Consider the following 111,799-nt stretch of genomic DNA (forward strand, 5'->3'; position numbering starts at 1 on the left):
GCGCGACCAGCTTGATGTCGAGATCGGGGTATTCATTGATGGCGGCACGGCCGAACGCCCACAGCGCGCTGGCGCGCGGATGGGGGCCGAGCGGGTCGCCGTCGATCAGCAGGCGCAGAGCCGGGGGCGTGGTGCTGGCGCGCAGGGATTCCATGAGCGCGCCAGCCTTGGCGAGGGCCTTGGCGAGCGAGGCGGCGCTGTCATCGGCTAGTGGGCGGTATATAAACACCTGCGCGCCCGGCGCGATCGGGTCGCCCTCCAGCTCATGGCCACGCGGCGAGACGAGGCAGCTGCCGGCATCGGTGGCGAGCAGGGCCAGCACCGCCCCGGCGAGGCCGTCGCCCTTGGCCGGATCGGTCGGCTTTTTGCTTTTGATCTCAACGACATCGCAGGCGCCGCGCGGATGGATGAGGCGATGGAAGCGCTGTCCGGTGGGAGCGGTCAGGTTCATCAGCCGGGCAAAGCCGGCGGCGGCGATGCTGAGCGACACCAGCACTCCGCCGGGGCGCAGCGTTTCCGCCAGCCTCGCGGCGGCCTCGCCTTGCGGGTCGAGCGGGTGGCGCGGATCGACGTGCAGAACCAGATCCGCCTCGCCAAGCGGTTGATCCAACAGGACAATATTTGCCGTCGCACGCACCCGGTCGGCGAGCCGCGGGCGGGCGGCGGCATCGGAGGGGATGATGGTCAGCCGGATCCGGCCGGCCTCGGCCAGCGGGCGCAGCGCCTCCAGCACGGTGCCGTGGCGCTCCACCAGAACGACCTTTGGTGCAATATTACCGGCGACCGCTTCGGTCAGCGCCAGCGCCTGCGCGGCCACGGCGCGGGCGGCCGGAGAGGCGGATTCCCAGTGGTCAGTCAGGCCAGTGAGGTGGACGATCGGTGCAGTCAGGCCGATCAGACCGGGCAATTCCGCCGCCAGACGCGCGCCGATGGCGAGCTCCGCCGCGCGGTCCGGCGCGACGCTGGCGATCTCGTGCAGCAGCGGCTCGGGGGCGGGCAGGTCGCTGGTCGCCGACACCCGCCAGCCGGTCTCCGTGCTGTGCCGGGCGAGGCCGCCCTCGGCCAGCAGGGCGAGCAGGGTGAGCAGCACCGGCTTGCGCTCGGCGGGCAGGCGGCCCTCGACGATCAGCGCGTCGATGTCGAGGCGCGCGCCGGCCCGTGCCTCCTCCCCCGCCACCGCCAGGACGGCACGGTGGGCGATGGCGTAGGCGAGGGCGTCGGTCAGCAGCGTGTCGTCGTCCTGCTCCGGCGCGCCGGCGCTCTCCAGAAAGGCCGAGACGCGCGCGCCGGCCTCGCTAAAGGCGGGGCCGACCGGCACGAGGCTCTGGCGGAAATCGCTCTCGAGGCTCGGGGCGCTGGAAAGGGCGAGCGCCCGCAACCGCACCGCTTCCATAAGCGCGACCGGGGTGCCCTGCGCGTCGAACAGGGTGATGTCGAGTTCGAGCGAGCGCGGGCTGGCGCGGTTCACCGTCAGCTCGGCGCGGACGGGTGTCACGCCAGCGGCGAGGACCCGCAGCGCGTTGATGCGCACCGGCACGAAGGCCGTGCCGGGCGCAGCGGCCTCGTCCATGGCGAGCACCAGCCCGTGCAGGGCGGCATCGGCCCGCATGGGCGACAGAACAAAGTCGCCGTCCGCCGAACAAGTGTTCGCATCGGGCGTGGCGAGATCCAGGGTGATGCGCGCCCCGCTGCGGGCGGCGCGGGTCACCAGCCGGAAGGCCGGGCCGTAAGCGAGGCCGAGCCGCGCGGCGCTCTCATAGAGCGCGGCGGCGTCGAGCTCGGTTTCCGCAATGCCGGCGGCTGTGACGGCAGCGGGGGCTGCGTCCTCATCGGACAGCACCCGGCCCTGGGCATTGAGGCTCCATTCCTCGGCGCCGCGGGCGCGCGAGGTGATGGCGACCGCGCCTTCGGCATCGAGCGCGACGCGGGTCTCGACACTCTCGCCGGCGTTGAGGCGCAGCGCGGCGAGGATGTCGAAATCCTCCAGCCGCAGGCGATCCGTGCCGAGGGTCGCGCGGCCGGCGGCGAGCGCCATCTCGGCGAGGCCGGTCGCAGGCACGATGACGCTGTCGCCCACCTTGTGGTCGGCGAGGAAGGGGCGGGATTCGACATCCAGCATGCCGCGCCATTCCCGCCCGTTCTGCATCAGCCGCACGCCGAGCAGGGGGTGGTCCGGCGCGCCGCCGCCGATCAGGTCCACCGCCTCGCGGGTGCGCGGCGGCAGGATCGGCTGGCGGTTCCACGGGGTGATCGGCAGGGGAAGGCGACCGGGCAGAGCGGGGGCGCCGAACAGGCGCTCCTCATCCACCCGCGCGCCATTGACGAGGGCGGCGAGCAGAGCGCGCTCGATCGGGTCGTCCTCCGGCCGGTCCTTGTCCTGCAGCGAGGCGAGTACCACGCCGGCCCGGTTCGCGTCGGCGAGGATCTCGCGCACGAAACCGGTCAGCACGGGCTTCGGCCCGATCTCCAGGAAGATGCCGATGCTGCGGTCATCCGCGAGATGGCGCAGCGCCGTGTCGAACAGCACGGGCTGGCGGATATTGTCCCACCAGTAGCGCGCGCCGAGGCTGGCATCGGTGATGGCGGCGCCGGTCAGGCTGGAGGTGAAGGGAATGGCGGGCGCGCGCGGCTCCAGCAGCGACAGCGCCTGAAGGATCGGCCCTTCCAGCGGCGCCATGGCCGGGGAGTGGAAAGGGTAGTCGATGCCGAGCCGCTTGCCGACCACGCCCTGCCGGCGCGCGAGGCGCAGCACGGCGTCAACCGCCGGGGTCGGGCCGGAAAGCGTCACGCCCTTGGGGGCATTCCGTGCGCCGATCACCACCTCGGGCTGCGCGGCGGCGGCGATGAGTTCCTCCGCGCGGGCCGGGCTCGCCATCAGGAAGGCCATGGTGCCGGCGCCGCGCGTCTCGCCCTGCAGGCGGCTGCGCCAATAGATCAGCTGGGTCGCGTCGAACAGGTTGAGCGCGCCGGCGATATGCGCGGCCGCGATCTCGCCGACGCTGTGGCCGACCACCGCTGCCGGCCGGCAACCGGCTTCCATGAGGGCGCGGGCGACGGCGACTTCCAGCGCGAAGATCAGTGGCTGGGCGATTTCGGTGGCGGCGAGCGCGGTCTCGTCCGGCGGCTGGCGGAAAGCCTGCGCCAGCGACCAGCCGGCCGTGGGGGCGAAGATGTCGTCGATCTCGTCGATCACCGCGCGAAACGGCGCGCTGGCGAGCCAGGCGGCGTGGCCCATGCCGGGATATTGCCCGCCATTGCCGGTGAAGACGAAGGCCACCTCGCTGCCCGCCGTGCCGACGACGCCGCGTTGCAGCGCCACCTCCGCCCCGCCGCGCGCGAGACGGCGCAGCTTGGCGGGGGCGTCCGGGTCTTCGATGGAGACGGCGAGGCGATGGGGCAGGCGGGCGCGGCCATGCGCGGCGGCATGGGCGACGCGGGCGCGCTCCATCTCGCTGTCGAGCCGGTCGGCATAGCTCTCGGCGAGCCGGGTCAGCGCCTCCGGGCTCTGCGCCGAGATCATCAGCACGCGGGCGGCGGGATCGGCCGGCGGGGCGGGCAGCTCATGCGCCTCCGGCAGGCGGATCACCGCATGGGCATTGGTGCCGCCAAAGCCGAAGGACGAGATGCCGGCGAGCCGCGCGTCGTCCGCCAGCGCCACCGGATCGGCTGCGGGAGCGAGGTTGAGCGCGGCGAAGTCGATGTTAGCGTTCAGCGTATCGAGATGCAGCGAGGCGGGAAGCTGGCGCTTCTCCAGCGCACTGAGCGCCTTCAGCAGGCCGGCAAGGCCCGAGGCGGGTTCGAGATGGCCGATATTGGACTTCACCGAGCCGATGGGCAGCGGCGCGCTGCGCCGGCGCCCGAGTGCCTCGCCGACCGCGCTCGCCTCGGCGGGATCGCCGACCAGCGTGCCGGTGCCGTGCGCCTCGACAAAGGCGAGGCGGTTCGGGTCGATGGCGCGGGCGGTGTAGAGCTCCTCGAGCAGGCGCTGCTGGGCGCGGCTCTCCGGCATGGCGATGCCGAGGGTGCGCCCGTCCGAATTGGTGCCGGTGGCGAGCACCACCGCGCGCGGCGTCAACCCGGCACCGGTCGCGCCCTTCAGTCGGGTGAGGATGGTGACGACGCCGCCCTCGGCGCGGACATAGCCATCCGCCGCGCCGGAAAAGGGGCGGCAGCGGCCGGTCGGCGAGAGCATGCCGGCGCGCGAGAAGCCGATGAAGTTGAACGGGCTGGTGAGCACATTCACGCCCGCCACCACGGCGGTCTCGATCTCGCCGCTCTCGATCGCCTTCACCGCGCGGTCGAAGGCGACCAGCGAGGAGGAGCAGGCGGTGTCGATGGCCAGACTCGGGCCGGTGAAGCCGAAGACGTGGGAGATGCGGTTGGCGATGATGGAGAGCGCGTTGCCGGTGACGAAATGCGCGTCCGCCGCGCCGATATCGGCCGCGAAATGCAGCGAGTGGTCGAGCGAGGAGACGCCGACGAACACGCCGACCGGCGCGCCCGCGAGCTGGGACAGCGGAAGATTCGCGTCCTCGAACGCCTCGCGCACCAGCTCCAGCAGCAGGCGCTGCTGCGGGTCGATCTGCTCGACCTCACGCGGGGAGAGACCGAAGGCGCCGGCATCGAAGCCGAAAATGTCGTCCAGCACGCCGGCGGCGAAGGTGTAGGCCCGGCCCGGCACGCCGCGGCCGGGATGCAGGAAACGCTCATGCGACCAGCGATCGGTCGGAATCTGCGTGACCACGCAGTCGCCCCGCGTCAGCAGCGACCAGAACTCCGCCTCGTCCCGCGCGCCCGGCAGCCGGCAGGCGCAGCCGATGATGGCCGCGTCATGCAGGGGATGGGACAGCAGCGAGGCTGGGGCGGCATTCGCGCCGGGGGCGGCATGGGTCAAACGGCACCTCGTAAGGCTCTGCCGGTGATGCGCGACCGGCGGCACGGCGGGCGAACCCGCGCGGAAGGCGGCAGGGCGGGCGGCCCTAGCCTTCCACCTCGGCCGGTGCGGGGGATGTCGGCGCGACCTGAGCCGCGCGGCTGGCGGCGATCCGCTCGTCGATGCGGCGGGAGATGGCGGCTGACCAGTTCGCGAAGTCGTACTTCTGCGACACGCGGGCGAGGCCGGCCTCGGCCCGCGCCGCCCGCAGCTCGGCATGTTCGGCGGCCTCGAACAGGGCGCGCGCGGCGGCGTCCACATCCGGGAGGCCCCACTGGCCGATATAGCCGCGGCTCGCCAGCGATTCCGGCGGCGTCGGCGTCTGCTGCACCGGCACGAGGAAGGCGTTGCTCTCGTCGCAGAAATCCTGCGAGCCGGAATAGTCGGAGACCACCACCGTCTTGCCCGCCAGCATGGCGTCGGCGATCACATAGCCGAAGCCTTCCGAGCGGTGCAGCGACACCATGGCGTCGGAGGTCCACAACAGGGTCCAGTATTCCTCCGGCGTCAGATTGCCTTCCAGCACCACGATGCGGTCATCGCCGGAGATGCGCTCCTCGATCTCCTCCCAGTAGGAGTCGATGTTGCTCCAATGGCCGGGATTGACCTCGCGGATCTTGATGATGAGCCGCACATTGTGGTCGCTGTGCTCGAACGCCTTCTGGAAAGCCTTGACCACATCGAGCGGGTTCTTGCGCACGATGGAGGAGCCGAACTCCGCCGCTGTCAGGAAGATGAACTCGTCGGGCGAGCGGCGGAACCGGTCGAGGAAGGGCACATAGGCGAGCGGCCGGTGCATGCCCTTGTCGACCACCGAGACCGGCACCGAGGTGATCTTGCGGTAGGCGTCGGCGACGTAGGTGGTCGGCGCCCAGATTTCGTCGACGGCCACGGCGCCCAGCGCGTGGCTCGCCGGCGGGCGGTCGCTCTCCCAGAGATAGAAGCCGATGACGTGCGCGTCCTCGCAGATGCCGGCGAAGCGGGCCAGCATTTCCGGCGCGCGGTCGGCATTCACGCAGAGCAGCACGACGCGGGCGCGCACGCCGATGGACGGATCATAGGCGGCATCGGGGTTCACGCAGGCGCCGTCATCGGCGTTGAACACCAGCGGCGAAAAGGCACTGAGCGCCTCGGCGAACATGGAGAGGTTGCGCCCGACGCCGGTGTCGTTGGCATGACCGATGATGACGAGATCGCGGATCGGCAACGCGTCGTCGGCGGAATCCGCGTCGACCGGCCCCGTGGCCGAGAGCACGGCGAGCTGCGGCGCGCGCTCATACACCTCGGCGCGCAGACGCTCGCGCCAATAGGCCGGCCCGCGCTCGGCGATGGCGACCTCGGGGATCAGCGCGCCGCTGAGCAGGGCGATGAGGGCAAGGTCGAAACGGGTGAAATCGCCCGTGCCGCCAGCGCCCCAATGGGCGCGCCAGACATGCGGGCTGAAGGCGAGGCGGTCGGGCTGGGTGATGTCCAGCGCCACCTCGCGGAACGAGATGAAGCGAACGAACTGCTCGTCGCGCATCCGCCCGCCAAGGCCCTGATCTTCCAGCAGGAACAGCCAGTACCAGCTCCAGGGCAGCTCGCGGTTGCGGTACATGTCGGCCGGCGTGGCGAGCGAGCGGCGTAGGCCGTCCGAGACGAGGCTGGCATTGTTCTTGTCGCCGATGAACGGCGCTGTGGCGAATTTGTACTGCACCAGCCGCAGGCCATCCTCGGTGAAGATGTCGATATGCGGGTAGTGCCGGCGCCAGAAGGCGAACAGCATGAGGGTGACCTCATGCTTCATCACCCGGCGGTTCATCACCGGCTCGCTGAGCAGGGTGCGGATCTCGTCGGTGAGGCAGAACACCTGCCGCTTGAAGTGGTCCTCGAAGACCTCCGACACGATCCAGTTGGCGACCGACTGGCCGCCCGAGAGCTTGGACTGCTGGCCGAGGCGATTGGCCATGTAGCGGGTGTAGACCGAGGCCCGCCAGCGCGCCGGGGGCTCCTCCGAGGTTTCCAGCCGCCGCGCGATCTTGGGAATGTCGTGCCAGATGCGGTGGCGCAGCCGCGCCTCGCGGGCAACGCCGCCAATATGGGTGATGAAGGCCGAGAGTTCCTCGCGCTGGGCCGGCTCGGGCCACATCTCCGTGCCGGCGAACAGGCCGCCATAGGCGCTGGCCTCGTTCACCGTGAGGATCATCTGCCGGTGGCCGGCGAGACGGTAGCCGGTGGCGTGGATCGGCAGATGCGCCTCCGGGGCGGTAATCCGCTCGAACACCACGACGCCGTCGATGATGAGCCGCAGCGCTACCGGCTTCTTCAGGTCACCGCGGTCGAAGCCCCAGATCACGCACTGGCCGGCCTCGACGAAAACGCCGCCCGCCACCGGCATCTCGGCTGGAATTGCCAAGTAATTGTGCCGTGACGTGATCAGATCCAAGGCATTGGATAGTTGTTTCTCATGATCGATGTCGTCACCTAGCGCCTGCCGTTCCTGCAGAATCTCGGCAAGGGAGGCGAGGCTCCCCGATTCGACATCCCGTCCGGCCTGACGTCCGATGGTCTCGAAATTCATGAGCCGCCCCACTCCACTGACCGACGGAACGAGGTGTCATCGCCACCCTGATCCGTCACAAATCCTGTCGATACGCGTGAGGTGTGCATTGCAGCATCAAAACCAAACGCGTGTCTAGATACTAACTTATGTAATCGGCGCCAAATTTGGGCCAACGAAGGTATTATGGGACCTCATTTCATAAGTAATGCGATTTATCCGACGCGTTGCGTTGAAAATGGAGGTAAAACATTTGAGCCCGGCTTCGCTCGCTGTGTGGTTGTGTACTGTCGATTATTCACCCAAATGCGGCGATAACGTGAACGTGAACAAGCGCAGTTTCTGCCATTACGGTACCACAACTAGAGAGACGTATGGCGATCCGGAATGCGTCTCGCACCGTGTGCCGGGTGCCGCAGCGCGAGGGGCATGAGGGGGAACGGTTGGGAGGCCGCTGGAGAGGGGTGGTCGGCCGATGGTCTTCCCGCCTCCTGGCGCCACGCCGCCCGCATGCGGAGCGGTCTACAACGTGGTGGCGGGCAAAAGGTTCAATACAACCGCGAATATTTTACTGAGGTGGACAGGCTGTCCGAACATGGTAATTCTATTGCCCAAGCGGGGACTGTCCGTCGCAATTTGACGGCGAATATGTTCGATATTCTTGATTTCGAGAGGTAATATGGCGCCGACGCTGGACGCAATCGTTCGGGCTCAGGGCGAGGTACCCCTTGGTTGGGCGGGGTCGACCACCCTCATGGACTATCTCAACTTCGAGGACGCGCTGAGCCCGATCATGACGGCTCTCGTTGGTGGCGTTCCGGTGCGCCGGGTGCCCGCGCGCTCGCAATCGGTGCGCATGGCCGCGATCGGTGCCATCGGCCACACCTTCGAGGGCGGGCAGGTGCATGTGTGGGGCACGGGCTGCTCGCCCTGGAAGAACCCGTCCGCCTCGCCCGACCGGCGCGTCGCTTTCGAGGCTCCCGCGCATGGCGCGATGGTGCTGCACGCCACCAGCGGCCCGGTGGCCGAGAAGCTGATGGCCAATGGCGGCCCGCGCCCCGGCCTGTATGGTGATCCGGCCTGGCTGCTGCCGCAGTTCTACCGGCCGCAGGTGCGCAAGAAGTGGAAGCTCGGCGTCATCCTGCACGTCTCGGAACTGGCCGACCGCTCCTTCGAGGCGCGCCCGCTGCCGGCCTTCCAGCGCTACCAGATCCCCGAGGAGCTGAAAGGCGACATCCACCTGATCACCACGGTGACGCCGCTGGGGGTGGAGTCGATCCGGGCCAAGCTCGACGAGATTCTCGCCTGCGAGCGCATCGTCTCCATGACCATGCACGGCCTCGTCGTGGCCGAGGCCTATGGCATTCCCAACCTCTATTTCTCGCCGCTCTCCGAGCCGCGGGGGCTGGGGCGGCTGGAGCTCGATCCGAACGGGCCGTCGGACCTGCGCGTGGTCGATTTCTATCTCGGCCTCGGCCGCCGGCAGACCGCCGCCTATTTCCAGGACCGGGGCCTCGGCACCGACTGGCACGCGGTGATGGAGGCGGTGGACCGCACCTGGGAGCCTTCGGGCTTCGCCGCGGACCGGCTGATCGACGCCTTTCCCTTCAAGCCCTCGCCGATCAAGCCGCGCGGCGGCCGGACGGTGTGGCAGCACCCGGTCATCAAGGGGCTGGTGCTCCAGCATGATGTGGCCCAGCTCCAGCAGCAGGACCGCGAGGCCGGCGGTGGCTTCGCCGCTGCGCCCGCCCGTGCGGCTCCCTCTCCCACCCCGGCGCGGGCCGAGCCTGTGGCGGCGCTTGCCCTGGCGCGTCCGCGCGAGACGGTCGAGGTCCGCCGCACCGATATTCCCCCCGCCGGTCCCGATGCGGGCGTGCCGGAGCCGCTGGCGACGCTGCTGCGAATGAACGCCGACCGCATCTCGATCCCGCTCTCCTGGGCGGCGACGACGCGGGAGAGCCCGCACGCCAATCTCGGCGATACGCTGAGCGCGCTTATCGTCGCCGGCATGGCGGGCGTGCCGGTGCGCCGCGCCGGTTTCGATCAGCCGATCGAGCGCATGGTCGGGGTCGGCACGATCGGCCACAACCAGCGCAACGGCGTGCTGCATTTCTGGGGCACCGGCGTCGATGCCGAGCGCAACCCGGTCGATCCGCTGGTGCATGGCTATGTCCGCCCGGCCAATACCGAGTTCAACATCCACGCGCTGCGCGGGCCGAACAGCGCCCGCACCCTGCGCGCCGCCGGCATCGAGGTGCCCGATATCTTCGGCGACCCGGTGTGGATGCTGCCGCGCTTCTGGCCGATGCGCGACGTGGAGAAGACGCATGATCTCGGCGTCATCCTGCACATCACCGAGCTGGACGGGCGCGAGCTCGATTCGAAGGTGAAGGCGTCGCTGATCCGCTACGCGGTGCCCGATGCCTTCAAGGACCGCATCCGCCTCATCAACACCCATTGCCCGCCGACGCCGGAGGGCATGAAGGCCAAGGTGGCGGAGATCGTCTCCTGCCGCGCCATCGTCTCCACCTCGCTGCACGGCCTCGTCATCGCCGAGACCTACGGCATCCCCTGCGCCTGGTTCGCCACCTATGGCGATGGCGAGGGGCGGATGCTCGACCTCGGCAATCACGAGCACCAGATCGACCACCGGATGCGGGACTTCTATTCGGGCGCGGGGCGGACCACGCTGTCCTCCTACTGCCTCGACCGCTCCAAGCCGACCGACTGGAACGCCGTGCTCTCCTGGGTCTATGGCAAGTGGCGCCCGCTCACCTATGACGACCGCCCGCTGATCCGTGCCTTCCCGATGCCGCTCGCGGTGTCGCCGGACGACAGCTCCTGGCCGCTGCCGGCGGCCATTGTCGACCGGATCGACTATTGAGCGGGGCGGCCAAAGGGCTCGCTCTCGAGGCGCGCGAGGGCCTCGCCTTCGCGCGCGCGCCGGGCGAGCCGGTCGCGCTGGAGCGGCTGTCGGGCGAGCGCGCGACGCCGCCCGTCCGTCCCGCTGTCGCGGCGCGCCCGCAGGGGCGCGACGGGAAGCTCGACGGCGCGGTGTTCCTGTTCCTGCAGGGCCCCGCCTCGCCCTTCGGCCATCGCCTCGCGCAGGCGCTAAAGGCGCGCGGCGCGCGGATCGAGAAGGTGCATCTGTGCGGCGGGGACGTGATGTTCTGGCCCGGCCGCGCCCGGCTCTATCGCGGCGCGCTGGCCGACTGGCCGGATCATGTCGAGCGGCTCCTCAGCGAGGCCGGGATCACCGACCTTGTGCTGTTTGGCGACTGCCGGCCCTATCATGGGCCGGCTATCGCCCTGGCGCGGGCGCGTGGCATCCGCCTGCATCTGCTGGAAGAAGGCTATGTCCGGCCCGGCCGCATCACCTGCGAGAGCCGGGGCGTCAATGCGCATTCCGATCTGCCGCGCACGCCGGCGGCGGTGACGGCGCAGGCCGCGCCTCTGCCGGAGCCGCTGGAGCCCGCCCCGGTGCCGGAGCCTTTCGCGCCCCGCGCGCTGTGGGATGTGCGCTGGCATCTCGGCTACTTCCTGCTGGCCCCGCTTTTCCCGCGCTACCGCCGGCATACGCTGATCCACCCGGCGCGCGACTATGCCGGCTGGGTGTGGCGCTGGCTGGGGTCGAGCGCGGCGGCGCGGCGTGACCGGGCGGCGCGGGCGCGCATCACTGAAGGCGGCGCCTATTTCCTGTTTCCCCTGCAACTGGAAGGCGACTTCCAGATGCGGGTGCATTCGGATTTCCGCTCGGTGGAGGAGGTGGCGCGCAATGTGCTCGGCTCCTTCGCCCGGCACGCGCCGGATGGGGCGCGGCTGGTGGTGAAGCGCCACCCCTACGACACCAGCATTCCCGCCAGCCGGCGGATGATCGCCCGGCTGGCGCGGGAGTTCGGCCTCGACGGGCGGGTGATCTTCATCGAGGACGGCGATGTCGAGCCGCTGGTCGCGGGTTGCGCCGGGGTGGTGCTGGTAAATTCCACCACCGCCATTCTGGCGCTGAAGCATGGCCGCGCGCTCAAGGTTCTGGGCCGGGCCACCTATGACATGGAGGGGCTCGCCCATCAGGGCCCGCTCGATGATTTCTGGCAGGCGGAGGCCGCGCCCGACGCGGCGCTGGTCGCCGCCTATCGCCGGCTGGTGATCGCCCGCACGCAGCTTCCCGGCGGCTTCTTCGCGCCGCAGGCCATTGCCACGGCGGTGGACGGCCTCGTCGCCCGCATGGCGGTGTCTGAGGTCGAGGCGCTGCCGGCGCGGGAGGCGCGGCCATGAGCGGGCGGCACATCCTCATTACCGGCGCGTCCGGCGGGCTCGGGGCGGCGCTGGCGCGCCATTACGCGGCACCGGGCATCGCCCTGTCGCTGATCGGGCGCGATGTCGAGCGGCTCGCCCGCGTGGTGCATGATTGCCGGATGCGCGGCGCGCAGGTGCGGCTTCTGGTGATGGATGTGCGCGAGAGCACCGCGCTGCATGCGCTGATCGCCCGGACCGATGCCGAGCAGCCGATCGACACCGTCTTCGCCAATGCCGGAATCGAGGCGAGCCTCGGCCCGCGGGGTGAAGCCGAAGCGCTCGACGATGTGCTCGCGCAGATCCGCACCAATGTGGAGGGGGCGGTGGCCAGCGTGCTGCCGCTGATCGACCCGATGCGGGCGCGCGGTGAAGGGCGGATCGTGCTCATCGCCTCGCTCGCCGGGCTGATGCCGCTGCCCGACCAGCCGACCTACAGCGCGACCAAGGCGGCGCTCATCGCCTATGGCGAAGCGCTGCGCCCGGTGCTGGCGGGGCAGGGGGTGAGCCTCACCGTCGCCTGTCCCGGCTTCATCGCCACCGGCATGGCTGAGACCTATCGCGGCTGGCGCCCGCTGGAATGGAGCGCCACGCGCGCGGCGGCGACCATCGCCCGCGCGACCGAGCGCGGGGCGCGGCGGGTGAGCTTTCCCTTCGCGCTGGCGGGACTGGTGGCGCTTGGCCGCTTCACCCCGCCCGTGCTGCGCGAGGCGGTGCTGCGCCGGCTCTTCGCGGTTGAGGTGAAGCCACTCGCGTCCAGTACAGCCGCTGCGTGTTGCGATGCAACCAAGTTATCGAAAAAGGTATCAGAAGATATAATTCCCGCAAAATCTGACAGAAAAGAGGTATTTATTGACGGTTCACTGCCATAAATTGCCACAATTTTTGTTCTAATCAGACTGATGAATGCATGTTGACGTATTCGTTATCACATATACTATCTCGCACTTGCGAATAAACGGCTCTGTGGTCCTGTGATGACCGCACGCGCAATGGCGGAGAAGAAAGATGATCGCTGACTCGAAGATCGTGCCGGTCATTCTCGCGGGTGGTTCGGGCACCCGCCTGTGGCCGATTTCCCGCGACTCGCTGCCCAAGCAGTTCCTCGCTCTCGCCGAGGATGCCGGCACGCTCTATCAGGAGACGCTGCGCCGCGTGGCGCCGGGCGCGCTGTTTGCGGCGCCCATCGTCGTCACCAATGAGGAATTCCGCTTCTTCGCCCAGCGCCAGGCCCGCGAGATCGGCATCGAGCCGACCGTGCTGCTGGAGCCGGTGCGGCGCGATTCCGCCCCCGCTTTGCTCGCCGCCACCCTTCTCGCCCAGCGCCTGCATGGCGACGAGGTGAGCGTGCTCGTGCTCGCCGCTGACCATGTGATCGGCGACACGCCCGCCTTCCACGCCGCCTGCCACAAGGCGCTGAACGCCGCCGGCCTCGGCCATATCGTCACCTTCGGCATCACGCCGACCGAGCCGCGCACCTCCTATGGCTATATCCGGCCGGGCGCCGCGCTCAATGGCGGCAGCGCCGCGCGCGTCGAGGCCTTCGCCGAGAAGCCGCATGCCGAGCTGGCCCGCCAGTACATGGATGAAGGCTATCTCTGGAATTCCGGCAACTTCCTCTTCCCCGCTCAGCTCATGCTGGACGAGGCCGAGCTTTATGAGCCGGACGTGGTGGACGCCGTGCGCCGCGCGCTGGCGAGTGCCAAGAGCGATCTCGGTTTCTGCCGCCTCGGCGCGGATTTCCGCAGCGCGCCCAGCGTGTCCATCGACTATGCGGTGATGGAGCGCACCAGCCGCGCCGCCGTGGTCGAGGGCCGCTTCCCCTGGTCCGATGTCGGCAGCTGGAACGCCATGCGCGAGATCGGCGCGGCCGACGAGCGCGGCAATGTGCAGCGCGGCCCGGTGCGGCTGGTCGATGCGCAGGACAGCTACATCCATTCCGACGGCCCGCTGGTCGCCGCCGTGGGCGTGAAGGGGCTGTCGATCATCGCCACCGGCGACGCCGTGCTGGTGATGCCCTCCGAGCGTTCGGAGGAGGTCAAGCACCTCGTCGCCGCGCTGAAGGCCGAGCGCCGCAACGAGGCCAATGAGCACCCCAAGTGCCACCGGCCCTGGGGCAGCTATGAGACGATCAATCTCGGCGGGCGCTTCCGCGTGAAGAAGATCGTCGTCGATCCCGGCGAGCGGCTGTCGCTGCAGAAGCACCATCACCGCTCCGAGCACTGGATCGTCGTGCGCGGCACGGCGGAAGTTACCGTCGGGGAGACCGTATCGACGGTTCACGAGAACCAGTCGACCTATATCCCGCTCGGCTCGGTCCACCGGCTTTCCAACCCCGGACGCATTCCGCTCGAACTCATCGAGGTGCAGGTCGGCTCCTATCTCGGCGAGGACGACATCGTCCGCCTGGAGGACATCTACCAGCGCGTCGAAGCGGCCCCTGTTCTGGCGGCTGAGTAAGCGCAAAAAAGGAAATCATCCTGTGAGCAAACCCACCCTGCGAGAACTTGTCCGTGACACCGGCACCGTACCGCTGACCTGGGCGGCGGCGACGCGCCAGCAGAACTACCTGAACCTCGGCGACGCGCTTTCCCCGGTCATGGTCGCGCTGCTCTCCGGCCGTCCCATCGCCCATCAGGCGCATGACGCCCTGAGCACCCGCATGGCGGCGGTCGGCACCATCGCCCAGAACCTCAAGGGCGGCGACGTCTCGGTGTGGGGCACCGGCTCCTCGCGCTACCTCAACCCGACGCAGGACGGCGAGCGCCAGCTCTTCCGCCCCGATCCGAGTTCGATCTACCGCGTCCACGCCACGCGCGGCCCGGTCAGCCGGGCCATTCTCGGCGAGGAAAACGCTGTCGGCCCGGCGGTGTTCGGCGATCCGGTCTGGGCGCTGCCGCGCTTCTACAACCCGAAGCTGGAGAAGAAGTGGGAGCTCGGCGTCATCGTCCACCTCTCGGACCTGACCGACCGCGCCCTCGATACGCTGCCGCGCGAGGCCTATGAGCGCTACCACATCCCCGCCGAGTTCGAGGGGAGCGTGCACATCATCAACACACTGACCCCGATCAGCGCGCAGGGGCTGCGCGACAAGCTGGACGAGATCCTGTCCTGCAAGCGCCTCGTCTCCACCAGCCTGCACGGCATGGTGTTCGCCGAGAGCTACGGCATTCCGTGCCTGTATTTCTCGCCGCGCGGCCAGCCGGAAGGGCTGATCGAGCGCAAGCTCGACCCGGATGACGGCTATGATCTGCGCATCACCGACCTCTATCAGGGCGTCGGGCGCTCGGCCATTCCGGTCTATGTCCAGCGCCGCAACAAGCGCACCGACTGGGCTCACCTGATCTGGGCGATCGACCTCGCCTGGCGCCCGGTGGAGTTCGATGTCGATCCGCTGATCGACGCGCTGCCGATCGACGTCGCCCCGGTCGCCGTTCCGCGCGAGGGCACGGTGTTCGACCTGCCGCTCATTCGCGACATCCCGTATTCGCACGGGCCCTACAAGGCGCCGGTGGCGCGCAAGGTGCCGGAGCCCGATGCTGTTGCGGGGTGATGAGACCGGCACGGGCGCCCTCGCGGGTGCCCAGCCGGGCGTGATGCCGGATGCCCCCGCCAGGCTCGTGCCCACGGGACGCGGGCCGGGTCGCGGCACGGTGATGATCGACGGCTACAACCTCGCGCTGGAGGCCGGCACGGGGGTCGCCACCTATGCCCGCAATCTGAGCTTCGCCTGCGGCGCGCTCGGCTACCGGACGGAAATTCTCTACGGCACGCGCGCCGCGCCCAGCGCCGACCCGCTGCTGCGCGAGATCGCCTTCTTCGATCCCAATGTCGGCTCGCCCTCGCTGATGCTGGAGATCACCCGTCGCCTGCGCCAGCTCATAACCTCCCCGCTCGGCGTGCGGGCGAAGGACGTGCCGATGAGCGGCAAGGTGGTCACGCGCGCCTTCCAGTCGCGCCTGCCGCATTATGATCGGATCTGGAACGCGCCCGAGCTGTTCTCCCGCAGCTACTGGCACTTCCACGCCTATAAGCACTTCCTGACCGTGAGCGGCGTCGACAAGCCGGCGCTGATGCACTGGACCTACCCGCTGCCGATCCGCCTGCCGGGCACGCGCAACATCTACACGCTGCATGACCTCGTGCCGCTGCGCCTGCCCTTCACCACGCTGGACAACAAGAAGTTCTACAAGCGGATGATCCAGGGCGTGCTGAACCGCGCCGATCATATCGTCACCGTCTCGGAAGCCTCCAAGCGCGATATCGTCGACCTGTTCGGCTACCCCGAGGAGAAGATCACCAACACCTATCAGGCGGTCTCGATCCCCGCGAAATATGCGGAGAAGAGCGAAGACCTCGTCCGCGAGGAGGTCGAGGGTGCGTTCGGGCTGAAGTACAAGGGCTATTTCCTGTTCTTCGGCGCCATCGAGCCGAAGAAGAATATCGGCCGGCTGGTCGAGGCTTATCTCGCCTCGCAGGTGAGCGAGCCTTTGGTGCTGCTCGGCAAGACCGCGTGGAAGGCGGGCGAGGAACTGCGCTTCCTCAATGAGGGCAGCAACCGCTATCTCGAACAGCTCGACAACCTCACCTTCACCCGCGACCGCGTGCGCCGCTTCGATTACGCGCCGTTCCCGCTATTGGTGAGCCTGATCCGCGGGGCGAAGGCGCTCGTCTTCCCCTCGCTCTATGAAGGGTTCGGCCTGCCGGTGCTGGAGGCGATGTCGCTGGGCACGCCGGTCATCACCTCGAACACCTCGTCCATTCCCGAGGTCGCGGGCAACGCCGCGCTGATGGTCGACCCTTACGACCCGCGCGCCATCGCCGACGCCATCAAGACCATGAGCGTGGACGCCGATCTGCGCGCCCGCCTCGCCGGCGAGGGCCGCGTGCAGGCGGCGCTGTTTTCCGAGGATCGCTACCGCGACCGGCTGGGCAAGCTCTACGCCCAGCTGATGCCGGAGGGCGTGCGGTAGGCGTCTGTCCGCCGCCGCGCCTCAGGGCTTTGCCGTCTCGAAGATCAGCGCCCAATTGTCGAGGCGCCGCAGACCGGCGTTGAGTTTGCTGGCATCTTCGGCGCCCTCGCTGTCCCGCAGATTGCCATGTGGCGGCGTCTTGGGGTCGAAGGGATCCTCCGGCCGGCCGAAAGCGTAGCTCAGGCGGCTGCCGGGCGCGGGCTCGGCGCGGAACGACACGCGCACCTCCTCGCCCGACACGATGCTCACGTCCACAATGGCATCCGGCAGGAGCTGCCCTTCCGGCGACCAGAGGTCGAACCCCATATGCGGCGCCGGCGGTAGCGCTTGCGCGTCGAAGGCCAGCGGCCCACGCGGCACGGCGAAGCGCAGCGTTACCGAGCGGCTCGCCCAGCGGGCGTCCTCAAGGTCGAGCGCCAGCGGTGGCACGGGCTGCGCGGTCTCGCGGGCATGGACCAGCTTCGCCAGCGCGCGGCCGAAATAGCGGCCAATATCGCGATAGGTCTGGTTGGTGGCGTGGATGCCATCGCGGAACGCACCGAAATAGAGCGGCAGCACGCAATAGATCGTGGCTTCGGAGGCGGGATCGGCCGAACGCGCGGCCTCGCGCAAGGCGAGCGCGATTTCCGGCCGCGCCGGGGTCTCCGGGCGCCCGCGCGCGAGATAGGCGAGGTGGCTGGCCGGCTGATAGGCCAGCAGCGGCGGCACCCAGCTCTGCCCGGTGATGTGGCGAACATCGCGGGAGATGGTTGTTGCCAACGCGGCGAGGTCGGCGGCGTAGCGCGCCCGCGGCGTGCCCGCGCGCTGGTCGGTCTCGCCATGTGACCAGAGCGTCGCGAGATAGCGGTAGCCGCGCCCGGATTGGCCGAGCGTCTCGCCGGCAGTGACCCGCTCCATCAGCCGCGTATAGTTGATGCTCCCCGGCATGAGGGCGGTCAGCCGCGCGCCGGCGCGCCCGGCGGTCGCGCCCAGCATGGTCATATCGAGCTGGTCGACCGCGACACCGCGCAGGCGCGCAAGGGTCTGGACGAAGGTCTCCGCCGCCGCGGCGATGCCGGTCTCGCCCCGGTTCCGATCATCCGCCTCGGCCAGCGGGACAAGGGCGTCGAGCCGGGGCGCGGCGCCCAGCGGGGGCCTTATGCCTTCCGCGAACATGACGGCGTGGGGGCTCGACGCCGTGCTCAGCGCCGGGACGCCGAGAACGCCGACCGAGAGACTCTGGCCATAGCCCATGATCTGCCAGAGCGGCCGGTCGTCGGCGCGGGCGTCCAGCGGGGTGACGAACGCCGCCAGCGCGAGAAGATGCGCGAGCCGGCCCAGGCGGGCTGATCGGCGGCCCGCCCGCCGCATGGACGCGGGCTGCCTCACCCGGCCGCCGAGCGCGCTTCCGAAGGCGGCTCTTGGCGGGCGGCGCGGCGCTGCGCGATCCGGGCCTGGATGCGGGCCTGCCGACGCTCGAGCCGCAAGGCTTCGCGGCGGTCGTCGGTGCCGTCGTCATTGGTCGCGCGCTTGGCGACCGCGCTATGGCCGAGCGTACCGACCAGCCTGTCGAGCCGCTGCGCCTTGCGATAGGAGGCGTCCAGCGCCTCCTTTGGCAGGGCCGGGGTGCAGAAATAGTGCTCGAAGATCTTCATGTTGAAGTCGAGCACATGCCGGTAGACGTGCCGCCGATCTTCCGTCCACTGATGGTTGAAGGCGTACATGACGATGTCGTAGCTGGGGAAATAGAACAGCCGCTCATCGGTCGGCATGGTCGCGTTGATGAACTCGTCGACCGCCGAGCGGATTGTCGCCTTGGACACCGCGTTGGCCGACAGGCAGGTAACCGGCCGGAAAGTCGCGGTGAGCGGAATGGGCGAAACGGTCAGGATGATCGTGGCGTCGGGCCGGAACTTACGGATCAGCGCATGGATCGCCGTGATGTTCGCCAGCGTCTCGGCATGGGTGGCGACGCGGAACTTGTGGCGCGTCGCGTCATACCGGTCCTTCGGAATGGCCCGCCAGAACACCTCGCCGGTGGGTTCGTCGTACCAGATCTCGCTGAGGCCGAGCGTGATGACGAACACCTCGGCGGTATCGAACAGGTTCTTCGTGTCCTGCCGCGCGCTCTCGCTGTAGCCGAACTCTTCCGCGCTGTAGCCGTGCCAGAGGTCGAGCGCCGGCGTCTTGTTCAGCCAGGCCCATTCGAACTGCTGGCGAATGGCGTAGGTGTGGACCATGCCGTCGCCCATATGGGTGACATAGGCCTTGTTGTCCTTCTTGGTGAGCACGTTGAAGCCGCGCTCATGAAGGTGATTGCTGATATTGGCGGCAAAGCACGAGCCGAAGGCGACGATGGGCGTGGAGTGTTCGACAAAGCCGCGGGACGGCACCCAGCCATGCGTCAGGTATTGGCTTATTGTGTAGTTTTTAAGCAACGACTGATCATTGGGGTAAAAATTAGTCGTTGATCCTCGAAAGAACGATGAGCTGGTTTGTCGTGCGACGCCATCCTGTGTAATCGTGATGTTCTTCATCTAGATACCTTCCGTCTAAAATGAGCAACATAAGATAATGTTAACTAATTTCATGCGGAGTCGGCGGTACTTGTAGGTAAAGTATTTATTAAAAATATAGTACTATATTCGATGTTGTTTGGTTGAATGCTCTTGGCCCTACGGCGCCCAATAAGCCCGGTCGGCGACGCCTGCACTATCTGGCAAGGGCGCGGCGGGGCGTGGGATGGTGTTGGTGTAGTCTTCGCACAGCGTCAGATACCAGAGGTGGCTCTCGCCGCTGACGGGGTCGCTGATGATACGGGTATAGGCGTCCGGCTGCGGCGGGCCCGGGCTGAAGCGGGTGCGGGCGGAGATGTCGACGGTGCCGCCCACGGGCGGGCTGCACCGCCCACTCTTGAAGAGCCGGCGCGCGAGCTCGGGCGCGCTTTCGCCGCCGCGCGGGTGGGTCCAGTCGGCGCGCGCCCATTTTTCCCAGCGCGACAGGCCGAAGGCGCGCGTCCAGTAGGTCTGCTCCATCTGCAGCGTCGCGCCCGGCGACAGGCCGTCCTTGCTTACCTGCGCGAAATGGCTGGAGACCAGCGCGGTCATCTCGCGCCCGGATTTGAAGCGCATGGGGCTGACCAGCCAGGCGGTGAAGGCCGAGCGGTAGCGCGTGGGGCAGGCCCCCATCACGTCCGACGCGGCGCCCTTGGCGAGGCTGCTTTCAAACACGCCGAAGCCGGCCGCGCCGACCTCGGGGACCTTGGCCGGCCCGATGATCCAGCCGCGAAAGAACCGGCGCGACGAACGCGAGCCGGGGACGCAGCCGGGCGACTGGTAGACCGAGAGCGCGACCGGGCTGTAGCTGCCCATGATGAAGCCATAGGCCTCGTCATGCCATTGAATGGAGGCGCCGGCCGGAGAGGGGTCCCTGTCGGGGCCCGCCCCCTCGGCGCAGTTGGAGGTGACGGGAGTGTTCGAGGAGACGATGCGCGTCTGCCCGTCGCGCGTGACCGGCAGGTTGAGGCGCTCGATGGTGCCCTGGTCGCCACCCTGGTCGGGGGCGCAGCTTCGCCGCCCGGCGAAATTGTGCAGCCCATAGGGTGGGATTTCGCCAGGGCGCGCATCGCGCATGCGGGTGCAGGCGGTGTCGCCCGGCACGAGTGGCAGCGGCCTGTCGCCTGCGTCGACGCACACATCCATGGTCATGAAGTCGCCGATGTCGGCATCGCCGGCCTGCACGGTGCCCGGCACCTGTCCAAGGGCCAGGGCGAGAAGCAGCACGGGGGTCCAGCGACGCATCATGGGCTCTCATCGATCGGGAAGGATTGATGACCGAATTTACCCCCGCCTTGATCTATCCGGCGGTGCCATGAGGGGGGCGATAAGATTTAGCCGATGGTTCGGGCCGACAGCGCGGCAAGAATGTGTTGGTTACGGACCTCACCTCGCCACTGAATAGATCGGATGGCCGAGGCGGTGCGTAGGGAGAAACGCTCCCGCGCCGGCTGTGCTGGACTTCTGCGCGCGAATAGCCATCGGAGGCGGGCATGAAACATGACCCGCGAAACATGACCCGCGAAACATGGCGCGCGCGGAGCTGCGCTGATCACTCACGCGTGTGCAAGATGCAATTAATTCGCAATTGCGTCTTGGGTCGGTTCGCGTAGAGTGCTTTTGCAACTCATTCGCAGGAGCAGGGTGGTGATGATCGTACGCGGAGCGCAGGGTGAGGTGGGGCGACCGGCAGGGCGCAGCCGACGGCGCGTTCTGGCGTTGATGGCGGCGGCAGGACTCGTGCTGGGCGGCTGGGCGCTCGGCGCCGATGCGGTCCGCGCGCAGGACGCGGGAGCCCCGAAATTCAAGGTGGTGACGACCTTCACCATTATCGCCGACATGGCGCGCAACGTGGCGGGCGACGCGGCGGTGGTGGAGTCGATCACCAAGCCGGGCGCGGAGATCCATAATTACGCCCCGACACCGGGCGACCTCCAGCGCGCGCAGGGTGCGCAACTCATCCTGTGGAACGGCCTCAATCTGGAGACCTGGTTCCAGCGCTTCTTCCAGAACCTCAAGGGCGTGCCGAGCGTCGTCGTCTCCGACGGTGTCGAGCCCATGAGCATCAGCGAGGGGCCCTATAGCGGCAAGCCGAACCCGCATGCCTGGATGTCGCCGGACAATGCCGCGCGCTATGTCGACAACATCCGCGACGCGCTGGTGAAGTACGACCCCGCCAACGCCAGCACCTACACGGCGAACGCCGCCGCCTATAAGGCGAAGATCGCGCAGGCCGCCGCGCCGATCCGCGCGCAGCTCGACACTATTCCGGTGGAGAAGCGCTGGCTGGTGACGAGCGAGGGGGCGTTTTCCTATCTGGCGCGTGATTACGGGCTGAAGGAGCTCTATCTCTGGCCGATCAATGCCGACCAGCAGGGCACGCCGCAGCAGGTGCGTCGGGTGATCGACGCGGTGCGCACCAACAAGATCCCCGCCGTGTTCAGCGAGAGCACCGTCTCCGACAAGCCGGCGCGGCAGGTCGCCCGCGAGACCGGGGCGCATTATGGCGGCGTGCTCTATGTCGACTCGCTCAGCGAGGCCGACGGGCCGGTGCCTACCTATCTCGACCTCTTGCGCGTGACCTCCACCACCATCGCCAAGGGACTGACCGACGGGGTGTCTCAATGAAGATGGAGGCCGGAACCGCCAGCGGTCCGAATGAGACGGGCCTTCGCGTGCGGGACGTCACCGTCACCTATCGCAACGGCCACACGGCGTTGCGCGCGGCGAGCTTTGCCATTCCCGCCGGCACCATCACCGCGCTGGTCGGGGTGAACGGTTCGGGCAAGTCGACGCTGTTCAAGGCCATTATGGGCTTCGTGCCGGTGGCCGCCGGCGAGATCACCATCCTCGGCGGCAGCGTGAGCGAGGCGCTGAAGTCCAATCTCGTCGCCTATGTGCCGCAGGCCGAGGAAGTCGACTGGAACTTCCCCGTTCTGGTCGAGGACGTGGTGATGATGGGGCGCTACGGCCATATGGGCTTCCTGCGCATTCCGCGCGCCGCCGACCGGGCGGCGGTGGATACCGCGCTCGCCCGCGTCGGCATGGAGGCGTTGCGCAAGCGGCAGATCGGCGAACTATCCGGCGGGCAGAAGAAGCGCGTGTTTCTCGCCCGCGCGCTGGCGCAGGATGCCCGCGTGATCCTGCTCGACGAGCCCTTCACCGGCGTCGACGTGACCACCGAGGAGACCATCATCGCGTTGCTGCGGGCGCTGCGCGACGAGGGGCGGGTGATGCTGGTCTCGACCCACAATCTCGGCAGCGTGCCGGAATTCTGCGACCGCACGGTGCTCATCAAGGGCACGGTGCTGGCGCATGGCCCGACGGCCACGGTGTTCACCCAGGCCAATCTGGAGAAGACCTTTGGCGGCGTGTTGCGCCATTTCGTGCTCGGGGGGGCCGGGCTGCACGATGATGACGACCGCCGCCGCCTCGCCGTGCTGACCGACGATGAACGCCCGCTGGTGTTCTATGGCGAGGATGGCGCGATGGAGCACAAGAACCGTGAGGGCGCTGCGCCCATGCCGGAGCCGATCTCGGGGAAGACGCCATGATGGCGCTGCTCGCCGAGCCGTTCGCCTATGAATATATGCGCAACGCCATGTGGGTTTCGGCGCTGGTCGGGGCGGTCTGCGCGTTCTTGTCCTGCTACCTCATGCTCAAGGGCTGGTCGCTGATCGGCGACGCGCTCTCGCACGCCATTGTCCCGGGCGTCGCCGGCGCTTACATGCTCGGCCTACCCTTCGCCATCGGCGCCTTCTTCTCCGGCGGCCTCGCGGCGGCGGCGATGCTGTTCCTCAGCCAGCGCACCAAGCTGCGCGAGGATGCGGTGATCGGGCTGATCTTCTCCTCCTTCTTCGCGCTTGGCCTGTTCATGGTCTCGCTGTCGCCGACCTCGGTGAACATCCAGACCATCGTGCTCGGCAACATTCTGGCGATCACGCCGGAGGATACGCTCCAGCTCGTCATCATCGGCGGCGTGTCGCTGGTGCTGCTGCTGGCGACCTGGAAGGATCTCGTCGCGGTGTTCTTCGACGAGGCGCATGCCCGCTCCATCGGGCTGAAGGCGACGGCGCTGAAGGTGATGTTCTTCACCCTGCTCTCGGCTTCGACGGTGGCGGCGTTGCAGACGGTGGGCGCCTTCCTCGTCATCTGCCTCGTGGTGACGCCCGGCGCGACCGCCTATCTGCTGACCGACCGCTTCCCGCGCCTGCTCATGCTGGCGGTGGCGATCGGCGCGGTGACGAGCTTCGTCGGCGCCTATATCAGCTATTTCCTCGACGGGGCGACCGGCGGCATCATCGTGGTGCTGCAAACCGCGCTGTTCCTCGCCGCCTTCGTCTTCGCGCCCAAGCACGGGCTGCTCGCGGCGCGCCGGCGGGCCGCGCAGGCGCTGCGGGAAGGGGAGGTGGCCCCATGAGCGTGGATCTTCTGGCGACCCTTGCCGCGCCCTTCCAGTTCGATTTCATGGTCAAGGCGCTGGTGATCTCCGCGCTGGTGGCGGTGCCGATGGCGCTGCTCTCCTGCTTTCTGGTGCTGAAGGGATGGTCGCTCATGGGCGACGCCATCTCGCACGCGGTGTTCCCCGGCGTGGTGCTCGCCTATATCGCCGGCATTCCGCTGGCCATCGGCGCCTTCATCGCCGGCATGTTCTGCGCGGTGGCGACCGGCTATCTGAAGGACAATAGCCGCATCAAGCAGGACACGGTGATGGGCATCGTCTTCGCCGGCATGTTCGGCGCCGGGCTGGTGCTCTATGTGAAGATCCAGTCCGAGGTGCATCTCGACCATATATTGTTCGGCGACATGCTCGGCATTTCGCTGGCGGATATCATCGAGACCGGCGTGATCGCCGCGCTGGTGGCGCTGGTGATCGGCGTGAAGTGGAAGGACTTCCTGCTGCACGCCTTCGATCCGGCACAGGCGCGCGCCATCGGGCTGCCGGTCGGGTGGCTGCATTACGGGCTGCTCTGCCTCGTCTCGCTCACCATTGTCGGGGCGCTGAAGGCGGTGGGGCTGATCCTCGCCATCGCCCTTCTCATCGCGCCGGGCGCCATCGCCTTTCTGCTGACGCGGCGCTTCGGGGCGATGCTGCTGACCGCGCTGGTGGTGGCGGTCGGCGGGGCGCTTACCGGTGTCTATCTGTCCTTCTTCCTCGACAGCGCCCCCGCGCCGACCATCGTGCTGGTGATGAGCGTCATCTTCCTCGCCGCCTTCCTGCGCGCGGCGCAGCGGCAGGGCCGCATCATCGCCGACGCGCAAGGCTAAGGCGCCGCCGCCCTCACCAGTGATAGGCGAGGGTGGCCAGCACGGTGCGGCCGGTGCCGATGAAGCACTGATAGGCCGAGGCGCAGGCGGAGACATAGTATTTGTCGGCGAGGTTGGTGGCGGTAACCGAGAGGCGCCAGCCGTCGTCCCCGCCCGGCTTGCCGCCGAAGTCGTAATGCACGGCGGCGTCGAACAGCACGCGGTCCGGTACGATCATCGCTGTCGTGTTGGTCTGGTCGCCATAGGTCTCGCCGACATAGCGGGCGCCGCCGCCGACGGTCAGGCCCTTCAGCGTGCCGGTGCTCCAGGTGTAGTCGGCCCAGGCGGAGGCGGCGTTGCGCGGCACGCCCACGGGGGCCTTGCCCTCGACGCCGGCGACATTGCTCTGGGTCACCACGGCGTCGGTATAGGCATAGGAGATCATCACATTGAGGCCAGGCAGGATTTCCGCCTTGCCGGTGATCTCAAGGCCCTTCGATTCCACCTCGCCGGTCTGGGTCTGGCAGGTCGAGCTGCTGCACAGCGTCACCGCCGTGTTGGTGCTGGTGTGCGCCGTGTCGGTGGTCAGCACATTCTGCTGAACGAGGTCGAAATAGGAGACGGTGAACAGGCCGTTGAAGGTGGTCGGCTGATACTTCACGCCGGCTTCGAACTGCTGCGCGGTGGTCGGGTCGAACGGCACGCCGCCATAGCCGGTGCCCATGACCGGATCGAAGGAGGTGGCGTAGCTGACATAGGGCGCGATGCCGTTGTCGAACTGGTAGAGCAGGCCGCCGCGATAGGTGAAGGCGCTGTTGTCGCTGTCGTAGCTCACCGTCTTGCCGGTCGCGAGCGTCTCGGTCGCGGTGGTGCCGGTGAGGTAATCCTCGCGGATGCCGAGCAGGGCGTGCCAGTTGCCATAGGTGAGCTGGTCCTGCGCGTAGACGCCGACCTGCGTGCGATCCGCGGTCTGCTGGGTGGTGAGCGCGGGCGAGCTGACGCTCGGCCAGACCGGGTTCAGATAGTTCACATAGACCGTTGAGCCGGTGCCGTAGGTGGATTCCGCGTCGTAATATTGCAGGTCGGTGCCGATCAGCAGCGTGTGGGTGACATCACCCGTGGCGAATTCGGCCTGCGCCTGATTATCGAGCGTCACGCCTTCAAGGGTCTCGATGTAGCGCGAAGGCGAGAAGCCCATGCACAGATAGGAGACTCCGCCGCAGCCGGAGGCGGCGCGCCACACGCTGGACGAGGCGACGGCCGAGAGCGCCTTGAAGTCGCTCTCGACGTTGAGGTAGCGGAAGTTCTGGCGCAGCGTCCACACGTTGTCGACGTCGTGCTCGATGCGGTAGCCGAGGCTCCACTGCGTGCGGTCGAAGCCGGAATAGGAATCGGCATTGGGTGAGAAGTCGCGCGGGATCTGGCCGTTCGGGTTCGTCTGCAGCGTGCCGAGCGCGGGCAGCCAAGTGGAGTAGTAGCTCTCCGGGTCGCGCTCATAGGTGGCTTGCACCTGCACGCGGGTGTTCTCGTTCAGCTCGAACGAGGCCATCGGCGCGATGAGGATGCGCTCACCCTCCGAGCCTTCTGAGTCGGTCTCGGTGCGCCGGCCGAGCATGATGAGGCGGTAGAGCGCCGAGCCGTCGGCGGTGAGCTTGCCGTTGAGATCAGCGCCGAGCTCCAGCTCGCCATAGGAGCCGATGCCGGCAATGATCTCGTTCTGCGCCTTCGGGTCCGGCCACTTGCTGACGAGGTCGATGCTGCCGCCGGGATTGGTCTGGCCGTAGATCGAGGACATCGGCCCGCGCACCACATTGATGGAGGAGAGCAGATAGGGGTCGACGCTCGGCACGGCGTAGTTCAGGCCCTTGAACAGGCGCAGCCCGTCCCAGAACTGTACGTAGTTGGCGTTGCCGCCAAAGCCGCCGAAGCCGCGCATGATGATGCTGTCATAGCGGTTGCCGGGGCGCGCATCGGCGATCACGCCCGCCTCGTAGCGCAGCGCCTCCTGCACGGTCTGCGAGCCCTGCGCCTCGATCTGGTCGCTGGTGACGACGGAGATCGACACCGGCGTGGTGGCGATCGGCGCGTCGGTCTTGGTGCCGGCATTGGTGGTGCGGGCGACATAGCCGTCCGTCTGGTCCTCGCCGCTATCCGCCTCGACCTCGATCGGGTCGAGCGCCACGGTGCCGTTACTGCTGGCCGGTTTTGCGGTCTGAGCGAGGGCGGGAGCGCTGCCGGCCAGCAGCGCGAGCGCCAGCGCCACGGTGGAGATCGGTGCGAGACGGTCGCGATTCATGAGTTTTGCCCCTGCGTCTTGCCGCTGCGTCAGTTAACGAGCGGCGATATCTGGCTAGGGGCGTGGTTATCATCGGCAAAACATCAGAACAATATTGTAGAAGGTAAGTTAATGCTGGAATCTATTCGATTAGAATTTTTCAATGTTCAATAAAGCGATCAAGAAACAAAGAGAAATATTCAGTAGGAGCGGCGCGTGTCGAGGCATGGCGCGAAACGCGCGACGGCGGCGACAGGGTGTTGCCGCCGCCGCTTCCATGAGCTGCGCGAGAGTGAATCGGGAGAGCGCCAGGCCGGCGCCGCGCTCAGCCCGCCTTGCCGGCGCCGGTCAGTGCCGCGAGGCTGGCGGGCATGGCGATGTCCTCGGGGATGGCGCAGACGCCCCGGCGCATCAGCCAGCGGCCGAGCGTCGGATCGGCGGTGAGGACGGCGAAGGGGACCGCGCCGACAAGGCCGATCAGCGCCGGCAGCGCCCAGATCAGCGCGCCGGGCGCGTAGACATAGAGCACCGTTCCCATGGCGAGGCCGAAGACGAGCTGCGGCCACAGCCCGGCGAAGGCCGTCTGCCAGGACAGCCGCACCGCGTCGCGCGCCTGCGCGTCCCAGGTGATGGTGCGCCCGAAGACGAGCCCGACCATGAACAGCGCGATGCGGAAGGCGACGACCGGGCCGAGCAGCACGCCGAACAGGAACTCGGTAAGCGCGCCGCCGATGAGCCGTCCCGCTCCGCCATAGCGCCGGCGCTCCTCGGCGCGCAACAACACGTCGATCAGGCCCGCCGCCTTGGGCGCGAGGCTCATGGCGAAGGTGAGGGCGAACAGCGTGAGACCCAGCGTCGCCGGGAAGGGCTCGTCATAAAGCTCGGTGTCGAACACTTTCAGCGTCGCCAGCACCATGAAGGCGATCCACGCCACGGCGCCGAGATACATCAGGATCGCCCAGGCGATCTGGAAGCGGCTCATCGGCTTGAGGCCGGGCATCGCCAGCAGGCGCCAATACTGCATGTTGCCCTGGCACCAGCGCAGGTCGCGGCGGGTGAATTCGGTGAGGTGCGGCGGGTTCTCCTCATAGCTCTCCATCTCCTCGGGGAGCACGCGGACCTCGTAACCCGCGCGGCGCATCAGCACCGCCTCGATCTGGTCATGCGAGAGGATGCAGCCGCCGAGCGGGCCGTTGCCCGAGAGGACGGGGAGGTGGCAATGCGCCTTGAACGGGGCGATGCGGATGACCGCGTTGTGCCCCCAATAGGGCCCGCAATCGCCCGCCCACCACGAGGCGCCCATGGTGTAGGAGCGCATGCCGTGGCGCATGCCGAACTGGAAGATGCGGGCGAAGGCGGCGTGCGAGGGCATGCCGACGACGAGGCTCTGCAGGATGCCGAGGCGCGGATGGGCCTGCATCACCCGCACCAGCCGCAGCACCGCCTCGGGGCCGAGGAAGCTGTCGGCGTCGAGCGTCAGCATCAGCTCGTGCTCATGGCCCCAGCGCTCCAGAAAGTCGCGGATATTGCCGGCCTTGAAGCCGCTATTCTCGTGCCGGCGGCGATAGGTGAGGGGGGCATCCTCGCCCGCCTCGCGGCGCCACGCGGCGAACAGCTCCTCCTCGGCGGCGGCGATCTCCGGCCGCGTCGTGTCGGACAGCACGAACCAGGCGAAATGCGCGCCCTGGCCGGTGGCCTCGATCTCCGCGCGCATCTGCTTCAGGCGGGCCAGCGCGCGCTCGGGGTCCTCGTTGCGCAATGTCATCAGCACGGCGACGCGGGCGGTGATCGGCCCATCCTCCGCCCCGGCGGCGTAAGGATAGACCGCGCGGCGCGCATCCGTCGGGCCGTGCAGCAGCCACAGGCCGATGATGGCGTTCCAGAAGCCGAGAATGGTCCACGGCGTCGAGACGCAGAAAGCCAGCAGCAGCAGGATGTCCAGCGTGGTGAAGCCGCCGGTGCCGAGCAGATGGGCGAACAGGGTGACGAGCCCGGCGAAGGTCGCGATGTTCAGTCCCGCCACCAGCAGGCGCCGGCGGAACAGAAGGCGGGTGGACTGGAGGCCGGCCGGCGCGAGACCCACGGCGGCAGGGGTCGCTCTCTCGGCATCGGCGTAGCGCGGCAGGTCGGCGGCGAACTCGTCGTTCAGGCTCATGCGGTCACCCGGCTGAGGGAACCGGAACGCCCCTCGCGGCGTCCCGTCTGCGTGCGGCTTTATACGTCGTGTCGTTCGGGCGGTTCACGCGCTTGTTGCGCACCGCCGTGCCGTCCCGGCTGCTAGACAGGTATCGGAACAGGAGTTCGCCGCCCGATGACGCCACCTTATCCGCTTTCCCGCCAGCTCTGGTGCACCGCGCCGGGGCGCTATGAGCTGATCCCCGCCGAGCTGGAGGGCGGCGCGGACAGCGTCACCGTGCGCGCCATCGCCTCCGCCGTCAGCCGGGGCACGGAAAGCCTCGTGCTGAAGGGCGAGGTGCCCCAAAGCGAGCACCAGAGGATGCGCGCGCCCTTCCAGCGCGGGGATTTCCCCTTCCCGGTGCAGTATGGCTACCAGAGCGTCGGCCGGGTCGAGGACGGCCCGCCGGCGCTTAAGGGGCGGCTCGTTTTCGCGCTCCATCCGCATCAGGATGTCTTTCGCCTGCCGGCCTCCGCCGTGGTGGAAGTGCCCGCGCGCATCCCGCCCCGGCGGGCGACGCTGGCCGCGAATATGGAGACCGCGCTGAACGCGGTGTGGGATTCCGGCGCCGGGCCGGGTGACCGGATCGTGATCGTCGGCGGCGGGGTGATCGGCCTTCTGCTCACCGCTCTTTGTGCCGGGCTCCCCGGCGCCGAGGTCACGCTGACCGATCTGCGCCCCGAGCGGGCGACCTTGGCGGAGGCCTTCGGGGCGCGTTTCGCGCAGGCCGATGAGGTGGACGATCAGGCCGATGTGGTCTTCCACACCAGCGCCAGCGCCGGCGGGCTGCGCACCGCGCTGGCGGCCGGCGGTTTCGAGGCCCGCATCGTCGAGGTGAGCTGGTATGGCAGCCGCGTGACGCCCGTCGCGCTCGGCGAAAGCTTTCACAGCCGGCGCCTGCAATTGATCGGTTCGCAGGTCGGCGCCGTATCCCCTTCACGGCGTCCGCGCTGGCCGTATGCCCGCCGGCTCGGCAAGGCGCTCTCTCTTCTGGACGATACGCGCTTTGATCGGCTGATCACGCATGTCGTCCCGTTCTCCGAGGCCCCGGCGCAGTTGCCGGGCCTTATGTCCGGCGGGGAGGACGCTCTGGCGATCCTTCTCGATTATCCCTGAGAGGCTGGAATGTTCAGTGTGGAAGTCCGCGATCGCATCATGATCGCCCATTCGCTGCCCGACCCGTTCTTTGGTCCCGCGCAGAACATGCACGGGGCGACCTTCGTGGTCGACGTGGCGTTCTTCCGGCCCGAGCTGACGAAGCAGAACGTGGTGGTCGACATCGGCGCGGCGCTCGATGTGCTCAAAGCGGTGCTTCAGCCACTCGCCTACCGCAACCTCGATGATCTCCCGCAATTCGCCGGCATCCTCACCACCACCGAGTTTCTGGCGAAATACATCTTCGACGCGGTGGCCAAGGCCGCGCGCGAGGGCGCGCTGGGGGAGGACGGGACGGGCCTCGCCAGGATCCGGGTCACCCTGCACGAGACCGACCTTGCCCGGGCCAGCTTTGAAGGCGCGGTCGGCTGAGGGGCGCGCTGTTGACCGGCTTCGCCTTCGCCATCCCCGGCGATATCACCCTGCCAACCGGGGGCTACGCCTATGACCGGCGCATCCTCGCGGAAATCCGCCGGGCGGGCGGCGAGGCGAACCATCTCGCGCTGCCCGGCGGCTTTCCCTTTCCCACCGATGAAGCGCTGAGGGAGAGCGCCGCCCGCCTCTCCGCCCGCCCGGTGGGTGAGCCGGTGCTGATCGACGGGCTCGCGCTCGGCGCTATGCCGGCGGCGCTGCTGCGCGGCCTGCGGCGGCCGGTGGCGGCGCTGATCCATCACCCGCTGGCGCTGGAGGCGGGGTTGGATGGGCCGACGCAGGCGCGGTTCGCCGCCAGCGAACGCGCGGCGCTGGCGGAAGTCGGCGCCGTCATTGTCACCAGCCCGGCGACGGCGGAGTTGCTGGCGCGCGATTATGGCGTGCCGCGCGCGCGCATCACCGTCGCCGTGCCCGGCACCGATCCGGCGCCCCGGGCGACCGGGACGGGGACGCCGCTGCGCCTCTTGGCGGTGGGCGCCGTCATCCCGCGCAAGGCCTATGGCGTGCTGGCGGACGCGCTCGCTACCTTGCCTGACCTCGACTGGAGCTGCGCCATCGTCGGTGCGCTGGACCGCGATCCGGCAGAGGCGCGGGCGGTGCAGGGCGCCATCGAGGACCATGGGCTGGCCGGGCGTGTGCGCCTCACCGGCGCGCTGGACGAGGCCGCGCTGGCGGCGGAATTCGATGCGGGCGATCTCTTCGTCTGTTCCTCGCTGTTCGAGGGCTATGGCATGGGCCTCACCGAGGCCATCGCGCGCGGCCTGCCCGTGGTGGCGACGGAAGGTGGGGCCATTCCCCAGACCCTGCCGCCCGGCACGGCGATCCTCGCCACGCCCGGCGATGCCACGAGCTTCGCTGCGGCGCTGCGGCGGGTCATGGCGACCCCCGCGCTGCGGCGGGAACTGGCGGACACGGCCTGGGCGGCGGCACAGCGTCTGCCGCGCTGGCCCGACAGTGCCGCACTCATCATCAATATCATGCAGGAGATAGCGCGATGAGCGGGTTTGACCCGGAATGGCTCGCTTTGCGCGAGCCGATCGACCATGCCTCCCGCGATGCGGGCGTGGCGACACAGCTCAAGGCGCATTTCGCGGCGCGGGAGACGGTCACGGTCGTCGATCTCGGCTGCGGCACCGGCTCCAATCTGCGCGCCATGGCGCCGCTGCTGTCGGCGCGCCAGCACTGGCACCTCGTCGATGGCGATCCGGCGCTGCTCGCCGAGGCGCGGCGCGTGCTGGCCGACTGGGCGGATGAGGCGCGGGAGGCCGGCGAGCGCCTTCGGATCGTCAAGGACGGGCGCGAGATCATCATCACCGTCGAGGATGTCGACCTGACGCGCCGCGACCTGCATTTCGCGGCGATGGGCGCCGATCTCGTCACCGCCGCGGCGCTGTTCGATCTGGTGTCCGGCCCCTGGCTGGAGCAGCTGGTCGCGGCCTGCATCGAGGACCGCGTGCCGCTCTACGCCGTGCTGAATTATGACGGCATCGCCGAATGGTCGCCGCGCGGTCCGCTCGACGCACGGGTGGTTTCCGCCTTCAACCGCCACCAGCGCGGCGACAAGGGCTTCGGCCCGGCGCTCGGGCCGGACTCCGGCGAGACGCTGCTGCGCCTGCTGGCGGCCGGTGCGTGCCGCTGCTGGTCCGGCGACAGCCCGTGGCGGCTGACGCGCCGCGAGGCGGGTCTGATCACCGCGACCACGCAGGGTTTCGCCGCCGCCGCGCGCGAGATCGCGCCGGATCTTGCCGGCGCGCTCGAGGCGTGGGTGCGGGAGCGGCGGGACGCCGACGCGATGGTCGTCGGCCATACCGACGTCTTCGCCGTCCCCTGAGCGGTCAGGTGAGCGGCCACATGCGCCGCATCACCCCGTCCTTCTTGACGAAGCGGTGCATCAGCGCGGCGGCGATGTGGAGCAGCGCCAGCAGCCCGAGCAGCTTCGCCAGCAGGCCGTGAATGTCGAACAGGCGCTCGGCGAACGCCTCGTCGGGCGCGAGGATGGCCGGCAAATCGAACAGGCCGAACACGTTCAGCGCCGGATAGGCCGACACTCCCGCCCAACCGAGCAGCGGCACGATGATCAGCAGCAGATAGAGCAGCGCGTGCACCACGCCGGAGACCACGCGCTCCAGCGGGGTCAGCGTCGCGACGGGTGCCGGTGGGCGGCGGGTGAGGCGCACCAGAAGCCTGAGCGCGATCAGCCAGATGACGATGAAGCCGAGGAGCTTGTGCAGGCTGTAGAGATCGCCGGTGATCGCGTCGAAATTCGTCGCGTCGCCGCGGGCCACCATATAGAGGCCGAGCGGCACGAGGATGATGACGAAGGCGGCGACCAGCCAGTGCAGCAACCGGGCGGGAAAGCCATAGCGGCCCGCCCTCTCCGCGCCCTCAGTCGGTGGCATGCGTGCCTCCCCGCGCCGGTGACCTAAGGTCACAATCATAGAGCACATTGCCGTCGGCAAGCACATAGGCATTGGCGCGCGGGCGCAGCGCGTCCGTCAGCTCGTCAATGGGACGAAGCTGGAGACCGGGCCGTCCCGAGCCGATGATGATCGGCGCGAGGCAGATGTGCAGCCGGTCCACCCGCCCCGCATCGATGAAGCGCGAGATGGTGGAGGCGCCGCCCTCGATCAGAATTGTGTGATGACCGCGCGCGGCCAGCGCGGCGACGATGAAATCGGGACTGAAGGCGTCCGGCGAGCCGTCGCCGCCGATCCGCTCCACTTCGGCTGGCCAGCCTTCCGCATTGTCGGAGAACACGATGCGGCGGCAGCCATCGCAGCCAAGCCATTTCGCGGTGCGCGAGGAGCGCCCGTCGCGGTCGATGATGACCCGCGTCGGGCTGCGGCCCTTGACCCGGCGGGTACTCAGCTGGGGATCATCCGCCACCACCGTACCGACGCCCACGACGACGGCATCGACCGAGGCGCGCAGCCGGTGGAGATGGTCGAGCCCAGAGAAGCCGTTGATATCGCGGGACTTTCCGGTAGGCGTGGCGATGCGCCCATCCAGCGACTGGCCGAGCTGCGCGATGACGAAAGGCTCGGGGCCGCGATGGCGCAGCATCGGTTCATAGAGGGCATAGGGCGGATCGGACAGCGTTCGGAATTGATCCATGCGTGGTCTTTCGCTGCGGGAAGATCGCTCTAGTTCGTAACTCGACGGGAGCGGAGTTGGTCCATTCCGGTGGGATGTTCGTAACCAACTACGTTCCACGCTCCAAAATGGTGCAGAGAAAGCGAGTGTCCAATGGCGATTTCCGCAACGGCAGCGACTGAGCTCGCGGCGACTGGAATTCTCGACTTGTTCGGCGACGTCTCACAGACGGCGGTCGAGCGCGCTCTGGCTGAGCTGCGCGCCGGACGTCCGGTCGTGGTCGAGGCGGAGGGCCGTTTCGCCATGGCGGTGGCTGCCGAACTGGCCTCGCCCGCGCTGCTGTCGGCCATGCTCCGCATCGGCGGTGACAAGGCCTGTCTCGTGCTCACGCCGGCGCGGCTGCGCGCCCTCGGTCAGGGCGAGGTGGACGGCCCGCGCGGCATCGCCCTTGCCGGGCTTGATGGCGCGCGTGTGATGGCGCTCGCCTGCGAGCGCGGCGCGCAGGTGGAGGAGGAGCTTCTGCCGGTCGATGCTCCGGCCGCGCCCGCGCTGGAGCTTGCCCGCCTCGCCTTGCTGCTGCCCGCCATGCTGCTCGCGCCGCTGTCCGAGGCCTCGGCCGACATGCTGCCGGCGGTGACGGTGCGGGCGGACGCGCTGGCGACCTTCGACCAGCGCCTGTCCAGCGACATCCGTATCGTCTCGCGTGCGCCTGTGCCGCTGCTCGCGGCGCGCAACGCGGAGTTCGTGGTGTTTCGCGGCGGCGAGGGCATGCGCGACCAGGTGGCGATCATCGTCGGCACGCCGGATCCGGCGACGCCCGTGATGGTCCGCCTGCACTCGGCCTGCCTCACTGGCGACCTGTTCGGCTCGCTGCGCTGCGATTGCGGCGACCAGCTGCGCGGCACGGTGGCGGCCATGGCCAAGGCCGGCGGCGGGGTGCTGCTCTATCTCGACCAGGAAGGGCGGGGCAACGGCATCGCCAACAAGATCCGCGCCTACAAGCTCCAGCATGAGGGCATGGACACCTATGAGGCGGACGAGACGCTGGGCTTCGACCTTGACGGCCGCCGCTTCGAGTTCGCCGCCGCCATGCTGCGCCAGCTCGGCTACTGGCAGGTGGTGCTGATGACCAACAACCCCGAAAAGGCCGACACGATGCGCCGCTCGGGCCTGCAGGTGGTCGATCTGCGCAATGTGTATGGCCGGCGCGGCGCCGAAAACGTGCGCTACCTCATCGCCAAGCGCGAGCGGGCAGGCCACGCCATCGACGTCGAGTCGCTCGAAGAACACGGCACCGCCGCCGTCGGGTGAGGGCGGCAGCTCTCGCGGACCGGACACCTCGTGCGTCCGGTCCGCGTCGTGCCGTGAGTGTTATTCGTTACCTACCGGCCGCGCACTTTCTATGGCGCCCATGTCTCACATGAGGCCGTCCCGCTAGCGTTCGCCCATCGCGCGGTTCTGAGGGCCAGCGCGCCTCGCCGCTGATCGGTCGCGATCCCGGTCACCGGATCGCCGCGCGCACGGTAGGAGCCGCGACCCCCGAGCCATCCCTGCTGTCCGAGTGACCCATGTGGCCTCCGCCGGCAAGGTCTTGCATTGGCTTATCGCTATAATATACTAAAAACATAGATAAGGATGAAAACCATGAGCCAGCCGCCCCGGCAGATCCATCTCAATGCCTTTCTCCGCAATGTCGGTCAGCATGAGGCGGCGTGGCGGTTGCCCGAGACCAATGTCGCCTCGGTGACGGATATCGGCCATTATCAGGAGCTCGCCCGCATCGCCGAGAAGGGCAAGCTGGACGCCATCTTCTTCGCCGACCACCCGGTGCTGAAGGATCGCTCGCAGGATCGCCCGTGGGATTCGCTCGATCCCTTCACCCTCATCGCCGCCCTCTCCGGCGTCACCCGCCAGATCGGCCTCGTGGCGACCGCCTCCACCACCTATAACGACCCCTATGGCCTCGCCCGCCGCTTCGCCACGCTCGACCATGTGAGCCGGGGGCGCGCGGCGTGGAATGTCGTCACCACCGCCAATGACGCGGCGGCCGCCAATTTCGGCTTCGAGCACCATCCCAACCCGGAATCGCGCTACCGCCGCGCGGCCGAGTTTCTCGATGTGACCTTCGGTCTTTGGGACAGCTGGGACGACGACGCCATCATCGGCGACAAGGCGCGCGGCGTGTTCGTCGATCCCGACAAGATCCACCGCATCGACCATGTCGGTCCGTCCTTCCGCGTCGCCGGGCCGCTCGAAATTCCCCGCTCGCCGCAGGGGCGGCCGGTCATCTTCCAGGCGGGCTCCTCCGAGCCGGGCAAGGATCTCGCCGCCCGCTACGCCGACGCCATCTTCACCGCCCAGCCGGAAATCGAGGAAGGCCGCGCCTTCTACGCCGACATCAAGGGGCGGGTGAGGGCGGCGGGGCGTGACCCGGAGAAGGTGCTGGTGCTGCCCGGCCTGTCCTTCTTCATCGGCGGGACGGAGGAGGAGGCCTTCGCGCTGCGCGAGACCTTCGAGAACCTGACCCTGCCGACCTATGGCATCGCCCAGCTCTCCCGCATCACCGGCCTCGATCTCTCGACCCACGACCTCGACGCGCCGATCCGCATCCCGCCCCGCCCGGTCGAGGGCGACCAGCGCAGCCGCCATGACCTCGTGCACCGCTTGACCAGCGCGGAGACGCTGACCCTGCGCCAGCTTCTGCGCCGCCTCTCGGCCGGGCGCGGTCATCGCATCGCCACCGGCACGCCCGAGCAGGTCACCGCGACCATCGTCGAGTGGTTCGAGACCGGCGCCGCCGATGGCTTCAATCTCATTCCTCCCGCGCTGCCGACCTCGCTGGCGAGCTTCGTCGAGCAGGTCGTGCCGCTGCTTCAGGCCAAGGGACTGTTCCGCACGGAGTACACCGGCTCGACCTTGCGGGAGCATCTCGGTCTCGAACGGCCGGCCGTTGGCCCGCGCGCGGTTGCTGTGTCGAGCGCCGCCGAGTGAGTGCGGGCGAGTGACCGCTTGCCCTTCCTTCCCTCTGCTGACCCACGGAGCAAGCCGGTGAGTCTGATTTCGACAGTGGAGCCCGCCGCCTCGGCGGCCCGGCGCCGGCGGGCCGATCCGGCGACATCTTCCGCCTCCCTGCTGCCAAAGCCGGCCTTCCCCGCCCAGCGCCTGCTCGGGCCGGCGCTGGTGCTGCTGCTCTGGTATGTCGCCTCCGGGGCCGGCTGGATCTCGCCGGCGAAGATGCCGGGGCCGCAAGTGGTGGTCGCCACGCTCGGCCAGCTCATCGCCGACGGGACGTTGGCGGCGGATGTCATCGCGTCGCTGCATCGCGCCGCGCTGGGCCTCAGCATCGGCATTCTCGCCGGTTTCGTGCTGGCCGTGCTCGCCGGGCTGACGCGCCTTGGCGACGCGATGATCGACGGGCTGGTGCAGGTCAAGCGCTCCATCCCCAACCTCGCGCTGATCCCGCTCTTCATCATCTGGCTCGGCATCGACGAGACGATGAAGATCGCCATCATCGCCCTCGGCACGATGGTGCCGATCTACATCAACACCCATGCTGGGCTGCGCGGCATCGACCGGCGTTATGTCGAGCTGGGCCAGACGGTGGGGCTGTCGCATTACCGCTTCCTGCGCCACATCGTCTTCCCGGCTTCGCTGCCCGGCTTCTTCACCGGCCTGCGCCTCGCGGTGACGCATTCCTGGACGGCGCTGGTGGTGGTCGAGACGATCAACGCCACCTCCGGCATCGGCTTCATGATCACCCAGGCCCGCATTTACGGGCAGACCGACGTGGTCCTTGTCGGGCTGCTGCTCTATGGCGCGCTCGGCTTCAGCTCCGATGCGCTGGTCCGCGCGCTGGAAAGGAGGGCCCTGTCATGGCGACAGTCGCTCGCGCAGTAAGCCCGCAAGGGAGCCCCGCCGAGAGCGCCGCCGCGGTCCGCATTCGTGGGCTCGCCCGCAGCTTTGACGGGCGCACCATCCTCGCCGGTATCGACCTCGACATTGCGCGCGGCGAGTTCGTCGCGCTGCTCGGCCGCAGCGGGTCGGGCAAGAGCACGCTTCTGCGCGCCACCGCCGGGCTTGATGCCGGCGTGGTCGGCAGCGGCAGCATCGAGGTGCCGGAGCGGCGCTCGGTTCTGTTCCAGGATTCACGTCTGCTGCCCTGGGCCAGCGTGATCGACAATGTGGTTCTCGGCAGCTTCACCACCGCCGAGCGCGAAAGGGCGCGGGCCGCGCTGCGCGAGGTCGGCCTCGGCGGGCATGAGGACAAGTGGCCGAAGGCGCTGTCGGGCGGCGAGCAGCAGCGCGTGGCACTCGCCCGGGCGCTGGTGCGCGAGCCGGAACTGATCCTCGCCGACGAGCCGTTCAGCGCGCTCGACGCGCTGACGCGGCTGCGGGTGCAGCGCCTGCTGCTGCAACTCGTCGAACGCCACCGGCCGGCCGTGCTGTTCGTGACCCATGACGTGGAAGAGGCGCTCCGCCTCGCCGGCCGCGTCGTCATCCTTGCCGATGGCCGCATCATCTATGACCGCCCGACGCATGGCGTGCGCGACAGCGCGACGCGCTTCGAGGCGGCGCGGCTGGAAATCCTGGAACGCCTCGGCGTCTCCCCCGACTGATCGCTCAACCGAAGGTTCATCGCCATGTATTTCAAGAATTTCCTTTTGCGGGCGGCGGCTATCGCCGGCCTTTCCCTCGTTCCTCTCGCGGCCACAGCGCAGACTGCCCCCACCGGCGAGTTGGCCGTGGGCGTGCCCAAGGGCGTGAAGCTGGTCATCGCCGACGACGCCAACTATGTCGCCAAGCTGCTGGAACTCTCCGGCGAGCAGGAGAAGCTGGCGGCTGACGTGTCCTACGCCAACTTCACCTCCGGCCCGTTGCGGCTCGAGGCGATCCGGGCCGGCGCGGCGCAGGTCGGCGCGGTCGGCGACGTGCCGCCGATCCTCGCGCAGTATTCCGGCGCGAATGTTGTCATCGTCGGCGCCGTGGTCACCTCGGGCGCGGGCACGCTGCTTGCCACCAGTCCGGGTTCCGGCATCAAGACGCTGGCCGACCTCAAGGGGAAGAAGATCGGCATCAATGTCGGCACCGCCCAGCAGGCGACCGTGCTGCGCAATCTCAAGGCGGCCGGTCTCGCCATCACCGACATCCAGCCGATCAATCTCGGCCTGGCCGAGTTCGCCGACGCACTCCGCGCCGGCCAGATCGACGCCGCCGTGCTGAAGCAGCCGGACCGCACGCGCTATCTCAATTCGGTGAAGGGGCAGGGCGACGCCCGTGCGCTGGACAACGCGCCCGGCGCCAACACCAACATCAAATACCTCTATGCCAGCGTGAGCGCCCTGCAGGATCCGGCTCAGGCAGCCGCCATCCGCGATTTCGTGGTGCACTGGTATCGCGCGCATCTGTGGAAGAATGCCCATCGCGACATTTGGGTGAATGAGTATCTGGTGAAGAACCAGCGGCTCAAGGACGAGGATGCCGCGCTGGTCTGGGAGAGCGAAGGCGACGCGACCTCCATTCCTGGCCTCGCCAAGCTGGTGCCCATCCAGCAGGAAACGACGGACCTGCTCCAGGCCGGCGGTTCCTTCAAGGGCAAGACGCTGGATGCCAAGGAGCAGTTCGATCTGCGCTATCAGGCGCTTAACGAGCGGTCCCCGGCCGCCAACGACTGAGCGTTCATCCCCTGAGAGCGCGGCTCGCGCGCTTCCGGGCCTTCGATTGAGAACAACCCGCGTGCCGGTCCGCCGGCACGCGCATCGTCACGGCAGGTACATGCCGCCATTCACATGGATGGTCTGGCCGGTGATGAAATCGCCCGTGGGCAAAGCGAGCGTGCGCACGAATTCGGCGACGTTGCGCGGGGTGCCCTCATGGCCGACGACCAGGTGCCCGCCACCGGGGAAGGCGCCGCCGGCGCCGGAGGTCTTCGAGCGCGCGCCGCCGATCCGACCGGGCACCACGATGTTGGCGGTGATGCCGTGCTCGCCCAGTTCGACGGCCAGCGCCTTGGTGAAGCCGACCAACGCCGCCTTGGCGGTGGCGACATGGACGCGGTGGAACACCCCGGAATGCGCGCTCACCCCGCCAATGGTGATGATGCGCCCGAAGCCGCCGCGGATCATCGAAGGGGCCGCCGCGCGGGTGACGAGGAAGGCCCCCTCGACGGTGACCGAGTAGACCGCGCGGAAGGTCGCGAGGTCGAGCTCCGTGAACGGCTTCTCGCCGCGCACGGCGGCGTTGTTGACGAGAATGTCGAGGCTGCCGATCTCGTTGACGATGCTCTCGACGAGATGCTGGGCTTCGGCTTCCACCGAAATATCGGCCAGAAGCGCCGAGGCGCTGCCGCCTTCAGCGCGGATCTCGGCCGCGACGGCCTCGATCTCATCCTTGGACGACTTGGCATGGACCACCACATGCGCGCCCTCGCGCGCCAGCAGCAGGGCGCTCTCGCGGCCGATGCGCCGCGCCGAGCCGGTGACGAGGGCGACCTTGCCGGTGAGCGGGCGGTTGGTTCCAGAGCTCATAGCGATGTCTTCCGATGGATCAGAGGCGGAACTGGATGGTGCCGTCGCGGCGGACCTGCGCGACGAGATCGAGTTCCCATTGCAGATAGTCGCGCATCGCGTCCTCCCGCTTTTCCCGGCGCTCGAAGGCCTTGAGCAGGACATCTTCCGGCGGGGAGGCGAGGTGCTCGGGCGCGGCTTCCAAGGCGAGGCCCGCGGCCTCCCACGCCGCGGTTCCGCCGGCCAGCACCGTCACCGGCGTGCCCGTTGCCGCCGATAGCTCGCGGGCGGCAAGGCGGGCGATCACCCCGTCCGGCGAGGTCACGACATAGAGCTTCGCCGCCGGCAGCTTCGCCGCGTCGGTCGCGAAGCGCGCGCGGATGGCGAACCAGGCGCCGGGGATGTGGCCGGCCCGGTAATGCCGGGTGGAGCCAAGATCGACCACGAGCGCGTCGCCCTGCGCCAGCACCTCCGCCAGCGCGGCGGGCTCGATCGTCTCGGCGGCGGCCGCGTCGAGGCCGATCACCGTCTCCGGCGCGTCGCCCACCTCCAGCACGTCCTGCGGCGCTGCCTCGTCGAGCACGAACACATGGTCGAAGCCCATGCGGTGCAGCCACGCCGCCGCGGTGCGGGCGCGCACGCCGTCGCTGTCCGCCAGCACGATGCGCCCGCGCCGCACGGCGATGAAGGTGTCTGTCGCCTGGACCAGCTGCCCGCCGGGCGCGGACAGGAAGCCGGCGCGGTGGCCGGCGCGGAATTCGGCCGGGTCGCGCACATCGAAACGGTAGAGCGTGATCGCGTCCTGCTCGGCCTCGAAGCGCGCCAGCGCGCGCGTGTCGATGGTGGGGATGCCGTAGCGGGTCGCGAGTGCCCTGGCCGCCCGCCGGGCCCAGTCATGCGCGCTGGGCGACGGCAGCGGGGCTACGCGGTTCGCGCTGCGTTCCACCTCCAGACCGGCAAGGTGCCAGCCCTGGGTGCCGTTCTTAAGCGAGAGCACGGGGTTGGGCAGCCCGGCGTCGATCAGGATCTGCGCGCCGATGATCGAGCGGGTGCGTCCGCCGCAATTGACCACGACCAGCGTGTCGTCCGCCGGCACGCTCTCGCGCACGCGCAGCACGAGTTCGCCGCTCGGGCAGTCCACGGCGCCGGGAATGGTGATCCAGCTATACTCGTCATAGGGGCGGCTATCGAGCAGCACGATGGTCTCGCCGGCCTTCCGGCGCGCCTCGAACTCGTGGGCGTCGATATGCGGGGTTTCGTAGGTGACCTCGACCACTTCGCCAAAGGCCTTGCTCGGCACATAGACCCCGGCGAACAGCTCGAAACCGGCGGCCTTCCAGGCGGGAACGCCGCCGGCCAAGATCGCGATGTCCGAATAACCGCCAGCGGCCAGTACCTGCGCGGCGCGGGCCGCCAGCGTCTCGTCGTCATCGACCAGCACGATGGGGGTGGCGCGGCGGGGCACGAGAGGCGGCACCAGCCTTTCGAGACGGCTCAGCGGCGCGTTCGAGGCGGCGAGCAGATGGCGCTCGGCGAAGACGCCTTCCTCGCGCACATCCAGAAGGGCGATCTCGGCGCGCGCGGTCAGGCGCGCATAGAGGGTGGCGGCGTCGATGCGCGCAAAGGCGGTGGTCATGCGTCACGCTGGTGGTTGAAGGCGGGAAGGAGCCGGCCCCGCTCGCGGCGGGGCCGGCAGGCATGTCACTGGCGGTTGAAGACCGCGTCGAACTGCTCGAGGAACTTCTGCGAGGCCTCGCCGCCAATGTCCTGGTCGGCGACGATGATCTTCAGGTCCGACAGCTTGGGCAGGCCGGCCGGGATCTTGGCGTCGGGATGGGTCGGGATGTAGGAACCGGCATTGGCCACAAGTTCCTGCCCTTCGGCGCTGGTCAGCACCTCGATCAGCAGCTTGGCGGCGTTCGGGTTGGGGCCGCCCTTGAAGATGGCGAGGTAGTTCTCGTTGGTGACGACGCCGTCCTCGAGGATGTAGGCCTCGATGCTCTGCCCCTTCTCCTTGGCGGTGACGACGTTCTGCGACGAGATCAGCGGCGAGAGATCACGCTCGCCGGCGACCAGCAGGCGTACCGATTCCGCATTGCCGCGCGTGAACAGGAAATCCTGCTTGGCGAAGCCCTTGATGGTGTCCCACGTGATGATCTTGTGGGCCAGCAGGGTCTGGAACCAGGTGAGCTGCGAGGCGGCCGAGCGCGGGTCGGAGAAGACGATCTTGCCCTTCCACTTCGGGTCGAGGAAGTCACTGATCTTCTTCGGCAGCACGGACGGATCGGGGAAGGCCTTCGGATTGTAGGCGGCCGAGAGCAGCGTGGCGGCCGTGGCGATGTAGCTGCCGTCGGCATCCTTGTAGTTGCCGCCGATCTTGTCGAAATCGCGTACCTTGTAGGGCGTGAGGTAGTCGCGCTTCTTCCAGTCGTCGAGGATGAAGCGCTGGCTGATGAACACCACGTCGAGATTGGTGCGGCCCGCCGCCTTCTCCGCCTCGATGCTCGGGATCAGGTCCAGCGTCTGCTTCTGGACGATGTTGAGCTTCACATCCGGGAACGTCTTGCGCCAGAACTCGAGCACCGCCGTGCTCGTTTCCTGGCGGTAGGACGTGTAGAACACCACCTGGCCTTCCTTCTTCGCCGCCTCATAGAGCGGGGCGAAGCGCTCGGGCAGCGTGTCGGCCCGGGCAGGCGCGAATGGGGTCGCGATCAGGGCCGTCACGGCGAGGGCCGCCGCGCCCTTCAGCAGGCTGCGCTTGTCGATCATCATAATGGTCTCTCCACGAAGAAATGGGCTCACGCCGCCGCCGGGGAGGCGTGTGGCGTTGCGCTGGGTTTGTGATGCTTGTGACGGCGCGCCGGGCGCGCGAGGCCGAGATGCTCGCGCAGCGTGCGGCCCTCATACTCGGTGCGGAACAGGCCGCGCCGGCGAAGCTCGGGAACGACCAGCTCGATGAAGTCGTCGAGCCCGCCGGGCAGATAGGGCGGCATGACGTTGAAGCCGTCCGCCCCCTCGTTGAGGAAGCGCTCCTCCATCGCGTCGGCGACCTGTTCGGGCGTACCGACCACCTGCCAGTGGCCACGCGCGCCGGCCACCCGCAGGCCGAGCTGGAGGATGGACAGGCCCTCGCGCTCGGCGAGTTCCACCAGAAGCGCCTGCCGGCTCTGCGCGGCATTGGTGAGGGGAATGTTCTTCGGCAGCGGCCCGTCGAGCGGCAGGTGGCGCAGCGGCACGCCCAGCCGGTGTTCGAGGATGGACAGCGCCACATCCGGGTGGATGAGGTTCTGCAACTGGTCGAACTTCGCTCTGGCTTCGGCCTCGGTGCGGCCGACCACCGGGAAGATGCCGGGCATGATCTTTACATCGTCCGGCGAGCGGCCATGGGCGCGGGTACGCGCCTTCACGTCGCGGTAGAAGGCCTGCGCGTCCTTCAACGTCTGCTGCGCGGTGAACACCACCTCGGCGGAAGCGGCGGCGAGATCCTTGCCGGCCTCGGACGAACCGGCCTGCACCAGCACGGGGTAGCCCTGCGGCGCGCGCGGAATGTTGAGCGGGCCGCGCACCTTGAAGAACTCGCCCTGGTGATCGAGCGTGTAGACCTTATCGGGGTCGAAGAAGACGCCGCTGTCCTTGTCGCGCAGGAAGGCGTCGTCTTCCCAGCTGTCCCAGAGCCCCTGGGCGACGGCGAGGAATTCCGCCGCGCGGCGGTAGCGCTCGTCATGGTCGAGCAGCCGGTCGCGGCCAAAATTCAGCGCTTCCGCCTCGTTGGCGGAGGTGACGAGATTCCAGGCCGCGCGCCCGCCGCTGATATGGTCGATCGAGGCAAATTTGCGCGCGAGAATGTAGGGCTCGTTATAGGTGGTGGAGGCCGTGGCGACGAGGCCGATGCGCTCGGTGACGGCGGCGAGCCCGGCGAGCAGCGTCAGCGGCTCGAACTGGGCGACGTAATGCGTCGAGAAGCGCGCCAGGGCTCCCCAATCCTCGCCACGCGCACCGGCGCTGTCGGCGAGGAACACCATGTCGAACTTCGCCGCCTCCGCCGCGCGGGCGATCTGGGTGTAATGGCGGAAGTTCACGCCGGCATCGGCCTGCGCGTCCGGGTGGCGCCAGGCGGCGGCGTGGTGGCCGGTGGGGTAGAGAAAGGCGCCGAGCGCCATCTGTTTGGTCATGACGATGTCCTCGGGATGGCTCAGGCGGCCGTCAGTTCGGGCGCGCTCGCCCAGGGGCGCTGACGCGCGGCATCGCGGCCGGCGATCTGGCCGGTGACGAAGCATTCGGCGAGGTTGCCGGCGCCGAGATAGAGAAAGCCCCAGATCGAGCCGAGCTCGCCGGCCGCATAGAGGCGGGGGATCGGCTCGCCATGCGCGTTCACCACGCGCTGATGCGCGTCATGGGCGGGGCCGCCCTGCGTGTTGCTGACCACCGGCCAGAGCTCGCCGACATAGAAGGGCGGGTTCGTCACCGGAAAGAGCGAACCGGAGGGGCGGGCATGGTCGCGGTCCTCGCCGGCCGCCACCGCCGCGTTCCACCGCGCGAGGCTGTCGGTGACGGTCGCGACATCCGCGCCGATCAGCGCCGCCAGTTCCTCGACGCTGTCGGCCCGCTTCAGGATGCCGATTTCGACTTCCTTGAGATTGTCGTCGCTCCATTCATAGGGCTCCACCGTGCGGTCGTTCAGCACGGTCTGGCCGAGCGGGTAGAGCTTGCGACCCTCTTCATCGACCACGAGGAAGGCCGGGATGCGCGGGAAGCGCTGGGTCTGCGCGTCATATTGGTCGAGCGGGCGGTGGCCGGTGTCCTGCAGATAGGGCTGGTACTCGTTCATGAAGCGCCGGCCCTGCCGGTCGAGCACGATCCAGGACATGCGCACATCCGGCGCCTTCACGCCGGGCGTCCAGTCCGGCACCTTCTTGACGCGCAGGCCGTAGGGATAGGCAGGGTCCGGGTGGCGGAAGCCGTAGGAGCCGTGGAAGTGCCACATGTGCCAGAGGTCGGCCCCGGCCGCCTGCGCCATGCGGATGCCGTCGCCGGTGTTGCCGGTCGTGGCGACGGGAAGCACCGGGCGGATCTGCCAATATTTGCGCTGGAGTTCCGGCGAGGCCTCGAAGCCGCCGGAGGCGAGGATCACCCCGCGCCGGGCGGCGATGCGCTTCAGCGTGCCGCCGCTGCGCACCTCGGCGCCGAGCACCGCGCCGCCCTCGCCGAGGATCAGCTTCTCCGCCGCCGTATTCAGCCGAACCTCGATGCCGCGCGCCCGCACATTGTCATGCACCAGCTTGAACACGTTCGGCCCGCGCAACCGGCCGCGCACCTGCGGGTATTCCGTGCGCGGGTCGAAGCCGGGGATGGAGAGCACCTCCACCGTGCCGAAGCCGTCATAGCCGGGGAACGGGTAGTTGGCCGGGCGTCGATGCACCGCGATCTCCGCGCCATTCACCTTGGCGAGGTCGCGGAAATAGCCTTCCAGCCCGGCCATGCCCTCCGCCACCGCGTCGAGCACATCGTCCGGCACGTCCGGCCCGACCGTCTCGCGCAGATAGGCGCGCGCGCCCGCCGGCTCGACGATGGTGCGGATGCCGCCACCGGCGCAGATCGAGATCCCGCCGGGATCGGGCTGCTTCTCGATCAGCAGCACGCGGGCTCCGGCATCATGCGCCGCGATGGCAGAGGCGCCGCCGGCAAAGCCGAAGCCGATGACGAGGACGTCCCAGACCTCGTCAAAGCGGTCGGGAGAGGAAGAGCGCAGAGTCATGACGTGTCTCGGCTAGCTGATGGAGGCCGTCTTCTTGACGGTGAACAGGCGGATGAAGGCCAGCATCGACAGGCTGACCACGACGATGATCACCGCCAGCGCGGCGGCGAGTTCGACCGCCCCGTCCTCAATGAACTGGAGCACCACGGTGGGCATCACCTGGGTGTCCGACTGGGCGAGGATCGCCGACATGGAGAGCTCGCGCAGGCTGAGTGAGAAGACGAGCACCCAGGCGATGCCGACCGAGCCGCGCACCAGAGGGAAGGTCACGTCCTTGATGGAGCGCAGCCAGCCCGCGCCGGAGATGCGCGCGGCTTCCTCCAGATCGGTGGAGAGTTGCTGGATGCCGTTGCGCACCAGCACGAAGGCGATCGGCAGCAGCTTGCCGGCATAGGCGACGAGGATGAGCGTCAGCGTGCCGTAGAACAGGTCGACATAGCCCATGAGGATTCCCACCGCATAAGCGATGGACGGGAAGCCATAGGCGATCATCACGAGGAAGCTGATCAGCTCCCGACCAAAGAAGCGGAAGCGCTCCACCACCCAGCCAAGCACGAGGCCGAGCGTGGCGCACACCGTCGCGGCGGCCAGCGCCAGCAGCATGGAATGTAGGATCGAGGCGCGGGCGGCGAAATTCTCGTCGAAGATCAGCGCGTAGTGCTTGCCGACGAGATTGGCGAGGCTGATCGGCGCGCCGAAGGAGGACAGCACGGAGAGCAGCAGCAGCGCGCCGACCGGAAGGATGGCCGTCACCAGCGCGACGATAATGCAGAAGCCGCCCGCCAGCCAGCGCCAGCGACCGAGCTTGACGATCTGCTCCGGCGTCGCCTTGCCGGTGAGGGTGCGGAAATTCTCCGCCCGCACCGCGTATTTCTGGATCAGCAGGCTGATGGCGGTGAAGATCAGGATCGGCATCGCCACCGCCGCCGCATAGTTGAACTGCGGCGGGAATTTCAGCAGGTCGTAGATCTTGGTGGTGATGACCGAGAAATTGGCCATCGTACCGATCGCCGCCGGCGCGCCGAAGGAGGAGAGCGCGTCGAGCATCACCAGGATGATGGCGGAGAGGATGGCCGGGCGCACCATCGGCAGGGTGATGGTGAGCGTGGTACGCCAGCGGTTGGCGCCGAGAATACGGGCGGCCTGCTCGTGGCTGGCGTCGATATTGTTCAGCGCCGCGTTCACCGCGAAGAACACCAGCGGGTAGACACCGACGATCTCGATGAAGACGAGGCCGGTGAAGCTCATGATGTTGAGCGGCGCGCTGCTGAAGCCGAGATAGCCGGTCGCGAGCTTGTTGAGGTAGCCGGAATTCGGTGCGGCGAGGAAAATCCACGAGATCACCGAGATGAAGGTCGGGATCACGAAGGAGATGCCGGCCGCGAGCGTCACCAGCGACTTGCCGGGCGCGTCGGTGCGGGCCACCAGCCAGGCGAGGGGGATACCGAGCGCGCAGGCGCCGGCGGTCACGAAGAAGACCAGCCAGCCGGAATTCACCGTCGCCTGCCACATGCCCCGGCGGGCAAACGCCTTCTCGAAGGTCTCGAAGGTCAGGTGGCCCTTGGCGTCGACCAGGCTATAGCCGGTCAGCAGCGCCAGCGGGTAGGCGATCAGCGCCAGCAGGATGGCGATGGACAGGCCGATAACCAGGAAGCGCACCGGCTGGAGCGCGGAGACGCGGCGGAGCAGGCGGCTTCCGGCGGAGGCGCCGTGCGGGGCGTGGCGCTCCGTGAGCGCGGTGCCGGGGAAGCTGATCTCGCTCATGCCACCACCCAGGCGCTGCCGGGGCGGGCCCAGAGCTGGGCACGTCCCTCCGGGAAGGTGCCGCGCCGGCGCGACTGCACGCGCAGCAGCGTCTCGCCCGCCGCGAGCTTCAGCTCGTAATGTTCGCCGAGGAAGGATTCGCTGATGAAGGCTGCACCGATGGCCTGCTCCACGCCCGGATCGTCCGGCGCCTCCAGCTTGATGTCCTGCGGGCGCAGCAGCACACTCGCCCGGCTGCCGGCGGCGGCGTTGGCCAGCCAGGCTTGGGGCGCGCGGCTCCAGATCCGTCCGCCGATGTCGAGCGCCACCAGTACACGCTCGCCCGCGCGGTCCACCGAGACAATGTCGCCGTCCAGAAGATTGGCGATGCCGATGAAGCTGCCGACGAAGCGGGTCGCCGGGGTGCGATACACCTCCTCGGGCGTGCCGATCTGCTCGATGCGGCCCTTGTTCATCACCACGATGCGGTCGGCGAGCACGAGGGCCTCGTCCTGATCGTGAGTGACATAGAGCGTGGTGATGCCGAGGTTTTTCTGCAGCTCGCGCAGCTCGAAGCGCATCTCCTCACGCAGCGAGGCGTCGAGGTTCGACAGCGGTTCGTCGAGCAGCAGCAGCGAGGGCTTGGTGGCGAGCGCGCGGGCGAGCGCGACGCGCTGCTGCTGGCCACCGGACAGCTCGGCCGGGAAGCGATTGGCCAGCGGGGCGAGCTGCACCAGATCGAGCACGGCCGCGACCTCGGCCTTGATCTCGGCCCGCCGCCGGCCGGCAACTTCGAGGCCATAGGCCACATTGTCGGCCACCGTCTTGTGCGGCCAGATCGCGTAGGTCTGGAACACCATGCCAAGGCGGCGCTTCTCCGGCGGCAGCACGAAGCTGGCGCTGGAGGAGAGCACGCCGTCGAGATGCACCTCGCCGCCATCGGGCTGGAGGAAGCCGGCGACCATGCGCAGCGTCGTCGTCTTGCCGCAGCCACTCGGTCCCAGCAGCACCACGCTCTCTCCCGGCGCGACCTTGAGGTCGATACCGTTGACGGCGGCCGTGTCGCCCAGCGCTTTGCGCAGATTGCGCAGTTCGAGACGGGCCGGCGCCTGCGTCGCCGGAGTGGCGGATGCAAGGTCGGCGGCAAAGGCGAGGGTGGTGGCGGGCACGGCAGTCTCCGTCAGATCAGGCACGGGTGGTGTCAGGCTGAGCGCGCGTAGCGGCTCTCGGGGCGCGTCAGGCCGTAATGGTCGCGCAGGGTCCGGCCGGCATATTCGTGACGGAACAGGCCGCGCTGGCGCAGGATCGGCACGACCTCGTCAACGAATTCGGCGAGGCCCGCGGGGATCACCGCCGGCATGATGTTGAAGCCGTCCGCCGCGCGGTTCTCGACCCAGAGCTGGATATGGTCGGCCACCGCCTTCGGTGTGCCGGCCAGCACCTTGTGACCCCGCCCACCGGCGAGGCGGCGCAGGAGCTGGCGCAGCGTCGGGCGCTCGCGCTCGACAAGGGTGAGGATCACCTGGGAGCGGCTCTGCGCCCCCTGCACGGTCTCAGGCTTGGGGAAGGCGTCGAGCGGGATTTCCTCGTCGAGCGGGAAGCCGCTGAAGTCGAAGCCGTCGAAACGCTGGGAAAGGTGCTTGAGGCCGACCACCGGGAGGGTCAGGTCGTTCAGCGCTTCTTCATGGGCGCGCGCTTCCGCCTCGGTGGAGCCGAGGATGGGCGACAGGCCGGGCAAAACCTTCACACCGTTCGGATCACGGCCGAAGGCGAGAGCGCGGTTTTTCACATCGGCGTAGAACGCCTGCGCGTCGGCAAGATCCTGCTGGGCGGTGAAAATGGCCTCGGCGTAGCGCGCCGCGAAGCTGCGCCCGCTCTCGGACGAACCGGCCTGCACGAGAACCGGCCGGCCCTGCGGCGAACGCGGCAGGTCCAGCGGCCCGCGCACGCGGAACTCCTCGCCGTCATGGTCGATGGCATGGATACGGTCGGTATCGGCATAAACGCCGCGCGCGCGGTCATGCACCCGCGCATCGTCCTCCCAGCTGTCCCACAGCTTGGTCGTCACCTCGACGAATTCGGTGGCGCGCCGGTAGCGGTCCGCATGGGCGTTGCGCTGGGCGAGGCCGAAATTGCCGGCGGCTTCGGCCGACCAGGAGGTGACGATGTTCCAACCGGCGCGGCCCTGGCTGATATGATCGAGCGAGGCGAACTGGCGGGCGAGGTTGTAGGGCTCGTTATAGGTGGTCGACGCCGTGCCGATCAGCCCGATGTGCTCGGTCGAGCCGGCGAGGGCCGAGAGCAGCGTCAGCGGCTCCAGCTTGCCCTGCGCCACATGCTTCACGCTGCGCCCGACGGCGAGCTGGTCGGCGAGGAACAGCGAGTCGAACGTGCCGCGCTCCGCGATCGCCGCCGTCTCGCGGTAATAGGCGATGTCCGTCAGGCGCTCGGGCTGCGTCGACGGGTGAAGCCAGGAGGCTTCATGGTGGCCCGTGGTCGGCACGAAGACATTGAGATGGATGTCGGTGCGTGTGGTCACCGCGGTGATCCTCATCGGGGGATTTATGGGGCCCGGCACGCGGTGTCCCGGTTCGGCGCCTGTGGCCGACGTGTCGCATCCTAAGGATTTAATTCTAATTGTCTATGTATATAATATATATCTAATGGTTGGCCCTGCTACCTGGGCGAGTGGCGGGCGGTTACACAGGCACCCATCGCCGGCGTAGCGGCAGCCCGGCGAGGAGGCCGAAAAAGCTGGCCACAAGGAAAACCCAGCCGGAGAGTGCCCCGGCATGGATGCCCGACAGGAGCACCCCGACTGTGCAGCCAAGGGCGGTCATTGCTCCCCAACCCATCAGCACGCCGCCTGAAAGTCCGGCCAGCACGTCGCGCACGGTGGGTCGCCGCGGGGCGAATTGCCCGGCCAGCAGGGCCGAGGCGAGGCTCGCCCCGACGAGGCCGGTGACGAATAATCCATTCTCGGAGAGCAGCGTTTCCTTCAGAACGGTGGCGCAGCCGCGAAAGCCATCGAGCCCGTGCAGTGTGTCCGGCAGGATGTTCCAGCCGCTCGCCGCGCTGCGCGCAAGGCTGCCGATCTCCGCGGTGACGCCGAGCGGGCCGACACGCAGATAGCTCGCGGCCGACAGGGCGCCGATCGCAAGCCCTGTGACCGCTGCCGGCCAGCGCGCGACAAGGATCGCCCGCGCGAGGCTGGTGGATCCCGTCGCCGCCGCGTCGTGCGTGGCTCTCCCTCCTGCCCAGGCGAGCGCCGCCGCCGCGAGCAGAGCGAGGCCCGCGAGGCTGGCGGCAAGCGTGCCGGCATAGCCGAGGTGATGCGGCAGCCAGATCACCGGGGCCTCGGCGATCACGGCGAGATAGAGCGTGTTCCAGGTGAGGAAGCCGAGGCCGAAGCCCAGCCATGTTCCCAGAAGCGCGAAGGGGGAGGTCGGCGATCCCTCGCCGAGCCGGTAGAGATGGGCGGAGATGCAGGAGCCCGATATGGCCATGCCGAGCCCGAAGGCGAAGGCGGCGAGCGCCAGTACCCAGCTTACCGGGCCGATATGCGCGTCGGGTGGCAGGCGTTCCGGCTGGGGGACGGGCAGCCAGGCGCCCACCACCAGCGTATAGCCGGCCACGCCGACGGCCAGTGCCAGCAGGATCGCCAGCACGCCGCGCGGGTCGCGCTGGTCGATGAGATCGCGGGTGTTGCAGACGAAGCAGAACCGCCCGCGTTGCAGGATGACGCCGAACACGGCGCCCAGCGCCAGCGACAGGCCGAGCGCGCGCGAGGCGGCATCCCCGGCGGAGAGCGCGAGCGTTCCCCCGACCAGCAGCGCCGCAATCAGGAGGGCAACGGAAATGGGTAGTAGGCGCGACGGCAGCGCGAGATGCAGAGGCGGGGGCATGACGGAATCCGGCGGGCCGGCCGATGACCTCGTCCGGCATGAAAAGGGCGCGGGGTGGGAGCCCCGCGCCGGGAAAGGAGGAGGGTGGTGCGAGGCGCCCGTCATCCGGGCGGGCGGTTTACTTGCCCTGCCACACCGTGCCGGCGAGGTTGATCACGGGCACGCCAACCGAATTGCCGTATTCGGTCCACGAGCCGTCATAGTTCTTCACCTCGTAGCCGAGGATGCGCGAGAGGGCGTACCAGGTGTGGCTGGAGCGCTCGCCGATGCGGCAATAGACGATGACCGGCTTGGAGCCGTCGATGCCGGCGTCGGCGTAGAGCTTCTTCAGCTCTTCCTTGCTCTTGAACTTGCCGGTCTCGGCGTCGACCGCCTTCGACCACGGCACGTTCTTGGCGCCGGGGACATGGCCGGCGCGGATCGAGAGCTCCTTGGAGCCTTCGGGAGCGAAGAGCTTGCCGGAATATTCGTCGGGCGAACGGATGTCGACGATCACCGCGTCCTTCTTGCCGTCGACGACCTCCAGAACATTGACGAGGCGGGCGCGCAGCTCAGGCTTGGCCGGGGGCAGGGTGATGTCGGTCTTGGCGTAGCTCGGCGCCTTGGTATCGAGCGGAAGCGCCTGCTTCTCCCAGTATTTGCGACCGCCATCGAGCAGCTTCACGCGCTCGCCGAGACCGTACTGGTTGAACACCCAGCCGCCCCAGGCGGCGAACCAGTTATTGTTGTCGCCATAGAGGACGATGGTGGTGTCCTTGTCGACGCCGGCTTTCTCCAGCAGGGCCTCGAAGGCCGCCGGCGCGACGATGTCACGCTTTACCGGATCGACGAGGTCGCTGTGCCAGTTGATGTTGACGGCGCCGGGAATGTGCCCGCGCTCATACACGCCGGGATCGACGCTCACCTCGAAGACCCGCACCTTGGGATTATCGAGGTTCTTGGAAAGCCATTCGGCATCGACCAGCGGCCCGGCCGGCGGCGACGTCTGCGCGCTGGCGATCGGGGTGGCGAGGGTCAGGGCGGCACAGACGGTCGATGCCGCGAGCGCGAGGCGACCGGCTGTCGCGATGCTGCCGAGACGCGAGAGAGACATGCGTGAGTTCCTCCGTCGAAGCCCGGCCTCTGCCGGGAGCATATGATGACGTGAGTTGACCCAACGGAACTAAGGTTGTCAATATAGTCTATAATAAAAGTATATAAATTGGATTTGATCTGAGGAACGCGATGCCGTCCTTCGTGTTTCGAGACGGTCAGACCGCGTGCGGCAGCAGGCGGTCAGCCACCGCGGGCGCGGATCACCGCGTCAGCCGCCTCGACGAAGCCGCTACCGCCGGGCCCTTCGGTGATCCAGGCGGGAGGCGTGGGAATCTCGTGGAGATACCTGGTCACGGTGCTGACGCCGACGCTCTGGCGGAAGAAGCCGAACATCGGCGCGTCATTGGTCGAATCGCCGACATACAGCACCGCCTCATTGTCGGCGGCGATATCGAGTCCATGGGCCTGCGCGAGCACCCGGCGCGCCATGGCGAGCTTGTCATAGGCACCGATCCAGCCGAGCACCCACAGATTATTGACCGTCGTCGTGGCTCCCGCCTCGCGCAGGCACTCCACCAGCGCGGCGCGGGCCTCGTCTTCGGCGGGTTGCGTGAAGGCAAGGCTGGTGAGGCGAAATGGTTGGTCGTCGGCAAAGATGGCGCCGGGCAGGCGCGCCCGCACATGCTCGCCGATTCGCGCAAGATCGCGCGTCACGGACGAGCGGGGTTCCTCGTCATGCCAAAAGCTGCGCGTCAGGCCATGGCCGGTGGCATCGCGGTGGAAATGCAGCCCGCCATTCTCGCCGATGACCCCGTCCACCGGCCACATGCGGGCCATCTGGTCGCACCAGCCGGCCGGCGCGGCGGTGACCGGAATCACCCGCACGCCCGCGCGCTGCAGCCGTTCCAGTGCGTCATAGGTCGCCGCGCCGAGGCGTCCCTTGAAGGTGAGCGTTTCGTCCATGTCCGTGAGAACGAAGCGAACCCGGCTGAACTCGCGGGCGGAGGCACGTGTCAAAGGCTGCATTCTCGTCTCGCGTCTCGTCGGGGCTCACGGTGAAAGGGCCGGGCGGGTCATGGCCCGCTCGGCCCTTCTTGTCGTCGTTCGGAGCACCGGCCATGTGCGGCCGGTCGGTCTCACCAGGCGGGCAGTACCGCGCCCTTGAAGCGGGTGTCGAGGAAGTCCTTCACCTCCGGCGACTGATAGGCCTTCACCAGCTTCACGATGACCGGCTTGGTCTCGTCGCCGGCGCGTACGGCGACGAAGTTGCCATACGGGTTATTGGTCCGGCTTTCCTGGACCAGCGCGTCCTTGCGCGGGTCGAGCTTGGCGCCGAGCGCGTAATTGGTGTTGATCACCGCGCCGTCGAGGTCGGGAAGCTGCTTGGGCAGCAGGGCGGCGTCGAGCTCGCGGAACACCACCTTCTTCGGGTTGCCGGTCACGTCGAGAACCGTCGGCAGCAGGCCCTTGCCGGGCGCGATCGTGATCAGGCCGTTTGCCGCCAGCAGGTTGAGCGCGCGGCCGCCATTGGACGGGTCGTTCGGAATGCCGATCTGTGCGCCCTCGGGCAGATCCTTGAAGGCTTTCACCTTCACCGAATAGAAGCCGATCGGCTCGACGATGGTGAAGCCGGCGGGCACGATCTTGTAGCCGCGGGCGGCGATCTGCGCATCGAGATAGGGCTTGTGCTGGAAGGCGTTGGCGTCGAGATCGCCTCGCGAGAGCGCCTCGTTCGGCAGGGTATAGTCGGAGAAGGCGACGATCTGGATTTCCAGGCCATCCTTCGCGGCCACCTTCTTGACGACCTCGGCGATCTCCTCCTCGTCGCCGCCGATGACGCCGAGCTTGATCTTGTCGGCGGCATGGGCGGGCAGGAAGCTCGCGGCGGCAAGCACGGCACCCAGTGCGGCGCCCAGCCAGCGGTTGGAAAGGGTCATGGTTCACTCCTCGGATTTCAGGGCGCTACAGACGCCGTCGCATCAGGAGAGGCTGGCGGAATGGTGGTAGTCTAGTGTTTAAGTGGAATACTAGATATGCGCATTTGGCAGGCGTACTGCGCACGAATTGTGCAAAGAAGGATGCGCGACCATTAGTCTATAAACTTTGTTGACAATTAGCCGGGGTGACGCTAGAAAAGCTGCACGGTTCAGCGTTTCGGCGCGGGGCCGTCGCGGGATTTGACACCCGGCAGCTTGCACCGCGTCACCAACGCTAAAGCGCCACGGAGCGACTTCGTGGTCGGGCAACGAGCTTGAGGAGCTAAGCCATGACCATGTGTTGTCGACGTCTCGTACGGCCCTGAGCCACCCCTTGCGTGTTTTGCCAAGTCTGCCCGCCATGCGGCGTTGCCGCCATCGCCGGGCAACAGGGATCAATGAGATGAGCTCCGTTTTCCTGCCGGGTGCCGATGCGCCCCACCTCGCCCATGAGCCCACGCTGGATGAGATTCTTGCCGATCCCATCATCAGCCTGATCTTGCGCCGCGACGGCCTGACCGCTGGTGCCGTCCGGGCGACGCTCGACCGTGAGAGGCGGCGCCTCGCCTCCCGTGGCAGCGCCCCGGTGCTGCGCCGCGCTGCTTGATCCCGCCGCTGCCGACGACAGAGAATGATGCCCAACGACACCGCCGCTCCCACGCTCGATTCACCGCTGTTCCGCGACCTTGCGATGGCCGGGGGAGGCTCTGGCTTCCGGCCGGAACTCGCGGCTGCGGACCATGTGGATGAGGGGCGCGCGCTTGCGCGCCCGAGCGGCGGGGCCTCGATCGTCCTGCACGATGTCTCCAAGGTCTTCCCCGCGCGCGGCAGCGATGCGCCGGTGGAGGCGCTGAAGAACATTTCCATCGCCATCCCACAGGGCGAGATCTACGGCGTGATCGGCCGCTCGGGCGCCGGCAAGTCGACCCTCATCCGCACCATCAACGGGCTGGAGCGCCCGACGGGCGGCGATGTCGTGGTGGATGGCGTTGCCATCAACCGGCTGGACGAGGCGGCCCTGCGCGACCAGCGCCGGCGGATCGGCATGATCTTCCAGCACTTCAATCTGTTGTCCTCGCGCAGCGCCTTCGACAATGTGGCGCTGCCGCTGGAACTCGCCGGGCTGCCACGCCCGGCGATCCGCACCAAGGTGCTGGACCTGCTGGAGCTTGTCGGCCTGTCCGACAAGAAGGACCGCTACCCGATCGAGCTCTCCGGCGGGCAGAAGCAGCGCGTCGGCATCGCCCGTGCGCTGGCGACCGACCCGCGCGTGCTGCTCTCGGATGAGGCGACCAGCGCGCTCGACCCCGAGACCACCCGCTCCATCCTGCGCCTGCTGGGCCAGGTGAACGCCCGGCTCGGCGTCACCATCGTGCTGATCACCCATGAAATGACGGTCATCAAGGAGATCTGCCACCGCGTGGGCGTGATCGAGGCCGGGCGTATCATCGAGGAAGGGCGCGTCTCCGACGTCTTCGCCCATCCGCGCACCGCCACCGCCCGCTCCTTCATCGGCAGCCTGCCCGGCCGGGAGATTCCCGCCGCGCTCGCCGGCCGGCTGCGGACGGAGGCGACCGGGGCCAGCCAGACCGTGCTGCGCCTTACCCTTACCGGCGAGGCGGCCAGCCAGCCCATCGTCACCCGGCTCGCGCGCGAGCTCGGCATCGACATCGCCCTGCTGGGTGGGCAGATCGACAGCATCGGCACGCTGCCTTTCGCCCTTCTTTATGTCGGCGTGCCGGCCGGCGCCTGGGCCGAGGGCCCGCTGCGCGCCCGGTTGGAAGACGCCGGTGCCACGACGGAGGTGGTTGGCCATGTTTGACTGGATCTCGCCCGCGATTGTCGACCTGATCGTCGGATCGACGCTCGAGACACTCTATATGGTCGCCATCGCCGCGCTGATCGGCACGCTTGCCGGCCTGCCCCTCGGCATCTTCCTCGCCACCAGCGGCAGGGGTGAACTGTTCGAGGCGGTGGCGGTCAACCGCGTGCTCGGCCTGGTGGTGAACGCCACGCGTTCGACGCCCTTCATCATCCTCGTCGTTGCCATCATCCCCCTCACCAGACTCATCGCCGGCACCTCGATCGGCACCACGGCGGCCATCGTGCCGCTCTCGCTGGCGGCCACGCCCTTCATCGCCCGCATCGTCGAGGCGGCGATCCGCGAGGTCGATCAAGGGCTGGTGGAAGCCTCGCTGGCGATGGGCGCGACGCCGCTGCAAATCGTGCGAAAAGTGCTGATACCCGAAGCACTTCCGGGCCTCGTGCTCGGCGTCACCTTGGCCATCGTCAGCCTGCTCTCGAACTCCGCCATGGTCGGCGCGGTCGGCGGCGGCGGGCTGGGCGATCTCGGCATCCGCTACGGCTATCAGCGCTTCATGCCGGAAGTGATGCTGCTCGTCGTCATCGTCCTCATCATCCTCGTCCAAGCCGTCCAATCCCTCGGCGAAACCCTCGCCCGGCGGGTGAATCGCCGCGTGCGGCGGGTCTGACGGTCATTTTCCGGAGATTTCCCATGATGTTGCGTCCCTCTCTCGTCGCCATTGCCCTGACCCTCCTTGGGGTGGGTAACGCCTCGGCCGAGACCATCCGCATCGCCGTCACGCCGGGCCCGCACGCGCAGATCCTCGAAGCGGTGAAGCCGATCGCCGCCGCCAAGGGGCTGGACATCAAGATCATCGAATTCTCCGACTATGTCGTGCCGAACCAGGCTCTGGATGCCGGGGAGATCGAGGCTAATTCGTTCCAGAACCAGCCTTATCTCGACAATCAGAAGAAGGATCGCGGTTACAAGATCGAGCCGGTCGCGCTCACCGTGAACTTCCCCCTGGGCGTCTATTCCAAGAAGTGGAAGGCGTGGGATCAGGTGCCGGATGGGGCGACCATCGCGATCCAGAACGACCCGACCAATGGCGGGCGTTCGCTTCTGCTGCTGCAGGACAAGGGCGTGATCAAGCTCAAGGACGGCGTCGGCTTCAAGCCCACTCCGCTCGACATTGTCGCCAACCCGAAGAAGCTGAAGTTCATCGAACTGGAAGCCGCGCAGACCCCGAGGGCTCTCGACGATGTGGATGTCGCCGCGATCAACACCAATTATGCGGTCTCGGCGGGCCTCGACCCGGTGAAGGACCCGATCCTCAAGGAAGATGCCAAAGGCCCCTATGTGAACCTGATCGCGGTGCGGGAAGGCGACGCCGGCAAGCCCTGGGTGGCGACGCTGGTCGAGTCGTATCGCTCACCGGAGGTGAAGGCCTTCATCCTCGACAAGTTCAAGGGCGCGGTCCTGCCGTCCTGGTGAGCCGAGCACGCCATCTGTCATCGCTCCGGCGGGGCCCAGCCGCGCCGGAGCGCACGCGCGTCAGGAGGGACGGAGATGCTGACCAATAAGGGGAAATATGGCCTGAAAGCCATGCTGTTCCTGGCCCGGCAGCCGGAAGGGGCGACCGCGCTCGGGCAGGACATTGCTGCCGCCAACGGCATTCCAAAGAAGTTCCTCGACGCGATCCTCCTGGAATTGCGCAATGCCGGCATGGTGCGCTCGCGCAAGGGGCCAGGCGGCGGCTATGCGCTGGCCAAGCCCCTCACCGATATCCGCGTCGGTCACATCATCCGCGTGCTCGACGGCCCGCTGGCGCCGATCAACTGCGCCAGCAAGAGCGCCTATGTGCCCTGCGCCGATTGCCGGGATGTCGAGGGATGCTCGGTGCGTATCACCATGAGCAAGGTGCGTGATGCCATGTCCGACATTCTGGACCGCATGTCGCTGAAGGACATGATCGTCTTCGCTGAATATCCCGACAGCGACTTCATGTACCAGATCTGACGATCGCGCTGCCGAACGGTAATCGACCTGTCCAGGACTGGCGGATATGTCGGCGAGCAGTGCCGGAACTATTGTATAAACCTATCCTCAGAGGCGTGCATGAGCGGCGAGTTCCTGTGGTACATCCCCAATGACGTGAAGGCTGGCCACCGCGGCGATGTCGCCGATGCGCGCGCGGGCACTCTCGACAGCCTCACCGAGCAGGCCCAGGCGATCGAGGCGGCCGGATGGGGCGGCGCGCTGATCGGCACCGGCTGGGGACGGCCCGACACCTTCACCGTGGGCGCTATGCTCGCGGCGCGGACCACCCGCTTCCAGCCGCTGATCGCGATCCGACCGGGCTATTGGCAGCCGGCGCAGTTCGCCAGCGCTGCGGCGACCCTCGACCAGCTCTCGGGCGGCCGCACCCGCTTCAATATCGTTTCCGGTCGCGACAGCCTCGCCGCCTATGGCGACCGTGAGGGCGATGCGACCCAGCGCTATGCCCGCACCCGCGAGTTCATGCGGCTGGTCCGCCGGCTCTGGACCGAGGAGGACGTCACCTTCACCGGTGAGTACTTCCAGGTGGCCAATTCGACCGTGCAGCCGCGCCTGACGCCGCACGGGTCTCGCCGCCATCCGCGTTTCTATTTTGGCGGTGCTTCGGAGGCCGCCGAGCGCGTTGCCGCCACCGAGGCCGATGTTCAGCTCTTCTGGGGCGAGACGCGCGATGGCGTTGCCGAGCGGATCGAGCATCTGAAGCAACTCGGGCGCAAGCTCGATCGCGATCTGCCGCCGCTGGAATTCGGTCTGCGCATCACCACGCTGGTGCGCGAGACCAGCGCGCAGGCCTGGGCTGATGCCGAGGCGAAGGTGGCGGAGATGGCGCGCACGGGCGGGGCAGGGTGGCAGGACCACCGCGGACCGGTGGCCGTCGGCCAGCAGCGCCTGCTCGATCTTCATCAGCGCGGCGATGTGCTCGACGACAATCTCTACACCGCGCCCGGCAAGTTCGGCGGTGGCGGCGCCGGCACGACCTGGCTGGTCGGCTCGGCCGAGGAGGTCGCGGCCGCGCTGCGCAAATATGCCGATCTCGGCATCACCCAGTTCGTGCTGTCCGACACGCCCTATCTGCGCGAGATCAAGCGGCAGGGCGAACACTTGCTGCCTCTGCTGCAACGGCCCTAGGCGAGAAGGCGCGCGCAGCTCGCGCACGCTGCCGACGCAACGGCGCGCCGACCGAATTGCGTCATCTGCGCTCATTCGTGGCGGCCGCCGAGCGCGGAATTCTCCGTTCGCCGTTCGCCCGGTGACCATCGTCCCTCTAGGCAGTAACCCGCCCCCCAACCGTGCCTTTGTCATGCTCCCGGCGCTCTCGGCGCTCCCGCCAGCCCGTGAGCCAGCTGACATCGAGTTCGGGGACGGCGTCGAGCAGGCGCGCGGTCTCGGTGTCGAAGGGTGGGGCCAGCGCCTCGCGCGTCGGGCCCTGCCGGACGATGCGTCCGCGCGCCATGATCGCGACGGAATGGGCGAGTGCGCGCACGATGGCGATGTCGTGGGTGATGAACAACAGCGCGACGCCCGTTTTGGCTTGCAGGCGCGCGAGGAGATCGAGCACGCCCTCAGCGACCAGCGGGTCGAGCGCCGAGGTCGGCTCGTCGCAGACGATGACATCCGGTTCGGCGGCGAGGGCGCGGGCGATGCACACACGCTGCTTCTGCCCGCCGGAGAGCGAGGCGGGGTAGCGCTCCAGTAGCGCCGGATCAAGCTCGACCGCCTCCAGCAATTCCTCGATGCGCCGCTTCTGCGCCGGGCCACCGCGCACGCGGTCATAGAGGGAGAGGGGCCGGGCAAGCACCGTCCCGACCGTCTGGCGGGGATTGAGCACCGCGTCCGGGATCTGCTGCACGATCTGCAGGCGGCGCAGCTGCTCGCGGCTGCGCCGGGCCAGCGCCAGCGGCAGCGGCGCGCCGAGCAGGGTCACCGTGCCGTCGGCATCGGGATGCAGACCGGTGATGACGCGGCCAAGCGTTGTCTTGCCGGAACCGGATTCGCCCACCAGCGCCAGCGTCTCGCCGGCGGAGAGCGATAGGTTGATCCCTTCGAGCACCCGCGCGCCCCGGCCATAGGCCATGCCTACACCCTCGGCCGTGAGCACGGGCGTGCGGGCCGTTGCCGCCCCGCGCGGCGGGCGGGCGCGCCCGGCGGTCACCAGCCGCCGCGTGTAATCCTCGCCTGGGCGGCTGAGAATGTCGCTCGTAGCTCCGTGCTCCACCGCCCGCCCGTGCCTCAGCACGAGGATCTCGTCGGCGATCTGCGCGACGACCGGCAGATGCGCGCGGCTGCGGTCTCGAGCGCGCGACCTGCGCGTGACGGCGGGTTCCTGGCGATCGATGCGGCGCCCCTGTCGAGTGCCCCTTCCTCGCCATCCTTGCGGTGCAGGAATGTCTCATGGGCTGACCGCTCTGCTCGCTGAAATGGGCCTCTTCAGCCGGCGGTTTTTAGTTTAGTGAGGGGGCCAATTCGCGTGCGTTCCGCGCACGGCCGCGTGTCGAAAGGTCGGAGATCAGGGCGTAGCGCCGCCGGCCGTTCGGGCGCATGATGTGCCCATAGACTTGAAACTACGAAATAATGCTGCAGACACAATCACATCGCTTCTCCGTTGCCCCTATGATGGACTGGACCGACCGGCATTGCCGGGCGTTCCATCGGGTGCTGTCGCGCCGGGCGCGGCTCTATACGGAGATGGTGACGGCCAATGCCGTCATCTTCGGCGACCGGGAGCGGCTGCTGGGTTTCTCGGCGCAGGAGCATCCGGTTACCGTGCAACTCGGCGGCTCCGACCCCGAGGCGCTCGCCAAGGCGGCGGTGATCTGTGCGGCGTGGGGCTATGACGAGATCAACCTGAATGTCGGCTGTCCCTCGGACCGGGTCCAAGGCGGCAATTTCGGCGCGTGCCTGATGCGCGACCCCGCTCTGGTCGCCGCCTGCATCGCGGCGATGAAGGCGGCGGTCGCCATCCCCGTCACGGTGAAATGCCGCATCGGCGTGGATGAGCAAGACCCCGAGCCGGCGCTCGACGCGCTCGCCGACGCGGTGCTCGCCGCAGGCGCGGATTCGCTGATCGTCCATGCCCGCAAGGCCTGGCTGCAGGGCCTGTCGCCGAAGGAAAATCGCGACATTCCCCCGCTGGATTATGATCGCGTCTACCGGCTCAAACAGCGCCTGCCGCATGTGCCGGTGAGCATCAATGGCGGAATTGTCACGATTGACCAAGTACTTGGCCATATCGCCCATGTCGATGGCGTGATGCTCGGCCGCGCCGCCTACCAGAACCCGGATCTGCTTCTGGAGGTCGATCCGGCGCTGTTCGGCGAGGCCGCGCCGCACGCGGATGGCTTCGCGGCGGTGGAGGCGTTCGAGCCCTATGTCGCCGCCCATATCGAGGCGGGCGGTCGCCTGCATGATGTTACCCGCCACATGCTCGGCCTGTTCACCGGGCGGCCGGGCGCGCGGGCCTATCGCCGGCATCTGGCGACCGAGGGCGTGAAGCCCGAGGCGGGACTGCCGGTGCTGCGCGCGGCGCTGGACGAGGTGCGCCGGGCCGAGGCGCGGCGTGACGCCCGCACGGCGCTGGTGGCCTGATGCTCGCGTCCATTCCGGTCGATCATCTGATGTGGCTCGCCGGCGCGTTGCTGGTGGCGGGCTTTGCGACGGGCATCCTTGCCGGCCTGTTCGGCATTGGCGGCGGTGCGATCATCGTCCCCGTGCTGTACGAAGTCTTTGGCGCCGTTGGCGTTTCCGATTCCGAGCGGATGCATCTGTCGGTCGGAACCGCGCTCGCCATCATCGTGCCGACGGCGCTGCGCTCCTATTTCGCCCACCGCGCCCGCACCAAGATCGACAATTCGGTGCTGAAGATCTGGGCCGCGCCGCTGGTCGTCGGCGTCATCGCCGGCACGGCGCTGGCGGCGGTGTCGAACGACGTCGTGCTGAAGATCGCCTTCGTCGCCTTCGCGGTGCTGATGTCCGGTAAGCTCTTGTTCGGGCGGGAGAGTTGGGTGATTGCGGACAGGCTGCCGGGACGGCTCGCCATGTCCGCCTATGCCTTCGGCATCGGCCTCGCCTCGCCACTGATCGGCATCAGCGGCGGCGGTATCGCGACGGTGGTGCTGACGCTCTACCGTGTGCCGATCCACACGGCGATTGCCACCTCGGCCGGGCTCGGCGCGCTGATCGCGGTGCCCGGCACGATCGGCTATGTCATCAGCGGAATACCGCACCTGCCGAACCTGCCGCCGCTCTCCATCGGCTATGTCTCGCTGCCAGGCCTCGTGCTGGTCGGCGGGGTGGCGACGCTGGCGGCGCCGCTCGGCGCGCGCCTCGCCCACGCCTTCACCAAGCGCCAGCTCGAGGTTGGCTTCGGGCTTTATTTGCTGCTCGTCGGCCTGCGCTTCGTCATCGCGCTTGCCGGCTTCTGACGGGCGAGCGGAAAAAAACGTAGCTATTGCGCGATCTTGGCGCGCATCACCAGCTTCTCGCCGCGGATCTCGAAGCTGGCGAGGCGCGAGAGGAAGCTCATGCCGAGCAGGCTGTGCTTCAGCGTGCCGGGGCTGGCGATGAGGGCGGGGACGTCGCGTTCGGCGATGGAGCCGGCGATCTCTACCCGGTCGAGCACCACAGCGGCGGCGCGGCCGCGGCCGTTGGCGGTGTCGATGGGGATGTCGTAGCGGATGAACTCGATGGGCAGGCCGGCGGCGACGGCATCCTCGGGCGTCAGCACCACGCTGGAGGCGCCGGTATCCACCAGCATAGGTATTTTTGTACCGTTGATCTCGACGCGCACATTGAAGTCGCCATCGCGGGCGCGGGCGACCTCGACCGACGGCCCGCCATCATGGGCGAGCGGCACGGCATAGCCCGGCGCCAGCTCCGCCAGCACGCGATAGGCCACCGCGTGCAGCTCGAAACGGTAGGTATAGCCGACGCCGAGCACGCAGAAGATGACCAGCCAGAGCGCCGCCGCGCGCAGCGCCTCGCCCAGCCGGCCGGAAAAAGTGGCCAGTAGGCTGGCGGCGATGATCAGCGCGAAAGCCGTGTAACCCACGGCATAAGCAAGCGAATCCACATCGAGCCCGGCCACCGGGCCGTGCTGGGAGGCCCACACCATCAGCCCGACGCCGGCGGCGAGGCCGATGAGGATGATCCACATCAGGCGGTCATGGTTCATTGTCCCGCCTCCCGGTTGAGGCGGGCCATGACGGCGCGGCGCTCGGCTTCGCTCATCGTGCTCCAGGCGCCAATCTCATCGAGCGTGCGGCCGCAGCCGGTACAATGTTGCCGGCTGGCGTCGAGCGTGCAGATCGAGACGCAGGGTGTCGAGACGGGTGCGGGCATCGGATTCGGAGCGCTCAAGGATGCCGCGCGAAGATAAGCAGACCCAGCAGGAAGGCAATCTCGACCAGAAGGGCCGCCGCACCGGCGACATCGCCCGTTTGACCGCCGAATTGGGCGCGGGCAAGGCGGGCGAGGGCTGAAAAGCCAAGAAAACCAAGGACAAGGCCGCCGGCCAGGGCGCCCGCGCCAAAGCCGGGGATAACCGTGAGCGCGGCGATCACGAGCGCGAGGCCGCCCGCTTTCCACCGCGCCGGAGCCGACGGGCGCCCCGCGCCATGGCCGAGACCCTCCGGCCGGGCCGGGGGGAGGGCGGCGAGCATGAGCACCGGGGCGAGGCGCCCCACCGCGCCGGCCGCCAGCAGCGCCGCCGCGGTCGCGAGAATATCAATGTCCATAAGGGCTTGCAGCGTGACGACGCGCAGCGTCACGGCGAGGATCAGCGCCAGCACGCCGAAGCTGCCGAGCCGGCTGTCGCGCATGATTTCCAGCCGGCGCGCTACGGTCATACCGCCGAGCCCGTCGGCGACATCGGCCAGCCCGTCCTCATGCAGCCCGCCGGCGACGATGACGAGCACCATGACGGTGAGCGTCGCGACGACCAGTGAGGGCAGGCCGATGAGTGCAAAAGTCAGTGCAGTGAGAGCGCCAGTCAGGCCGATGAGTGCACCGGCCAGCGGGAAGGCCGGGGCCAGCCGGTCGAGGTCGGGCGGGCCGTCCTGTGCCGGCTCGAAGGGCAGGCGCGGCACCGGCAGGCGGGAGAGGAAGCGCAGCGCCGCCGGCAGGGCGCGCAGCACCTCCCCGGTCGCTTCCGAGGCAGCCTTCAGGCGGGACATGGCGGCTCCGCTCAACGCGCGACCATGAGATCGGCTGGGGGACGGCGACGCTCCCAGCCGGCGCGCTCCAGTTCGGGCGTGTCGGCGGGGGCGGCGGGATAGCCTATGCACAGATAGGCGACGAGATGCCAGTGGGCCGGCACCTCCAGCGCCGCCGTCACCTCGGCGGGATCGAGGATCGACACCCAGCCGACGCCGATTCCCTCGGCCGCCGCCGCCAGCCACAGCGTGTGAATGGCCATGACGGCTGAATAGGCGACGGTCTCCGGCATGGTGGCGCGGCCGAGGCCGTGGCCGGTCGCGGGATCGGGCTCGACGAAGACGGCGAGATGCTCCGGCGCCTCGTCGAGCCCCGCGAGCTTCAGCGTCGCATAGAGCGCGGCGCGCTCCCCCTCCTGCGCGGCCAGCGCCTGCGCGTTGCAGCGGGTGAAGGAGGCGCGCACCGCCGCGCGGCGGGCGGCATCATCCACCCGCACGAAGCGCCAGGGCTGGCAGAGGCCGACGCTCGGGGCCGTGCAGGCCTGGGCGACCAGCGCCTCTAGCCGGCCCGCCGGCAGGGGTTGGGTGAGAAAATGGCGCACATCCCGCCGCCAGGCGAACAGATCGTCCAGCCCGGCGCGGAAGGCCGCGTCGAAGGCGGGCGGGCCGCCGGCCGGGGGCGGCGGGGGGAGGGTTTCACCTATGAGCGCCATGGGAAGCCGGGGGTCCGTCCTCAGGTCACGGTTTTGCGCTGCGCCGGATGTGGGGGTTGCGCGTACATGAGGCAGGGTCTACCCCGCCGCCGCGCGCGATGCGACAACCATCCCGTCCGTCGCGGCTTTCATGCACGAGGCTTTCATGCTCCGCTCCGCCACCGGCCTGCCCTTTGACGACATCCGCAACCTGATCGCCCAGATGCCGGGCCCGGATGAGGCGGCGCGGCAGGCCGCCACCGCCCGGCAGGGGCAGCTGGTGAAGCCGCCGGGCGCGCTCGGCCGGCTGGAGGAGATCGCCATCCATATCGCCGGCTGGCAGGGGCGGGAGATTCCGGTGGTGAACCGGCCGACCGTCGCGGTCTTCGCCGCCACCCATGGCGTCGCCGCGCGCGGGGTCTCGCCCTACCCGTCGGAGGTGACCAAGCAGATGGTCGCCACCTTCACCAATGGAAAGGCGGCGGTGAACCAGATTTGCGGCGTGTTCGGCGCCGGGCTGCGCGTGTTCGACCTCGCGCTCGATCTGCCCACCCCTGACATCGTGGAACAGGACGCGCTCACCGAGGCCGAATGCGCGGCCACCATGGCCTTCGGCATGGAGGCGCTGGCGGGTGAGCCGGACCTTCTGTGCCTCGGCGAGATGGGCATCGGCAACACCACCATCGCCGCCGCCATCTTCCACGGGCTCTATGGCGGCACGGCCGCCGACTGGGTCGGCCCCGGCACCGGCTCGACCGGCGAGACGCTGGCCCGCAAGATCGCCGCCGTCGAGGCGGCCGTAACGCGCGCCAAGGGCCATCTCGACGATCCGCTGGAAGTGCTGCGCAAGCTCGGCGGGCGCGAGGTGGCGGCGATGGCCGGGGCGATCCTCGCCGCGCGGCTGCAGCGCGTGCCGGTGGTGCTCGACGGCTATGTGGTGACCGCCGCCGCCGCCGTGCTGAAGGCCCTGGACCCGCGCGCGCTCGACCATTGCCTCGCCGGCCATGTCTCGGCCGAGCCGGCCCACCGCGCCGTGCTGGAGCGGCTGGAATTGCGGCCGATCCTCGATCTCGGCATGCGCCTCGGTGAGGGCTCGGGCGCGGCGCTGGCGGTTGGCGTCATCAAGTCGGCGCTCGCCTGCCATGGCGGCATGGCGACCTTTGCCGAGGCCGGGGTGGCCGAGGGGTGAGGGGCGGTTCTGGACTTCGCTGTCATCCCGGACGGCCGCAGGCCGAGCCGGGATCGCGACGGATAGGGCCGGCGAGCCCGGCGCTACGTTTCGCCAAGCCAGCCCTTGGGCGTGCCCAAGGCAAGACAAGCGGCGCCGGGATGACGCCATGCGGCCGCCGCGGCTGACCTATGGGCGCCCTCCCGGCGGGCGCGGCTGGCGGCGCAGCAAATGGCGGCGCAGTACTTGGGGCTCGATCTTCGTCGCGCTGGTGCTGGTCGGCGTGGCGCTGGTGGTGGAGCGGCTCGTGCCCCCGCTCACCGGCGCGGTGCGGGTGGCCGATGGCGACAGCCTCGTCGTGGACGGCGAGCGGGTTCGGCTCGACGGCATCGACGCGCCGGAGCTGCACCAGTCCTGTGGCGCGCCGGGGAAGGAATGGCCCTGCGGCGCGCGCGCCAAGGCGGCGCTGGAAGCCGTCGTCGCGCAGGGCGCGGTGACCTGCCGCCCGGTCGATGAGGACCGCTATGGCCGAGCCGTCGCGATCTGCGGTGTCGGGGCGGACGATCTCGGGGCGGACGACCGAGGGGGCGACGATCTCGCGGGCCTGCAGGTCGCGGCCGGCTGGGCGCTGGCCACCGGCCTTGCCTATCGGCGGGAGCAAGCTGCCGCCCGCGCGGCCGGCCGGGGCATCTGGTCCGGCCCCTTCGAGGAGCCCGCCCAGTGGCGCGAGCGCCATCCCCGCCCGCCCTCGTGAGGGGGTGGGAGGAATCGTCATCCCGGACGGGCCATCGGCCCGATCCGGGATCGTGTGACAGGAGCGGCACGCGATCCCGGCTCTGCGCTCCGCTTCGGCCGGGATGACGAGGGTTTTCGGCCGTCATCCCCGGGCTTGACCCGGGGATCCACGCCTTTGGCAGGGAGCGCCGCGAGGGACATGGTGGATGAAGGTGAGCGGCCTCTGGTCCTCTCATCATCCCGGACGGCCGGAAGGCCGATCCGGGATCGCGGGCCGCGTGAAGCCTTGCACGCGATCCCGGCTCTGCGCTGCGCGGAGCCTGCCCTTGGGCTTGCCGAAGGCAAGACCCGAGGGGCCGGGATGACGAGGGCTAGGTGGTGCCTTGTTGGCGCTGGCGGCGAGGGAAGGCCGCTACGCGGAGTCTCCCCTGGGCCCCGGATCATCGTCGCGCTGCGCGCAACTCGTCCGGGGAGCGGTGCTTTCCGATAATACGCCGTCATCCCCGGGCTTGACCCGGGGATCCACGTCTTTGGTGGGAACCCCGCGAGGGAAGTGCTGGATAGCGACGGTTGGCGCGCGTTCGGCGATGATCTCCGCCCTCAGCGGCGGCGTTTCAGCCGGGTGTACCAGAGGGCGGCGGTGACGGCGGCGGCGAGCGCCAGGAGGGTCAGGGTCAGAAGGGCCGCGTCGATCTCGTTGTCGGCGCTCAGGGCCTCCTCGGAGGCATGGCGGTTTGCCTTGTCGACGAGGCCGAGAATGGCCGCGTCCAGCTCCACGAACAGGTCGTGCAGCGCGCCGCTGACGCGGGCCTGGGCGTCGAACTCGCGCGGCGGGCTCTTCATCCAGTCATCATGCGCCTGAAGGAAGCGGGTGAGCCGCTCGCCCACCATCTCGGTCATCACCGGATCGCGCGCGAGTTCGGGAAGCTGCCGGTACTGCTCGAACAGCGCCAGCAGCTCCTGCCGGCGCTGGGCGGCGAGGCTTTCGGCCAGCGCGCGCTCATCATGCGATGGCGCCAGGGCGCGGTAGGTTTCGGCTAGGCGCAGGCGGGCCGCGCGGCTGTCCATCTCGGCCAGCAGGCTGACCGCCGGCATCCAGGTCTCGTGGATCGCCTCGATATGGTGGTCGATATGCCGGAGGATCCCGGCGACGATCGCCGCCACGCACGCCACCACCAGGGCGGCCCCAACCGCGAGCGCGCGGACACGTCGTCGGATCGTCTCAGGTCGAGGCACGATATGCTTCCCGAATGCAGCCTTGAGCAGACGTCACGCCGCGTCGGCCCGATAGTGGGACGACCGATTACCTTTCGGCAAGTGCGTGGTGTGCCCGACGGGCGCGGGCCACCGTGCCGGACCGGCCGACGGGCTTTCGGCCCGGCTGGCGCGCGCCTATCTACAGGCCATGTCCGATCTGGCCGCCCGACCCGAACGCCTCGACGATCTGCTCGCGCGCATCCGGGCGTGCCGGCTCTGTGTCGAGGCGCCGCGCGGGGTGGCGCTGCCGCATGAGCCGCGCCCGGTGCTGCATGTCGGGCCGACGGCGCGGCTGCTCATCGCCAGCCAGGCGCCCGGCACGAAGGTCCATGCCTCCGGCCGTTCCTTCGACGATGCCTCGGGCGACCGGCTGCGGGCGTGGCTCGGGCTCGACCGGGCGACCTTTTACGACGAGGGCCGCGTGGCCATCGCCGCCATGGGCTTCTGCTTTCCCGGACAGGACGCCAAGGGCGGCGACCTGCCGCCGCGCCGGGAATGCGCCGGCCAGTGGCATGACCGCCTGTTCGCGGCGCGCGCGCCCTTCGACCTGATCGTCGCGGTGGGCGCGAGCGCGCAGGCCTATCATCTGCGCCGGCTGGGGCTGGAGCGTTTCGCGCGCGGCGGGCTGACCGAGCGGGTGATGGCGTGGCGGGAGATCTGGGAGGCGCGCGCCGCCCCGCGCGTGCTGCCGCTGCCGCACCCGTCCTGGCGCAACACCGGCTGGCTGAAGCGCCACCCCTGGTTCGAGGCGGAGCTGCTGCCGGTGCTGCGCGCCGAGGTGGCGCGGCTGGTGTGAGCGGAGGGCGCCGGACAGTATTACGTTAGGTGATAGGCAGCATTACCTAGTTTGCGGCAGGTCAATGGCAGACAAAGGGCGGGGTCTACTGTGATGCCGCATTTGGAGTGGAGACATCAGATGACCACCGCCCTTGTTGCCCCCGCGGGTTCTGCCGGCCTGCTGAGGAAGATTGTCGGCCCCGTGCTGCTGCCCGACGCCTTCGTGCTCACCGACGGCATGAATATCGTCCGCCTTGCGGCGGGAGCCTTCTATGCCCCGCATGTCATCCAGAAGCTGACCGGCATCGAGAGCTCGCTGGCCTTTTTCGACCGGGCGGGCCTCCAGCCGGCGCCGTTCTTCCTGGCGCTGTCGATCATCTTTGAGACGCTGGCCTTCGTCGGCCTCACCTTCGGCCTGTTCACGCGCTGGATCGCGCTGGCATCGGCGGGCTGCCTCGTCGTCGCCGCCTATGCGATCATTCAGACCAAGGGACTGGGCTGGTTCTGGGCGCGCGGCGGCATCGAGTATCTCGTCTTCTGGTGCGTCATTTCGCTAGCGGTGGCGCTGGACGCCTGGCGGCGCACCCTGAAGGCGTGAGCGCCGTCGCCCCAATCGGCACAGGCCGCATCCGCCTCTGGCGATGCGGCCTTTTTCGTGGTGGTTCGCGCCTTTTCGAGCGACGCGGAGTCCCGGCTCGCGTGAAGAAAGGCGCCGAAACAACAAGCGTCGGCTTTTCCGGTGAACCGGACTTAACCGGAAAAACCCGCGCTCAGCGCGAGACCAGCAGGTGCCGGTTGAGCCGGCGCTCCAGCACGTCCCACACCCGGCGGACGATCTCGACCATGATGAGATAGAGCGCCGCCGCCCAGAGATAGACCTCCATATCGTAGGAGCGGGAGAAGGCGAGGCGCGTCACGCCCATCAGGTCATAGACCGTGATCACCGAGGCGATGGCGCTCGACTTGATCATCAGGATCAGCTCATTGCCGAGCGGGCGCAGGCCGATGGCGAAGGCCTGCGGCACGATCACCTTGCGATAGGCCAGCACGCGGGTGAGGCCGAGCGCCTGCGCGCCCTCCATCTGGCCGACCGGCAGGCTCTGTATGGCGCCGCGCAGGATTTCCGACTGATAGGCGGCGGTGTTGAGCGTGAAGGTCAGTACCGCGCAGTTGAAGGCGTCGCGGAAGAACCACCACAGCCCGACCTCGGTCAGCGCCTCGCGGAACTGGCCGGCGCCGTAATAGATCAGGAAGGTCTGCGCCAAGAGCGGCGTGCCGCGGAAGAAGTAGGAATAGCCGAAGGACAGGCCGGCGAGCAGCTTGCCGCCCTCGATGCGGGCGATGGCCAGCGGCCAGGCGAGCAGCGCGCCGATGCCGACCGAGATGATGACGAGCTGCAGCGTGACCCACACGCCCTCGAGGAAGCGCAGGCCGTAGCGCCCCATCAGATCGCTGTTGAGGCCGATGAAGCTCATCAGCGACAGAAAGCCGGCGCCGACAAGATCGAGAAACGTCTGCATCAGTGGCCTCCCACGCGCTTGAAGCCACGGGAGGCGCGCGCCTCCAGCCGGGTGAACACCACGCTCGAAAGGCCGGAGAACACCAGATAAATCAGGCAGGCGACGAGGTAGAAGAAGAAGGGCTGCTTGGTCACACCCACCGCGATGGCGGTCTGGCGCATCAGATCGGTGATGGCGATCACCGAGACCAGCGAGGTGTCCTTGAGCAGCACCATCCAGTTGTTGGACAGGCCCGGCAGCGCCACGCGCCAGAGCTGCGGGAAGGTGACCAGCCGGAACACGCGGAACTTCGACAGGCCGAGCGCGGCGGCGGCTTCCTTCTGCCCGCGCGGCACGGCGCGGATGGCGGCGAGCAGCACCTCGCTGGAGAAGGCGCCAAGCACGAGGCCGAGCGCGGCGACGCCGGCGACGAACTGGTTCACCTCGACATGCGCGCCCTCGACGAAATAGCCGGCGATGCGGGTGAGCAGCATCTGCCCGCCATAATAGACGATGAACAGCGTCAGCAGTTCGGGCAGGCCGCGGAACACGGTGGTGAACAAATTGCCGGCGGCGCGCAGCAGCCAGTTCGGCGAATCCTTCGCCAGCGCCACGCCGAGGCCGATGGCGATGCCGATCGGCAGGGTCACGACGGCGAGCTCGATGGTGACGAGCGCGCCCGCGAGGATTTCGTCTCCCCAGCCATCCGGGCCGAAGGAGATGAGACGTAGGAGGTCCAGCATCGAAAGGGGCGCGCTCCGCGTTCGGCCCAAAGGTCAGGCGCCGTTCCGGCAGGCCCGGAACGGCGCGGCGCGCTCAGTAGACGCTGAAGGGGAAATACTTGTCGTTGATGGTCTTGTAGGTGCCGTCAGCGCGAATCTCGTCGATCGCCTTGTTGAACATGGCGACCAGCTCCGGGTCATCCTTGCGGATACCCACGCCCACGCCCTCGCCGAAGTATTTCGGGTCGGTGTATTCGGCGCCGGTGAACTTGCAGCAGGCGCCATCCTTGGTGGCCAGCCATTCCATCAGCACGACCTTGTCGGCCAGGATGCCGTCGAGGCGACCATTGGCGAGGTCGAGATTGGCCTCGTCCTGCTTGCCATAGAGCTTCACCTCGGCGCCGGCCTTGCCGTACACGTCCTCGAGGTAGTTGGAATGGATGGTCGAGGCCTGCGCGCCGAGCACCTTGCCCTTGAGGGCGGCCGGCGAGGTGTCAGTGATCTTGGAATCCTTCGGCACGGCGAAGGTGGCCGGAGTCTTGTAGTACTTCTTGGAGAAGGCGATCTGCTTCTGCCGCTCTTCCGTGATCGACATGGAGGCGACGATGGCGTCGTATTTGCCGGCGAGCAGGGCGGGGATGATGCCGTCCCAATCCTGCGCGACGAAGGTGCAGGTGACCTTCATCTTCGCGCAGAGCGCCTTGGCGATGTCGATGTCGAAGCCCTTGAGCTCGTTATTCTCGATATAGTTGAAGGGCGGGTAGGCGCCCTCCGTGCCGATGCGGACGGTCTTCCATTCCTTCGCGGAGGCGGCGTCCATGCCGACGGTGCCGACGATGGCTGGGGCGACGAAGAACGCCGCGGCGGCGAACAGGCGCGACAGGGCCCGGCGGGTAACGAAGCTCATGATAGTCCCCTCTGACGTGTGTCGTCCGGTTGTTGGTTTTCTTACCGGCTACCCATGCTGGCATTATTTCCAAATATAGCGCAACGGGGCCTGCTTCATTCCTAGTCAGAAAGTCGCTGTGGACGTTCCATGGGCATTGCGCCGTCCATTGAGCGCATCAATCACGCAACGACTGGCGCCGGGTTGACGCTTGCCTATCTGTGGTGTCTCACGGGTGAAACACCGTTTGGAACATGTCCAGCGAGGAGACGATCATGGCGACGGCAGACGAGGTTCGCGCGCGGCTGGCTCAGGTCTCGGCGCCGGACGGTCGGCCGGTGACGGAGACCGGCGTGCTCTCCGACATCCTCGTGTCCAACGGCAAGGTCTATATGTCGATCACCGTGGATGCGGGCGAGGCGAAGGCCTGGGAGCCGGTGCGCGCGGCGGTGGAACGCACGGTGCGCGGCACGCCCGGCATTACCTCCGCGCTGGTGGCGCTGACCGCCGAGCGTAAGGGCGGGGCGGCGCCCGCTGGTGGCACGTCCACCCAGCCGGTGCGCGTCTCCGGCCAGGGTGGGCATTCCCATGAAGGCCATTCGCACGCCGGGCATTCTCACGCCGGTCACGCGCACGCCGGCCATTCTCACCCCCAGCCGCCGGCCGATCCGCAGAAGGAATCCTCCGGCCTGCCCGGCGTCGGCGCCATTATCGCCGTGGCTTCCGGCAAGGGCGGCGTCGGCAAGTCGACTCTGGCCGCCAATCTCGCCCTCGGCCTTGCCGCCACCGGGCTGAAGGTCGGCCTGCTCGATGCCGATATTTACGGCCCCTCCGTGCCGCGCCTCATGGGGCTGCGCGGCAAGCCGGAGGTGAACGGGCGGATGATCCAGCCCATGCAGGCCTTCGGCCTGAAGGTCATGTCCATCGGCTTCCTGGTGGACGAAGAGACCCCGATGATCTGGCGCGGCCCGATGGTGATGTCCGCCATCAGCCAGCTGCTGAAGGAAGTGAACTGGGCGCCGCTCGACATTCTCGTCGTCGACATGCCGCCGGGCACCGGCGACGCGCAGCTGACCATGGCGCAGCAGGTGCCGCTGGCCGGCGCGGTGATCGTCTCCACCCCGCAGGATCTCGCGCTGATCGACGCGCGGCGCGGCATCGCCATGTTCCAGAAGGTGAACGTGCCCGTGCTCGGCATCGTCGAGAACATGAGCTACTTCATGTGCCCGCATTGCGGCGGGCGCTCCGACGTGTTCGGCCATGGAGGCGCGCGGCATGAGGCGCAGCGTTTCGGCGTGCCCTTCCTCGGCGAGGTGCCGCTGCACCTGTCGATCCGCGAGACCTCGGACGCCGGCCGCCCGATCACCGCGACGGCGCCTGACAGCCACGAGGCGCAGATCTACCGCGGCATCGCCAATTCCGTGCGCGAAGCCCTCGCTGGCCGCCGCAACGCCGCCCGCCCGGCGCCGCGCATCGTCATGGAGGGGTGAGGGGCAGCGTTGAAGCCAGTGCCTGACCATCGTATATATGTGAATGTATATACGATGGTCAGGTGAGGCCCCTCATGAGCACCGCGAAAGTCTTCATCTCCGGCAATAGCCAGGCTGTCCGGCTGCCGAAGGAATTCCGCCTGAAGGGTCCTGAGGTCGAGATTTTCCGACGCGGCGACGAGATCGTGCTGCGCGAAAAGCCGGAAGGGCTGGCGCATCTTCTCGACATTCTCGACGCCCTTCCCGAGGACGTATTGACCGAGGCACCGGATGATCCACCACCGGCGCCTGTTGATAGTGGCGAGCGTTAATGGCGGCGCGCTACCTGCTCGACACCAACATCATCATCGCGCTGCGACGACGGCGCCCGTCTTCGCTGGTTGAGCGACTGAGCCGCCTTCAGCCGGGGGAGGTGGTGATGTCGGCAGTGGTGTATGGCGAGCTCTGTTACGGCGCCGAGAAGAGCGTGCGTCGCGACGAGGCGCAGGAGGTTCTTCAGCGGCTGACACAAGCGATCCCGGTCGACCCGCTGCCGGGCGATGCCCCCCTCGTCTATGGCCGTGTTCGCGCGGCGCTGGAAGCGCGCGGCGCCATTATCGGCGGCAATGACCTCTGGATCGCGGCGCACGCGCTGGCGCGCGGATTGGTGCTGGTGACCGGCAATGTCCGCGAGTTTGGCCGCGTGCCGGACCTCGTCGTGGAAGACTGGAGCGTCGACTGAGCGAAGCGTCATCACCCCTCGACAAAAGGCGCACATCCCGCGCCGTTGCGTTGCGGAAATCCGTGGCGTACCAGTTAGGTCGAACAGAAAATCGTGTGTGGAAGCGCGCCAATGCGCCAACCGCGCCGTGAGGAAATCCCATCAGGAGAGACAGCATGAAGCGCCGTCAGTTCTTGGCCGCCGCCGGCACCGGTGCGGCTGCCGCCACCACCATCGCCGCGCCGGCCATCGCCCAGTCCGCCCCCGAAATCAAATGGCGCCTCGCCTCCAGTTTCCCTAAGTCGCTCGACACCATCTATGGCGGCGCCGACGTCATGTCGAAGATGGTCTCCGAGCTGACCGACGGGAAGTTCCAGATCCAGGTCTTCGCCGCCGGTGAGATCGTGCCCGGCCTGCAGGTGCTCGACGCCGTGCAGAACAACACGGTCGAGATGTGCCACACCGTCTCATATTACTTCGTCGGCAAGGATCCGACCTTCGCGGTGGCTGCCTCGGTGCCGTTCGGCCTCAATGCCCGCCAGCAGAACGCCTGGCTGTACCAGAACGGCGGCAACGAGCTCTTCAACGAGTTCTACAAGAAGTACAACGTGTTCGGCATGCCCTGCGGCAACACCGGCACGCAGATGGGCGGCTGGTTCTCCAAGGAGATCAAGACCGTCGCCGACCTTAACGGCCTCAAGATGCGCATCGGCGGCATTGCCGGTCAGGTGATGTCCAAGCTCGGCGTCGTGCCGCAGCAGATCGCCGGCGGCGACATCTATCCGGCGCTGGAAAAGGGCACGATCGACGGCGCCGAGTGGGTCGGCCCCTATGACGACGAGAAGCTCGGCTTCTACAAGGTCGCGAAGTACTATTACTATCCCGGCTGGTGGGAAGGTGGCCCGACCATCCACGCCTTCGCCAATCTGGAAAAGTACAACGAGCTGCCCAAGCCCTATCAGGCGGCGCTGCGGGCGGCCTCGACCTATGCCAACACCATCATGCAGGCGCGCTACGACGTGCAGAACCCGCCGGCGATCAAGCGCCTGGTGGCCAATGGCACGCAGCTGCGCCCGTACCCGACCGAAGTCATGGAAGCCTGCCTGAAGGCGACCAACGAGCTCTGGGCCGAGATCTCCGCCAAGAACCCGGACTTCAAGAAGGCGATCGACACCATGCAGGCCTTCCGCAACGAAGAGAATCTGTGGTGGCAGGTGGCCGAATACACCTTCGACAGCTTCCAGATCCGCACCCGCCCGCGCGGCTGAGGCGAGATCGCGACCACCCACCGAACGCAATGCCCGGGGGTCTCTCCCGGGCATTGTCATGTGAAGTCGCTGTAACGGGGTTGCGGTTGCATCGCCCGGCGGGAAGTGACAGGAAAAGCCGCCATGACACAGCAGTCCCCGAAAGGCGCGGCGCTCGGGCGTCGGGCCGTCCTGCGCGGCGCCGGTCTCGCGACCACCGCCGCCGTCACCGCCGTTGCGGCTCCCGCTATCGCCCAGAGCGCGCCACAGGTGCGCTGGCGCCTCACCTCCAGCGTGCCCAAGGTGCTGGACGCGATCTTCGGCGCCAATGAGCTGGTGTCGAAATATGTGAGCGAGGCGACCGACGGGCGCTTCGTCATCCAGAACTACGCCGCCGGAGAGATCGTGCCGGGCCTTCAGGCGCTGGACGCGGTGCAGAACGGCACGGTCGAGGTCGCCCAGACCCCGCTCTATTACTATCTCGGCAAGGATCCGAGCTTCGCCTGCTTCACCACCGTGCCCTTCGGCCTCAATGCCCGCCAGCAGAACGCCTGGTACTACCATGGCGGCGGGCGCGAGCTGCAGGACGAGGTGCTGGCGAAATACAACCTCGTCGGCTTCCTCGGCGGCAATACCGGCACCCAGATGGGCGGCTGGTTCCGCAAGGAAGTGAAGGACGTCGCCGACTTCAAGGGGCTGAAGTTCCGCATTGGCGGCATTGCTGGGCAGGTGGTCGCCAAGCTCGGCGTCGTGCCGCAGCAGATCGCGCCGGGCGACATCTATGCCGCGCTGGAAAAAGGCACAATCGACGCCTGCGAATGGGTCGGCCCCTATGACGACGAGAAGCTCGGCTTCGTGAAGGTCGCGCCCTATTACTACTATCCCGGCTGGTGGGATGGCGGGCCGACGATGAACGTCATCGTCAACCGGGCGAAATGGAACGAGCTGCCCAAGCCCTATCAGGCGATCTTCGAGGCGGCGACCGCCTATGCCAATGCCGACATGCTGGCGAAGTACGACGCCCGCAACCCGGCGGCGCTGCGCCGGCTGGTGGCCGCGGGCGCGCAGCTTCGCCCCTTCCCGCAGAGCTTCATCGACGCCTCCTACACGGCGACGACCGAGCTCTATGCCGAGATCGGCGCCAAGAATGCCGGCTTCAAGAAGATCATGGACTCGCTCCTCGCCTTCCGTAACGAGGAGTATCTGTGGTGGCAGGTTGGCGAATACCCCTATGACGGCTACATGATCCGCGCCCGCACAAAGGGCTGAGGCACGGCTGCCTGCGCGGCCGCGCCAAGAAAAGCAGAAGGAACCGCTATGACGACCTCGACGTCCCGCCGCCGCCTGCTGAAGGGCGCGGGCCTTGCCGCTGCCGCCTCGACGCTGGCCGCGCCCGCCATCGCCCAGAGCGCGCCGCAGATCCGCTGGCGCCTGACCTCGAGCTACCCCAAGACGCTCGACACCATCTATGGCGCCTCGCTGCTGCTGTCGAAATATGTCGGCGAGGCCACCGACGGGCGCTTCACCATCGACGTCTTCGCCCCCGGCGAGATTGTGCCGGGCCTGCAGGCCTTCGACGCGGTGCAGAACCGCACGGTCGAGATGGGCCAGACCGCGCTCTATTACTATATCGGCAAGAACCCGGCCTTCGCGCCCTTCACCACGATGCCCTTCGGGCTGAACGCGCGGATGCAGACGGCGTGGCTCTACCATGGCGGCGGCAACGAGCTGCAGAACGCCTTCCTCGCCAAGTCCGGCGTCATCGGCTTTGCCGGCGGCAATACCGGCGCGCAGATGGGCGGCTGGTTCCGCAAGGAGATCAAGTCGGTCGACGACCTCAAGGGCCTGAAGATGCGCCTGCCGGGCCTTGCCGGCCAGGTGCTCTCGCGCCTCGGCCTGGTGCCGCAGAACCTCGCGGGCGGCGACATCTACCCGGCGCTGGAAAAGGGCACGATCGACGCGGCCGAGTTCGTCGGCCCGGTGGATGACGAGAAGCTCGGCTTCAACCGCGTCGCGCCCTATTATTACTATCCCGGCTGGTGGGAGGGTGGCCCGACCATCCACTTCGTCGCCAATCTCGCGGCGTGGAACGAGCTGCCGCGCGCCTATCAGTCGGCGTTCGAGGCGGCCTCGGCCTATGCCAATGCCGACATGCTGGCCAAGTATGACGCGCGCAACCCCGGCGCGCTGCGCCGGCTGGTGGCGGGCGGCGCCCAGCTTCGCCCGTTCCCGGCGGACCTGATGGACGCGGCGTACAAGGAGAACATCGCGCTGATGGGCGAGATCTCCGCCAAGAACGCGGACTTCAAGACGATTTACGACTCGATGCTGGCCTTCCGCAACGAGGAGTATCTGTGGTGGCAGGTCGGCGAGTATCCGTATGACGGCTACATGATCCGCGCCCGCACGCGCGGCTGATCGCCCTGACCCTGAAACGATACGGGCCGCCCCAAGGGCGGCCCGTTTTCGTTCCGGCAGGCAAGTGAGGCTCAGGCTGCCTTGCGCGGCTCGTCCGGCAGGGTGTCGAGCACCGGCGTGGCGACGACATCCGGGGCCGGGCGGTGCTGGCTCATGGAGAACAGCCCGGCGGCCATGATGACGGCCATGCCGATCAGCGAGACGAAGTCCGGCATGGCGTGGAACACGGCGGCGGAAATGCCGACCGAGCACACCACCGCCGCGTAGCGGAAGGGCGCGATGGCGGCGGGATCATTGCCGCGGAAGGCGGCGATGGTGAGCATGTGCCCGCCGATGAGCGAGATGCTGCCGGCGAGCAGATAGCCCAGCGTCATCAGGTCCAGCGCCTGCCAGTCCTCCACCGTGCTGCCGGCGAAGCCGATCAGCATGCCGATGCCGGCGGTGGCGAAGGTGACCACCAGCGTCGGCACATGCGCGCCGATGCGGCCAGTGATGAAATCGCGGATGGCGATGAGCAGGGCGGCGCCCAGCGGCAGCATCGCCATCGGATCGAAGGCTGAGCTGCCCGGCTTGACGATCAGCGTGACGCCGACGAAGCCGACGCCCACCGCCACCCATTCCAGCGGCCGGATGCGCGAGCCGAAGAAGAGCACCGCCGCCGCCATGGTGGCGAGCGGGGCGACCTGGATGATCGCGGTCGCGTCGGCGATCGACATGGTGACGATGGCGGTGATGAACAGCATCGCCGTGAAGGCTTCCAGCACGCCGCGCAGCAGCACCCGCGCATCGAACACGTAGCGCAGCATCCCGGTCTCGCGCTTCCACGCCATGATCGCGACCAGGAAGCTGATCGCCATCACCCCGCGCACGGCGAGGATCTGCGAGGGCGGGATATGCGCCAGCGCGAGCTTGGAGAAGGCGTCATTGGCGGCAAAGACGCAGGAGCCGGCGATCATCAGGAGGATGCCGCGGCGCAGAAGGGTCGAGGGGTGCATTGGAACGCGAAAGCCGAAAGAGGTGAAGGCGCATAAGGGCTCGCCGATCGCGTCGGAATAAAGACGAGACCTTACGCAAAGCTGTTTTCGGCTCCGCGTTACTTGCGGGTCAGCTCAGCACTCTTCGCATGCCGGGGCGTCCGCCGCGCTGACGAGGCCGCCATCGCGCCGCTCCAGCGCCTGCGAGACCATGCACAGGCCGAGCGCGCCGACCGCCAGCGCCGCCCCGACCCAGGGCAGTTCCGCATAGCCGATGCCGACCGTGATCGCCGCGCCGCCGATCCACGCGCCAGCCGCATTGCCGAGGTTGAAGGCGCCCTGATTGAGCGTCGAGGCGAGGTTCGGCGCACCTACAGCCGCGTCGACCACGCGGGTCTGGATCGGCGGCACCACGGCGAAGACGAGAATTCCCCACACGAAGACGGTGGCGATGGCGGCGGCCACGAAGGCGCTGGTGAACACCATCGCGACCATCACGACCGTGAGACCGATGAAGCTCGCCATCAGCGAGGGCATCAGCCGCCAGTCGGCCAGCCGCCCGCCGAGGATGTTGCCGATGGTGATGCCGACGCCGAACAGCAGCAGCACATAGGTGACGGTATGCGGGGTAAGGCCGGTGACCTCGCGCAGCAGCGGCGCGATATAGGTGAAGACGGTGAACAGGCTCGCCGAGGCCAGCACGCTCATCAACATGGTCAGCACCACCTGCGGGCGCTTCAGCACCGCGAATTCCTTGAGGATGTTGCCGGCACTGTGCGGAATATCACGGGGCACCCAGAGCGCGATGGCGCTCACCGCGAGAATGCCGATTGCGACCACCGCCCAGAAGGTGGAGCGCCAGCCCCAGGCCTGGCCGAGCGCGGTGCCGAGCGGCACGCCCAGCACATTGGCCAGCGTCAGCCCCGCGAACATCAGCGCGATGGCGCTGGCGCGCTGGTTCACCGGCACGAGGCTCGCCGCCACCACCGCGCCGATTCCGAAAAAGGCGCCGTGGCAGAAGGCGGTGACCACGCGCGCGGCCATCAGGAACCAGTAATCCGGCGCGATGGCGCACAGGAAATTGCCGAGCACGAACATGCTGGCAAGGCCCATCAGCGTCGCCTTGCGCGGCAGGGAATTGGTGATGATGGCGACGATGGGCGCGCCGACCACGACGCCGAGCGCATAGCCCGTCACCAGCAGGCCCGCCGCCGGGATGGAGACGCCGAGATCGGCGGCCACCTCGGGCAACAGCCCCATGATGACGAATTCTGTGGTGCCAATGCCAAAGGAAGCCATGGCCAAAGCCAACAGCGGGAGCTGCATGGTCGATCACGCCCGGAACAGAGAATCAGGAGGAAGCTAGGTAGCTCTACGGATGAGGGAGAGCTATGCACATCCTGTTGCAGCGCAGCAATAAAGCGTGGCGGGAAGCACCCATGCGGCAGGCGGGCAGCAGACGGGGAGGCCGGCGGGCTCAGCCGCCGGTAACGCTCATGTGCCGGCGCAGCGCGGGCGGACGACCGGGGCGGTCGATCACGAAATCGTGGCCTTTCGGCTTGCGGAAGATCGCGTCGTCGAGCGCGGCGTGCAGCCGGTCGTCGCTTTCCGAGGCGCGCAGCGGGGTGCGCAGGTCCGCCGCGTCGTCCTGGCCGAGGCACATATAGAGCGTGCCGGTACAGGTGACGCGCACCCGATTGCAGCCCTCGCAGAAATTATGCGTCAGCGGCGTGATGAAGCCGAGACGGCCCCCGGTTTCCTTGATCGAGACGTAGCGCGCCGGGCCGCCGGTGCGGAACGGGATATCTTCCAGCGTCCAGCGCTCGGCCAGCCTCTCGCGCACCGTGGAGAGCGGCAGATACTGGTCGAGCCGCTCGGCCCCGGTCTCGCCCAGCGGCATGACCTCGATGAGCGAGATGTCCATGCCGCGCCCATGCGCCCATTCGATGAGGGCGGGGATTTCCGCCTCGTTATCGCCGGCCAGCGCGACGGCGTTGAGCTTCACATGGATGCCGGCGTTCTGCGCGGCGTCGATGCCGGCGAGCACCTTGGACAGGTCGCCCCAGCGGGTGAGGGCGCGGAACTTCGCCGGGTCCAGCGTGTCGAGCGAGACATTGATGCGCTTGACGCCACACGCGGCGAGATCGCCGGCGAAACGGGCGAGCTGCGAGCCATTGGTGGTGAGGGTGAGTTCTTCCAGCGCGCCCGAATCGAGGTGGCGGGAGAGCGAGCGGAACAGCGTCATCACGTCCCGGCGCACCAGAGGCTCGCCGCCGGTGAGGCGCAGCTTCTTCACCCCGCGCACGACAAAGGCGGAGCAGAGGCGATCCAGCTCCTCCAGCGTCAGCAATTCGGGCTTGGGCAGGAACGTCATGTGTTCCGCCATGCAGTACACACAGCGGAAGTCGCAGCGGTCGGTGACGGAGACGCGCAGATAGCTGACAGCGCGGCCGAACGTGTCCATGAGCGGGGCGCGCGGCGCCTCCCGCTGGAACTGGTCGATGATGGCTTCCGGTCGGCTCACGCTAGGCTCCCGAGACGCCGCCCCTGATGGGTTAAGTAGCGTCAATTTCTATCATTTCTAATCGGTCCGCTGGGCAGTGCCAAGGCGCTGAACCCTATCGGGCGATTGCCGGAGCCACTTGACGGTCACTTGACGGTGAGGTCTTCCCGGCCCGCACGTCGGCGCGTGCCTCGCGCCACCTTGGCGAGCGGCCCGCCCGCCTCTATGTGGGGGACGCACGCGCAGGGACAAGCAAGGGGACACGCCATGACCGACGCCTGGCCGACCGAGATCAAGATCCACAAGGACAAGGGCGCGCTGACCATCGCCTTCGAGGATGGCGCCAATTTCACGCTGAGCGCGGAATATCTGCGGGTCGAGAGCCCCTCGGCCGAGGTCCAGGGGCACTCTCCGGCCGACCGCCAGCTCGTGTCCGGCAAGCGCGAGGTGCGCATCCAGGAGGTGATCCCGGTCGGCAATTACGCGGTGCGGCTGATCTTCGACGACGGCCACTCGACCGGCATCTACACCTGGGACACGTTCCATCAGCTCGGCCGCGAGCACCCGACGCGCTGGCCGCGCTATCTTCAGGAACTCGCCGCCAAGAACCTCTCCCGCGACCTGCCGGGGACCGTGCGCCGGCATTGATTAATCCGTGCCGTCATCCCGGCCGAAGGCGAAGCCGGAGAGCCGGGATCGCCCTCCATCCCCGTGACGATCCCGGATCGGCCTGCGGCCGTCCGGGATGACGCTGAGGCCGTGTCAGTTCAGCACGATGACCTTGGTGCCGACATTCACCCGGCTGTAGAGGTCGGTGACGTCGTCATTGGTCATGCGGAAGCAGCCCGAGGACACCGCCTGGCCGATCGTCTCCGGCTCGTTCGAGCCGTGGATGCGGTAGAGCGATGAGCCCAGATACATGGCGCGCGCGCCGAGCGGGTTGTCGATGCCGCCGGGCATGTAGCGCGGCAGATCGGGCCGGCGCTGGAGCATCTGCGGCGGCGGGGTCCAGCCCGGCCACTCGGCCTTGCGGGTAATGGTCTTCACGCCCGACCAGCGGAAGCCGTCGCGGCCGACACCGATGCCGTATTTCAGCGCCGTGCCGTCCGGCTGGATGAGATAGAGCCGGCGCTCGGCGGTGTTCACCACGATGGTGCCGGGCGCATAGGGCCCGTCATAGCGCACCGTGGTGCGGCGGATCGGCGAGACGCCGGAACCGCTTTTGGGACCGATCCCGAAATCATACGGCTTGGGAAATACGTTGCTCAAAGCCAGGGTCTGCGCGGAAGCCGGCGCGGCCCCCATCCACCCCAGCGCGGCGACCAATGCCACCGCTCCCCAGTTCGTCACTCGCATCCTGCCCTCTCGGCTCACTGCGCCGGCATGCGCCAACCCCTGACGCTCTGCCGAGCCTTGCCGATTGTTGCCGCATCGGCAGCCATTCGTCGATGGTTTGAATTTTGAAATAATGCCGCGACGGGCGGGTTGTGGGTCCGGCGCCCGCCGTCGCAGCGGTTTATGGCGCGCTATGGCGCGGCGGCCACACCGGCCTTTGGTGCCGCGGGGCGAGCGCTGCGCGCCTTGTCGTCGCGCCTGAGCTGCGCGACATCGTGCTGGAGCGCCAGAGAGCGAATGACCGGGTGGTCCCAGATGCTGCCGCCGGGCGGGGCCTCCAAAGGGGCGGGTTGGACGGGCAGGGCGTCGAGCAGCGCATCGGCGTCCTTCAGGTCGATGGGGCGCCAGTTCGCGTCGATATCGGCCATCAGCCGTCCCCAATCGGTCGCCCGCGCGCGCGGCTGGCCGAAGGCGCGCAGCGTCTCCCGTCCCATGCCGCGGTAAAGGTCGACGATGCGCAGATCGACATTGCCATCGGGCTCCAGCGCCAGGTCGATCGGTCCGGGGCTGTCGCCCTGCGGGGAGAAGTAAAGGCAGGGAATGCCGTAGCTCTCGGCGATGACCATGCCGTGCAGGCTGGTGGAGACGATGCGCTCGCAGGCGCGGATCTCGTCGATCTTGTCGCGCAGCCCGTCGATGGTGATCGGCGTGACGGTGGTGATGAGGTGGACGTCGTCAGCGAACTCCGCCGGCACGACATAGCGCAGGTCGGCCGCGTGCGGGTGGGCCTCATAGTCCCGGTCGGCGAGTTCGGAGAGGTGCAGGATGCAGCCGAGCTTCCACTTCTTGCCGACCGGCGCGGCGTGAAACTGCGGCAGTAGCCAGACCGGATCGCCATAGATGCCGCTGCCCGTGCCACCGCCATTCAGCAGCCTCTCCGACACCGGGCCGCGCGTTGCCCGCACATGGAACCGACTGTCGGGCGATGGAACGAAAGGCTGGCGCTCCTCCGCGCCCTTGCCGGGGTTCAGCCAGTTCGAGCAGCCCGTGCCCCAGAAATACACGTCGCCGCCAGCGAAGCCGTGGCCGATGGTGCCCACCGCCGCCATGCGGGGGGAGCTCGACTTGGTGGGCACGCGATGCACCGGCAGCCCGCTTGCCAGTGATACCATCACCGGGCTGAGAGCATCTCCGAAATTGAGATAATTCATCTGCATAGTCGAACCGGCCCATCCTAGCGGAATGCTGCCGGTCTCTCGGGCGATATCGTCGATCAGTCCGCGCATGGAACCTCCACCGGGTGTTCGGGGTTGATGCGCGACTGTGCGACTACTTTGGGGGGTGGGGCAATGCGTAGCTAAATACCATGAAATCGGGTGACCCCCGCGCCGGGAATACAACCTGAGCGTGGGGTGTGCGGTGCGGCAAGTCCGGGCCGGTCGCGGCGTGCGCCGGGGGCGGGTTAATAAAACCTTGCTGGCACCGTTGATCGATTAGTAATAATTCAAGCAACATCTAAGCATTATCATACCGTAATCGGGTATCATGATGCTATTCGTGCGAATAATCAGCGTAATGATGTTGTAAATGAAGTGTCTGTCTGTGCTTTTCATGCACTAGTTGGCGCGTTTTCACGATGTTAGGCTTGGGCCAATATCGTAAACCTGAGGGGTCTCCCGATGCGTAAGTTTTCACTCTCCGCGGTTGCACTGGTGCTGATGGGCGGTACGGCCTTCGCGGCGGACCTCCCGGTCAAGGCGCCGGCGGCCTACATCGCCCCCGTTCCTGTCTTCACCTGGCAGGGCTTCTATATTGGCGCGAATGCCGGCTATGGCTGGGGCAGCTCGGACTTCGACAATGGCTTCGATCTCGGCGGCCAGGATGGTGCCATCGTCGGCGGCCAGATCGGCTATAACTGGCAGTGGGACAATGTGGTGTTCGGCATCGAGGCCGACCTGCAGTACGCCGACCTGAACACCGGCTATGACTTCGTCGGCGGCGGTTCGCTCAACAGCAGCATGGACTATTTCGGCACGGTGCGTGCCCGCCTCGGCTACGCCTTCGACATGTTCCTGCCCTACGTCACCGGCGGTCTCGCCTATGGCAAGAACGAGATCGACTTCAACTATCTCACCGGCGGCGGTTCCGACAGCAACACCCATGTCGGCTACACGGTCGGCGCCGGCGCCGAATACGCCTTCTCGCCGAACTGGAGCGCCAAGGTCGAGTATCTGTGGACCGACCTCGGCAGCGAGGAATATCTCGGCCGCGATGTGGACGTGTCCTTCAGCACCGTCCGCGCCGGCATCAACTACCGCTTCTGATCCGGTTCTCCGATCGGCCGTGTGGCCGATCTGCCGAGCCTGACGACCAACTCGCCCGGATGGACCGCTTTACGGCGGCACGTCCGGGCGATTTGTTTGGGGCAGGGAAGTCTCTGCGCTCAGCGCTTGCCCTTGCGCTGGAGGGCGGCAGCGGCAAGTCCCTCCAGCCAATCCTGATGGCCATTGATCATCGGGTTGGGCTTGGCGCGGGCGAGGTCCACGGCCGGCTTACCCTTCTGCGTTTCCTGCGTGAGAATGCGCACGCGGCCGCCGGGCAGATCCTCGATGAGCCAGGCGTGATGCACGTCCAGCCTCGTATCGCCTGCGCCAGCCCAGCCATGCCAGGCGACACGGCCGGGCTGCCCGTCTTGCGGCGGGGCGAACTCGACCACCTCGGCCTCGACCGGGAAGCCGAAGGTCTCGAAATAGAACCGCGCGCCGTCCGCCAGCTCGGGGCCCTTGCCGTCATGAAAGCGAATATTGGCGGAGTTGGCATAGTAGCTCGGCCAGAGCGGCGCGGTGGCCAGCAGAGGCCAGACGTCGGCGGCGCCGAGGCCGGCCACGATCACTTCATTGGAGGCGAAATTATCGGTGAAGCCGGGCAGGTAATCATGCGGCCAGGCGATCTCGTGCATGTTGTGTCTCCTGCGGGGTGCGTCCGCTCCCTTTCCTGTGCGTGCCTATGCGGGAGATTGAGATATAATGCCAATCGCGTGCAGCGATTTGGATCATTAACTTGGCTGATATCAGAGAACTTGACCTGAACCTGCTGCGCGCGCTCGATGCGCTGCTGGACGAGCGCAGCGTGACGCGCGCGTCCGAGCGTCTCGGCCTCACCCAGCCGGCGGTGAGCGGAATGCTGACGCGGCTGCGCGCCAGTTTCGGTGATCCGCTGTTCGTCCGCACACGGCGCGGTATCGTCCCGACGGCGCGTGCCGGCGAACTGGCGCCGGCGGTGAAGCAGATCCTCGCCGATATTGCCGGGCTGATGGAGCTTCCGCTTTTCGATCCGGCGACCGCGAGCCTGACGGTCTCCATCGCCGCCACCGACTATGCGCTTGACGCGGTGATCGTGCCGTTCATCGCAAGGCTGCGCCGGACGGCGCCAAACATCCGGGTGGCGGTCCGCCCACTGGACGAGGCGCGCATCATTGACGAGTTCGAGCGGGGGGATATCGACCTGGCCCTCATGACGCCCGAGGCCGCGCCGCCCGAGCTTCATTTCCGCGCGCTCTTCGACGAGCATTATGTCGGCGTGCTGCGGGAGGGGCACCCCGATGCACCGGGCCCCGCGCTCGGTCTCGCGCGGTTCTGTGCGCTCGACCACGTGCTGGTGTCGTTCGCCGGGGACCGGTTTCGCGGCGTGGTCGATACCGCGCTTGCCGCGCAGCGGCTTGAACGGCGCGTTGTGGTGACGCTGTCCAGCTTTCTCGCTCTTCTGCAGCTGGTGCGGAGCACAGACCTCATCGCGACCGTGCCGAGCCGGCTGGTCGCCGGCGTGCCCGGCCTTGCGACATTCCCGCCGCCCCTTGCCATTCCCGGCTTTACCAAGCTGGCCGTCTGGCACGCGCGCACCCATCGCAGCCCTGCCCATCGCTGGGTGAGGGCGCAACTGGCGGAGGCCGTGGTCGGGCCAACACCGGATGGATCCATCTGAAAAGGGCGGAGCGGCCGATGAGGGTGGCGCGGCCCACGCCAGAAGCGCAACAATGCGCGTGGCCTGACGAATGATATGGCGTTAGAAATCACCATCATTGTCTTTGCCGGGCGGGACGTCATCGCCGATGTGGGATCGACATCCCGTCAATCTCTCGCTGGTCCATATGCTGCCGGACGTCGCCGATCGTCAGGGCGTGGCGCTGGCGCCGCTGCTCGGCCGGGCGGGCATCGGCGGGGAGCTCGAACCGGGCCGCCATGTCGCGCGGGCGCAGATCGCCACCCTGCTGGAAGATTTCTCGCGGCGGGCTGGCGCGCCCGGTATCGGGCTTGACCTCGCGGCCGGCGCGGACCCGCTGCGCCTGGGCCCCAGCGGGCAAGCCCTGCTCGGAGGGCGGACGCTGCGCGAATGCCTTCACGCCCATACGCGCCACATGCCCTCCTTGCAGGGCGGGGTCCATATCGCCATCCGCGAGACCGGCGGACGGGCGTGCTGGCAGCACGCCTTCGCGGACAGCGATGCCGGCCACGCCGGGGTGCTCAATGAGGGCGTTGCCGGCTTCGTGGTTGCCGCGCTGCGGGCGGTCGCGGGGGAGGCGGGTGGCGACCTTCACGTTGAGCTGCCGCACCGGGCGCGCATGCCGGTCCGCGATTATGAGGACAAGCTCGCTGCTGGCGTCTCGTTCGGCAATGGCGTCGGAATCACCGTGAGCTTCGACGCGGCCTGGCTCGACCGTCCCAACGCCTTGTTCGGCACCCTGCCGCCGCCGCCGGAGGAGGGGGGAACGCCACCCCTCGTGTGGAGTCCTCGCGACGACCGCGCGCTGGTCGAGACGCTCGACCTCATCATCGCCGCCGCAGCGATGGCGGGGCACTTGTCGCTTCTCGACACGGCGCGGTGCCTTGGCCTGTCGCCGCGCAGCCTCCAGCGCCAGTTGGCGCGGCTCGGGACGACGTTCGAGGCGCAGGTGGAGGCGTGGCGGCATCGGCAGGCCCGGCGCTACCTCGCCGACCGGACGCTCCCGGTCATGTCGATTGGCCGGATGCTCGGCTATCGCGACCCGGCCCATTTCGTCCGCGCCTTTCGTCGCTGGGAGGGCGCCTCGCCCGTGAGATGGCGCGAGGCAATGCTGGCGCGAAATGGCAATTGAGTAGCGCTTCGCCCTTTGGCTATGGCTCGTCCCGATCGACACAGACGTGCGCCGCCCCGACGGTCAGCCGCTTAGACAGGCGTGGAAGTGACACTGGTGATGGGCGCAAAGGGTGCGGAAGCTCTTCAGGCTGATCCCGGCGCCCACGCCGTAGATGGCATGATGTGGATCGCGGGTGGCCGCTTCCTCATGGGGTCCGACCGCCACTATCCCGAGGAAGGCCCGGCTCATCCGGTCACGGTGGACGGCTTCTTCATTGATCGCACTCCCGTCACCAACTGGGACTTCTCCCATTTCGTCGCCGCCACCGGCTACGTCACCCTGGCCGAGCGCCGGCCACGGCCGGAGGATTATCCCGGGGCCGATCCCCGCCTGCTGGTTCCCGGGGCGCTGGTCTTTGTCTCGCCGGTGGACGAGGGCGACGCGCGGGACTGGACGCGGTGGTGGCGCTTCACCCCCGGCGCCGACTGGCGCCATCCGCAGGGCCCCGGCAGTTCCATCGCGGGACGGATGGACCATCCCGTGGTGCAGGTCGCCCATGCCGACGCGCTCGCCTATGCGCAGTGGAGCGGCAAGGAACTTCCCAGCGAGGCCGAGTGGGAATTCGCCGCCCGCGGCGGGCTTGATGGCGCCGACTATGCCTGGGGCGACGAGCTCGCGCCCGGCGGCGTGCACCGTGCCAACACCTGGCAGGGCCGTTTTCCGATGGAGAATCTCGCCGAGGACGGCCATGCCGGCACCTCGCCCGTCACCGCCTATCCGCCGAATGGTTTCGGCCTGTTCGACATGATCGGCAATGCCTGGGAGTGGACCGACGACTGGTACCGCCCGCGTCACCGCGAACCGGGCGGCAAGCCCTGCTGCATCCCCCGCAACCCGCGCGGGGGGAGTGCGCTGGAGAGCCTCGATCCACTCGCGCCCGATGCCCCGCGCAAGGTGCTGAAAGGCGGCTCGCATCTGTGCGCGCCCAGCTATTGCCGCCGCTACCGCCCGGCGGCCCGCCAACCCCAGACCCCGGACACCGCCTCGGTGCATATCGGCTTCCGCTGTGTCCGCCGGGTCGCGCCCGCCATGAGGACATCATGACCGACACGCCCCCTGCCTTCGCCCCGGCCGCGACCGCGCCCAACCGGCGCGACGTTCTCGCCGGCGGCGCCGGCTTTCTCGCGGCCATCGCCGGCCTGTCGCTGCTGGCACGGGACGCGCGGGCGGCGGACGCCCCGCGCCCGCATATTCTCTACATCATGGCCGACGATCTCGGTTTCGCCGATGTCGGCTTTCACGGCTCGGACATTCGCACCCCCAACCTCGACCGGCTGGCGGCGGGGGGCGCGCGGTTCGGCCAGTTCTACACCCAGCCCATGTGCACGCCGACCCGGGCCGCGCTGATGACCGGGCGCTACCCGCTGCGCTACGGGTTGCAGACCGGTGTCATCCCCTCCGGTGCCGATTACGGGCTGGCGACTGACGAATTCCTGCTGCCGCAGGCGCTGAAGCAGGCCGGCTACCGTACGGCGCTGGTGGGCAAATGGCATCTCGGCCATGCGGACCGCAAATACTGGCCCCGCCAGCGCGGCTTCGACAGCTTCTATGGGCCGCTGGTTGGCGAGATCGACCATTTCAAGCACGAGGCGCACGGCGTCACCGATTGGTACCGTGACAATGAGCTGCTCAAGGAAGACGGCTACGACACCGAGCTGTTCGGCGCTGAGGCGGTGCGGCTGATCGGCGGGCATGACCCGGCGGTCCCGCTGTTCCTCTACCTCGCCTTCACCGCGCCGCACACGCCCTATCAGGCGCCGCAGCGCTATCTCGACATGTACGCCTCCATCGCGGACCCGGCCCGACGCGCCTATGCCGCCATGATCACCGCCATGGACGACCAGATCGGCCGGGTGATCGCGGCGCTGGAGGCACGCGGCATGCGCGCGAACACGCTCACTGTGTTCCATTCCGACAATGGCGGCACCCGGAACCTGATGTTTGCCGGCGAAGGCGCGGTCGCGGGCGATCTGCCGCCGAACAACACGCCCTATCGCGAAGGCAAGGGCACGCTCTATGAGGGCGGCACGCGGGTGGTCGCGCTGGCCAACTGGCCGGGCCACATCGAAGCGGGCGAGACAACCGGTGTGATGCATGTCGTGGACATGCTGCCGACACTGGCGAGGCTCGCCGGTGCCACCCTCGCCACGACCAAGCCGCTGGATGGCCGGGATGTCTGGCCGGCGCTAGCGCTCGGCCAGTCCGGGCGCGACGCTGTGGTCTACAATGTCGAGCCGACCCAGGGCGCCGTGCGCGAGGGCAAGTGGAAGCTGGTCTGGCACGTCGTGCTGCCGCCCAAGGCCGAGCTGTTCGATCTCGACGCCGACCCCTCCGAGACCACGGACCTCGCGGAACGCCACCCCGACAAGGTGGCCGCGTTGCAGGCCAAGGTCGTGGACCTCGCCCGCAACATGGCACCGCCCCTTTTCTACGCCGCGGCCCTCAAGGCGACCCTGTCGGCCCCCTTGGCGACGCCCGGCGCCGCGCTGTACGAAATGGGGTTGGAGAACGATTGATGCCTTACGCCGCTATGCGCCCCGCCCGACCCGGCCTCCTCGGCGCCGCCCTGCTCGCCGCGCTCGCCGCCAGCCCGGCTTCCGCCGCCGATCTCGATGCGCTGCCGCCGGTAAAGCCCGCGCCGGCCAAGCCGGCGCCAGTTGTCACCGCCGATACGCCGGTCTTCCTCGGCTCGTTCTATCTCTGGGCGAGTGCGCTCAAGGGCACGACCTCGACCCTGCCTCCCTTGCCGCCGACCGACATCGACCTCAGCTTTAACGACGTGCTGAAGGATCTCGACGGCGGGCTGATGGGCGCGGGGGAGATGCGGGTCGGCCGCTGGAGCTTCCTCGCGGACGTGATGTTCACCCAGGTATCGCCCGGCGGCACCATGCCCGGCCCCTATGCGGCTGATGTCGAGGTGCGCTCGCGAAGCCTGACCCTGCAGGGCAATGTGCTCTACCGCCTCTATGACACGCCGCAGCTCTCCGTCGATGCCGGCGCGGGCCTGCGCTTCTGGTATCTCGACAACAAGCTCACCATCGGGCCCGGCCTGCTGCCCTCAGGCATCGAGTACAGCCAGAACACGAGCTGGGTGGACCCGGTGCTGGTCGGCCGCCTGTCGGCACAGCTCGGGGGGCCGTGGAGCGTCACGCTGGTCGGCGACATTGGCGGCTTCGATGTCGGCTCGCAGTTTACGTGGCAGGCCATCGGCACGGTGAACTACCAGTGGAACGAGAACCTCGCTTTGCGCGCGGGCTATAGGGCGCTCTCGGTCGACTATGAGGACGGCAACTTCCTGTACGACGTGCGGATGCAGGGGCCCGTGCTCGGCGCGACCTACCGCTTTTAGGCCGCGACAGGCCACCGGAGCCGGCCCGCAAGGCCGGCCCGATTTTTCATGGCGGCCTCCGCGCGCCACGGACCAACGCGGCGCAAACAGGAGCCGAGGGCGGGCCTCAATGGAAGGCGTTCTCGCGGGCTTGCGCGAAGAGCTTCGCATTGTCGCTGTAGTCGACGTGAACGCCGATGATCACCGGGCCGGGCGTATCGAACGCCTTCTTCAGGACCGGCAGGATGTCGTCCGGCGAGCGGATCATCACGCCCTTGGCCCCGAACGCCTCAGCGTATTTGACGTAATCGATCGGGCCAAACTCGACGCCCGAACCGTGGCCGTATTTCAGCTCCTCCTGAATTTTCACCATGTTGTAGGTGCCGTCGATCCAGACCATGTGCACAAGGTTGGTGCCGAGGCGGACCGCCGTCTCCAGCTCCATCGCCGAAAACAGGAAGCCGCCGTCGCCGGAGACGGACAGCACCTTCTCGCTCGGCCGCACCAGCGAGGCGGCGATCGCCCAGGGGAGCGCGACGCCAAGCGTCTGCTGGCCATTGCTGATGAGGAGCTGGCGCGGGCGGAAGCTGTACATGTAGCGCGCGATCCAGAGGTGGAACGAGCCCATGTCGAGGCAGACGGTCACGTCGTCGCTCAGGAACTGCTGCAGCTCATGCACGAGCCGAAGCGGATGGATGGGCACGCCGCCGCGCCTGGCTGAGCCTTCGGCGAGCAGGCGCCGCTCCGTCTCGATCTTTTGGAGCATCGCCGCCGACAGGGCCGGCGTACCGTGCCGCTGCAATCCTCCTGTCAGCGCCTCCAGCGTCAGCGCGATATTGCCGACAAGTTCGACATGGGGCTGATAGTCGGCGTCGAGCGTCGCGGGGAGCACGTCGATATGAATGATGGCGCGCGTCTTTCCCCGGTTCCATTCCGGCGGCCAGTATTCGACCGGATCATAGCCGACGGTGATGATCAGGTCCGCTGCGTCGAGCAGTTCGTCGCCGGGCTGATTGTCGAGCTGCCCGACGCGCCCGCCGAAATTCTCGAACAGTGACGCGCCGACGGCGCCGGCCGCCTGGAAGGTGCCGACGACGGGAAGGTTGCCCGTGCTGAGGAAGGGCTGCAACGCCGCGGCGGCATCTGGCCGGCTCGCCATCATGCCGAGCAGGACGACCGGATTGGCGGCCTCATTGATCAGCCTGGCCGCCTCCTTGATGGCGAGCGGATCGGCCGGGCCGGGGCCGGAGAAGCGCGGCAGCGCGATCGGGGACTGCGGCGCGGGCGCCTTCATCACGTCCATCGGCAGGTTGACATAGCTCGCACCGGCGCGCCCGCCCTCGGCGGCGCGGAACGCATTGGCCATGACTTCCGCGATCTGATCGGTTGAGCCGACGCTGACCGCGTATTTCGTCACCGGCTGCAGGATCGCGACCGCATCCATGGACTGATGGATGTGCTTGTCCGCATCGGCAACCGCCACCGCGCCGCCAAGGGCGAGTATCGGGTCGCCCTCGCTGTTGGCGGTGGCAAGCCCGGTCACGAGGTTGGAGACGCCGGGGCCGGAAGTCGCGATGCAGACGCCGGCCTTGCCGGTCATGCGACCGATGCCGCCGGCGATGAAGGCCGCATTCTGCTCGTGGCGGCAGACGACCGTCTCGATCTTCGAGGACACCAGAGAATTGAAGACCGCATCGATCTTCGCCCCCGGAATGCCGAAGACATGCGTGACGCCGCGCTCTTCAAGCGCGCGGACGACGAGATCGGCGCCGATCTGGGCCGTTTTGTTTTCGTCGGACATGGTTCCCCCCGCAGACGTGCGTTCAGTGGCCGCGTTCGGCGGCATTGAGCTCGGCAGCGATGTCCTTGCCGATATTGGCCTTCAGATACGCCTCGGTTTCCGGAAGGATCAGGCGATAGTCCGTCAGCGCCTCGATCTGAACGTCGAGCGTCGTGGCCCGCACATCCAGCACATGGCCGCCCTGATCCTTGCCATCGGAAATGAAGTGGAAGTGATAGCCCTCGACGCTGAACTCGCTGGAAAAGGCCGGCGACCAGATGCCCACCAGCGTTCCTACGACATCGTCGTACTCGAACTCGCTCTGCGACTTGGCGGCCTCGGTGAGCGCGACCCCGGGCGCGGGCGGGTTCACCACGCGGGTCTTGATGTGCGCGAACCGGCCGTGCAGACGCAGCGCGTAGAAGATGTTGTCGGAGTCGCGGAAGCTGTCGCAGCGCGCCTCCAGATCACCGAAGCTGCCGACATCGCTGATCGTGCCTGACCTGTCGGGGGTAAAGTGCGTGATCACCGCGAAAGGCGCGCCCGCCTCGCTGGTAGCCTCGGTCACCTTGCCCGAGCCGTGCGCCTGATAGACGCGCCCGTCCAGCACCACCATCTCGCCATCCAGTCCGGCAAAGGTGCCCAGGCCGAAATCGCCATGCTCGAGCAATGTCCCGACCGTAACCTCTTTGTCATAAACACCCGCGACCAGAGCGCCTGATGTTGAGACCTGGAAAACAGTATGGACATTTAAATCAAAATGATCTGCCAGGATGGATAATATCAGATCATCGCTACTGAGGTTATTACGTTCGGCCTCTTCGTCGAGCAGTTTTTGCAGGGATCTCGGTATATTGACGGTCTTGATTGCCATAACCAATCCCTTTTGATTGCTACCGGCAGATAGACGGGCGAGTATTCCTTAACATGGTACGTTAGGTCACTCAACGTCGTATGGTTGCCGAAGCCCCCCTCCTGGGGCGTCTCGTGAGCCGGCAACCGTCGTTTCGCTGGCTCATCCCACCCAGGTCGCCCGGGTCGAACTCCCGCCGCAATCGGCTTCCGCCGAGGACGGGTGGTCGATGAAATCCTCGGGCGCGCGACCCTCATTCAGACCCCCACTTGGAGCGGGCGCTGCCGCGCCTAGGGCCCGCCATGCCGCCATGGCGTCTACTGCCATCCGGACCTAATGTAAATTGTCCTACAATCTACTGTTGACATGATGGGTGCGGGAGGATTGGATCAGCGGCAACGGAGATTCCGATGCCCACGCCCGCGATCGAACTTTTGAAGTCACGCTCCCTGCCGATGCTGATCGAAGAGGAGATCCAGCGCGTCATCCTCAGCGGCGAATACGCGCCGGGCGATCGGATCAACGAGAAGGAGCTGACGCTGCGCTTCGGCACCAGTCGAGGGCCGATCCGTGAGGCGTTGCGGTCGCTTGAGGCGAGCGGGCTGATCGAGCAGATCCCCAATCGCGGCGTGTTCGTGCGCAAGCTCAGCCCGGCGCAGGCGGCGCATATCTACGAGGTGCGCGCCTTCCTGTTCGCCCTGGCCGGCCGGCTGCTGGCGGTCCGCGCGACGGCTGAGGAAATCGCCACGCTGCGCGGCTTCGTCACCGCCATGGACGAGGCGATCGCCGCCGGCGAGACCGAGCGCTATCTGCGCGAGAATTTCGCGCTGCACGAATTCATCGTCGCCCACGCCGCTAATCCGGTGCTGGCGGCGCAGTATCTCTCGCTCATCAAGCAGCTCCAGCTCTATCGCGCCCGCAGCCTGATGATGGGTCGCTCCATGCAGGAGTCCAACCGCGAGCACCACGAGATGGTGGAAGCCATCGCGGCGCACGACCCCGACCGCGCGCAGGCGGCGCACATGGCGCATGTCATGTCCGCCAAGGACCGCCTGCTCGCCAGCTCCAATCTCGCCTAGCTTCTTCAGGAGTGACTTTCATGAGTGCTGCCGAGACCGGCATTACCAGCGCGGCCCTGCGTTTCGTCGAGACGACGACCTATGACGATCTGCCGGCCGAGGCTTTGCGGATCGGCCGGCGCTGCATCGTCGACGCTCTGGGCCTCTATCTCGCCGGCAGCCAGGAGCCTTCCGTGCGCATCCTGATCGAGGACGCGCTGGAACAGGGCGGGCGGGCCGATGCCCCGCTTCCCGCCGCCGGTGGGCAGCGTGTGCCGGCCGCCCTTGCCGCGCGTGTCTGGGGCACGGCGGGCCATGCCCATGACTGGGACGACACGCAGGTCTCGCACGACCCCGCCCATGTCTACGGCCTGCTGACGCACCCGACCGTGCCGCCGCTGACCGCCGCGCTGGTGATTGCCGACATGCTCGGCGAACGCGATGGCCGGGCGATCATGCTGGCCTTCCAGCTTGGCTTCGAGGTGGAGTGCAAGATCTCCGAATGGATGCTGCCGCGCCATTACCGGCGTGGCCACCACACCAGCGGTACGGTCGGCACCTTCGGCGCCTGCGTCGCCGCCGCCAAGCTTCTGGGGCTCACCGGCCCGCGTCTCGCCCATGCGCTCGGCATCGCGGCCAGTCTTGCCGCCGGCATCCGGGTGAATTTCGGCACCATGACCAAGCCGCTGCATGTCGGCCGGGCCAGCGAGAACGGCGTGACCGCCGCGCTGCTCGCCGCGCGCGGCTTCGACGCGGACCCGGCGGCGCTTGACGGCCCCTGGGGCTTCTTCTCGGTGATGGGCGAGGGGTTCGACGCGCAGAAGGCCACGCAGGGCTTCGGCAACCCGCTGACCATCGTCAGCCCCGGCGTGTCGATCAAGCCGTATCCTTCCGGCATCCTCACGCATCAGTCGATGGACGCGATGCTGAAGCTGGTGCTCGACCACGACCTGAAGCCGGAGGCGGTGGAGCGCGTGCGCTTCTTCGCCGGCAAGAACATCATCGAGCCGATCCGCTACCCGATCGCCCGCAACCATCTTCAGGCCAAGTTCTCCATGCCGGCCCTGCTGGCCATGATCGTGCTGCGCCGGCGTGCCAGCCATCACGAGTTCGAGGATGCCTTCGTCGCCGGCCCCGCCATGCAGGACTTGCAGGCCCGCACCGAGGTGATCGGCGACCCCGCCATCGACGCGCAGGGTTACGACCTCATCCGCTCGCGCATCGAGGTCGATACCAAGGACGGGCGCACGCTCGTGCAATGGGCGGATGAGCGCTACCGGGGCGGGCCGCTGAACCCGATCAGCGACGCCGATCTCGACGGCAAGTTCTTCATGTGCGCCGAGGGCGTGCTGGGCGAGGGGGCCCAGAAGGAGGTGCTCGCGCTCGGGCGCGGCCTCGATAGCGGCGCCGACATCGCCCGCCTCATGAACCTGCTCTCGGCCGCGGAGGTCGGGCAACTCCAGGCAGTGGCGGAATAGACGACAAGCCAACCGGCGAGCACCCGAAGAGGTGCCGCCTTTCTGGGAGGAAACGGACAATGCACTTCACCGTGGGCCTGACACGCGCCGCCGGCACGGCGCTTCTGCTGGCTGCCGCCCTCACGGGCGGCCGCCTACTGACCACCCCGGCCTCTGCCGATCCCGCCCCCTATCCGCAGAAGGTGGTGACCCTCGTCACCCATTCGAGCCCGGGCGGCGGATCGGATGTCTTTGTACGCGAGCTGTCGAAATATCTCGGCAAGTACATCAACGCGACCTTCGTGGTCGAGAACGTGCAGGGCGGCAGCGGCGCCAAGGCGGTGGCCCGCGTCGCCGGGGCGCCGGCGGATGGCAGCGTGTTCTACGCGACCACGCCGACCTATGTGTACACCTCGCTGCTCAGCAAGCCGCCCAAGACCTATAAGGACCTGGAGCCGCTCGTGAACATCTTCGCCGACAGCGAAGTCGTCTTCACCCGCGCCGACGGGCCCTACAAGACCCTGCAGGACGTCATCGACAAGGCAAAGAAGGACCGCGGCAAATGGGGCGCGGCCAATCCCGCCTCGCTGGAGCGCCAGGCTGCCGAGCAGCTCAAGCGGGCCGCCGGGGTCAATGCGGCCATCGTCACCCATGAGGGCGGCGGCGACATGATGCTGAACGTGCTGAATGGCACGCTCGACATCGGCGTCGGCGAGTTCCAGGAGCTGCGCTCGCAGATCGACGACGGCAAGATCCGGGTGCTCGCGACCTTCAACCCCGAACGCCTGCCGCAGAAGCCGGACGTGCCGACGGTCAAGGAATCCGGCTTCGACGTCCAGCTCGTGAAGTTCCGCGGCCTTGCCGGCCCCAAGGGGCTCCCGGATGAGGTGACCAAGGTGTGGGATGAGGCGATCCAGAAGGTGCTTCAGGATCCCGAGTACAAGAAGCAGTACACCGAGGAGGTCCTCGTGGCGCAGTTCATCCCGCACAAGGACTACCCGGCGTTCGTCGACAACTTCGCCACGACCACCGAAGCCTTCCTGAAGGAAACGGGCGCGATCAAGTAGCCCCGCCGCATCGGCCGGCCGGCGTGCGAACGCCGGCCACCTCCGCGCCATGCCGGATGTTCGCGCTGCCGCGCGATGTCGGGAAAGGGTCTGACATGAACAAGGACGGTTGGAGCGGCCTCGTGCTGCTCGCCCTTGCCGGTGCCTATTACGTGGCGACCGGCTCCATCGCCAACAGCACGCTGGAGGACGAGGTCGGCGCTATCGGCCTGCCTCATGCCCTGGCGGTCGTGCTCGCGCTGATCGGTATCGCCATCTTCCTGCGCGGGCTCAGGGCTGGCCGCGCGCCGGCCGATCCGCACGATGAGGAGGATGCCGATGTGCGCCTGCCGCGCGCGCTCGGTTTTCTCGCCTTCGGCGCGGTCTATGTGCTCATCCTGCCCTTCGCCGGCTATCTCGTCAGCGTCGCGCTGCTGATCGGGGCTGTCGCGCTCTATGAGGGCGCGCCGCGCCGCTGGACCGTTCCGGCCGCCGCCATCGGTGGCGCCATTCTCTACTGGGCGGTGTTCGTGAAGCTGCTGGGCGTCAACCAGCCCGCTGGCACCCTGTTTGCGGGGCTGTTCTCATGAGCACCTTCTGGGACATCATCCACCTGCTGACCGGCACGCCGATCATCCCGGTCGCCATTATGGGCCTCGTCTGGGGCATTCTCGGCGGCGCGCTGCCGGGCATTTCCGCCTCGATCACCATGGCGTTGGTGCTGCCCTTCACCTACACGATGGACCCGGCGATGGCGATCGCGCTGCTCGCCTGCGTCTATATCGGCGCCGAATATGGCGGCTCCATTCCGGCGATCCTGATCCGCACGCCCGGCACCAACTCCTCCGCCGCGACGGTGATCGACGGCTATGAGCTGAACCGTCAGGGCCGCGCCGGCGAGGCGCTGGGCATCTCGCTGATGTCGGGCGTGGTTGGCAGCCTGTTCGGCCTCGCCATGCTGGTGCTGCTGACCGAACCGCTGTCCTGGCTGGCGCTGGCCTTTACCCCCGCCTCTTATTTTGGGCTCGGCATGCTCGGCCTCAGCGTCATCGCCTCGATGACCGGCGGCTCGCTGCTGAAGGGCCTCGCGGCGGCAGTGATCGGCCTGATGATCGCCACGGTCGGCACCGACCCGATCTCCGGCGTGACGCGCTTCACCTTCGACGTGCCGGACCTGCTCAACGGGGTGGAGCCGGTGCTGGTCATGGTTGGTCTGTTCGCCCTGACCGAACTGATGAGCCAGTCCGGCTCCACCACCGTCATGGAGCTGAAGGAGTCGGTGCGCATCCGCCTGCCGAGCCTCGCCATGATGAACAAGCTGAAGCGCTCGCAGACCATCGGCTGCATTCTCGGCCTGTTCGAGGGGCTGACACCGGGCGGTGGCGGCTCCATCGCGGCCTTCATGTCCTATAATGAGGCCCGCCGCTGGTCGAAGACGCCGGAGAAGTTTGGCAAGGGTTCGGAAGAAGGCGTCGCGGCGCCGGAGGCGGCGAACAACACGGTGGCGAGCACCGCGCTCATCCCGCTGCTCAGCTTCGGCATTCCCAGCTCTAACTCCACCGCCGTGCTGCTGGGCGGGCTCCTGATGCACGGGCTATTACCCGGCCCGCGCCTGTTCGAGCAGAACCCGCAGGTGATCGATAGCCTCTATGTCGGATCCTTCGTGGCGATCATCGCGCAGATCGGCGTCGGCATGCTGCTGCTGCCGGCGGCGGTGTGGCTGGTGAACCGGCCGCGCGCCTATCGGGCCGGCTTCATCTTCGCGCTCATCCTGTCGGGCCTCTACACGCTGAACAACGCCACCTTCGACCTCGGCATCGCCCTGGCTCTCGGCGTCGTCGGCTATCTCATGCGGATCTGCGGCTTCCCCTTCCTGCCGATGATCCTCGGCGTCGTTCTCGGCCACATGGTGGAATCGAGCTACCGCCGCTCGCTGGTGCTGTCCGGCGGCGACATGATGGTGTTCCTGCAGGATCCCATCTGCGTCGGTCTGCTGCTCGCCGCTACCGGCTTCGTCGTCTACTCGCTCACCCGCGAGGTGCGGGATGCGCGCAAGGCCCGGCACGAACAGGCCGAGAAGGCCAAACTTCAGGAGGCGCACGGATGAACCAGCACCGCACGATCGAGGCGCCGCCGCTTGCCCTCGCCATCGGCGCCTTTGCCGCGCAGGCCCAGCCGAGCGCGGCGGCCGAAGAGGTCTGCCGTAACCTGCTGGTCGATATTGCCGGGCTCATCATCGCCGCGCGTGACACCGATTATGTCCAGGCGAGCCTTGCCAGCGCGGTCGATGATGGGCGCTGCACGGCGCTCGGCCATGCGCGCCGGCTCGGCATGTATGACGCCGCGCTGGTGAATGGCACGGCGGCGCATGGCGAGGATTTCGACGACACCTTCGAAGGCGGCCCGGTGCATCCCGGCGCCGTCGTGGTCCCGGCGGCGCTGGCGGCGGCGGAGCAGCACGGCGCCAGCGGGGCGGTGGTGATGCGCGCCATCGCCATCGGGGCCGAGCTGATGTGTCGCCTCAGCCTCGTCGCGCCACAAGCGACGCATAAGGCGGGCTTCCACCCGACCGCGATCTTCGGCGCGCCGGCTGCCACAGTCACCGTCGCCGCCGTGCTCGGGCTTGATGCCGCCACCACCGCGCGCGCCCTCGGCATCGCCGGCAGCCTCGCTTCCGGCATCATCGAATACCTTGCGGACGGCTCCTCGACCAAGCGGCTGCATGCCGGCGCGGCGGCGCAGGCGGGCCTGCGCGCGGTGCATCTCGCCCGCGCCGGCTTCACCGGTCCGCTGACCGTCTTCGAGGGCACGCATGGCCTGTTCAAGGCGTTTGCACCGTCCAAGGCGCCCGATTTCGACAAGCTGATGGACGGTCTCGGCACGCGCTGGGTGATCGAGGGGCTGGCCTTCAAGCCCTATGCCTGCGGGACCATGACCCAGCCCTTCGTCGATTGCGCGCTCCAACTTGCGGCGAGCGGCGTGACGGCGGAGGAGATCGTGGCGATCCGCTGCAAGGTCGGCGAGGGCACCGTGCATCGGCTCTGGGAGCCGCTCGCCGGCAAGCACCGGCCGCCTAATGGCTATGCCGGCAAGTTCTCGACGCCCTATTGCATGGCGGTGGCCTTCATCGATGGCGCGGCCGGCCTCGGCCAGTTCACCGATGCGCGCTCGCAGGACCCGGCGGTGCAGGCGCTGGCGGCGAAGATTTTCTATGAGATCGACCCGGCGGACGAGTATCCCCGCAACTTCACCGGTCATCTCGAGGCGACGCTCGCCGATGGCCGCGTCGTCACGCTGCGCCAGCCACATATGCGCGGCGGGGCGCATGAGCCGTTGCCGCAAGCTGAACTGGCGGCCAAGTTCGATGCCAATCTTCGTTTCGGTGGCCTGGACGCGGCGGCTATCGCGGACGTGCGGCAGGCACTCGACCGCCTCGCGGCGGGTGGTCCCGTCGACCTCGCTGCGGCGCGGGCACGGGCACGGGCGTGATGAACCCGCTCGTGCCGCCGGACTTCGCCTTTTCGGGCCGGGAGCTGACAGGGCGCGTGGCTCTCGTCACCGGCGGCTCGCGCAATATCGGCCGCGCCATCGCGCTCGCCTTGGCGGAAGGCGGGGCCAGCGTGGCCATTGTCGGCCGGCGCGACCGCGCGGCTGTCGATGAGGTCGTGGGCCAGATCGAGGCGGCCGGGGGCAGCGCCCTGGGCGTGTTGGGGGATGTGACCGAGTCCATCGACGTCGCCGCGATCATGGACGCATGCCTCGCGCGCTTCGGGCGTCTCGACATCCTCGTGAACAACGCCGCCGTGCGGGACGAGGCGCCGCTCGCCGAGCTCAGCTATGAGACCTGGCGATCGGTGATGGCCCTGTCGCTTGACGCGCCCTTTCTGCTCGCCAAGGCGGCGAACGAACCGCTGGCGCGCTCAGGCGCCGGTGCCATCATCAACATAGGCGGCCTCACCGCCTATATTGGGGCGCGCAACCGCGCCCATGTCGTCGCGGCGAAAGCCGGGCTCGGCGGGCTCACCCGAGCGTTGGCACATGAGCTGGCCACTGATGGCGTTACCGTGAACCTTGTCGCCCCCGGCCTGATCGAGACCCGGCGCGAGGGCGACCATCGTCCCCATCACCACGCCGCCACCGCCAACCTCTTGGGCCGCCGGGGCACGCCCGACGAGGTCGCGGCGCTGGTGCGTTTCCTCAGCGGCCCGGCAGCGCGCTACATCACCGGGCAGACGCTGCAGGTGAATGGTGGGGCGTTCATGTGAGCCAGCCTTATCCTGCTGGGTCATACTTAAAGAAGCGGGACACAGCTGTACCTCAGCTCGTGCATCCGCAGACCCTCAAGCCCCGCCCGTTTCCTCAGCTGGACTCATGCGAGCCGGACCGCATGGGGCGAGATTGAAAATACCCGCTCACACCAACGATCACCTCTGGCGAGCAGTTCAGCCGCCTTGGGTGTCAGCGGGATGGTGTGAAGGCTCGACTGTGACCCGTGAGTGACGCGTGGGTGTTTCGAGGGTTTGCCTGAGGGTCGACGATCCTTGCTAACTCATCGAGTTCAAGCAAGAAGCCGATGGTGGGCGATGCAGGGATTGAACCTGCGACCCCTCCCGTGTGAAGGGAGTGCTCTCCCGCTGAGCTAATCGCCCGTCTGGCCCGCCGCATCAGCGCCGGGCCGTCCGTCTCGTGCGGCGGGGGGGATTTAGTGTGCCGGGGTCGTGGGTGTCAAGCGCCCTTCGCTGTTCACCCACGGCCAATCACGCACGGCCAAGGAGCTGGGCGACGGTGCCGGGCAGCAGATCATAATGCTCGATCAGCACATCGCCCCCGAGTTCCGCCGCCGGCGTCTCGGTATAGCCGAAGGGCACGACGATGCAGGGCACGCGGGCGTTCTGCGCGGTCAGTACGTCGGTCAGGCTGTCGCCAACCATGATGGCGCGCCCCGCCGTACCGCCCGCCCGCTCGATCGTGCCGAGGAGATGGCCGGCATCGGGCTTGTGGACAGCGAAGGTGTCGGCCCCTGCGATCACCGCGAAGCGGCTGGTGAGGTCGAGCCGGTCGAGCAGCAGGCGGGAGAGATATTCCAGCTTGTTGGTGCAGACCGCGAGCGTGTGGCCCTGCGCGGCGAGCGTATCCAGCGCGTCCAGCAGGCCGGGGAAGGGGCGCGACGAATCGGCGATATGGGCCGCGTAATGCTCCAGGAAGAGGTCATAGAGCCGATCGAATCGCTCCGGTTCGACGCTCATCCCCGCGGCGGTGAGGCCGCGATTGACGAGGGCGCGCGCACCGGCGCCGATCATCTTGCGGGTTTCCTCGCGCGGTAGCGGCGGGGCGCCAGCATGGTCGAGCACGACATCGAGCGTGTCGAGCAGGTCAGGGGCGGTGTCGACGAGAGTGCCGTCGAGATCGAAGGCGATGACGGCGGGGTGGTCGGTGGAAAGAGGCATGGTCGCTCCGTTGGGCATAAGTGGACGGGGGCGCCCGCCGCCGCGAGACGGAGCCTGCCGCTCATGCCTACAATCCTGCCGCTTTTCCTGTCCAGCGTGCCGCGTCCATCGGGCGCATGCCGCCCCGAGGGGATGAGTTGCCACGACTGGCCTGCGGGAGTGCATTCTTATGACGACGTTCCGACCGACGCTGCCGATCCTGACCCTCGCGCTCGGCGCCGTGCTGTGCCTCTCGGCGGCCGGGCTCTTGAGCGCACCGGCCCTCGCGCAGGCCACGGGCGGGCAGGGGAGCACGCCGCCGGCACCGGCCAACGCACCTGCGGCCAATCCGGCACCGGCGGCAAGTGGTCCCTTCGTGTTCGGGTCGCCGCCTTCGGCGCAGGCCAACCGGATCTACTCCGTGAATGTGCGCACCGGCGAGGTGAGCGCCTGCCAGTTCGAGCGGCCGGAGGGCAGCGTGGTCGGCGTCACCAAATGTTTTCCGCGTGACGCCAGCGCCGGGCCGGGGCCGGTGGGCACCTATGACATGGTGACGACCCGCTATTCCGGCGAAACCGGCATCTTCCGCGTCAACGCCCAGAGCGGGGAAATGAGCGTGTGCTATGTGCGCGACATGCCCCGCGAAGGCGGCGGCACGGAACCGGCGGTGGTCTGCACGGCCCCCGCGCGCTGAGGCGCGGCGGGTCTGAAGGCCGAGCGCTTGTTAAGGCTCGCTGCTCGTGAAGGCTTGCCGCCTCGCTGTTTCGGCGTTACCCACGCGGGTAATATCGACGGCTTCCAGAGAGCCGCCGTTCTAGGTTCCGCCCGCGCCTTCACACCGACCTGAAAAAGATCGCCATGTCCGACGCCCCACTGTCCGACGCCGAGACCCTTAAGCGCCAGGCCGCCGCCCGCGCGCTGGAGCATGTGCGCTCCGGCATGAAGCTCGGGCTCGGCACCGGCTCGACCGCCAAGCACTTCGTCGAGCTGCTGGCCGAGAAGGTGCAGCAGGGGTTGGAAGTGGTGGGCGTTCCGACCTCCGAGGTGACCAAGGCGCAGGCCGAGAGCCTCGGCGTGCCGGTGGCGACACTCGACGAGTACCCGATCCTCGACCTGTGCGTGGACGGTGCGGACGAGATCGGGCCGGATCTCACCCTGGTCAAGGGCGGCGGCGGCGCCCTGCTGCGCGAGAAGATCGTCGCCTCGGCGGCGCAGGAAATGTTCGTCATTGCAGATGCGTCGAAGAAGGTTGCGCAGCTCGGCGCCTTCGCGCTGCCGATCGAAGTGGTGGATTTCGGCGTCGCCGCGACCCGCCGGGCGATCGAGCGCGCCGCGAAGGCGGCCGGCTGTCATGGCCTGCTGACCTTGCGCCGGCGCGCCGACGGCCATGTTTTCGTCACGGATCAGGGACACGTCATTCTCGATGCCGCCTATGGCGTCATTCCCGATCCCGCCGCGCTGGCGCTGGCCCTCTCGCAGGTGCCTGGCGTTGTCGAGCACGGGCTATTCATCAAGCTGGCGACCCGCGTCTTTCTTGCGGGCGCCGATGGCGTGACGGTCATAGACCGCGCGTGAAGCCGTTCTTCAGGGAGACAAGCATGCCGGTTGGTACGGGACGTTACGGGAAGCGCCTGCTCGGCGCCGGCATCGGGGCGCTGGTTCTGGCGACGACGCCGGCGCTTGCCCAGCAGCCCGCCCCTTTCACCATGAGCCAGGCCGCCACCGCGCCGGCCAAGGTCGCCGAGCCGACGGCCGCGCAGCTCAAGCTGGCCAATGAACTGCTGACGGCCAATGGCGAGGCGGCGAGCTTCGACGCGCTGATTCCCGGCATCATCGAGCAGGCCGCCGCCAGCTTCGTGCAGGCGAATCCGGACCTCATCCGCGACCTGCGCGATGTCGCCAAGCAGCTCGTGCCGGAATATGAGAAGCGCCGCGCCGAGATCATCCAGATCCTGGCCCGCACCTATGCCCAGCAGTTCTCCGAGGCCGAGCTCACCGAACTGCTGACCTTCTACCGTTCACCGGTGGGCAAGAAGCTGGTGGAGCGCCGCCAGCAGCTGCTCGATGACGGGCTACGCGGCATCCAGGCGTGGAGCGCCAAGTTCTCCAAGGAGATGGAGACCCGCGTGCGCGACGAGATGAAGAAGCGCGGCTTCACCATCTGACGCGCCAACGACGGCACCACGCGGATACGAAAATGCCCGGCTCGCGCCGGGCATTTTGCTTTTCGGGCGGGGCGCGGCGGTGGCGCCGAGGATCAGTCCTCGTCGCCGCCGACCGGGGCCTTGCGGCCGGTGAGGAGATAGAACAGCAACGGCCCGAACAGGGCGAGCGCGGCCAGCGCGTAGAGTGTGACGGCGATGGGCGACTGGAACAGCACCATCGGGTCGCCGACGCTGATGGCGAGCGCGCGGCGCAGCTGCTGCTCGGCCAGCGGGCCGAGGATGAGGCCGACCACCACCGGGGCGATGGGGTAGTCGTAGCGCCGCAGCACATAGCCGAGCAGGCCGAAGACCAGCAGCATGCCGAGTTCGACCAGCGACGGGTTGGCGCCGAGGGTGCCGAGCGTCGCGAAGACAAGGATGCCGCCATAGAGCCACGGGCGCGGAATGGCCAGCAGGCGCACCCACAGGCCGACCAGCGGCAGGTTGAGGATGAGCAGCATGCCATTGGCGATGAACAGCGAGGCGATGAGGCCCCAGACCAGATCCGGCGCGGTGGCGAACAGCAGAGGGCCGGGATTGAGGCCATATTGCTGGAAGCCGGCGAGCATGATCGCGGCGGTGGCCGAGGTCGGCAGGCCCAGCGTCAGCAGGGGCACCAGCACGCCGGCGGCGGCCGCGTTGTTGGCCGCCTCCGGGCCTGCGACGCCCTCGATGGCGCCGTTGCCGAACTCGTCCGGCTTGCGGCACAGGCGCTTTTCCAGCGCGTAGGACAGGAAGGTCGGGATTTCCGCCCCGCCGGCGGGCATGGCGCCGATGGGGAAGCCGAGGAAGGTGCCGCGCAGCCACGGCTTCCAGGAGCGCTTCCAGTCCTCCTTGTTCATGAACACCGAGCCCTTCACCGGCTCGATCACCTCTTCCGCGCGCGAGCCGGCGGCGACCACGGAGAGCGTCTCGCCAATGGCGAACAGCGCGACGGCGAGTGTCGTCACCTCCACACCGTCGAGCAGGTCCGGGATGCCGAAGGACAGGCGCGCCTGCCCGCTCTGCAGGTCGATGCCGATGAGGCCGAGGGCGAGGCCGAGGAACAGGCTGGTGAGGCCACGCGTCACCGAGGAGCCAAAGGCGGCGGAGACGGTGGTGAAGGCCAGTACCATCAGCGCGAAATAGTCTTCCGGGCCGAAGGAGATGGCGATGTCGACCACGGTCGGGGCGATCAGCGCGAGGCCAATCGTGGCGATGGTGCCAGCGACGAACGAGCCGATGGCGGCGGTGGCGAGCGCCGGGCCGCCGCGGCCAGCGCGGGCCATCTTGTTGCCTTCCAGCGCCGTGACGATGGAGGAGCTTTCGCCGGGCGTGTTCAGCAGGATGGAGGCGGTGGAGCCGCCATACATGCCGCCATAATAGATGCCGGCGAACATGATGAGCGAGCCGGCCGGGTCGAGCTTAAAGGTGATCGGCAGCAGCAGCGCCACGGTAAGCGCCGGGCCGATGCCGGGCAGCACGCCGACGGCGGTGCCGAGCATGACGCCGACAAAGGCGAAGAGCAGATTCATCGGCTGCAGGGCCACCATCAGGCCCTGATAGAGAGCGGCAAACGTATCCATTCCCGCGTTTCCTCAGATCAGCCGTTCGATCGGGCCGGCGGGCAGCGAGAGCTGCAGGCCCTTGGCGAAGATCACATAGATGACGAAGCACATCACCGTGCCGGCGATCAGGTGGCCCCAGAGCGGGCCCTTGCCGAAGCCCTTCGCGGTCGCCGCGAACAGCCAGCCGGTGGCGATGGAGAAGCCGAGGAAGGGGAGGAGGACGATCTGGCCGATGAGGCCGGCGAGCACCCAGGCCATCGGCCCCAGCTCGTCGCGCGGGCGTTCCACCTCGCCCTCGCGGATCGCCTCGATGGCGGTCGCGACCGAGAGAATGGCGAGGCCGGCGGCGATGATGGTCGGGAAGGCGGCCGGGCCGACTGCCGAGAAGGCGTTGACGCTGGACAGGCGCCAGGCGTCCCAGCCGACCACCAGCGCCAGTATGGCGAGCCCGAAGGCGATGACGAACCCGGCCTTGTCTGGCCGCTTGGTGGATGAGATGCGCGTATCGCTCATCGGTAGTTCCCCCGGCTACAACAAAGCTCCCCCGGAACCTTCCGGCCCGGGGGAGCGTCTGACGCTTCAGTTGTGGACGTGTCTCACTGCGCGAGACCGATGTCCTTCAGGATCGCCTGGGTGGCGGCGATGTCCTTGGCGAGCTGGGCATCGAAGGCCTCGCCCGCCAGATAGGTGTTGGCCCAGCCCTTCTGGGCGAGCAGCTCGGCCCAGGCCTTCGACTTCACCATCTTGTCGATGGTGGCCGCGATTTCCTTCTTCTGCTCCGGCGTGATGCCGGGCGCAGCGGCGACCATGCGCCAGTTCTGGATCTCGACGTCGACACCCGATTCCTTGAAGGTCGGGATGTCCTTGGCCTCGGGCAGACGGGCGGCGCTCGACACGCCGAGGATGCGCAGCTTGCCGGCCTTCGCCTGGGCGTCGAACTCGGAGAGGCTGGAAATGCCGACCGTGACCTTGCCGCCGAGGATGGAGGCGAGCGATTCGCCGCCGCCCGAGAAGGCGATGTAGTTGATCTTGGTCGGGTCGACGCCGATCGCCTTGGCGATCAAGCCAGCGGTGATGTGGTCGGTGCCGCCCGCCGAGCCCCCGGCCCAGGAGACCTTCTGGGGATCGGCCTTCAGCGCGGCCACGAGGTCCGCCATCGACTTGAGCGGGGAGCTGGCGGGGACGGCGATGGCCTCGAACTCGCCGGTGAGGCGGGCGATCGGGGTCACCTGGCTGAGGTTCACCGGCGACTTGTTGGTGATGATGGCGCCAACCATCACATAGCCGCCGACGATCAGCGCGTTCGGATCGCCCTTGGCGCCGTTGACGAACTGGGCGAGACCGATCGTGCCGCCGGCGCCGGGCACGTTCAGCACCTGGACATTGCCGACGATCTTCTCGGTCTGCAGCACATGCTGCATGCCGCGCGCGGTCTGGTCCCAGCCGCCGCCGGGGGCCGCGGGCGCCATGATCTTGAATTCATTGATCTCGGCCGATGCGGTGCCGAGCGGCGCGGCGAGCGCGGCGGCCAGCAGAATGCCGCGGAACATATGCTTCATCGTTTCCTCCAGGTGTGAGTGGTGGCGCGTTGCCTCTGGCCACCACTTGAGCGCGCGTTGGGGAAGCTAGAGCGGCCGCGACATCCTGTCGAGTTCCACGGAAGGCTAAGGTTTTCGCCGACCAGCCATGCAATGCCTTGACGGCGCGGCGCGGGGAGGCGACATGCCCAGCACTCTTTCCGAAAAAGGGGGGCGCGCCATGGGTGAGCACACGGACCAGTACGACGTCGACCTGTTCGTCATCGGCGGGGGCTCGGGGGGCGTGCGCGCCGCCCGCATCGCGGCGAGCTACGGCGCGCGGGTCCGCCTAGCCGAGGAATACCGCCTCGGCGGCACCTGCGTCATCCGTGGCTGCGTGCCCAAGAAGCTGTTCGTCTACGCCGCGCATTTCGCCCATGATTTCGAGGACGCCGCTGGCTATGGCTGGACGGTGGAGGGCGCGCGCTTCGACTGGTCGACGCTGATCGCCAACAAGGACAAGGAAATCGCCCGGCTGGAGGGCGCCTATCGCGGCAATCTCGAACGCACGGGCGTCGAGATCGTTGCCCAGCGCGCGGTGGTGGAAGGCCCCCATGCGGTGCGCCTCGCTGACGGCACGCGCGTCACCGCCCGCTACATCCTGGTCGCCACCGGCGGGCACCCCAATCTCGGCCTCGACATTCCCGGCCGCGAACTCGGTATCACCTCCAACGAAATCTTCCATCTGGAGCGGCTGCCGGCGCGCATCGTCATTCAGGGGGCGGGCTATATCGCGCTGGAATTCGCCAGCCTGCTCGCCACGCTCGGCAGCGATGTGACGGTGGTTCATCGCGGCCACAAGGTGCTGGCGGGCTTCGACGAGGAGATCCGCGAGCGCCTCGCCGACGAACTGGCGCGCAATGGCGTCACCTTCGCCTTCGGCACGACCATCGAGGGCATCTACGCCGCCGACGGCGCCAAGCGCGTGCGGCTGAGCGACGGGCGCGACCTGTTCGCCGAGGAGGTCATGCTCGCCATCGGCCGTATGCCGAACACCACCGGGCTCGGTCTCGACGCGGTCGGCGTGCAGCTCACCGCCAACGGCGCCATCGTGGTGGATGGCGACTCCCGCTCCAGCGTGCCGTCGATCTACGCCGTGGGCGACGTGACGGACCGGGTCCAGCTCACCCCCGTCGCCATCCGCGAGGGGCACTCCTTTGCTGACGGGGTGTTCGGCGGGAAGCCGTGGAAGGTCAGCTATGAGGTAATCCCGACCGCCGTGTTCACCGAGCCGGAGATCGGCACGGTTGGCCTGACCGAGGCGCAGGCGCGCGCGCAGGGGCGCCGGCTCGACATCTACAAGGCTGATTTCCGTCCGCTCAAGGCGACGCTCTCTGGGCGCGCCTCGCGCGTGCTGATGAAGCTGGTGGTCGACCAGAAGACCGACCGGCTGCTCGGCGCCCACCTCATCGGCCCGGATTCCGGCGAGATGGTGCAGCTCATCGCGGTGGCCATGAACATGGGCGCGACCAAGGCGGACTTCGACCGCACCATGGCGCTGCACCCTTCCAGCGCCGAGGAACTGGTGACGCTGCGCACCAAGCACGCGAGCAGCGACCCGCTGCCGGAAGCCTCGACCGAGGCGACGCCGGCGCTCTAGCGTCCTGCCGGGCGACGCACCGCCGACCTCGGGGAACACGCGGCGTCGAGAAAAAAAGCGCCCCGGATGCAGGGGGAGGCATCCGGGGCGTCAGCTACGCGAGGCGGGGGGTGTCAGCCGGCGCGCAGATTGGTGACGAAGCGCTGCACTTCGTCTTGCAGGCTGGAGGCCTGCGAAGCGAGGGAGTTGGAAAGCGACATCATCTGGGTAGAGGCGGCGCCGGTCATCTCCGCGGCACGGCCGACGCCGGCGATGTTGTCATTGACGCCGCCCGTGCTCTGGGCCGCGTGCTGAGTGTTGACCGCGATCTCGCGGGTGGCGGCGCCCTGCTCCTCGATCGCCGAGGAGATGGCCGACGTGGCCTCGCGGATGTCGGTGATGATGGTCACGATCTTTTCGATCGAGCCGACGGTGCGCTGGGTAACACTCTGGATTTCGTTGATCTTGCCGCCGATCACCTCGGTCGCCTTGGCCGTCTGGGCGGCGAGTTCCTTCACCTCGGAGGCGACCACGGCGAAGCCCTTGCCCATATCGCCGGCGCGAGCCGCTTCGATGGTGGCGTTCAGCGCGAGCAGATTGGTCTGGCTGGCGATGCTGGTGATGAGCTCCACCACTTCCCCGATCTGAGCGGCGGCGCGCGAGAGCTCGCGGATGTCGCTATGGGTCTGGGCGGTGGCCTCCGATGCCTGTCGGGCAATCCCGGCGGCATGGTCGATCTGGATGCCGATTTCCTGCACCGAGGCGTTCATCTCCTCCGTGGAGGCCGCGACCGTCTGCACATTGGTGGAGGCGGAACCGGCGGCTTGAGACACCGCCTGCGCCTGCCGCGTCGTCTCCTCGGCCGAGTTGGAGAGGCCGCGCGCGGCTTCCGACACTTCCCTGGAGGAGGAGCTGAAGGCGGTGGCGAGCGAGCCCATCTTGGCTTCAAAATCGCTGGCGATAGCCTCGCGCTCGGCCTTCAGGCGCTGGGCATTGCGCTCTTCCTGCCCGGCGGATTGCTGGCGCACCTCTTCGGCCTTCACCAGCGCCCGGCGGAAGATTTCCAGAGCCTTGGCAATCTGGCCCACCTCGTCCTTGCGGTCGGCATCAGGCACCGTCACCGCGAGATCATCCCGCCGCAGAGCATCCATCACCGCAATCTGGCGGGCGATCGGACGAGCGATGGCGTAACGCGAAACCAGGAAGGAGATGACGAGAAGCACCAGGACGACGGACCCCATCCCGATCAGCAGCAGCTGGATGTTGGCGGCGATGCTGGCGTCGAGTTCACGGGCGGCCGCCTTGTTGGCCGCGACGGCCTCGTCGATCAGCTTGGCGTTGGCGGCGACGACCGCGTTCAGCGCTGGCTCGCAGTCGTCCACCATCATCTGCCCGGCTTTGACGATGCTTGCGTCGTCCAGCGATACCCGGGCCAACTGAAACATCGCGTCGCAATGCGTCTTGAGCGCGGTCGCGGTGCGCTGCCGGATATCGTTGATCGGTTCTTCCAGGTGCGGCAGGAGAGCGATGGCGTCCGTGGCCCGCGTGTCAATCAGCTGGGTGATCTGCGTGATTTCGGCATCGGCCGTCTTCACCGCGCTCTCGGAGACGGCCACAGCCAGCTTATAGGCGGCGCGCTCGAGATCGACGAGCTGGCGGCTGAGGCGCGCGAGCTGGATGAACCCGGCATCCTCCTGCATCGTGCGATCAAGGGCGCTGCGCAGGTCGCCCATCAGCCGGGCGGAGAACAAGCTTCCGCCCATCGCGCAGAGGCCGAGAAACAAAACAAG

Annotated in this window: 98 protein-coding genes and 1 tRNA gene (2 of these 99 running past the window's edge); 55 read left to right on the top strand and 44 right to left on the bottom strand. The window is 68.0% G+C overall.

The genetic code is table 11. From position 1 onward, the window contains the following. Together AncyloWKF20_RS01300 and AncyloWKF20_RS01305 are read right to left on the bottom strand one after the other, a co-directional pair. A protein-coding gene (locus tag AncyloWKF20_RS01300) for a type I polyketide synthase (protein ID WP_279316175.1) crosses the window boundary here: on the bottom strand, window positions 1-4,894 show its 5' portion. Its footprint begins 2,390 nt before the window's first position; 4,894 of the gene's 7,284 nt are visible here — the first part of the coding sequence; it begins with the start codon at window positions 4,892-4,894; its stop codon lies beyond the left edge, outside the window. Between the two features lie 85 nt (window positions 4,895-4,979). Then, entirely contained in the window at window positions 4,980-7,493 is a 2,514-nt protein-coding gene (locus AncyloWKF20_RS01305; protein ID WP_279316176.1) for a glycosyltransferase, read from the bottom strand. A 733-nt stretch (window positions 7,494-8,226) separates the two neighbouring features. On the opposite strand from AncyloWKF20_RS01305, the gene AncyloWKF20_RS01310 reads away from it, so the two are divergent. The 6 genes from AncyloWKF20_RS01310 to AncyloWKF20_RS01335 all read left to right on the top strand — a co-directional run bounded on the left by AncyloWKF20_RS01310 (window position 8,227) and on the right by AncyloWKF20_RS01335 (window position 16,738). Then, window positions 8,227-10,356 carry a polysaccharide pyruvyl transferase family protein gene (locus AncyloWKF20_RS01310; protein ID WP_279316177.1) on the top strand — a complete coding sequence of 710 codons (2,130 nt, stop codon included), beginning with the start codon at window positions 8,227-8,229 and terminating at the stop codon, window positions 10,354-10,356. Next, entirely contained in the window at window positions 10,353-11,747 is a 1,395-nt protein-coding gene (locus tag AncyloWKF20_RS01315) for a capsular biosynthesis protein (RefSeq protein ID WP_279316178.1), read from the top strand. The genes AncyloWKF20_RS01310 and AncyloWKF20_RS01315 overlap by 4 nt, the downstream gene beginning before the upstream one ends. After that, the gene (locus tag AncyloWKF20_RS01320) at window positions 11,744-12,637 is read left to right on the top strand and encodes an SDR family NAD(P)-dependent oxidoreductase (RefSeq protein WP_279316179.1); all 894 of its coding nucleotides are present in this window, start codon (window positions 11,744-11,746) and stop codon (window positions 12,635-12,637) included. The genes AncyloWKF20_RS01315 and AncyloWKF20_RS01320 overlap by 4 nt, the downstream gene beginning before the upstream one ends. A 136-nt stretch (window positions 12,638-12,773) precedes the next feature. Next, entirely contained in the window at window positions 12,774-14,225 is a 1,452-nt protein-coding gene (locus tag AncyloWKF20_RS01325) for a mannose-1-phosphate guanylyltransferase/mannose-6-phosphate isomerase (RefSeq protein WP_279316180.1), read from the top strand. A gap of 22 nt (window positions 14,226-14,247) precedes the next feature. Further along, window positions 14,248-15,318, top strand: a complete 1,071-nt coding sequence (locus tag AncyloWKF20_RS01330) for a polysaccharide pyruvyl transferase family protein (protein WP_279316181.1) — start codon at window positions 14,248-14,250, stop codon at window positions 15,316-15,318. Next, window positions 15,302-16,738 (top strand): glycosyltransferase family 1 protein, encoded by a 1,437-nt coding sequence (locus AncyloWKF20_RS01335; protein WP_279316182.1) that lies wholly within the window; start codon window positions 15,302-15,304, stop codon window positions 16,736-16,738. Before AncyloWKF20_RS01330 ends, AncyloWKF20_RS01335 begins: the two co-directional genes overlap by 17 nt. Before the next feature lie 21 nt (window positions 16,739-16,759). On the opposite strand, the gene AncyloWKF20_RS01340 is transcribed toward AncyloWKF20_RS01335, so the two are convergent. The 3 genes from AncyloWKF20_RS01340 to AncyloWKF20_RS01350 all read right to left on the bottom strand — a co-directional run bounded on the left by AncyloWKF20_RS01340 (window position 16,760) and on the right by AncyloWKF20_RS01350 (window position 20,520). Then, window positions 16,760-18,088, bottom strand: a complete 1,329-nt coding sequence (locus AncyloWKF20_RS01340) for a hypothetical protein (protein WP_279316183.1) — start codon at window positions 18,086-18,088, stop codon at window positions 16,760-16,762. Between the two features lie 14 nt (window positions 18,089-18,102). Then, the gene (locus AncyloWKF20_RS01345; RefSeq protein WP_279316184.1) at window positions 18,103-19,110 is read right to left on the bottom strand and encodes a GSCFA domain-containing protein; all 1,008 of its coding nucleotides are present in this window, start codon (window positions 19,108-19,110) and stop codon (window positions 18,103-18,105) included. Window positions 19,111-19,392: 282 nt separating this feature from the next. Then, window positions 19,393-20,520 (bottom strand): hypothetical protein, encoded by a 1,128-nt coding sequence (locus AncyloWKF20_RS01350; protein ID WP_279316185.1) that lies wholly within the window; start codon window positions 20,518-20,520, stop codon window positions 19,393-19,395. A gap of 402 nt (window positions 20,521-20,922) precedes the next feature. Between AncyloWKF20_RS01350 and AncyloWKF20_RS01355 the strand changes: the two genes are divergently transcribed. The 4 genes from AncyloWKF20_RS01355 to AncyloWKF20_RS01370 are packed head-to-tail and all read left to right on the top strand — an operon-like array spanning window position 20,923 to window position 24,540. Further along, window positions 20,923-21,900 carry a zinc ABC transporter substrate-binding protein gene (locus AncyloWKF20_RS01355; protein WP_279317845.1) on the top strand — a complete coding sequence of 326 codons (978 nt, stop codon included), beginning with the start codon at window positions 20,923-20,925 and terminating at the stop codon, window positions 21,898-21,900. Next, window positions 21,897-22,826, top strand: a complete 930-nt coding sequence (locus AncyloWKF20_RS01360; protein ID WP_279316186.1) for a manganese/iron ABC transporter ATP-binding protein — start codon at window positions 21,897-21,899, stop codon at window positions 22,824-22,826. The genes AncyloWKF20_RS01355 and AncyloWKF20_RS01360 overlap by 4 nt, the downstream gene beginning before the upstream one ends. After that, window positions 22,823-23,692, top strand: a complete 870-nt coding sequence (locus tag AncyloWKF20_RS01365) for a metal ABC transporter permease (RefSeq protein ID WP_279316187.1) — start codon at window positions 22,823-22,825, stop codon at window positions 23,690-23,692. The genes AncyloWKF20_RS01360 and AncyloWKF20_RS01365 overlap by 4 nt, the downstream gene beginning before the upstream one ends. A gap of 2 nt (window positions 23,693-23,694) precedes the next feature. Beyond that, window positions 23,695-24,540: a metal ABC transporter permease gene (locus AncyloWKF20_RS01370; RefSeq protein WP_279317846.1), complete on the top strand. Its 846-nt coding sequence runs from the start codon at window positions 23,695-23,697 to the stop codon at window positions 24,538-24,540. A gap of 13 nt (window positions 24,541-24,553) precedes the next feature. Here AncyloWKF20_RS01370 and AncyloWKF20_RS01375 read toward each other — a convergent pair whose 3' ends face one another. Together AncyloWKF20_RS01375 and mdoH are read right to left on the bottom strand one after the other, a co-directional pair. Then, window positions 24,554-26,815: a TonB-dependent siderophore receptor gene (locus tag AncyloWKF20_RS01375; RefSeq protein WP_279316188.1), complete on the bottom strand. Its 2,262-nt coding sequence runs from the start codon at window positions 26,813-26,815 to the stop codon at window positions 24,554-24,556. A gap of 304 nt (window positions 26,816-27,119) precedes the next feature. Beyond that, on the bottom strand, window positions 27,120-28,949 hold the full coding sequence (gene mdoH, locus AncyloWKF20_RS01380) for a glucans biosynthesis glucosyltransferase MdoH (RefSeq protein ID WP_279316189.1): 1,830 nt from the start codon (window positions 28,947-28,949) through the stop codon (window positions 27,120-27,122). Window positions 28,950-29,105: 156 nt separating this feature from the next. On the opposite strand from mdoH, the gene AncyloWKF20_RS01385 reads away from it, so the two are divergent. Genes AncyloWKF20_RS01385 through AncyloWKF20_RS01400 form a run of 4 tightly spaced genes read left to right on the top strand, consistent with a single transcriptional unit; the run spans window position 29,106 to window position 32,388 of the window. Continuing rightward, window positions 29,106-30,086: a zinc-binding alcohol dehydrogenase gene (locus tag AncyloWKF20_RS01385; RefSeq protein WP_279316190.1), complete on the top strand. Its 981-nt coding sequence runs from the start codon at window positions 29,106-29,108 to the stop codon at window positions 30,084-30,086. 9 nt (window positions 30,087-30,095) lie between these two features. Then, complete coding sequence (locus AncyloWKF20_RS01390) at window positions 30,096-30,497, top strand: 6-carboxytetrahydropterin synthase (protein WP_279316191.1); 402 nt, start codon at window positions 30,096-30,098, stop codon at window positions 30,495-30,497. A gap of 11 nt (window positions 30,498-30,508) precedes the next feature. Further along, window positions 30,509-31,555 carry a glycosyltransferase family 4 protein gene (locus tag AncyloWKF20_RS01395; RefSeq protein WP_279316192.1) on the top strand — a complete coding sequence of 349 codons (1,047 nt, stop codon included), beginning with the start codon at window positions 30,509-30,511 and terminating at the stop codon, window positions 31,553-31,555. Beyond that, window positions 31,552-32,388 carry a class I SAM-dependent methyltransferase gene (locus AncyloWKF20_RS01400; RefSeq protein WP_279316193.1) on the top strand — a complete coding sequence of 279 codons (837 nt, stop codon included), beginning with the start codon at window positions 31,552-31,554 and terminating at the stop codon, window positions 32,386-32,388. The genes AncyloWKF20_RS01395 and AncyloWKF20_RS01400 overlap by 4 nt, the downstream gene beginning before the upstream one ends. Before the next feature lie 4 nt (window positions 32,389-32,392). Here the strand turns inward: AncyloWKF20_RS01400 and AncyloWKF20_RS01405 are convergent, their stop codons facing one another. Together AncyloWKF20_RS01405 and AncyloWKF20_RS01410 are read right to left on the bottom strand one after the other, a co-directional pair. After that, the gene (locus AncyloWKF20_RS01405) at window positions 32,393-32,956 is read right to left on the bottom strand and encodes a cytochrome b/b6 domain-containing protein (RefSeq protein ID WP_279316194.1); all 564 of its coding nucleotides are present in this window, start codon (window positions 32,954-32,956) and stop codon (window positions 32,393-32,395) included. Further along, window positions 32,943-33,671 carry a dihydrofolate reductase family protein gene (locus AncyloWKF20_RS01410; protein ID WP_279316195.1) on the bottom strand — a complete coding sequence of 243 codons (729 nt, stop codon included), beginning with the start codon at window positions 33,669-33,671 and terminating at the stop codon, window positions 32,943-32,945. The genes AncyloWKF20_RS01405 and AncyloWKF20_RS01410 overlap by 14 nt, the downstream gene beginning before the upstream one ends. A gap of 132 nt (window positions 33,672-33,803) precedes the next feature. Between AncyloWKF20_RS01410 and ribA the strand changes: the two genes are divergently transcribed. From ribA to AncyloWKF20_RS01435, 5 genes are all read left to right on the top strand, one after another. Continuing rightward, window positions 33,804-34,961 carry a GTP cyclohydrolase II RibA gene (gene ribA, locus AncyloWKF20_RS01415; protein WP_279316196.1) on the top strand — a complete coding sequence of 386 codons (1,158 nt, stop codon included), beginning with the start codon at window positions 33,804-33,806 and terminating at the stop codon, window positions 34,959-34,961. Window positions 34,962-35,294: 333 nt separating this feature from the next. Beyond that, on the top strand, window positions 35,295-36,641 hold the full coding sequence (locus tag AncyloWKF20_RS01420; RefSeq protein ID WP_279316197.1) for an LLM class flavin-dependent oxidoreductase: 1,347 nt from the start codon (window positions 35,295-35,297) through the stop codon (window positions 36,639-36,641). A 57-nt stretch (window positions 36,642-36,698) separates the two neighbouring features. Then, complete coding sequence (locus AncyloWKF20_RS01425; protein WP_279316198.1) at window positions 36,699-37,547, top strand: ABC transporter permease; 849 nt, start codon at window positions 36,699-36,701, stop codon at window positions 37,545-37,547. Next, entirely contained in the window at window positions 37,523-38,266 is a 744-nt protein-coding gene (locus tag AncyloWKF20_RS01430; protein ID WP_279316199.1) for an ABC transporter ATP-binding protein, read from the top strand. The genes AncyloWKF20_RS01425 and AncyloWKF20_RS01430 overlap by 25 nt, the downstream gene beginning before the upstream one ends. Window positions 38,267-38,290: 24 nt before the next feature. Further along, the gene (locus tag AncyloWKF20_RS01435) at window positions 38,291-39,322 is read left to right on the top strand and encodes an ABC transporter substrate-binding protein (protein WP_279316200.1); all 1,032 of its coding nucleotides are present in this window, start codon (window positions 38,291-38,293) and stop codon (window positions 39,320-39,322) included. Window positions 39,323-39,409: 87 nt separating this feature from the next. Here the strand turns inward: AncyloWKF20_RS01435 and AncyloWKF20_RS01440 are convergent, their stop codons facing one another. From AncyloWKF20_RS01440 to AncyloWKF20_RS01495, 12 genes are all read right to left on the bottom strand, one after another. Continuing rightward, entirely contained in the window at window positions 39,410-40,174 is a 765-nt protein-coding gene (locus AncyloWKF20_RS01440) for an SDR family NAD(P)-dependent oxidoreductase (protein ID WP_279316201.1), read from the bottom strand. Between the two features lie 19 nt (window positions 40,175-40,193). Continuing rightward, the gene (locus tag AncyloWKF20_RS01445) at window positions 40,194-41,789 is read right to left on the bottom strand and encodes a rhodanese-like domain-containing protein (RefSeq protein ID WP_279316202.1); all 1,596 of its coding nucleotides are present in this window, start codon (window positions 41,787-41,789) and stop codon (window positions 40,194-40,196) included. Window positions 41,790-41,854: 65 nt separating this feature from the next. Next, window positions 41,855-42,925 carry an extracellular solute-binding protein gene (locus AncyloWKF20_RS01450; protein WP_279316203.1) on the bottom strand — a complete coding sequence of 357 codons (1,071 nt, stop codon included), beginning with the start codon at window positions 42,923-42,925 and terminating at the stop codon, window positions 41,855-41,857. Window positions 42,926-42,951: 26 nt separating this feature from the next. Continuing rightward, window positions 42,952-44,325 carry an LLM class flavin-dependent oxidoreductase gene (locus AncyloWKF20_RS01455; RefSeq protein WP_279316204.1) on the bottom strand — a complete coding sequence of 458 codons (1,374 nt, stop codon included), beginning with the start codon at window positions 44,323-44,325 and terminating at the stop codon, window positions 42,952-42,954. A 20-nt stretch (window positions 44,326-44,345) separates the two neighbouring features. Further along, a complete protein-coding gene (locus AncyloWKF20_RS01460) occupies window positions 44,346-45,908 on the bottom strand; it encodes an FAD-dependent oxidoreductase (protein WP_279316205.1) in 1,563 nt (520 codons plus the stop codon). Window positions 45,909-45,920: 12 nt separating this feature from the next. Next, the gene (locus tag AncyloWKF20_RS01465) at window positions 45,921-47,672 is read right to left on the bottom strand and encodes an iron ABC transporter permease (protein ID WP_279316206.1); all 1,752 of its coding nucleotides are present in this window, start codon (window positions 47,670-47,672) and stop codon (window positions 45,921-45,923) included. After that, on the bottom strand, window positions 47,669-48,820 hold the full coding sequence (locus AncyloWKF20_RS01470; RefSeq protein WP_279316207.1) for an ABC transporter ATP-binding protein: 1,152 nt from the start codon (window positions 48,818-48,820) through the stop codon (window positions 47,669-47,671). The genes AncyloWKF20_RS01465 and AncyloWKF20_RS01470 overlap by 4 nt, the downstream gene beginning before the upstream one ends. 32 nt (window positions 48,821-48,852) lie before the next feature. Next, window positions 48,853-50,190: an LLM class flavin-dependent oxidoreductase gene (locus AncyloWKF20_RS01475; protein ID WP_279316208.1), complete on the bottom strand. Its 1,338-nt coding sequence runs from the start codon at window positions 50,188-50,190 to the stop codon at window positions 48,853-48,855. Window positions 50,191-50,350: 160 nt separating this feature from the next. Further along, a complete protein-coding gene (locus AncyloWKF20_RS01480; RefSeq protein ID WP_279316209.1) occupies window positions 50,351-51,556 on the bottom strand; it encodes a YeeE/YedE family protein in 1,206 nt (401 codons plus the stop codon). Window positions 51,557-51,674: 118 nt separating this feature from the next. Then, window positions 51,675-52,649, bottom strand: coding sequence for a sulfurtransferase (locus AncyloWKF20_RS01485; protein WP_279316210.1), 975 nt, complete (start codon window positions 52,647-52,649; stop codon window positions 51,675-51,677). A 182-nt stretch (window positions 52,650-52,831) separates the two neighbouring features. After that, complete coding sequence (locus AncyloWKF20_RS01490) at window positions 52,832-53,617, bottom strand: HAD-IIB family hydrolase (RefSeq protein ID WP_279316211.1); 786 nt, start codon at window positions 53,615-53,617, stop codon at window positions 52,832-52,834. Between the two features lie 110 nt (window positions 53,618-53,727). After that, window positions 53,728-54,528 carry a MetQ/NlpA family ABC transporter substrate-binding protein gene (locus tag AncyloWKF20_RS01495; RefSeq protein WP_279316212.1) on the bottom strand — a complete coding sequence of 267 codons (801 nt, stop codon included), beginning with the start codon at window positions 54,526-54,528 and terminating at the stop codon, window positions 53,728-53,730. Between the two features lie 442 nt (window positions 54,529-54,970). On the opposite strand from AncyloWKF20_RS01495, the gene AncyloWKF20_RS01500 reads away from it, so the two are divergent. From AncyloWKF20_RS01500 to AncyloWKF20_RS01525, 6 genes are all read left to right on the top strand, one after another. Next, the gene (locus tag AncyloWKF20_RS01500) at window positions 54,971-55,174 is read left to right on the top strand and encodes a hypothetical protein (protein WP_279316213.1); all 204 of its coding nucleotides are present in this window, start codon (window positions 54,971-54,973) and stop codon (window positions 55,172-55,174) included. A 24-nt stretch (window positions 55,175-55,198) separates the two neighbouring features. Then, a complete protein-coding gene (locus AncyloWKF20_RS01505; RefSeq protein ID WP_279316214.1) occupies window positions 55,199-56,389 on the top strand; it encodes a methionine ABC transporter ATP-binding protein in 1,191 nt (396 codons plus the stop codon). 4 nt (window positions 56,390-56,393) lie between these two features. Continuing rightward, the gene (locus tag AncyloWKF20_RS01510; RefSeq protein WP_279317847.1) at window positions 56,394-57,059 is read left to right on the top strand and encodes an ABC transporter permease; all 666 of its coding nucleotides are present in this window, start codon (window positions 56,394-56,396) and stop codon (window positions 57,057-57,059) included. Between the two features lie 23 nt (window positions 57,060-57,082). Then, window positions 57,083-57,865 (top strand): MetQ/NlpA family ABC transporter substrate-binding protein, encoded by a 783-nt coding sequence (locus AncyloWKF20_RS01515; RefSeq protein ID WP_279316215.1) that lies wholly within the window; start codon window positions 57,083-57,085, stop codon window positions 57,863-57,865. A 75-nt stretch (window positions 57,866-57,940) separates the two neighbouring features. Next, window positions 57,941-58,390: an Rrf2 family transcriptional regulator gene (locus tag AncyloWKF20_RS01520; RefSeq protein ID WP_279316216.1), complete on the top strand. Its 450-nt coding sequence runs from the start codon at window positions 57,941-57,943 to the stop codon at window positions 58,388-58,390. Between the two features lie 99 nt (window positions 58,391-58,489). Then, window positions 58,490-59,557 carry an LLM class flavin-dependent oxidoreductase gene (locus AncyloWKF20_RS01525; protein ID WP_279316217.1) on the top strand — a complete coding sequence of 356 codons (1,068 nt, stop codon included), beginning with the start codon at window positions 58,490-58,492 and terminating at the stop codon, window positions 59,555-59,557. A 136-nt stretch (window positions 59,558-59,693) separates the two neighbouring features. On the opposite strand, the gene AncyloWKF20_RS01530 is transcribed toward AncyloWKF20_RS01525, so the two are convergent. Beyond that, window positions 59,694-60,665, bottom strand: coding sequence for an ATP-binding cassette domain-containing protein (locus tag AncyloWKF20_RS01530; protein WP_279316218.1), 972 nt, complete (start codon window positions 60,663-60,665; stop codon window positions 59,694-59,696). Window positions 60,666-61,000: 335 nt separating this feature from the next. Here AncyloWKF20_RS01530 and dusA point away from each other — a divergent pair, with 335 nt between their 5' ends. Both dusA and AncyloWKF20_RS01540 read left to right on the top strand, forming a co-directional pair. Beyond that, complete coding sequence (gene dusA / locus AncyloWKF20_RS01535) at window positions 61,001-62,014, top strand: tRNA dihydrouridine(20/20a) synthase DusA (protein WP_279316219.1); 1,014 nt, start codon at window positions 61,001-61,003, stop codon at window positions 62,012-62,014. Further along, on the top strand, window positions 62,014-62,850 hold the full coding sequence (locus AncyloWKF20_RS01540) for a sulfite exporter TauE/SafE family protein (RefSeq protein WP_279316220.1): 837 nt from the start codon (window positions 62,014-62,016) through the stop codon (window positions 62,848-62,850). The genes dusA and AncyloWKF20_RS01540 overlap by 1 nt, the downstream gene beginning before the upstream one ends. Window positions 62,851-62,873: 23 nt before the next feature. Here the strand turns inward: AncyloWKF20_RS01540 and AncyloWKF20_RS01545 are convergent, their stop codons facing one another. The 4 genes from AncyloWKF20_RS01545 to bluB are packed head-to-tail and all read right to left on the bottom strand — an operon-like array spanning window position 62,874 to window position 65,291. Continuing rightward, window positions 62,874-63,599 (bottom strand): TIGR02281 family clan AA aspartic protease, encoded by a 726-nt coding sequence (locus tag AncyloWKF20_RS01545; protein ID WP_279316221.1) that lies wholly within the window; start codon window positions 63,597-63,599, stop codon window positions 62,874-62,876. After that, on the bottom strand, window positions 63,596-63,766 hold the full coding sequence (locus AncyloWKF20_RS01550) for a DUF1289 domain-containing protein (protein WP_279316222.1): 171 nt from the start codon (window positions 63,764-63,766) through the stop codon (window positions 63,596-63,598). Before AncyloWKF20_RS01550 ends, AncyloWKF20_RS01545 begins: the two co-directional genes overlap by 4 nt. 14 nt (window positions 63,767-63,780) lie before the next feature. Next, entirely contained in the window at window positions 63,781-64,599 is an 819-nt protein-coding gene (cobS, locus tag AncyloWKF20_RS01555) for an adenosylcobinamide-GDP ribazoletransferase (protein ID WP_279316223.1), read from the bottom strand. Between the two features lie 11 nt (window positions 64,600-64,610). Continuing rightward, window positions 64,611-65,291 carry a 5,6-dimethylbenzimidazole synthase gene (gene bluB / locus AncyloWKF20_RS01560; RefSeq protein WP_279316224.1) on the bottom strand — a complete coding sequence of 227 codons (681 nt, stop codon included), beginning with the start codon at window positions 65,289-65,291 and terminating at the stop codon, window positions 64,611-64,613. A gap of 145 nt (window positions 65,292-65,436) precedes the next feature. Here bluB and cobT point away from each other — a divergent pair, with 145 nt between their 5' ends. Next, window positions 65,437-66,459, top strand: a complete 1,023-nt coding sequence (gene cobT / locus AncyloWKF20_RS01565) for a nicotinate-nucleotide--dimethylbenzimidazole phosphoribosyltransferase (protein WP_279316225.1) — start codon at window positions 65,437-65,439, stop codon at window positions 66,457-66,459. A gap of 148 nt (window positions 66,460-66,607) precedes the next feature. After that, the gene (locus tag AncyloWKF20_RS01570; protein ID WP_279316226.1) at window positions 66,608-67,192 is read left to right on the top strand and encodes a thermonuclease family protein; all 585 of its coding nucleotides are present in this window, start codon (window positions 66,608-66,610) and stop codon (window positions 67,190-67,192) included. A gap of 581 nt (window positions 67,193-67,773) precedes the next feature. Here the strand turns inward: AncyloWKF20_RS01570 and AncyloWKF20_RS01575 are convergent. Continuing rightward, window positions 67,774-68,337, bottom strand: coding sequence for a hypothetical protein (locus tag AncyloWKF20_RS01575; protein WP_279316227.1), 564 nt, complete (start codon window positions 68,335-68,337; stop codon window positions 67,774-67,776). 241 nt (window positions 68,338-68,578) lie between these two features. On the opposite strand from AncyloWKF20_RS01575, the gene AncyloWKF20_RS01580 reads away from it, so the two are divergent. Both AncyloWKF20_RS01580 and AncyloWKF20_RS01585 read left to right on the top strand, forming a co-directional pair. Then, window positions 68,579-69,226 carry a uracil-DNA glycosylase family protein gene (locus AncyloWKF20_RS01580; protein WP_279317848.1) on the top strand — a complete coding sequence of 216 codons (648 nt, stop codon included), beginning with the start codon at window positions 68,579-68,581 and terminating at the stop codon, window positions 69,224-69,226. A gap of 120 nt (window positions 69,227-69,346) precedes the next feature. Further along, entirely contained in the window at window positions 69,347-69,805 is a 459-nt protein-coding gene (locus AncyloWKF20_RS01585) for a DoxX family protein (protein ID WP_279316228.1), read from the top strand. 172 nt (window positions 69,806-69,977) lie between these two features. Here the strand turns inward: AncyloWKF20_RS01585 and AncyloWKF20_RS01590 are convergent, their stop codons facing one another. The 3 genes from AncyloWKF20_RS01590 to AncyloWKF20_RS01600 all read right to left on the bottom strand — a co-directional run bounded on the left by AncyloWKF20_RS01590 (window position 69,978) and on the right by AncyloWKF20_RS01600 (window position 72,248). Then, window positions 69,978-70,727, bottom strand: a complete 750-nt coding sequence (locus tag AncyloWKF20_RS01590) for an ABC transporter permease (protein ID WP_279316229.1) — start codon at window positions 70,725-70,727, stop codon at window positions 69,978-69,980. Further along, window positions 70,727-71,449 carry an ABC transporter permease gene (locus AncyloWKF20_RS01595; RefSeq protein ID WP_279316230.1) on the bottom strand — a complete coding sequence of 241 codons (723 nt, stop codon included), beginning with the start codon at window positions 71,447-71,449 and terminating at the stop codon, window positions 70,727-70,729. Before AncyloWKF20_RS01595 ends, AncyloWKF20_RS01590 begins: the two co-directional genes overlap by 1 nt. Window positions 71,450-71,522: 73 nt before the next feature. Continuing rightward, window positions 71,523-72,248, bottom strand: coding sequence for an ABC transporter substrate-binding protein (locus AncyloWKF20_RS01600; protein ID WP_279317849.1), 726 nt, complete (start codon window positions 72,246-72,248; stop codon window positions 71,523-71,525). Window positions 72,249-72,589: 341 nt separating this feature from the next. Here AncyloWKF20_RS01600 and AncyloWKF20_RS01605 point away from each other — a divergent pair, with 341 nt between their 5' ends. From AncyloWKF20_RS01605 to AncyloWKF20_RS01630, 6 genes are all read left to right on the top strand, one after another. Then, window positions 72,590-73,804 (top strand): Mrp/NBP35 family ATP-binding protein, encoded by a 1,215-nt coding sequence (locus AncyloWKF20_RS01605; protein WP_279316231.1) that lies wholly within the window; start codon window positions 72,590-72,592, stop codon window positions 73,802-73,804. 74 nt (window positions 73,805-73,878) lie between these two features. Next, window positions 73,879-74,115 (top strand): AbrB/MazE/SpoVT family DNA-binding domain-containing protein, encoded by a 237-nt coding sequence (locus tag AncyloWKF20_RS01610; protein ID WP_279316232.1) that lies wholly within the window; start codon window positions 73,879-73,881, stop codon window positions 74,113-74,115. Next, window positions 74,115-74,525 (top strand): type II toxin-antitoxin system VapC family toxin, encoded by a 411-nt coding sequence (locus AncyloWKF20_RS01615; protein ID WP_279316233.1) that lies wholly within the window; start codon window positions 74,115-74,117, stop codon window positions 74,523-74,525. The genes AncyloWKF20_RS01610 and AncyloWKF20_RS01615 overlap by 1 nt, the downstream gene beginning before the upstream one ends. Window positions 74,526-74,680: 155 nt before the next feature. After that, entirely contained in the window at window positions 74,681-75,772 is a 1,092-nt protein-coding gene (locus AncyloWKF20_RS01620; protein ID WP_279316234.1) for a TRAP transporter substrate-binding protein, read from the top strand. A 123-nt stretch (window positions 75,773-75,895) separates the two neighbouring features. After that, window positions 75,896-77,020 carry a TRAP transporter substrate-binding protein DctP gene (dctP, locus tag AncyloWKF20_RS01625; protein WP_279316235.1) on the top strand — a complete coding sequence of 375 codons (1,125 nt, stop codon included), beginning with the start codon at window positions 75,896-75,898 and terminating at the stop codon, window positions 77,018-77,020. 48 nt (window positions 77,021-77,068) lie between these two features. Beyond that, window positions 77,069-78,169, top strand: a complete 1,101-nt coding sequence (locus AncyloWKF20_RS01630; protein WP_279316236.1) for a TRAP transporter substrate-binding protein — start codon at window positions 77,069-77,071, stop codon at window positions 78,167-78,169. Window positions 78,170-78,240: 71 nt separating this feature from the next. Here the strand turns inward: AncyloWKF20_RS01630 and AncyloWKF20_RS01635 are convergent, their stop codons facing one another. The 3 genes from AncyloWKF20_RS01635 to moaA form a co-directional block, all read right to left on the bottom strand. Beyond that, a complete protein-coding gene (locus AncyloWKF20_RS01635) occupies window positions 78,241-79,164 on the bottom strand; it encodes a DMT family transporter (RefSeq protein WP_279316237.1) in 924 nt (307 codons plus the stop codon). A 114-nt stretch (window positions 79,165-79,278) separates the two neighbouring features. Next, on the bottom strand, window positions 79,279-80,469 hold the full coding sequence (locus AncyloWKF20_RS01640) for an MFS transporter (RefSeq protein ID WP_279316238.1): 1,191 nt from the start codon (window positions 80,467-80,469) through the stop codon (window positions 79,279-79,281). 151 nt (window positions 80,470-80,620) lie between these two features. Then, window positions 80,621-81,607 carry a GTP 3',8-cyclase MoaA gene (gene moaA, locus AncyloWKF20_RS01645; protein ID WP_267585761.1) on the bottom strand — a complete coding sequence of 329 codons (987 nt, stop codon included), beginning with the start codon at window positions 81,605-81,607 and terminating at the stop codon, window positions 80,621-80,623. Window positions 81,608-81,913: 306 nt separating this feature from the next. Between moaA and AncyloWKF20_RS01650 the strand changes: the two genes are divergently transcribed. After that, a complete protein-coding gene (locus AncyloWKF20_RS01650) occupies window positions 81,914-82,294 on the top strand; it encodes a DUF971 domain-containing protein (RefSeq protein WP_279316239.1) in 381 nt (126 codons plus the stop codon). Window positions 82,295-82,408: 114 nt separating this feature from the next. Here the strand turns inward: AncyloWKF20_RS01650 and AncyloWKF20_RS01655 are convergent, their stop codons facing one another. Together AncyloWKF20_RS01655 and AncyloWKF20_RS01660 are read right to left on the bottom strand one after the other, a co-directional pair. Next, window positions 82,409-83,002: a L,D-transpeptidase gene (locus AncyloWKF20_RS01655; protein WP_279316240.1), complete on the bottom strand. Its 594-nt coding sequence runs from the start codon at window positions 83,000-83,002 to the stop codon at window positions 82,409-82,411. 170 nt (window positions 83,003-83,172) lie between these two features. After that, a complete protein-coding gene (locus AncyloWKF20_RS01660) occupies window positions 83,173-84,267 on the bottom strand; it encodes a polysaccharide pyruvyl transferase family protein (protein WP_279316241.1) in 1,095 nt (364 codons plus the stop codon). A 393-nt stretch (window positions 84,268-84,660) separates the two neighbouring features. Between AncyloWKF20_RS01660 and AncyloWKF20_RS01665 the strand changes: the two genes are divergently transcribed. After that, window positions 84,661-85,305 carry a porin family protein gene (locus AncyloWKF20_RS01665; protein WP_279316242.1) on the top strand — a complete coding sequence of 215 codons (645 nt, stop codon included), beginning with the start codon at window positions 84,661-84,663 and terminating at the stop codon, window positions 85,303-85,305. A gap of 119 nt (window positions 85,306-85,424) precedes the next feature. Here the strand turns inward: AncyloWKF20_RS01665 and AncyloWKF20_RS01670 are convergent, their stop codons facing one another. Beyond that, window positions 85,425-85,940, bottom strand: coding sequence for an SRPBCC domain-containing protein (locus AncyloWKF20_RS01670; protein WP_279316243.1), 516 nt, complete (start codon window positions 85,938-85,940; stop codon window positions 85,425-85,427). Window positions 85,941-86,041: 101 nt separating this feature from the next. On the opposite strand from AncyloWKF20_RS01670, the gene AncyloWKF20_RS01675 reads away from it, so the two are divergent. From AncyloWKF20_RS01675 to AncyloWKF20_RS01695, 5 genes are all read left to right on the top strand, one after another. Further along, window positions 86,042-86,962: a LysR family transcriptional regulator gene (locus tag AncyloWKF20_RS01675; protein ID WP_279316244.1), complete on the top strand. Its 921-nt coding sequence runs from the start codon at window positions 86,042-86,044 to the stop codon at window positions 86,960-86,962. A gap of 127 nt (window positions 86,963-87,089) precedes the next feature. After that, window positions 87,090-88,112 carry an AraC family transcriptional regulator gene (locus tag AncyloWKF20_RS01680; RefSeq protein WP_279316245.1) on the top strand — a complete coding sequence of 341 codons (1,023 nt, stop codon included), beginning with the start codon at window positions 87,090-87,092 and terminating at the stop codon, window positions 88,110-88,112. A gap of 99 nt (window positions 88,113-88,211) precedes the next feature. Further along, on the top strand, window positions 88,212-89,198 hold the full coding sequence (locus tag AncyloWKF20_RS01685; RefSeq protein ID WP_279317850.1) for a formylglycine-generating enzyme family protein: 987 nt from the start codon (window positions 88,212-88,214) through the stop codon (window positions 89,196-89,198). Further along, on the top strand, window positions 89,195-90,670 hold the full coding sequence (locus AncyloWKF20_RS01690; RefSeq protein ID WP_279316246.1) for an arylsulfatase: 1,476 nt from the start codon (window positions 89,195-89,197) through the stop codon (window positions 90,668-90,670). Before AncyloWKF20_RS01685 ends, AncyloWKF20_RS01690 begins: the two co-directional genes overlap by 4 nt. Then, window positions 90,670-91,503 (top strand): hypothetical protein, encoded by an 834-nt coding sequence (locus AncyloWKF20_RS01695; protein WP_279316247.1) that lies wholly within the window; start codon window positions 90,670-90,672, stop codon window positions 91,501-91,503. The genes AncyloWKF20_RS01690 and AncyloWKF20_RS01695 overlap by 1 nt, the downstream gene beginning before the upstream one ends. A gap of 106 nt (window positions 91,504-91,609) precedes the next feature. Here the strand turns inward: AncyloWKF20_RS01695 and alsS are convergent, their stop codons facing one another. Then, on the bottom strand, window positions 91,610-93,283 hold the full coding sequence (gene alsS, locus AncyloWKF20_RS01700; RefSeq protein WP_279316248.1) for an acetolactate synthase AlsS: 1,674 nt from the start codon (window positions 93,281-93,283) through the stop codon (window positions 91,610-91,612). A gap of 22 nt (window positions 93,284-93,305) precedes the next feature. Next, the gene (gene budA, locus AncyloWKF20_RS01705; RefSeq protein ID WP_279316249.1) at window positions 93,306-94,136 is read right to left on the bottom strand and encodes an acetolactate decarboxylase; all 831 of its coding nucleotides are present in this window, start codon (window positions 94,134-94,136) and stop codon (window positions 93,306-93,308) included. A gap of 389 nt (window positions 94,137-94,525) precedes the next feature. Here budA and AncyloWKF20_RS01710 point away from each other — a divergent pair, with 389 nt between their 5' ends. The 7 genes from AncyloWKF20_RS01710 (at window position 94,526) to AncyloWKF20_RS01740 (ending at window position 101,941) form a co-directional block, all read left to right on the top strand. Then, entirely contained in the window at window positions 94,526-95,194 is a 669-nt protein-coding gene (locus tag AncyloWKF20_RS01710) for an FCD domain-containing protein (RefSeq protein WP_279316250.1), read from the top strand. Between the two features lie 20 nt (window positions 95,195-95,214). After that, window positions 95,215-96,651 carry an MmgE/PrpD family protein gene (locus AncyloWKF20_RS01715; protein WP_279316251.1) on the top strand — a complete coding sequence of 479 codons (1,437 nt, stop codon included), beginning with the start codon at window positions 95,215-95,217 and terminating at the stop codon, window positions 96,649-96,651. Window positions 96,652-96,710: 59 nt separating this feature from the next. Then, complete coding sequence (locus AncyloWKF20_RS01720) at window positions 96,711-97,697, top strand: tripartite tricarboxylate transporter substrate binding protein (protein WP_279316252.1); 987 nt, start codon at window positions 96,711-96,713, stop codon at window positions 97,695-97,697. 95 nt (window positions 97,698-97,792) lie between these two features. Further along, window positions 97,793-98,266, top strand: a complete 474-nt coding sequence (locus AncyloWKF20_RS01725; RefSeq protein WP_279316253.1) for a tripartite tricarboxylate transporter TctB family protein — start codon at window positions 97,793-97,795, stop codon at window positions 98,264-98,266. Next, window positions 98,263-99,783, top strand: coding sequence for a tripartite tricarboxylate transporter permease (locus tag AncyloWKF20_RS01730; RefSeq protein WP_279316254.1), 1,521 nt, complete (start codon window positions 98,263-98,265; stop codon window positions 99,781-99,783). Before AncyloWKF20_RS01725 ends, AncyloWKF20_RS01730 begins: the two co-directional genes overlap by 4 nt. Further along, on the top strand, window positions 99,780-101,165 hold the full coding sequence (locus AncyloWKF20_RS01735; RefSeq protein WP_279316255.1) for an MmgE/PrpD family protein: 1,386 nt from the start codon (window positions 99,780-99,782) through the stop codon (window positions 101,163-101,165). Before AncyloWKF20_RS01730 ends, AncyloWKF20_RS01735 begins: the two co-directional genes overlap by 4 nt. After that, a complete protein-coding gene (locus AncyloWKF20_RS01740; protein WP_279317851.1) occupies window positions 101,165-101,941 on the top strand; it encodes an SDR family oxidoreductase in 777 nt (258 codons plus the stop codon). Before AncyloWKF20_RS01735 ends, AncyloWKF20_RS01740 begins: the two co-directional genes overlap by 1 nt. Window positions 101,942-102,250: 309 nt before the next feature. Here AncyloWKF20_RS01740 and AncyloWKF20_RS01745 read toward each other — a convergent pair. Then, a tRNA-Val gene (locus AncyloWKF20_RS01745) sits at window positions 102,251-102,325 on the bottom strand. 108 nt (window positions 102,326-102,433) lie between these two features. Next, entirely contained in the window at window positions 102,434-103,123 is a 690-nt protein-coding gene (locus AncyloWKF20_RS01750; RefSeq protein WP_279316256.1) for an HAD-IA family hydrolase, read from the bottom strand. A 169-nt stretch (window positions 103,124-103,292) separates the two neighbouring features. Here AncyloWKF20_RS01750 and AncyloWKF20_RS01755 point away from each other — a divergent pair, with 169 nt between their 5' ends. The 3 genes from AncyloWKF20_RS01755 to AncyloWKF20_RS01765 all read left to right on the top strand — a co-directional run bounded on the left by AncyloWKF20_RS01755 (window position 103,293) and on the right by AncyloWKF20_RS01765 (window position 105,267). Continuing rightward, a complete protein-coding gene (locus AncyloWKF20_RS01755; protein WP_279316257.1) occupies window positions 103,293-103,796 on the top strand; it encodes a hypothetical protein in 504 nt (167 codons plus the stop codon). Window positions 103,797-103,960: 164 nt separating this feature from the next. Then, the gene (gene rpiA / locus AncyloWKF20_RS01760) at window positions 103,961-104,677 is read left to right on the top strand and encodes a ribose-5-phosphate isomerase RpiA (RefSeq protein ID WP_279316258.1); all 717 of its coding nucleotides are present in this window, start codon (window positions 103,961-103,963) and stop codon (window positions 104,675-104,677) included. A gap of 23 nt (window positions 104,678-104,700) precedes the next feature. Further along, the gene (locus tag AncyloWKF20_RS01765) at window positions 104,701-105,267 is read left to right on the top strand and encodes a DUF2059 domain-containing protein (RefSeq protein ID WP_279316259.1); all 567 of its coding nucleotides are present in this window, start codon (window positions 104,701-104,703) and stop codon (window positions 105,265-105,267) included. Window positions 105,268-105,359: 92 nt separating this feature from the next. On the opposite strand, the gene AncyloWKF20_RS01770 is transcribed toward AncyloWKF20_RS01765, so the two are convergent. The 3 genes from AncyloWKF20_RS01770 to AncyloWKF20_RS01780 form a co-directional block, all read right to left on the bottom strand. Next, window positions 105,360-106,871 (bottom strand): tripartite tricarboxylate transporter permease, encoded by a 1,512-nt coding sequence (locus AncyloWKF20_RS01770; protein WP_279316260.1) that lies wholly within the window; start codon window positions 106,869-106,871, stop codon window positions 105,360-105,362. A gap of 12 nt (window positions 106,872-106,883) precedes the next feature. Beyond that, window positions 106,884-107,366 (bottom strand): tripartite tricarboxylate transporter TctB family protein, encoded by a 483-nt coding sequence (locus AncyloWKF20_RS01775; RefSeq protein WP_279316261.1) that lies wholly within the window; start codon window positions 107,364-107,366, stop codon window positions 106,884-106,886. Window positions 107,367-107,449: 83 nt separating this feature from the next. Beyond that, on the bottom strand, window positions 107,450-108,412 hold the full coding sequence (locus AncyloWKF20_RS01780) for a tripartite tricarboxylate transporter substrate binding protein (protein ID WP_279316262.1): 963 nt from the start codon (window positions 108,410-108,412) through the stop codon (window positions 107,450-107,452). Between the two features lie 199 nt (window positions 108,413-108,611). On the opposite strand from AncyloWKF20_RS01780, the gene gor reads away from it, so the two are divergent. Then, window positions 108,612-110,030 (top strand): glutathione-disulfide reductase, encoded by a 1,419-nt coding sequence (gene gor / locus AncyloWKF20_RS01785; protein ID WP_279316263.1) that lies wholly within the window; start codon window positions 108,612-108,614, stop codon window positions 110,028-110,030. Between the two features lie 113 nt (window positions 110,031-110,143). Here the strand turns inward: gor and AncyloWKF20_RS01790 are convergent, their stop codons facing one another. Beyond that, window positions 110,144-111,799 carry the 3' portion of a methyl-accepting chemotaxis protein gene (locus tag AncyloWKF20_RS01790; RefSeq protein WP_279316264.1) on the bottom strand. Its footprint extends 42 nt past the window's final position, so 1,656 of the gene's 1,698 nt are visible here — the last part of the coding sequence; the start codon falls outside the window, past its right edge; it ends in the stop codon at window positions 110,144-110,146.

The sequence above is a fragment of the Ancylobacter sp. WKF20 genome, assembly GCF_029760895.1.
GTDB lineage: Bacteria > Pseudomonadota > Alphaproteobacteria > Rhizobiales > Xanthobacteraceae > Ancylobacter.

What these genes read in the sequence shown, in the direction of transcription:
- AncyloWKF20_RS01305 (WP_279316176.1), bottom strand. Translation starts at nt 7,493, where the DNA reads ATGAATTTCGAGACCATCGGACGTCAGGCCGGACGGGATGTCGAATCG.
- AncyloWKF20_RS01310 (WP_279316177.1), top strand. Translation starts at nt 8,227, where the DNA reads ATGGACTATCTCAACTTCGAGGACGCGCTGAGCCCGATCATGACGGCT.
- AncyloWKF20_RS01320 (WP_279316179.1), top strand. Translation starts at nt 11,744, where the DNA reads ATGAGCGGGCGGCACATCCTCATTACCGGCGCGTCCGGCGGGCTCGGG.
- AncyloWKF20_RS01325 (WP_279316180.1), top strand. Translation starts at nt 12,774, where the DNA reads ATGATCGCTGACTCGAAGATCGTGCCGGTCATTCTCGCGGGTGGTTCG.
- AncyloWKF20_RS01335 (WP_279316182.1), top strand. Translation starts at nt 15,302, where the DNA reads ATGCTGTTGCGGGGTGATGAGACCGGCACGGGCGCCCTCGCGGGTGCC.
- AncyloWKF20_RS01340 (WP_279316183.1), bottom strand. Translation starts at nt 18,088, where the DNA reads ATGCGGCGGGCGGGCCGCCGATCAGCCCGCCTGGGCCGGCTCGCGCAT.
- AncyloWKF20_RS01350 (WP_279316185.1), bottom strand. Translation starts at nt 20,520, where the DNA reads ATGATGCGTCGCTGGACCCCCGTGCTGCTTCTCGCCCTGGCCCTTGGA.
- AncyloWKF20_RS01355 (WP_279317845.1), top strand. Translation starts at nt 20,923, where the DNA reads ATGATCGTACGCGGAGCGCAGGGTGAGGTGGGGCGACCGGCAGGGCGC.
- AncyloWKF20_RS01360 (WP_279316186.1), top strand. Translation starts at nt 21,897, where the DNA reads ATGAAGATGGAGGCCGGAACCGCCAGCGGTCCGAATGAGACGGGCCTT.
- AncyloWKF20_RS01365 (WP_279316187.1), top strand. Translation starts at nt 22,823, where the DNA reads ATGATGGCGCTGCTCGCCGAGCCGTTCGCCTATGAATATATGCGCAAC.
- AncyloWKF20_RS01375 (WP_279316188.1), bottom strand. Translation starts at nt 26,815, where the DNA reads ATGAATCGCGACCGTCTCGCACCGATCTCCACCGTGGCGCTGGCGCTC.
- mdoH (WP_279316189.1), bottom strand. Translation starts at nt 28,949, where the DNA reads ATGAGCCTGAACGACGAGTTCGCCGCCGACCTGCCGCGCTACGCCGAT.
- AncyloWKF20_RS01385 (WP_279316190.1), top strand. Translation starts at nt 29,106, where the DNA reads ATGACGCCACCTTATCCGCTTTCCCGCCAGCTCTGGTGCACCGCGCCG.
- AncyloWKF20_RS01390 (WP_279316191.1), top strand. Translation starts at nt 30,096, where the DNA reads ATGTTCAGTGTGGAAGTCCGCGATCGCATCATGATCGCCCATTCGCTG.
- AncyloWKF20_RS01400 (WP_279316193.1), top strand. Translation starts at nt 31,552, where the DNA reads ATGAGCGGGTTTGACCCGGAATGGCTCGCTTTGCGCGAGCCGATCGAC.
- AncyloWKF20_RS01405 (WP_279316194.1), bottom strand. Translation starts at nt 32,956, where the DNA reads ATGCCACCGACTGAGGGCGCGGAGAGGGCGGGCCGCTATGGCTTTCCC.
- AncyloWKF20_RS01410 (WP_279316195.1), bottom strand. Translation starts at nt 33,671, where the DNA reads ATGGATCAATTCCGAACGCTGTCCGATCCGCCCTATGCCCTCTATGAA.
- ribA (WP_279316196.1), top strand. Translation starts at nt 33,804, where the DNA reads ATGGCGATTTCCGCAACGGCAGCGACTGAGCTCGCGGCGACTGGAATT.
- AncyloWKF20_RS01420 (WP_279316197.1), top strand. Translation starts at nt 35,295, where the DNA reads ATGAGCCAGCCGCCCCGGCAGATCCATCTCAATGCCTTTCTCCGCAAT.
- AncyloWKF20_RS01430 (WP_279316199.1), top strand. Translation starts at nt 37,523, where the DNA reads ATGGCGACAGTCGCTCGCGCAGTAAGCCCGCAAGGGAGCCCCGCCGAG.
- AncyloWKF20_RS01435 (WP_279316200.1), top strand. Translation starts at nt 38,291, where the DNA reads ATGTATTTCAAGAATTTCCTTTTGCGGGCGGCGGCTATCGCCGGCCTT.
- AncyloWKF20_RS01440 (WP_279316201.1), bottom strand. Translation starts at nt 40,174, where the DNA reads ATGAGCTCTGGAACCAACCGCCCGCTCACCGGCAAGGTCGCCCTCGTC.
- AncyloWKF20_RS01445 (WP_279316202.1), bottom strand. Translation starts at nt 41,789, where the DNA reads ATGACCACCGCCTTTGCGCGCATCGACGCCGCCACCCTCTATGCGCGC.
- AncyloWKF20_RS01450 (WP_279316203.1), bottom strand. Translation starts at nt 42,925, where the DNA reads ATGATGATCGACAAGCGCAGCCTGCTGAAGGGCGCGGCGGCCCTCGCC.
- AncyloWKF20_RS01455 (WP_279316204.1), bottom strand. Translation starts at nt 44,325, where the DNA reads ATGACCAAACAGATGGCGCTCGGCGCCTTTCTCTACCCCACCGGCCAC.
- AncyloWKF20_RS01460 (WP_279316205.1), bottom strand. Translation starts at nt 45,908, where the DNA reads ATGACTCTGCGCTCTTCCTCTCCCGACCGCTTTGACGAGGTCTGGGAC.
- AncyloWKF20_RS01465 (WP_279316206.1), bottom strand. Translation starts at nt 47,672, where the DNA reads ATGAGCGAGATCAGCTTCCCCGGCACCGCGCTCACGGAGCGCCACGCC.
- AncyloWKF20_RS01480 (WP_279316209.1), bottom strand. Translation starts at nt 51,556, where the DNA reads ATGCCCCCGCCTCTGCATCTCGCGCTGCCGTCGCGCCTACTACCCATT.
- AncyloWKF20_RS01485 (WP_279316210.1), bottom strand. Translation starts at nt 52,649, where the DNA reads ATGTCTCTCTCGCGTCTCGGCAGCATCGCGACAGCCGGTCGCCTCGCG.
- AncyloWKF20_RS01490 (WP_279316211.1), bottom strand. Translation starts at nt 53,617, where the DNA reads ATGCAGCCTTTGACACGTGCCTCCGCCCGCGAGTTCAGCCGGGTTCGC.
- AncyloWKF20_RS01495 (WP_279316212.1), bottom strand. Translation starts at nt 54,528, where the DNA reads ATGACCCTTTCCAACCGCTGGCTGGGCGCCGCACTGGGTGCCGTGCTT.
- AncyloWKF20_RS01500 (WP_279316213.1), top strand. Translation starts at nt 54,971, where the DNA reads ATGAGCTCCGTTTTCCTGCCGGGTGCCGATGCGCCCCACCTCGCCCAT.
- AncyloWKF20_RS01505 (WP_279316214.1), top strand. Translation starts at nt 55,199, where the DNA reads ATGATGCCCAACGACACCGCCGCTCCCACGCTCGATTCACCGCTGTTC.
- AncyloWKF20_RS01515 (WP_279316215.1), top strand. Translation starts at nt 57,083, where the DNA reads ATGATGTTGCGTCCCTCTCTCGTCGCCATTGCCCTGACCCTCCTTGGG.
- AncyloWKF20_RS01520 (WP_279316216.1), top strand. Translation starts at nt 57,941, where the DNA reads ATGCTGACCAATAAGGGGAAATATGGCCTGAAAGCCATGCTGTTCCTG.
- AncyloWKF20_RS01525 (WP_279316217.1), top strand. Translation starts at nt 58,490, where the DNA reads ATGAGCGGCGAGTTCCTGTGGTACATCCCCAATGACGTGAAGGCTGGC.
- dusA (WP_279316219.1), top strand. Translation starts at nt 61,001, where the DNA reads ATGCTGCAGACACAATCACATCGCTTCTCCGTTGCCCCTATGATGGAC.
- AncyloWKF20_RS01540 (WP_279316220.1), top strand. Translation starts at nt 62,014, where the DNA reads ATGCTCGCGTCCATTCCGGTCGATCATCTGATGTGGCTCGCCGGCGCG.
- AncyloWKF20_RS01545 (WP_279316221.1), bottom strand. Translation starts at nt 63,599, where the DNA reads ATGAACCATGACCGCCTGATGTGGATCATCCTCATCGGCCTCGCCGCC.
- AncyloWKF20_RS01550 (WP_279316222.1), bottom strand. Translation starts at nt 63,766, where the DNA reads ATGCCCGCACCCGTCTCGACACCCTGCGTCTCGATCTGCACGCTCGAC.
- cobS (WP_279316223.1), bottom strand. Translation starts at nt 64,599, where the DNA reads ATGTCCCGCCTGAAGGCTGCCTCGGAAGCGACCGGGGAGGTGCTGCGC.
- bluB (WP_279316224.1), bottom strand. Translation starts at nt 65,291, where the DNA reads ATGGCGCTCATAGGTGAAACCCTCCCCCCGCCGCCCCCGGCCGGCGGC.
- cobT (WP_279316225.1), top strand. Translation starts at nt 65,437, where the DNA reads ATGCTCCGCTCCGCCACCGGCCTGCCCTTTGACGACATCCGCAACCTG.
- AncyloWKF20_RS01570 (WP_279316226.1), top strand. Translation starts at nt 66,608, where the DNA reads ATGCGGCCGCCGCGGCTGACCTATGGGCGCCCTCCCGGCGGGCGCGGC.
- AncyloWKF20_RS01580 (WP_279317848.1), top strand. Translation starts at nt 68,579, where the DNA reads ATGTCCGATCTGGCCGCCCGACCCGAACGCCTCGACGATCTGCTCGCG.
- AncyloWKF20_RS01585 (WP_279316228.1), top strand. Translation starts at nt 69,347, where the DNA reads ATGACCACCGCCCTTGTTGCCCCCGCGGGTTCTGCCGGCCTGCTGAGG.
- AncyloWKF20_RS01590 (WP_279316229.1), bottom strand. Translation starts at nt 70,727, where the DNA reads ATGCAGACGTTTCTCGATCTTGTCGGCGCCGGCTTTCTGTCGCTGATG.
- AncyloWKF20_RS01595 (WP_279316230.1), bottom strand. Translation starts at nt 71,449, where the DNA reads ATGCTGGACCTCCTACGTCTCATCTCCTTCGGCCCGGATGGCTGGGGA.
- AncyloWKF20_RS01600 (WP_279317849.1), bottom strand. Translation starts at nt 72,248, where the DNA reads ATGGACGCCGCCTCCGCGAAGGAATGGAAGACCGTCCGCATCGGCACG.
- AncyloWKF20_RS01605 (WP_279316231.1), top strand. Translation starts at nt 72,590, where the DNA reads ATGGCGACGGCAGACGAGGTTCGCGCGCGGCTGGCTCAGGTCTCGGCG.
- AncyloWKF20_RS01610 (WP_279316232.1), top strand. Translation starts at nt 73,879, where the DNA reads ATGAGCACCGCGAAAGTCTTCATCTCCGGCAATAGCCAGGCTGTCCGG.
- AncyloWKF20_RS01615 (WP_279316233.1), top strand. Translation starts at nt 74,115, where the DNA reads ATGGCGGCGCGCTACCTGCTCGACACCAACATCATCATCGCGCTGCGA.
- AncyloWKF20_RS01620 (WP_279316234.1), top strand. Translation starts at nt 74,681, where the DNA reads ATGAAGCGCCGTCAGTTCTTGGCCGCCGCCGGCACCGGTGCGGCTGCC.
- dctP (WP_279316235.1), top strand. Translation starts at nt 75,896, where the DNA reads ATGACACAGCAGTCCCCGAAAGGCGCGGCGCTCGGGCGTCGGGCCGTC.
- AncyloWKF20_RS01630 (WP_279316236.1), top strand. Translation starts at nt 77,069, where the DNA reads ATGACGACCTCGACGTCCCGCCGCCGCCTGCTGAAGGGCGCGGGCCTT.
- AncyloWKF20_RS01635 (WP_279316237.1), bottom strand. Translation starts at nt 79,164, where the DNA reads ATGCACCCCTCGACCCTTCTGCGCCGCGGCATCCTCCTGATGATCGCC.
- AncyloWKF20_RS01640 (WP_279316238.1), bottom strand. Translation starts at nt 80,469, where the DNA reads ATGCAGCTCCCGCTGTTGGCTTTGGCCATGGCTTCCTTTGGCATTGGC.
- moaA (WP_267585761.1), bottom strand. Translation starts at nt 81,607, where the DNA reads ATGGACACGTTCGGCCGCGCTGTCAGCTATCTGCGCGTCTCCGTCACC.
- AncyloWKF20_RS01650 (WP_279316239.1), top strand. Translation starts at nt 81,914, where the DNA reads ATGACCGACGCCTGGCCGACCGAGATCAAGATCCACAAGGACAAGGGC.
- AncyloWKF20_RS01655 (WP_279316240.1), bottom strand. Translation starts at nt 83,002, where the DNA reads ATGCGAGTGACGAACTGGGGAGCGGTGGCATTGGTCGCCGCGCTGGGG.
- AncyloWKF20_RS01660 (WP_279316241.1), bottom strand. Translation starts at nt 84,267, where the DNA reads ATGCGCGGACTGATCGACGATATCGCCCGAGAGACCGGCAGCATTCCG.
- AncyloWKF20_RS01665 (WP_279316242.1), top strand. Translation starts at nt 84,661, where the DNA reads ATGCGTAAGTTTTCACTCTCCGCGGTTGCACTGGTGCTGATGGGCGGT.
- AncyloWKF20_RS01670 (WP_279316243.1), bottom strand. Translation starts at nt 85,940, where the DNA reads ATGCACGAGATCGCCTGGCCGCATGATTACCTGCCCGGCTTCACCGAT.
- AncyloWKF20_RS01680 (WP_279316245.1), top strand. Translation starts at nt 87,090, where the DNA reads ATGTGGGATCGACATCCCGTCAATCTCTCGCTGGTCCATATGCTGCCG.
- AncyloWKF20_RS01685 (WP_279317850.1), top strand. Translation starts at nt 88,212, where the DNA reads ATGGGCGCAAAGGGTGCGGAAGCTCTTCAGGCTGATCCCGGCGCCCAC.
- AncyloWKF20_RS01690 (WP_279316246.1), top strand. Translation starts at nt 89,195, where the DNA reads ATGACCGACACGCCCCCTGCCTTCGCCCCGGCCGCGACCGCGCCCAAC.
- AncyloWKF20_RS01695 (WP_279316247.1), top strand. Translation starts at nt 90,670, where the DNA reads ATGCCTTACGCCGCTATGCGCCCCGCCCGACCCGGCCTCCTCGGCGCC.
- alsS (WP_279316248.1), bottom strand. Translation starts at nt 93,283, where the DNA reads ATGTCCGACGAAAACAAAACGGCCCAGATCGGCGCCGATCTCGTCGTC.
- budA (WP_279316249.1), bottom strand. Translation starts at nt 94,136, where the DNA reads ATGGCAATCAAGACCGTCAATATACCGAGATCCCTGCAAAAACTGCTC.
- AncyloWKF20_RS01710 (WP_279316250.1), top strand. Translation starts at nt 94,526, where the DNA reads ATGCCCACGCCCGCGATCGAACTTTTGAAGTCACGCTCCCTGCCGATG.
- AncyloWKF20_RS01715 (WP_279316251.1), top strand. Translation starts at nt 95,215, where the DNA reads ATGAGTGCTGCCGAGACCGGCATTACCAGCGCGGCCCTGCGTTTCGTC.
- AncyloWKF20_RS01720 (WP_279316252.1), top strand. Translation starts at nt 96,711, where the DNA reads ATGCACTTCACCGTGGGCCTGACACGCGCCGCCGGCACGGCGCTTCTG.
- AncyloWKF20_RS01725 (WP_279316253.1), top strand. Translation starts at nt 97,793, where the DNA reads ATGAACAAGGACGGTTGGAGCGGCCTCGTGCTGCTCGCCCTTGCCGGT.
- AncyloWKF20_RS01730 (WP_279316254.1), top strand. Translation starts at nt 98,263, where the DNA reads ATGAGCACCTTCTGGGACATCATCCACCTGCTGACCGGCACGCCGATC.
- AncyloWKF20_RS01735 (WP_279316255.1), top strand. Translation starts at nt 99,780, where the DNA reads ATGAACCAGCACCGCACGATCGAGGCGCCGCCGCTTGCCCTCGCCATC.
- AncyloWKF20_RS01740 (WP_279317851.1), top strand. Translation starts at nt 101,165, where the DNA reads ATGAACCCGCTCGTGCCGCCGGACTTCGCCTTTTCGGGCCGGGAGCTG.
- AncyloWKF20_RS01750 (WP_279316256.1), bottom strand. Translation starts at nt 103,123, where the DNA reads ATGCCTCTTTCCACCGACCACCCCGCCGTCATCGCCTTCGATCTCGAC.
- AncyloWKF20_RS01755 (WP_279316257.1), top strand. Translation starts at nt 103,293, where the DNA reads ATGACGACGTTCCGACCGACGCTGCCGATCCTGACCCTCGCGCTCGGC.
- rpiA (WP_279316258.1), top strand. Translation starts at nt 103,961, where the DNA reads ATGTCCGACGCCCCACTGTCCGACGCCGAGACCCTTAAGCGCCAGGCC.
- AncyloWKF20_RS01765 (WP_279316259.1), top strand. Translation starts at nt 104,701, where the DNA reads ATGCCGGTTGGTACGGGACGTTACGGGAAGCGCCTGCTCGGCGCCGGC.
- AncyloWKF20_RS01770 (WP_279316260.1), bottom strand. Translation starts at nt 106,871, where the DNA reads ATGGATACGTTTGCCGCTCTCTATCAGGGCCTGATGGTGGCCCTGCAG.
- AncyloWKF20_RS01775 (WP_279316261.1), bottom strand. Translation starts at nt 107,366, where the DNA reads ATGAGCGATACGCGCATCTCATCCACCAAGCGGCCAGACAAGGCCGGG.
- AncyloWKF20_RS01780 (WP_279316262.1), bottom strand. Translation starts at nt 108,412, where the DNA reads ATGAAGCATATGTTCCGCGGCATTCTGCTGGCCGCCGCGCTCGCCGCG.
- gor (WP_279316263.1), top strand. Translation starts at nt 108,612, where the DNA reads ATGGGTGAGCACACGGACCAGTACGACGTCGACCTGTTCGTCATCGGC.